Below are 114,414 nucleotides of genomic sequence, written 5' to 3' on the forward strand. Positions count from 1 at the left end.
GAACCCCCCCCCCCCCCCCCCCCCCCCCCCCCCCCCCCCCCCCTCCCCCCCCCCCCCCCCCCCCCCCCCCCCCCCCCCCCCCCCCCCCCCCCCCCCCCGCCGTGCGGTCGACGACCGGAAGGCCTAGATGAACTCGGCCAGCTCGCGCAGCAGCGCGGCCTTCGGACGGGCACCGGTGATGGACTTCACCGGCTCGCCGTCCTTGTAGACGATCAGGGTCGGGATCGAGATGACGCCGTACTTGGCGGCGGTCGCCTGGTTGGCGTCCACGTCGAGCTTGGCGATGGTCAGCTTGTCGCCGTGCTCGGCCGCGATGTCGTCCAGGACCGGGGCGACCTGGCGGCACGGGCCGCACCAGGTGGCCCAGAAGTCGACCAGTACGGGCTTCTCGCTCTTCAGGACGTCGTTCTCGAACGTCGCATCGGTGACGGTGGTGGTGGCGCCGGCCACGGGAACTCCTCGGGTTAGGACGGAGGGGACTGCTGCCGGAAGAACAACGGATGGGCCCGTTCTGTTTCTGCCCGGCCGGGGCGGGGGTGTTTCACGTGGAACACCCCCGCGGGGGTGGATCGGGGAGGGTTCAGACCGCGACGGCGGCGGCCTTGGACTCCAGGTCGTCCAGCGCGGCCAGGTAGCGCTCGGCGTCCAGGGCGGAGGAGCAGCCGGTGCCGGCGGCCGTGATGGCCTGGCGGTAGGTGTGGTCCACGACGTCGCCGGCGCCGAACACGCCCGGGATGTTGGTCCGGGTGGAGGGGGCCTCGACCTTGAGGTAGCCCTCGGCGTCCAGGTCCAGCTGGCCCTTGAAGAGCTCGGTGCGCGGGTCGTGGCCGATCGCGATGAACAGACCGGTGACGGCCAGCTCGCGGGTCTCGCCGGTGGTGGTGTCGCGCAGGGTGACGCCGCTCAGCTTCGGGTCGCCGTGGATGGCCTCGACCGCGCTGTCCCACTCGAAGCGGATCTTCGGGTCGGCGAAGGCGCGCTCCTGCATCGCCTTGGAGGCGCGCAGGGTGTCCCGGCGGTGGATGATCGTGACGCTCTTGGCGAAGCGGGAGAGGAAGGTCGCCTCCTCCAGGGCGGTGTCGCCGCCGCCGACCACCGCGATGTCCTGGTCGCGGAAGAAGAAGCCGTCGCAGGTGGCGCACCAGGAGACGCCGCGGCCGGAGAGCTTGTCCTCGTTCGGCAGGCCGAGCTTGCGGTGCTGGGAGCCGGTGGTGACGATCACGGCGCGCGCCCTGTGGACGTTGCCCTCGGAGTCGGTGACGGTCTTGATGTCACCGGTGAGGTCGACCGCGACGATGTCGTCGGGGATCAGCTCGGCGCCGAAGCGCTCGGCCTGGGCCCGCATGTTGTCCATCAGCTCGGGGCCCATGATGCCGTCCCGGAAGCCCGGGAAGTTCTCGACCTCGGTGGTGTTCATGAGCGCCCCACCGGCGGTGACGGCCCCCTCGAAGACCAGCGGCTTGAGGGAGGCACGGGCCGTGTAGAGCGCAGCCGTGTACCCGGCCGGGCCGGAACCGATGATGATCACGTTACGGACGTCGCTCACTGCTTCTCCTGGTTCGCATCGCGACCCGCGTTTGCTGCGGGGAGGGCGGTCCTGCTCCGCCGCCCGGGACAACGACTGACCAGTGTCTCGCATTCCCAGGCGGATCAGTACCAGGCGCCCGGGGTCCGGAAGCGGCGTGGCGCCATCGGCGTGGATCGCATGGGAACCGCCGGTCAGCGGCTGGGAACGGCCTGGTGGAGGACGACCGGACCGCAGTCGGGGGAGCGCAGGTACACGTCGACGAAGCCGGGTCGGCCGGGCAGCGGGTAGACCAGGACGTCGACCGGGGCACCGTGGTGGCTGCCGCGGTCGGTGGCCAGCGGGGTGCCGTCGGCGGGGGCCGGGCAGCCCGAACCGGTGGGGGAGGCGGCGGGCGGGGGCGAGTCGGGCTGCGGGCGGGCGCCGTCGGCGGGCAGGGGGGCCTCGGACTTGGCGGGCCCGGTGGCCCGCAGCCCCGGGAGGTTCTCCGAACGGGCGAGCAACTGCTGGACCTGGGTGGCGAGTTCGTCCTCGCGGTAGTCGGTGCCGGCGCCCGACAGGTGCGGGGTGCCGTGGCCGTCGGCGGTGGTGCTCGGGGCGCCTCCCGCGGCGGCGGTGCTCGGGGCGCCTCCCGCGGTGGCCGTCACCTGGTCGGACCGGTCGTCGGGGTGCAGCAGCAGCGCCCCGCCGAGCCCGAGGGCGGCCAGGGCGGCGGCCGTGCCGAGCAGCAGGGCGAAGCGCCGCCGACGGGGGCGGGCACGACCGGGGCCGGTGGCCGGTCCGGGCCGTCCGGAGGGGCGGTCCCCGGGCCTCGCCGCGGGCCGGGAGGCGGCGGAGGAGGGCGTGACGGGCGCCGTGGCGGCGTGCGGGGGCCCGGCCGGGGCCTCGGTCCGGCGGCCCGCCGCGGAGGCCTCCTGTGGCCGCTCGTCGGCTTCGGGTCCGCTCCCGGCGGCCGCTTCCGCGGCGGCTCCGGCCAGCGCCGCGTCCAGCCGGGCGGCGACGTCGGCCGGCATCGGCGGGGTCTCGACGTCGCCCAGCAGAGCCTGGACCTCGGCGAGCGCGTCGACGGTCTCCCGGCACTCGGCGCAGCCGTCCAGGTGGCGCAGCAGCGCCGCGGCGGTGTCCGGGGAGTCGATCAGCCCCTCGGCGTGGTCGGCCAGCTGCTCGACCGGGGGGTGGCCGTCGGCGGGGTCGGGGAAGGAGGGGTGGGCGTTCATCGGGTGCTCGCGTCTCCTTCCAGGACCGTCCGGCCGGCGCCCGGGCCCGTCCCTGTGACGGCTCCGGGGCGCTTCGGGTTCCCCGTGGTGCCCCGGCGCGGCGGGGCCGAGCCGGGCGTGGGCGCTGTTTCACGTGAAACATCCGGCTCGCGCAGGTGCCGGACGAGGGGGAGGAGCCGGGCCCGGCCGCGCGCGCAGCGGCTCTTCACGGTGCCCACCGGGACGCCCAGCAGCTCGGCGGCCTCGGCCACCGGGTAGCCCTGCATGTCGACCAGCACCAGTGCGGCCCGCTGCTCCGCGGGCAGCTCGGCGAGCGCCGCGGTCAGCTCGCGGTGCAGCTCGGCCCGGACCACCGGGGAGTCGGCCGGCTCGGCGGCGCCGACCAGGGTGTCCAGCCGCTGCGGGTCCTCGTCGAGCGGGGTGGTGCGGCGGGTGGCGCTGCGCCGGGCGCGGTCCAGGCAGGCGTTGACCACGATCCGGTGCAGCCAGGTGGTGACCGCCGAGCGGCCCTGGAAACCGGCGGCGGCGCGGAAGGCGGAGACCAGGGCGTCCTGGAGGGCGTCGGCGGCCTCCTCGCGGTCACCCAGGGTGCGCAGGGCGACCGCCCAGAGCCGGTCGCGGTGGCGGTCCACCAGCAGGCCGAAGGCCGCCGGGTCGCCGGCGACGTGCCGGGCGAGCAGTGCCGCGTCGTCGTCCGCCACCGTCACGCCTCGACCCCCTGCCCTCGTGCCGGATCCACCGAACCGCGGTCAGCCGAAGACCTTGACCTCGGCGACCTGGCCGGCGAACCTCCCGGCGCCATCCTTCGGCAGAGCGGTCAGCCAGAGCAAGAGGTAGCGCGTGGTGACCGGGGTGTCGAGGGTGTACTCGACGTTGCCCCCGTTCTTCTTGCCGACGACCGTGAAGCCGTCGAGCCTGGCCGACATCGGGTTGGCGGCGGCCGCCGCCGTGGGCACCCGCAGTTCCGCGGTGTGCTCGCCGCCGAACTGGACGCTCACCGAGGAGACCGCCTGCGGCGAGCCGAGGTCGATCAACAGGCCGGTGCCCGACTTGAGGGCGGGGGCCTTGAGGCCGAACTGGTCGTTGTACCACTGGGTGTTCCAGGCGGTGTTCGGGTCGCCGTCCACGGCCTTCGCCGGGTTGTCGCTGCCCTCGGTCCCGTCGCCCGGCTGGGTGTACGACTGCGCGCCCTTGACGGTGAGTTGCACCGGGGTGTGGGTGCTGGCCTGCGGGCTCGGCGCGGTGCTGCTGATCGACGGGGCCGGGGGCGCGGTGGCCCCCCCGGTGTGCCGCAGGGTGTCGACGAACTGCCAGGAGGCGACGCCGATCGCACCCAGCGCGACCGTCCAGGCGGTGGCCTTGATCACCCGGCGCAGCCGCCGCCGGGCGCGCCGGGAGGAGACGGGGCGGGAGGAGGCCGGCAGCGGGGCGACGGTGGTGTCGGCGACCCGGGTCGGGTTGGGGGCGGTGGGCAGCGCGTGGGTGTTGTGCCGGGGCGGGGTGGGGAAGGCGGGCAGCTCCGGCTCGGGCTGGCGGATCCGGGGCATCTGGGCGATCGCCCGGACCAGCTCCTCCGGTGTGCTGATCGGCCGGGCGTGGTGCGGCGGCTGGTCGAACAGCGCCCGCGCGGCGAGCTCGGACAGGCCCTTGTGGACCCCGGCGCGGACCTGGTCGGGCGCGGCGTTCTGGAGGCCCTTGGGCAGGCCCTGGAGGTCGTAGCGGTCCTCCGGGTACGGCCAGCGGTGGGTGAGCGCGGCGAACAGCAGCGCGCCGATCGCACGGGTGTCGGCCCGCTGGGCGTCCTCGGCCCCCTCCTCGGGCAGCCCGCGCAGCGCGGCGTCCACCGCGATGCCGTTGATCCGGTACTGGCCGCTGTCGGTGCGCAGCACGCAGCGCGGGGTGAGCCGCAGGTGGGCCTGCCCGCGCCGGTGGGCGGCCGCGACGGCGTCGGCGACCTGGCGGACCATCTGGTACGCCTCGTGCGGCTCCATCGGTCCGTTCGCGAGCAGCTTGGCCAGGTCGGAGGAGTGCGGCAGCCACTCCCGCACGACGTAGACCAGCTCGCCCTCGTGGACGGCGTCCAGCACCTGGACGAAGCGCGGGTCGCCGAGCAGTGCGGCGGACTTGGCCGCGGCGAGCACCTTGCGGGCCCGCTGGTGGCCGGAGGCCATCAGGTGGACGCCGACGGCCCGTCGCAGCTTCTCGTCGACGGCGCGCCAGCTGCTGAAGGTCTCGGTCTGGGAGATGCACTCCTCCAGCCGGTACCGGTGGCCGATCATGTCGCCGCTGCGGCGCTGCGGGGCGGGGAGGGTGCGCGGGAGGGTGGCGGTGTCGCGCGGGTCGACCGTGGGCTGCGGGTCGGTGGGGCGGCGCGCGGGTCGGGCGGGTTCGGGGGCGGGCTTCTTCCGGGGGGAGCCGGCGGCCAGTTCGGCGCGCAGCTCCTGGACCGAGAGCGGGGCGGTCATCTCCGAGGTCTCCTCGCCGGAGGCGGCCTCCGGTGCGGCCTCCGGCGTGTCGTCCGCGGCCCCGTCCACGGCCTCGTCCGGCTCGGTGCGCGCGGCGGCGGCAGCGGTGGTGGCGCCCTTGCGGCGGGCGCCCGCGGAGGCGCCCTCGCCGGCGTCCTCCGAGCCCGCGAGCTCGTCGATCGCCGCGGCCAGCGCGGCCTCGTCCGTCGCCGCGTCAGCTGCTGACGTGTCGACGACGGCCTTGGTGCCATCAGCCACCGTGGTCCTGCCTCCCCTTGTGTCGCCCCGGCCTGAGAGAGTCGCTGGAGCCCGAGGGTCGGCGGCCCTGTGCTCCAGGACAATTGTGCCCACTCTTCTCCACCGGGTACGACCGCTGGGACGTCCGCGCGGTTGCACGCGGGTGGAGAGATGTGGTGCAGATCCGACACCGGGTCGCCATCCGGCGGTCGGACGGACCCTGACCGACGGGTGACGCAGCACTCGGCCGGACGAGCGGAGGAGCGTGCCGCTCCCGTTGACGCCCGGTCAGGGCGCCCGCTCGTCCGGCCGGTGGTCGGACGGTCAGCGGCCCAGTCGGCCGCGGACCATGCCCAGCATGGAGTTCAGTTCCTCGATCCGCAGGCGCTTCGCGATGAGCACGAAGACCGCCAGCTGGAGGCCGCCGGCCACGACCAGGGCCGCCACGCTGCCCGCCCAGCCGCCGAGCACCTGCTGGACGCCCAGGCTGGCGCCGAGGCCGACCAGGGCGGCCGGGACGCCGGCGGCGGCCAGCCGGCTGTACGTCCGGCCGATCCGCTTGGTGTCCAGCCCGCCGATCCGCTTCTTCAGCTTCGGCATCGCGACCGCCACTCCGATGGCGTAGGCCAGGCCGTAGCCGAAGGCGAGGCCGGTCACCGTCCACTCGGCGGGCAGCACCAGCCAGCACAGCAGCGCGAAGCCGGCCTGGCAGGCCGCCACCCAGACGGTGTTGGAGAACGGGGTGCGGGTGTCCTCGTAGGCGTAGAAGCCGCGCAGCATCACGTACTGGGCGGAGTACGGGATCAGGCCCAGCGCGAACGCGGAGAGCATCAGACCGACGTTGGTGGCGTCGTTCAGGACGATGTCGTTGCCGCCGACCGCGTAGATCGCCCGGCCGATCACCGGGCCGAGGGACAGGAACAGGAAGGCCGCCGGGACGACCGCCACCGCGGTGGTGCGCAGACCGTAAGAGATGTCGTCGCGCACGGCTCCGGCGTCCTCGTCGGCCGCCGCCCGGGAGAGCCGGGGGAGCACCGCGCTCATGATCGACACGGTGATCACGGCCTGCGGGAGCTGCCAGATCAGCAGCGCGTTGGAGAACGCCGCCAGACCGACACCGTTGTGGCCGGCCGCCGCCGCGGCGGCGCCCGCCTTGGTGGACAGCTGGGTGATCACCAGGTAGCCGGCCTGGTTGGCGAGCACGAAGAAGAACGTCCACTTGGCCAGCCGGGCGGCCTTGCCCAGACCGTGGCCGCGCCAGTCGAAGCGAGGCCGGAAGCGGAACTCGGCGGCCCGCAGGTACGGGATCATCGCCAGCGACTGGACGGCCAGACCGATCAGGGTGCCGAGGCCGAGCAGCCGCACGCCCTCCGGGGAGATGCCCTCCGGGGTGACGTGGGTGGTGCCGAACCCGCCGTAGACCCAGATGTAGGCGGAGAAGGTGAAGATCACCACGATGTTGTTCAGGACCGGGGTCCACATCATCGCGCCGAAGCGGCCTCGGGCGTTGAGGATCTGCCCCATCACCACGTGGATGCCCATGAAGAAGATGGTCGGCAGGCAGTAGCGGGCCATCGCCACCGTGGTCTCGGCGCTCTCCGGAGTCGCCATCGTGGAGTGGGCGATCATCTGCACCAGCACGGGTGCCCCGAGCACGGCCAGGAAGACCACGCCGCCGAGCCCGACCATCACCAGGGTGAGCAGCCGGCTGGCGTACGCCGTGCCGCCGTCCTCGTCGTTCTTCATGCTGCGCACCAGCTGCGGCACGAAGACCGCGTTCAGCGCGCCGCCGCCGATCAGGATGTACAGCAGGGTCGGCAGGGTGTTCGCGGCGTTGTACGAGTCACCCATCACGCCGACGCCGATGGCCGCGGTGATCACCATGGTCCGGACGAAGCCGGTGCCGCGGGAGACCAGCGTTCCGGCCGCCATGATCGCGCTGGAGTTCAGCAGGCTGGAGACCTTGCCGCCGCCGGCCGCCCTGGCGGGCTCGGCGGGCTCGGCGGCGGGGGCGGGCGCCTGCTGGGCGGCCCGCTCCTCGGCGGCGACGTCCGCGAGCGGCTCGACCGCCGGGGGCACCGCGACGGCGGCCACCTGCATGGTGGCCTCCTCCTCGGAGAGCGGCGGGTCGAACTCGATCGGCGGCACGAAGTGGTGCTGTCCGCCCGGGGCGCCGCCGTGTGGCGGCTGCCCCTGGTAGCCGGTCGCCGGGGGGTACGGCGCGGGGCCGGCCGCGGGGGGGTACGGCGCGGGGCCGGCCGCGGGGGCGGTCGGCTGGACCGGCTGGGGTGCCGGAGCGGGCTGGGGGACCGGCGGCTGGGCCGCGGCCTGTGCCGGGCGGCCGCCGAACAGCGCGTCCACCCCGACGTACTCGGTGGTCTCGGTGTCCCAGGCGGAGTGCGCCGGGCCCGGCTCCCACTGCGGCCGGGGCTGCTCGGCGCCGCCCCAGTGCCCGCCGGCGGCCTGCGCGGGGGCGGACTCCTGCGGCCAGGCGGCCTGGGCCGGGGTGTCCCAGCCGGGCTGCACCGGCGGCACCGGGGCCGAGAACTGCTCCGCGGCCTGGTACGGGGTCGGCGGCACCGGCGTCGGGTAGCCGCCGCCCTGCGGCGGCAGCTGCGGCGGCACGTCGTACGCGGCGGCCGGCGGCTGGGGCGCGGCGGGCCGACCGGCCCGCAGACCGTACGGGTCCTGGCCGTCCTGCGGGTGCCCGTACGCGTCCGCCGCGTACGGGTCCTGGGCGTAGGTGTCGGCCACGTACCAGTCGCCGGACGGCGACTCGGCGCCCGGCCGGCTCTCACCGCGGCCCGGCGGCCGCTCCTCGCTGCGCCCGGTCATGTCACCTCTTCGCTGTCGTGGGGGAGGCCGGCCCGGCGGTGCGGGGGATCGGCGGTATCAAGGACCAACCTTCTCATCACTGGCGGCCCGATCCCGGCCATCCGGGCTGCTGCCGCGCGGTGTCTGCGCGGGACCGTCACCGGGGGCGCCGTCCGGGCCGTCGGTCCCGTCCGGTGCCGGGGGCCCGGCGGGATCCGCCGGCCCGTCCTTCGAGGAGGCCTCCGCCGCGTCCTGCTCCGCGTCCCGCGGCGCGTCCTGCTCCGCGTCGCCGCCGTCCGTCGCCGGGCCGTCCCCGACCGGCTGGTCGCCGTCCTCGTGCGGCTGCCCGCCGCGCCGCTTGCGCTGGCGCATGAAGCGCAGGGCGGCCAGCAGCAGCAGGACGCCGGCACCCGCGAAGATGTACAGCACCCCGTTGGTGACCGAGGTGACCTCCACCCGGAACTGCTGCGGCTCGCCGTACGGCCGGGAGTCGGGGCCGGTGGTCCACAGCTGGGCGGTCATCGCGACCGACCCGTTGTTGTGCGCCTCGGCGTTGAAGCGGAGCGTCACGCTCTGCGAGGCCGGGAGGACCAGCTCCTCCTCCTTGCTCACCCGCAGCCTGTTCGGCTGGGCCGAGGTGAGCACCAGCTTCAGGTTGGTGACCGTCTGGGTCAGGTCGTTGCGGACGCTGACCTGGAGCAGACCGGTGTCGCCGGACAGGGTGACCACGTTCTTCTTCGGCACCTGGACGGCGCCGGTCAGTTCCTTCAGGTACTTCTGGACGCCGGTGCGGTAGGTGCTCCCGGCCGCCGGCTGGCTGCGCCACTCGGTGGACAGCGAGCGGACCATCGCGGCGCTGAACGGGCCGCGCACCCGCTGCGGCAGGGTGAGCACCCGCATCAGGGTGTCCAGGTCGTGCTGGATCCCGTCGGTGCTGCTCAGGTCGTCGGCCGGCAGCTCGGAGGCACGGGCCTGGGTCGGGTAGTCGGTGGGCGCCGGGACGGCGGTGTTGGCCTTCGGGTCGGCCGCGGACTGGGCCACCGCGTCCAGCTTGACCGAGGAGATCCACTTGCCGTCCGCCGTCTGGAGGGCGCTCGCCAGCGCCTTGGCGCCGGTGGCGCTCAGCTCGCGCGGGGGCATGACCAGCAGCCCGCGCTGGTTCTGCGGCTGCTCGTGGGTGATCGCGAAGGTCTCGGCGAGGAAGCGCTGGGTGGACTCGGTCTGCGCCTGCGGGCTGCTCAGGTCCCGGTCGAAGAGCGCGGAGACGGTCTCGTCGGCGACCACGGCGGTCTGCCCGTTGCCGATCGGACGGGCCGCGCTCGGGGTGTAGTTGAGCGAGTCCGCCTCCGGCATGCTCCCGCCGTTGACCAGCACCGTCCCGCTGCCCGCCTGCTGGGCGAGGGCGGCGATCTGCTGGTCGAGGTAGCCCTGGTACGGCCAGGCGACGTCCGAGCGGGTGTCCACCGAGAGCCGGCCCTCGACGGTCAGCCGGCCGGCCGTGGCCGCCTTGCCCAACGCGGTGGTCATCCCGGTCAGGTCGGAGCCGTTGTGGGCGATCGAGGCGAGGTCCGGGTCGGCGTACGGCAGCGAGACCACCTGGCTGCCCGGCTTGGCCACGGCGGCCCGCAGCTTGTCCAGCCAGGCGACGGCGGCGGCCGAGGGCTGCACCTGGACGGTGTTGTCGTCCTTGGCCGACTTGCCCGACGCCTCGGTGCCCGGCTTCTGCACCCGGTAGGGCCTGGTCATCGCGAGCGCGGCGTCCAGCAGGTCCGGGTCGATCACCCAGGTCAGGCCGTTCAGCTTGGCACCGGTGTCGACCAGCTCGTACAGCCGGCCGCCCGGGGCGAACTCGGCGGACAGGCTGTCGTCGCGCAACACCGCGATCGTCTGGTCGTTGCCGTCGGTGCTGGTCTGGGCGGCCACCACCGGCGCGTGCACCAGCGGCCAGATCGTGGCGACCTTCGTCGGCTGCGCCTCGGCACCCGCGTTGTACGGCAGGAACGTCCGGGCGATGCCCAGGGCGCGGTCGCGCGGGTTGTCGGCCGTGCCGCCCCAGGCGTCCACCGCGAGCTCGTACGCACCGCTCGCGGAGAGCCCGAGGTCGCCCACCGCGACGCTCAGGGTGTACGGCTGGCTCTGCCCCGGGCCCAGCTCCGGCAGGGCGTACTGCGGGCTGTCCAGCTCGACGCCGTCCCTGTTGTCCGGCGTGGAGCGGGCGGCCACGTTGGCCAGGTCGCTGCGCCGGTCCAGCGGCCTGCCGGTGTTCGGCTTGCGGACGGCCGCGTGGGCGCCCTTGATCGCCGACTTGCCCGCGTTGGTGACGTGACCGGTGATCGTCACGGTGCCGTTCGGGACGGCCACCTGCGGGTTCAGCGTGTCGATGGTCACCACCACCGGGTACTCGGCCGTGGCGGTGGAGTCGCCGGCCGGCCGGACGTTGCCGCCGGCCGGCAGCGCACCGGCCGGGGAGGCCGTGAAGAGGGTCAGGACGGCCGCGCAGGCCGCGGCCAGGCGCAGGCCCGCACGGCGTGCCCGCCGGGCCGGATGACGCCCCTCGGCCGGGCGTTCGGCCCGTCCAGGCTGTCGGTGCGCCCCCAGGCCCGAGTGCCGTGCCGGCTCACTCACTCGCTTCGCCCTCGCCGTTCTCGATCGTTCGCTGCTGATGCTGTCCGTCCGGCGCGGTCCGCCCGACGGTCTTCGCCTGACCCTCTTGGAACTCTTCGCCCGACGCCTGGAACCCTTCGCCCGACGCCGTAGCCGCACCGTTGCCGCAGGTAGGTTCCGCGGTGGTCGCGGCGCGCGACACCGCATCCCCTGTCCGGTGCCCGAGACTCGTCCACCGGCATGGTAACGATGCAGCCCGTGGTGCAGTGTTGCGGGCTGTGGGGTGAGACGCCCAGAACGCGCGGGCGGTTGACCTGTCCGGCCACGTACCCTTGTGAGCCGTGTCCACTGCCAATGAGCCCACCGCGCGCACCGACCGTTCCAGCACCGCCGTCCAGGTCGTACCAGGCCTGAGCGAGGCCCAGACCCTCGGCCTCCAAGAGCTGCTGCGGGTGTCGCCGGTCGCCGACGAGATCGCCCGCCGGTTCCAGGCGGCCGGTCACCGGCTGGCACTGGTCGGCGGGTCCGTCCGGGACGCGCTGCTCGGCCGGCTGGGCAACGACCTGGACTTCACCACCGACGCCCGCCCGCAGCAGGTGCTCAAGCTGGTCAAGGGCTGGGCGGACGCGGTCTGGGACGTCGGCATCGCCTTCGGCACGGTCGGCGCCCGCAAGGACACCCCCGAGGGTTCCTTCCTGATCGAGATCACCACCTACCGCTCCGAGGCGTACGACCGCACCTCGCGCAAGCCCGAGGTCAGCTACGGCGACACCATCGAGGAGGACCTGGTCCGCCGGGACTTCACGGTCAACGCGATGGCCGTCGACCTGCCCGGCCGCGGCTTCGTCGACCCGCACCACGGCCTGGAGGACCTCGAGGCCCGGGTGCTGCGCACCCCCGCCACCCCCGAGGAGTCCTTCTCCGACGACCCGCTGCGGATGATGCGGGCCGCCCGCTTCGCGGCCCAGCTGGACTTCGACCCGGCGCCCGAGGTGGTCGCCGCGATGACCGCGATGGCCGAGCGGCTCACCATCGTCTCCGCCGAGCGGATCCAGGCCGAGCTGAACAAGCTGCTGCTGGCCAAGCACCCGGTGAAGGGCCTGCGGCTGCTGGTCGACACCGGCCTGGCCGGGTACGTGCTGCCCGAACTGCCCGCGCTGCGGCTGGAGCGCGACGAGCACCACCGGCACAAGGACGTCTACGAGCACTCGCTGACCGTCCTGGAGCAGGCCATCGACCTGGAGCAGGACGGCCCGGACCTCACCCTGCGGCTGGCCGCGCTGCTGCACGACATCGGCAAGCCGCGCACCCGCCGCTTCGAGCTGGACGGCCGGGTCTCCTTCCACCACCACGAGGTGGTCGGCGCCAAGATGACCCGCAAGCGGATGCGCGAGCTCAAGTACTCCAAGGAGCTGACCGAGGACGTCTCGCGCCTGGTCGAGCTGCACCTGCGCTTCCACGGCTACGGCGGCGGCGAGTGGACCGACTCCGCGGTGCGCCGCTACGTCACCGACGCCGGGCCGCTGCTGGAGCGCCTGCACAAGCTGACCCGCTCCGACTGCACCACCCGCAACAAGAAGAAGGCCGCCGCGCTCTCCCGTACCTACGACGGTCTGGAGGCCCGGATCGACGAGCTGAAGGCGCAGGAGGAACTGGACGCCATCCGCCCGGCGCTGGACGGCAACCAGATCATGGAACTGCTCGGCCTCGCGCCCGGCCCGCAGGTCGGCAAGGCGTACAAGCACATGCTCGAACTCCGGCTGGAGCACGGCCCGCTGGAGCACGAGGAAGCGGTCTCGGCGCTGCGGGCCTGGTGGGCCGAGCAGCAGGGCTGAGCCAGGAGCCCCGCACGACAGAGGGGTGGCACCGGCCGAGCGCCGGGGCCACCCCTCTGTCGTGCGGGGCCGGTCGAGTCGCTTCAGGACTTCTTCACCGGCGGGACACCGGCGGTGGCGGGCGCCAGCGGGCCGAGGCAGAGCACGTACCGCTTCTTGTTCCAGCGGCGGCCGCTCTTGCCCGAGACCGCGCTCGTGGTCTGCGGCGTCTGCTGGCAGCGGGTCACGTCCGTGGTGCCTTCGAACTTCGCCAGGACGCGGTAATTCGCCTTGCTGTCAGTGCACTTGACGATCTCGACGTCGCGCGAGCCGCTCGCCCGCACGCAGTCGCCGGGCTTGGCGCTGCTGACGCTCGGCCCGGCCACGAAGTAGCCCACCGCCAGTGCGACGCAGCCGCCGACCAGCCCGACGACCCGCAGCTTGGAGCGGATGCCGCGCTTGGCGGCCGGTGCGGGCGCCGTGGGCGGCATCGCGGGGGCTGGCTGCGGGGGGCCGTACGGGTTGGGGCCCGGCTGCTGCCCGTACGGGTTGGGGCCCGGCTGTCCGTACGGCTGCTGCCCGTAGGGCTGTTGGCCGTGCGGCGGCTGTCCGTAGGCCGGTGGCGGGCCGTAGCCGGGCGGGGCCGGCGGCGTGGGTTGCCCGTAGGCCGGCGGCTGCCCGTAGGCCGGCGGCGGTCCGTACGGCGCGACCGGCGGGGGAACGGGTGCCCCGTACGGCGGTGCCCCGGGCGGCCCCACCGGGGCCGGTCCGTACGGATTGGGTGGTGTGCTCATCAGTTCGTCCCCCGAGACAGAGTTCTGTCGATCCGACAGGTCCGATACCTTAGCGAGTCGGTGGGGCACCTTCGGCCGCGAACCCCCGAGGGCTCCCAGGAGGCCTGGTCAGTGGGGGAGCGGGCGCCGACGGGCGGAGCGCAGGTAGAGCACCGCCGTCAGTGCGTATACCCCGGCGACCCCGATCACCACCCCGACCGAGCGGCCGGACAGCGGCAGCACCAGCGCCGTGACCAGGGCGGCGGCCACGAAGGCGACGTTGAACAGCACGTCGTAGATGGCGAAGACCCGGCCGCGGTACTCGTCCTCGACCGACTCCTGCACCACCGTGTCGGCGCAGATCTTGGTGCCCTGGGTGACCACCCCGAGCAGCAGGGCGGCGATCAGACAGGGCACCAGCGTGAAGCTCAGGCCCAGCGCCGGGACGAAGAGCACCGGGGCGACCAGACAGGCCGTCATCCACCCGGCCAGGCCCAGCCGGCGGGTGCACCAGGGGCTGACCAGAGCGGCGACGAAGAACCCGGCGGCGGACAGGCCGACCGCCTGGCCGAGGGTGACCAGCCCGGCCGCGCTGTCGGTCGGGTCGTTGAAGGTGTAGCGGGCGAGCATCACCACGACCACGATCAGCACGCCGTAGCAGAACCGGGCCGCGGTGACGGCGGCCAGCGCGTGCACGGCGGGCCGGCAGTCCCGGACCAGGTGGCGCACCGCGGCGCCGAGTTCGACGGCGGCCCGGACCAGTGCCTGGCCGAGCCCGGGGCGGTCCTCGTGCCGGTCCGGGCCGAGCAGGTCGCGGTCCATCCGCCGGGCGGCCAGCGCGGCCGACAGGTAGAGCAGCGCGGCCACCGAGACCAGCGCGGCGTCGGCCTTCGGCCCGGGGGCCATCAGCTGGTGCAGCAGGAAGCCGATGCCCCCGCCCGAGGCGGCCGCGACCGTCCCGAGGGTGGGGGAGAGGGCGTTGGCGGTGACCAGCTGGTCCTGCTCCACCACCCGGGGCAGGGCGGCGGACAGGCCGGCCAGGATGAACCGGTTGAGCGCGGTGACCAGCAGGGCCGAGGCGAAGAACAGCCAGGTCGGCGCCTCGGCCAGCAGCAGCGCGCCGGTGCCCAGGCCCAGCCCGAAGCGGGCCAGGTTGCCGAAGTAGAGCACCTGGCGGCGGCGCCAGCGGTCCAGCAGCACGCCGGCGAACGGGCCGATCACCGAGAACGGCAGCAGCATCACGGCCAGCACCGAGGCGATGTCGGCGGGGGAGGACTGCTTCTCGGGGGAGAAGACCACGTACGCGGCGAGCGAGACCTGGAAGACGCCGTCCGAGAGCTGGGAGAGCACCCGGGCTGTCAGCAGCCGCCGGAAGTCGCGGCCCTTCAACAGGTCGAGGAGCGTGGCCCGGTGCGCGGACCGGTGGGTGCTGCCGTTCTCGGTGATCGCCACCTGCCCAGGGTGCCACGGAACCGGTCGCCGTTTCACGTGAAACATTGGCTGCGAGAACGTGAAGGGCCCACGGTCCGCAGACCGTGGGCCCTTCCTGCGAGCTACGGGGCAGCTCAGATCTCAAACGTCAGACTTCGGACCGCCCCTCAGTGCTCGAGCGCTCAGCGCTCGACCTCGCCGCGGATGAACTTCTCGACGTTCTCCTTGGCCTCGTCGTCGAAGTACTGAACCGGCGGGGACTTCATGAAGTACGAGGAGGCCGAGAGGATCGGGCCGCCGATGCCGCGGTCCTTGGCGATCTTCGCGGCGCGGACGGCGTCGATGATGACACCGGCGGAGTTCGGGGAGTCCCAGACCTCCAGCTTGTACTCCAGGTTCAGCGGGACGTCGCCGAAGGCCTTGCCCTCGAGGCGGACGTAGGCCCACTTGCGGTCGTCCAGCCAGGCCACGTAGTCCGAGGGGCCGATGTGGACGTTCTTGGCGCCCAGCTCGCGGTCGCGGATCTGCGAGGTGACGGCCTGGGTCTTGGAGATCTTCTTGGACTCCAGGCGCTCGCGCTCGAGCATGTTCTTGAAGTCCATGTTGCCGCCGACGTTCAGCTGCATGGTGCGCTCGAGGATGACACCGCGGTCCTCGAACAGCTTGGCCATCACGCGGTGCGTGATGGTCGCGCCGACCTGGGACTTGATGTCGTCACCGACGATCGGCACGCCGGCCTCGGTGAACTTGTCCGCCCACTCCTTGGTGCCCGCGATGAACACCGGCAGGGCGTTCACGAAGGCGACCTTGGCGTCGATGGCGCACTGGGCGTAGAACTTGGCCGCGTCCTCGGAACCGACGGGCAGGTAGCAGACCAGGACGTCGACCTGGCGGTCCTTGAGGACCTGGACGACGTCGACCGGCGCCTCGTCCGACTCCTCGATGGTCTCCAGGTAGTACTTGCCCAGGCCGTCGAGGGTGTGGCCGCGCTGGACGGTCACGCCGGTCGGCGGCACGTCGCAGATCTTGATGGTGTTGTTCTCGCTGTTGCCGATGGCGTCGGCCAGGTCGAAGCCGACCTTCTTGGCGTCGACGTCGAAGGCGGCGACGAACTCCACGTCACCGACGTGGTAGTCACCGAACTGGACGTGCATCAGCCCGGGGACCTTGCCGGCCGGGTCGGCGTCCTTGTAGTACTCGACACCCTGCACCAGCGACGCGGCGCAGTTGCCCACGCCCACGATGGCTACGCGAACCGAACCCATTCCGGTTGCTCCCTGTGATCTCATGAGGACCGCCGGGGTCGGCGGAACTCGTCCTGCTTCTTCGATGACTGCATGTGCGGGCGCGAGGCGCCCGATCCTGCCGCGCGGCACAGGGCTGGCGCGGTGTCAGCGCTCCTGGGCGGAGCGCCCCGGGCGGTCGTACGGTGGACCGGACGGGTCCTGGGACCCGCCCTCCTGGCCACGGCCGTCCGAAGTCTTGTGGGGGCCGGCGGCATCGGGGCCGGTCCGGCCGGTGCGGTTGGACCGCTCGGTCTCGATCAGCTCGTTGAGCCAGCGGACCTCGCGCTCCACCGACTCCAGTCCGTGCCGCTGGAGTTCGACGGTGTAGTCGTCGAACCGCTCGCGGGCGCGGGCCAGCGAGCTGCGCATCCGCTCCAGCCGCTCCTCCAGCCGGCTGCGGCGGCCCTCCAGGACGCGCATCCGCACGGCCCGGTCGGTCTGTCCGAAGAAGGCGAAGTGCACGCCGAAGTGCTCGTCCTCCCAGGCGTCCGGGCCGGAGTCGGCGAGCAGCTCCTCGAAGCGCTGCTTGCCCTCGGCGGAGAGCCGGTAGACGATCTTGGACCGCTTGCCGTTGAGCGCGGTGGCCGGGACGTACTCGACGTCCGGGTTGTCCTCGACCAGGAAGCCCTGGGCGACCAGGTTCTTCAGGCAGGGGTAGAGCGTCCCGTAGGAGAGCGCGCGGAACGTCCCGAGCAGGATGTTCAGCCGCTTGCGCAGCTCGTAGCCGTGCATCGGGGCGTCATGGAGCAGTCCGAGCACGGCGAACTCCAGCACTCCTGAGCGCCTGCCCATTGCCGTCCTCCTCCCGCTCGACGTCCGTCCGGCCGTCGCATTCGGCGGTATTCCGCTTCGATGTATCGGCTCGATATATCGAGAACAGTAAACCCGGCCCCGGACGGGGGCAAGAGGGGCACGCGTGAATGTGATCACAAGCCGACGCGCGGGTGGGGTTGGCAACGGGCGTGTAATGATCTGTCGTTGTTTTGTGCCCATTGGCAACTGATGTCCGATTAGTTGTATTTCAGTGCTGCGTACGCTGTCGCGTGTGCACGAGGACCACCTCCGGGAGCAGGGCGGTTTGCGGGCATCGGACGTGAACCCTGCCTTCAGGCTGGAAACGCCTGGCGAGGAGTAGCTGGAAGATGAGCGAGCGACGGCGAAGGACGCCCGACCCGGGCGGTGACGGGCAGCAGCCCCCGGGAGGCGGCGGCCGTCGGGGCGGTGGCCAGGGGCCCGACGAGCTGCGCTCGGACGGTGTCGGCCGGCGACGCCCCTCGGGGGTCAGGGAGACCGCACAGCAGCCCCGGATGACCCGTGCGGAGTTGCGCAAGGCTGCCCAGAAGAAGGGCAAGGGGGGCGGCAAGCGCGGTCCCGCCGCGGCCTCCGCGGCCGCGGCCGCCGGCCCCGGCAAGAAGCGCTTCATCGACTACCCGAGGTTCGGCAAGACCGGCGTCCGGCGCTGGCTGCCGTCCTGGAAGCAGTGGCTGAGCGGCTTCCTGCTGGTCTTCGGCTGCTTCGTGGGCCTGGTGTTCTACCTGTACCAGACCACCCAGGTCCCCGAGCTGAACGCCCTGGTGAACAACCAGAACACCATCTACTACTGGGCCGACAACACGGAGATGACCCGCAAGGGCCAGACCAACCGTCAGATCGTCGAGCTCAACGACATCAGCCCCAACCTCCAGAACGCCGTCATCGCCGCGGAGAACAAGAGCTTCCGGACCGACAGCGGCATCGACCCCAAGGGCATGCTCCGCGCCGTGTACAACATGGCGAAGGGCGGCGAGACCCAGGGCGCCTCGACGATCACCCAGCAGTACGTGAAGAACGCCTACCTGAGCCAGGAACAGACCCTCACCCGCAAGGTGCGGGAGTTCTTCATCACGCTGAAGATCAACCAGGACAAGGACAAGGACGAGATCCTCAAGGGCTACCTGAACACCAGCTGGTTCGGCCGCGGTGCGAACGGTGCCCAGGCGGCCGCCGAGGCGTACTACGGGGTCAACGCCAAGGACCTCAACGTCTGCCAGAGCGCCATGCTGGCCGGCCTGCTCAAGGGCGCGACGTACTACGACCCCACCAACCCGGCCAACAAGGAACGGGCCCAGGGCCGGTGGAACTGGATCCTGGACCAGATGGTGGACACCAAGGCCATCACCCCGGACGAGCGCGCCAAGTGCAACGTGTTCCCGGACCCGATCCCGCAGAAGCCAAGCTCCAACATGAACGGTGAGATCAGCTACCTGGTCGACACCGCCAACAAGTACGTGATGGCCACCGACAAGACGATCACCCAGCAGATGATCGACCGGGGCGGCCTGAAGATCTACACCACCTTCGAGAAGGACAAGGTCGACGCCCTGAAGAAGGCCGTCGACGACGTCAAGGCGGAGAACCTCAACCCGCAGAAGCGGCCGGACAACGACACCAACATCCAGTTCGGCTCCGCCAGCATCCGCCCCGGCGACGGTGCGATCGTCGCCCTCTACGGCGGTGACGGTGTGGAGAACGGCCACTTCGACAACAACGCCGACGCCACCGGCGTCCAGGTCGGCTCGACCTTCAAGCCCTTCGTGCTGGCCACCGCGATGCAGACCGGCGTGCTCACCGCGAAGGACGACAAGGGCAAGCCGAAGCGGATCAACGCCGACAGCCGCTACCTGGCCGACGACATGTCCGAGATCCGCAAGCCGGACGGCTCGCTGGTGATCGGCGACGACGGCAAGCCGTACCGGCAGAAGAACGAGGACTCCGGCAAGCGCGGCTACGTCTCGCTGCGCCAGGCCATGCAGTTCTCGTACAACGTGCCCTTCGTCCAGCTCAACCAGGACGTCGGCGGCCAGAACGTGGCCGACATCGCGGTGCAGATGGGCATCAAGAAGGAGAGCCTCGCCGACCCGAAGACGGCGACCTTCCCGCTCGGCACCTCCACCATCAGCCCGATCCGGATGGCCACCGCCTACGGCACCCTGGCGGCCAGCGGCAAGGAGTCCGAGCCGTACTCGGTCACCAAGGTCGAGGTGAGCGGCGTGGAGCGCCCGGGCTTCGGCAAGAAGGACCCCAAGGTCGCGCTGGAGCCGGCCGTCGCCGACAACGTCACCGACGTGCTGGTGAACGTGGCCGCCAACGGCACCGGCAAGAAGACGAAGGACCTGGGCCGCCCGGTGGCCGGCAAGACCGGTACCACCGACCAGAACAAGTCGGCCTGGTGGGTCGGCTACACCCCGCAGCTGGTGACCAGCGTCGCCATGTGGCGCGAGGACCCGGCCAAGCACGAGCGGCAGTCGCTGAACGGCACCGGCGGCAAGGAGTCCATCCACGGTGGTGACATCCCGACCGACGTCTTCACCCGGTACATGAAGGCCGCGCTGGCCAACGAGAAGAAGATGGACTTCCCGACCCCGCAGCCGGTCGGCACCGAGGTGGACTCCTCCGGCGCGCCGTCCACGAACAGCCCGACCACCAGCCCGAGCGCGACCGACACCCCGTCGGCCCCGGCGCAGACCCAGGCGCCGGCGCAGCCGCCGGTACAGCCGCAGCCCACCCAGACCTGCGTGCCCGGCGTGGACTGCCCCGGTGACCAGCCGAGCACCAAGCCGACCAAGGACCCGCACCCGAGCAACACCTGCCTGCCGGTGGTCGGCTGTCCGACGCCGCCGGCGCCGACGGACAGCACCACGCCGGGCGGTGGCAACGGCGGCGGCCACAACGGCGGAGGCGGCGGCAAGCCGACGCCGAGCAGCACCGGTGGCCTCCAGGGCGGCCCGGCCGGGCAGTAGCCCGGGACGGGTGGAACCCGGAACGGCGGTGGCGGTCCTCCGAGGAGGGCCGCCACCGCCGTTTTCCGTCGGAGCCGTCGCCTTTCCGTCTCCCCTTCGCCGTCTTCCGTCTCCCCTTCGCCGTCTTCCGCCGCCCCTTCGCCGTCCTCCGTCGCCTTCCGTCGGGGGCCGCCGCCGACGACGGGACCGCTGCCGGATTCGTCACGATTGGCACACCCGCCCGCCGTACCGGGGCGCGGACCGTTGCGGGGGCCTCCTCGTCCCGGCGGGGTCGGTGCGGCAGGATGTCCGGCATGACGTCGAGCGATCGTGACGAAACCGCCGGCCCGGTCGGGTCCGGCGCCGCCGCAGGGCCCCTCCCGGCTGCCGTCGCCACGGCCGCGCCGGCGGCCAACACCGTCGTCGTCCCGGCCGACGAGGACCCGGTGGCGGCGGCCGGCAGCGAGGTGTTCGGCGGGCCCCCCGGCCGCCGGGCGCTGCTCGGCGTCTCCTGGTGGATCCCGGCGCGCTTCCTGGCGCTCGCGGTGATCGTGGTCTCGGTGCTCGGCATGGTGCAGAAGCTGCCCTGCTACGAGCAGGCCTGGTTCCAACCGGGCTCACCGCAGTACATCCACGCCTGCTACAGCGACATCCCGCACCTGTTCTCCGGGCGCGGCTTCGCGGCCGGGCTGCACCCGTACGTGGACCGCATCCCGGGCTCCTCGGGGGACCTCCAGTACCTGGAGTACCCGGTGCTGACCGGCCTGTTCATGCAGGTCGCGGCCTGGCTGACGCCCGGCGGCGGGGACCGGCAGAGCCAGGAGCAGTGGTTCTGGGCGATCAACGCCGGGATGCTGATGGCCTGCGCGGTGGTCGCCGTGGTGGCGCTCTCGCGCACCCACCGGCGCCGCCCGTGGGACGCGCTGCTGTTCGCGCTCGCCCCCGTCCTGCTGCTCAACGGCACCGTCAACTGGGACCTGCTCGCGGTCGCCCTGGCCGCCGTGGCGATGGCCTGGTGGGCCGGCGCCCGGCCGGGCTGGGCCGGCGTCTTCATCGGCCTGGCCACCGCGGCCAAGCTCTACCCGCTGCTGCTGATCGGCCCGCTGCTGGTGCTCTGCTGGCGGGCCGGCAAGTGGCGCGAGTTCCGGGTGATGCTGGGCGGCGCGGTCGGCTCCTGGCTGGTGGTCAACCTGCCGATCATGCTGGCCAACTGGCGGGGCTGGTCGACCTTCTACGTGTTCAGCAAGCACCGCGGCGAGGACTACGGCTCGTTCTGGCTGATCCTGATGCAGCGCCGCGGCTCCGGGCTGGCCGACCTCGACGTCTACATCGGCGTGCTGATGGTGCTGGGCTGCCTGGCCATAGCGTGGCTCGGCTTCTCGGCCCCGCGCCGGCCGCGCCTCGCCCAGCTGGCCTTCCTGGTGGTCGCGCTGTTCGTGCTGGTCAACAAGGTGTACTCGCCGCAGTACGCGCTCTGGCTGCTGCCGCTCGCGGTGCTGGCCCGGCCGCGCTGGCGGGACTTCCTGATCTGGCAGGCCTGCGAGGTGCTCTACACCCTGGGCATCTGGTCCCACCTGGGCCTGGTCACCGGCTCCAAGCAGCACGGGATCAGCGAGGGCTGGTACCACTTCGCGATCGGGCTGCACCTGCTGGGCACGCTCTACCTGGTCGCCCTGGTGGTCCGCGACATCCTCCACCCGGACCGCGACCCGGTCCGCTGGGACGGCAGCGACGACCCCTCCGGCGGGGTGCTGGACCGGGCTCCGGACGTGGCCGTGCTGGGCACCGCCCGCCGGCTGCGCGAGGAGGAGAGCTACGCCGCGTACGCGCCGGCCGGCCCCGAGCAGTGGCTCGACGAGCCCGAACCGCCGGAGCCGGCCGAGAAGGCCTAGGCGCTGCTGCGAGCGAGCCGAGCGCCGACGGCGGTGCTCAGCGGTCCACCACGCGGTCGAAGTGCGTGGTGGTGTGGCGGACCTGGAGGCCGAGCTCCTCGCCGATCGCCGGGGGCTTGGTGTCCCCGTCCAGGAACAGCAGCGAGACCTGCATGTGCGGCGGCTCGGCGAACCACAACTGCTTGCCGGCCCAGTGGAACGGCGACTTGGTCTTGTTGACCGTCGCCAGGCCGGCCCGGGCGATGCCCTTGGCCCGGGCCCCCATGCTCGCCACGTACTTGGGCGCCTCCAGGCCGATGCCGTGCGCGGTGCCACCGGCGACCACCAGGATGTGGCCGTCGGCGGGCGCCGGGTGCTGGCGGTAGCCGTAGCGGTCGCCCTTCTGCAGCGGGGTGACGTCCAGGACGGTGGCCCGGACCTCCAGCGCGGCGTGGTCGCCCAGCCAGAGCCGGGTGCCGATCCGGGCCCGGAAGACCGTCTGCGGGTACTGCTGGGCGAGCTGGTCCATGCCCGCGGCGCCGAGGTGGCTGACGAACACCGTGTGCACCGGGATGCCGGCCGCCCGGGCGGTGTCCACCCAGTACGCGACCTCCTCGACCGGGCTGGAGCCGTCCGGCCGGTCCATCGGCAGGTGCAGCGCCAGGCCCTCGAAGGCGACGCCCTCCAGCTCGGCGGCGACGGTGCGCAGGTCGGCCGCGCTCACGCCGTGCCGGCGCATGGTGGTCATGCACTCCACCACCACCCGGGCGCCGTGCAGCGTGCGGAGGGCGTCCACCGAGGCCACCGTCCGGATCACCCGGGCGTGCGGCAGCGGGAGCACCTCCTCGCCGACCCGGTACGGGGTGAGCACCAGCAGCTCGCCGCCGTACCACTCGGCGGCGTCGGCCGCCTCGTACGCGGTACCGACGGCGAGCACCCCGGTGCCCAGCAGCGTCGCCTCCTCGGCCAGCCGGTGGTTGCCCAGGCCGTAGCCGTTCCCCTTGGCGACCGGCACCAGGCCGGGGAACTCGGCGAGGACGGAACGCTGGTGGGTGCGCCAGCGTTCGGTGTCGAGGTAGAGCGACAGCGTCATCGGGTCAGCCTCCTCAGCGGCGGGACATGTAGAGGTCGAGGGCCTTGTGCAGCAGCTTGTTGAGCGGGAAGTCCCATTCGCCGAGGTACTCGGCCGCCTGGCCGCCGGTGCCGACCTTGAACTGGATCAGGCCGAACAGGTGGTCGTTCTCGTCCAGGGTGTCACTGATGCCGCGCAGGTCGTACACCCCGCCGCCCAGGGCGTAGGAGTCGCGCATCATCCGCCACTGGATGGCGTTGGACGGCTTGACCTCGCGCTTGTGGTTGGCCGAGGCGCCGTAGGAGTACCAGACGTGCTCGCCGACCACCAGCATCGTGGTGGCGGCCAGCGGCTCGCCCTCGTGGTAGGCGATGTAGAGCCGCATGCGGTTCGGGTCCTCGGCCACGAGGGCCTTCCACATCCGCTGGAAGTAGGCCAGCGGGCGGGGGGTGAACTTGTCGCGCTCGGCGGTGACCAGGTAGAGCTGGTGGAAGATCGGCAGGTCGTCGTAGCCGCCCTGGATCACCTCGACGCCGCTCTTCTCGGCCTTCTTGATGTTGCGGCGCCAGAGCTGGTTGAAGTTCTTGTGGATGTCGTCCAGCGAGCGGTTGGCCAGGGGCACCTGGAAGACGTAGCGGGGCTGGACGTCACCGAAGCCGGCGCCGCCGTCCTCGCCCTGGAGCCAGCCGGCCTTGCGCAGCCGGTCGGCCACCTCGAAGGCGCGGGCCTCGTACCAGTCGGCCTCGACGTCGCGCAGCCGCTTGGCCTGCTTGGCGGCGATGGCCTCCTTGATGGTGGGGGCGTTCCAGCGGCGGATGACCACCGGCGGGCCCATCTTCACCGAGAACGCGCCCTGCGACTTGAGGTGCGCCAGCATCGGGGAGAGCCAGCGGTCGAGGTCGCGGTCGAACCAGTCGATGACCGGGCCCTCGGGCAGGTAGGCGAGGTAGCGCTTGAGCTTGGGCAGCTGGCGGTAGAGGACCAGGCCGGCGCCGACGAGCTGGTCGGCGTCGTCGAACCAGCCGATCGACTCGGACCGCCACTCGGCCTTCACGTCGCCCCACGACGGCACCTGCATGTGGCTGGCCGAGGCGCGGCTCCTGATGAAGGCGAGGTGCTCCTCGCGGGTGATCGTCCTCAGGCGCAGGCTCATGTGCTCGGTGCTCCTCGTCGGTCGGGCTGCGGTGGCCCCAGGTTCTGGGCTGACCTTATCGTCCGGGGCTCGGGCGCCCGCCGCTGCGGGCACGGCGCCGCCCCCGTCGGGTACCTGTCTCCTCTTGCAGATACGCGACGGGGGCGGCGAGGGTTCCGGGCGGGCCCTGTGGGCTCGGTCCCAGTGGGGCGACGGGGTGGGACGGGGTCAGGCGGGGGCGCCGACGCGGGGGCGGCGGCGCGGGGGCGGTCCGGGGGCGGATCAGCCCCAGAGGCCGCCGCGGGCGATGCCGAGGTAGAAGCCGATGGCGGCGGCACCGAGTGTGATCATCAGGACGAAGCGCTCGGCGGTGGTGACCGAGACGAACATGCCCCACAGGCCCGTGATGATGCCGAACAGGCCGGTCCACGAGGTCAGCAGGTGCAGGTTGTGGAAGAACGAGGTGGTGAAGGCGATCACGCCCAGCAGGGCGGTGATGCCCACCAGGGCGTTCTCGCGGGGGTGCGGGTGGCCGTCGGTGTTCAGCGTGAGGGCGGGCATGCGGTGGACGGACTGGGCCATGGGTCCCACCTCCTGGCGTGGAGACGAACGGGCAGGGATCCCGTTCCGTCCAGATTGCGGTGCTTGGGTCGCTCTCACAACCCCTATGCGTTTTGTTCGGCCGTCCGGGTGCGGGTAGGCTGTGCCGTCTGCACTGGTGTAGTTGTGCCCCCTTTGCACCCTCTTCCGGGTGACACCCGTTCCGGGTGGAACGGGGCCGACTGTCCGACCCTGCCGTTACGGTGGGCCGGAGTCGTCACTGCTCCGGTGCCGACGCTACGCACAACCCTCCTGCCACGGAGAGACCGTGGCCGCTGAGTCCAAAGGAGGTGGGTTACTCATGCGTCACTACGAGCTGATGGTCATCCTCGACCCCTCGGTCGAGGAGCGCGCTGTCTCCCCCCTGATCGAGAGCTTCCTCGCTGTCGTCCGCAACGCCGGCGGCAAGGTGGAGAAGGTCGACACCTGGGGTCGCCGCCGTCTGGCTTACGAGATCAACAAGCAGTCCGAGGGCATCTACTCGGTCATCGACCTCAAGGCCACGCCTGAGGTCGTCAAGGAGCTCGACCGCCAGCTGGGCCTGAGCGAGTCGGTTCTGCGGACCAAGGTCCTGCGCCCGGACACCCACTGAGCCACCTCTGAGGCCTTCGGGTCTCGGGTAGCTCGCGTCCGCTGTTTCACGTGAAACAGCGGTGAACGGACATCTTCCCGAGAGGTCATCACCACCATGGCAGGCGAGACCGTCATCACCCTCGTCGGCAATCTCGTCGACGACCCCGAGCTGCGCTTCACCCCGTCGGGTGCGGCGGTCGCGAAGTTCCGCATCGCGTCCACCCCCCGCACCTTCGACCGTCAGACGAACGAGTGGAAGGACGGCGAGAGCCTCTTCCTCACGTGCAACGTCTGGCGGCAGCCGGCGGAGAACGTGGCCGAGTCGCTGCAGCGCGGCATGCGCGTCATCGTGCAGGGCCGACTGCGCCAGCGGTCTTACGAGACCAAGGAAGGCGAGAAGCGGACGGTCTTCGAGGTCGAGGTCGACGAGGTCGGCCCGAGCCTGCGCTCGGCGACCGCCAAGGTCACCCGGGCCAACCGGTCCGGCGGCCCCGGTGGCGGCTTCGGCGGCCAGCAGGGTGGCGGCCAGGGCGGTGGCGGCTGGGGCGGCGGCGGTGGCGGCCAGCAGGGCGGCGGTGGCTGGGGTGGAAACTCCGGCGGCGGCCAGTCCGGCCCCTCCGACGACCCCTGGGCCTCCAGTGCCCCGTCCGGTGGAAACCAGGGCGGCGGCTGGGGTGCCCCGTCCGGTGGCAGCGGCTACTCGGAAGAGCCCCCGTTCTAAGAGCTGACAGATTTCGTGCGGCCCGGCAGCCGGCGTCCCCGGACGCCCGCCGGACCGTGAACCCCAAATGGAGCACACAATGGCGAAGCCGCCTGCTCGCAAGCCGAAGAAGAAGGTTTGCGTCTTCTGCAAGGACAAGGTCAACTACGTTGACTACAAGGACACGAACCTGCTGCGGAAGTACATCTCCGACCGCGGCAAGATCCGTGCCCGTCGGGTGACCGGCAACTGCACCCAGCACCAGCGTGACGTCGCCACGGCCGTGAAGAACAGCCGTGAGATGGCGCTGCTGCCCTACACCAGCACCGCGCGCTAAGAGAGGGTGACCGAGTAATGAAGATCATCCTCACGCACGAGGTGCCGGGTCTCGGCTCCGCCGGCGAGGTCGTCGAGGTCAAGGACGGCTACGCCCGCAACTACCTGGTCCCGCGTGGCTACGCCATCCGCTGGACCAAGGGTGGTCAGAAGGACGTCGACGCCATCCGTCGCGCCCGGAAGATCCACGCCATCCAGACCCTCGAGGCCGCCAACGAGGTCAAGGGTCAGCTCGAGGGCGTCCAGGTCAAGCTGGCCGTCCGCTCGGGCGACGCCGGCCGTCTGTTCGGCTCGGTGACCCAGGCCGACGTCGTCGAGGCCATCAAGGCCGCCGGCGGCCCGGCGGTGGACAAGCGCGCCGTCGCGATCGCCTCGCCGATCAAGACCGTGGGCTCCCACAAGGTCTCGGTCAAGCTGCACTCGGACGTCGTGGCCAACCTCGACGTCGCCGTCGTGGCTGCCTGAGCTCCGTAGCCCAGGCCCGAGGGCCGGACTCCTCCGGGAGTCCGGCCCTCGGTCTTTTCCGGCCTGGCCCCGCCCTCAGCCGCGCACCGCTCCGGTGACCAGCCACTTGCCGCCGCGGGCGCGCCAGACCAGGAAGCCGGCCCGCAGCAGCATGAACAGGTTCATCGCCCACCAGAGCCCGGCCAGTCCGGTGCCGGTGGCCGGCACCGCCAGGGCCACCGGGACGAACACCGCCAGGGTGGCGAGCCCGGCCCAGGCCAGGTAGGGGCCGTCGCCGGCCCCCATCAGCACGCCGTCCAGCACGAAGACCAGGCCGGCCACCGGCTGGGTGAGCGCGAGCAGCAGCAGGGCGGTGTCCAGCTGGGCCCGGACGACCGGGTCGGGCGTGAACAGCGGGACGTACAGCGGGCGGGCGAGCACCACCAGCAGGCCGAGGACCAGCCCGGAGACGATGCCCCACTCGACCATCCGCCGGGTGGCGGCCCGGGCGCCGGGGGCGTCCGAGGCGCCCAGGTAGCGGCCGATGATGGCCTGGCCGGCGATCGCGATGGCGTCCAGCGCGAAGGCCAGGAAGTTGAACAGCGTCATGGTGATCTGGTGGGCGGCCACCTGGTCGTCGCCGAGCCGGGCGGCCACCGCGGTGGCGGTCATCAGCACCGCGCGCAGGCTGATCGTCCGGACCAGCAGCGGGCCGCCGGCCCTGGCACCGGCCCGGATGCCCGCCGGGTCCGGCCGCAGCGAGGCCCCCTCCCGGCGGGCGCCGCGGACCACCACGACCAGGTAGGCGGCGGCCATCCCGGTCTGGGCGAGCACGGTGCCCCAGGCCGAGCCGGCCACCCCGAGCCCGGCGCCGTACACCAGGCCGGCGTTCAGGCCGATGTTGGCGGCGAAGCCCGCGACCGCCACCACCAGCGGTGTGCGGGTGTCCTGGAGACCGCGCAGCACCCCGGTGGCGGCGAGCACGATGAGCATCGCGGGGATGCCCAGGGAGCTGATCCGCAGGTACGTCACCGCGTGCGGCGCGGCGGTCGCCGAGGCGCCCAGCGCGTCGGCCGCCCAGGGGGCCAGCAGCAGGGTGAGGAGGACCACCGGGACGGCCAGGCCCAGCGCCAGCCAGATGCCGTCGACGCCCTGCTGCACGGCGCCCCGGCGGTCCCCGGCGCCGATCCGGCGGGCGACCGCCGCGGTGGTGGCGTAGGCGAGGAAGACGAACACGCCGGTCGCGGTGGAGAGCGCGGCGGAGGCGACGCCCACCCCGGCCAGCTGGGGGGTGCCGAGGTGGCCGACGATCGCCGAGTCGGCCATCAGGAAGAGCGGTTCGGCGACGAGCGCGCCGAAGGCCGGGACGGCCAGGGCGAGGATCTCCCGGTCGTGCCGGCGGCGCGAGGGGGCCGGGGTCGGGGGCGAGGCGGTCATGGGCACCAGGCTACTCATCCACAGGTAATGGATGTAAGAGCCAGATGCCTATTACTCGAAACCCTGAGCGACGCGGTTCGCCCGCTCTGTGCCCACAGCCGTTCGGAGGTGTGTGAAGAATTTCTCATGCACAGGCCCGGAATGAGGTAATCCCAGGTCAACAGGTTGACGGTGGATCGATCGTCCGGTTATCCACAGGGACGTCCACAGGGGTGTCCACAGCTTTGCGGCAGTTCTCCACAGGACGGGGCCGCTCATCCACACCCCCTGTGGATAACCGCCTTGGCGCAAGGGCGTCCGGCGCTTTAGCGTGGGCCCTCCGCCCGACACTCCCGCCGCCCCCGGCGTCCGATTTGTCGGAGCCGTGGCGTACAAAGAGGATCCGCTCCACCCAGCCACCGGCAAGCCCGCTCCAACTTCGCACCACTCGCTGATCGGGGAACACGCGTGACCGGCCCCCAGTACGACGACCACGACGCCCCGCCGCCGGAGGATGACTGGCAGACCGCCGAGGACCCCTTCCCGGTCGGCGCCTACGACGACGCCCCCTTCCCGGACGGCCCCGGCGACCGGCTGCCGGTCTCCCGCAACCGCGGCGAGGACCGTCAGGGCGGTGGCCGCGACGGCTTCCAGAAGGGCGGCGGCAAGGGCGGCTTCCAGAAGGGTGGCAAGGGCGGCCGTCCCGAGGGCGGCTGGCAGCGCCGGGACGAGGGCGACGGCGCGGGCGCGGTGGACGGCTTCGAGCGCGTCCCGCCGCAGGACCTGGACGCCGAGAAGTCCGTCCTCGGCGGCATGCTGCTCTCCAAGGACGCCATCGCCGACGTGGTCGAGGTGCTCAAGCCGGCCGACTACTACCGGCCCGCGCACGAGATGGTCCACGGCGCGATCCTCGACCTCTACGCCCGCGGCGAGCCGGCCGACCCGATCACCGTGGCCGGTGAGCTGACCAAGCGCGGCGAGCTCCAGCGGGTCGGCGGCGCCGCGTACCTGCACACCCTGGTCAACTCCGTCCCGACGGCGGCCAACGCCGAGTACTACGCCCAGATCGTGCACGAGCGCGCGGTGCTGCGCCGACTGGTCGAGGCGGGCACCCGGATCGCCGGCATGGGCTACGCGGCCGAGGGCGACGTGGACGAGATCGTCAACGCCGCCCAGGCGGAGATCTACGCCGTCACCGAGCAGCGCACCAACGAGGACTACGCGCCGCTCGCCGACATCATGGAGGGCGCCCTCGACGAGATCGAGGCGATCGGCTCCCGGCAGGGCCAGATGTCCGGCGTGCCGACCGGCTTCGCCGACTTCGACCAGCTCACCAACGGGCTGCACCCGGGCCAGATGATCGTCATCGCGGCCCGCCCCGCGATGGGCAAGTCCACGCTCGCGCTGGACTTCGCGCGGGCCTGTTCGATCCACCACAAGCTGCCGAGCGTGATCTTCTCGCTCGAAATGGGCCGCAACGAGATCGCCATGCGCCTGCTCTCCGCCGAGGCCCGGGTGGCGCTGCACCACATGCGCTCCGGGAACATGACGGACGACGACTGGACCCGGGTCGCCCGCCGGATGCCGGACGTCAGCGAGGCGCCGCTGTTCATCGACGACTCGCCGAACCTGTCGATGATGGAGATCCGCGCCAAGTGCCGCCGGCTGAAGCAGCGCAACGACATCAAGCTGATCGTCATCGACTACCTCCAGCTGATGCAGTCCGGCGGCTCCCGGCGGGCCGAGAACCGTCAGCAGGAGGTCTCGGACATGTCCCGAAATCTCAAGCTGCTGGCCAAGGAGCTGGAAGTCCCGGTCATCGCGCTCTCCCAGCTGAACCGTGGCCCCGAGCAGCGCACCGACAAGCGGCCGATGGTCTCGGACCTCCGCGAGTCCGGCTCGATCGAGCAGGACGCCGACATGGTCATCCTGCTGCACCGCGAGGACGCCTACGAGAAGGAGTCGCCGCGCGCGGGCGAGGCCGACCTGATCGTCGCCAAGCACCGTAACGGTCCGACCGCGACCATCACGGTGGCCTTCCAGGGCCACTACTCGCGCTTCGTCGACATGACCCGGGACTGAGCCCGGCCCCGGCGTCGGGGGCGGGGGAGTCAGACGGTGACGGTGGCGCGGAAGAGCGTGCTGCCGGAGCCGGAGAGGCGGGTCGGGGCGCCGGTGGCGGGGAGGAAGGCGGACTGGCCGCGGGCCAGGTCCAGCACGGTGCCGTCGGCGGCGGTCAGCCGGGCGCCGCCCTCGGTGCAGAGCAGGATCTGCGGGGTGCGGCCGTCGATCTCGCGCGCGGCGCCGTCCAGCACGAAGCGGGACAGCCGGAACTCGTCGATCGGGACGGGGTAGAGCTCCTCGCCCGGGGTGCCCTCGACCGGGACGGGCTCCAGCAGCTCGGGGGCACCGGCCGCGAAGACCACGACCTCCAGCAGCTCCGGCACGTCGATGTGCTTGGGGGTGAGGCCGGCCCGCAGCACGTTGTCGGAGTTGGCCTGGAGCTCGACGCAGACGCCGGACAGGTAGGCGTGCGGCACCCCGGCGCCCAGGTACAGAGCCTGGCCGGCCCGCAGCCGGACGTGGTTGAGCAGCATGCCGGCGATCACGCCGCGGTCGTCCGGGAAGTCCTCGGCGATCCGGGCGTACGGGGCGTACTCCCCGTCGGGGTCGGTCGCCGCCAGCACCTCGACGGTCCGCCGGACGGTCTCCCCGTCGAGCGCGAGGGCGGCGGTCAGGGCGCCGCGCAGCGACTCGGACTCTCCCCAGGCCTCCGGCCCGGAGGTGCCCCCGCCGGCGGCCAGCCGATCGATCACCGGGGCGAGCCCCGGCACCGCGAGTCCGGCCAGCAGTCGGGCCGCGTCGGCAGGCCGGCGGAAGCCGCACAGGCCCTCGAACTCGCCCAGGGCGCAGACCATTTCGGGCTTGTGGTTGGCGTCCCGGTAGTTGCGCTCGGGGGCGTCCTGGGGGATGCCGAGGGCGTTCTCGGCGGCGAAGCCGGCCCGGGCCTGGTCGAGCGTGGGGTGGGCCTGGATGGACAGCGGGATGCCCGCGGCCAGCACCTTGAAGAGGAACGGCAGGGTCGGGCCGAACCTGGCCACGCTCGCCGCGCCCAGCTCGCCCTCGGGGTCGGCCGCGATCAGCTCGTCCAGCCGGCGCGGACCCTCGCCGCGGTCGGCGTGCGACGGGGCACCGGGGTGGGCGCCCATCCACAGCTCGGCCTGCGGCTCACCGGTCGGCCGCTGCCCGAGCAGCTCGGGCAGGGCGGTGAGCGACCCCCAGGCGTACGGGCGGACGGTGTTGACGAGCCTGTCCATGCGCGCGGTCCTACTCCTTCGCTGTCTGGGCGGCCCCGGACGTCCCGAGTCCGGATCGCCGGGGCGGGCCCGGCGGAGCGGGCTGTCCGGGCACGGGCAAGGGAAACGACCCTAGCCGACCGGTGTCACCCACGGGGAAACGGCGGGCGTCCGGTGGGAGTGCCGCGGTCGGACCGGCGGTTCCCGGCGCGGTAGTAGGATGCCAGGACGCAGTAGCCTCCGCCCTGCGTGCAATTCGCCACCGAGGTCCACCCCGGCCAGGTGGTGCCGGCGGAGCCGCGTTCCAGAGTGCGGGCGCCGGTGTCCCGGACACCCCCGCCATCGGCCGAGAGGTTTGTACGTGACCGTGAACCAGCAGAGTTTTGCTGATCTCGGCAAGGTCCTGGTGATCATCCCGACCTACAACGAGGCGGAGAACGTCGAGCGGATCGTCGGCCGGGTCCGTGCCGCCGTGCCCGAGGCGCACGTGCTGGTCGCCGACGACAACAGCCCCGACGGCACCGGCGAGCTGGCGGACAAGCTGGCGGTCGAGGACGAGCACGTCCACGTCATGCACCGCAAGGGCAAGGAGGGCCTGGGCGCCGCCTACCTCGCGGGCTTCCGCTGGGGCATCGACAACGGCTACGACGTCCTGGTCGAGATGGACGCGGACGGCTCGCACCAGCCCGAGGAACTGGACCGGCTGCTGGCCGCGCTGCGCGGCGCCGACCTGGTGCTGGGCTCGCGCTGGGTGCCGGGCGGCCGGGTGGTCAACTGGCCGAAGTCGCGACTGCTGCTCTCGCGCGGCGGCTCGACGTACTCGCGGCTGATGCTGGACGTGCCGATCCGGGACGTCACCGGCGGCTACCGGGCGTTCCGCAAGGAGACCCTGCTGGGCCTGGGCATGGACGAGGTCGCCTCGGCCGGGTACTGCTTCCAGGTCGACCTGGCCTGGCGCACGGTGAAGGCCGGCTTCAAGGTCGCCGAGGTGCCGATCACCTTCGTCGAGCGTGAACTCGGGGCGTCCAAGATGAGCCGCAACATCGTGGTCGAGGCGCTGTGGCGGGTGACCACCTGGGGCGTCACCGACCGGCTGGCGCGACTGCGCGGCGCCGCCGCCACGCGCTGACGACCGAACTCCCGCGCACGGTGTGACGTGCACCGGAAGGCGTGCCCCGCCGGGCGCGCCTTCCGCGCATTCGGCCGCCCGTGCTCCCATGCTGTAGGGCGCAGGAAATCCGACCGCCGACCAGAGGGAGCAGCCCGTGACGACGTCCCCGCCCGAGGAGAGCGCCGGCGCGGGTGCCGAGCGGCCGGAGTCCGGGCAGCCGGTCCGGCCGCTGGAGGTCGCCGTCTTCACCGGTCCCGAGTCGGCCTTCTTCGCCACCTCCACGCTGATCCTCGGCGAGCGGACGGCGATCCTGGTGGACGCCCAGCTCACCCGCAGCGCCGGTCGCGAGCTGGCCGAGTGGGTCGCCGGCAAGGGCAGACGGCTGCTCGCCGTCGTGGTCACCCACCAGCACCCGGACCACTACTTCGGCGCCGAGGAGGTGCTGCGGCTCTTCCCCGAGGCGCAGCTGCTGGCCGCCCCGGCCGTGGTCGAGGGCATCCGGCGGACCGTCGCCGCGAAGGTCGCGCAGTGGAAGCCGGTGTACGGCGACGACGTCCCGGACCACCCGCTGATCCCCGCCCCGCTGCTGCCGCAGCCGCTGATGCTGGACCGCCAGGTGATCCCGGTGCTGCTGCTCGGCCAGGCCGACTGCGGGGACTCCACGGTCGTCCACGTGCCGAGCATCCGCACCGTGATCGCCGGGGACTTCGTCCACAACGGCACCCACGTCTGGACCGCCGACACCACCCCGGCCCAGCGCACCACCTGGGGGCACAACCTCGGCCGGATCGCCGACCTCGGGGCGGAACGGGTGATCGCCGGCCACCGGGCCCCGGGCCAGGGCGACGACGCCGCCCGGGTGCTCGCCTTCACCGGCGAGTACCTCCAGGACTTCGACCGGCTGCTGGCCGCGCATCCGGGCGACCCGGAGGCGCTGGTCACGGCGATGAACGAGCGCTACGGGGAGCTGACCCTGCCGTCCTTCCTGGAGCTGGGCGCGCGGGCCAACACCGCGCGCACGGCCGAGGACACCGTCGAGGCCGAACTCGTCGCCGAGCCCGAGGAGGGCCCGGAGGACGAGGAGGGCCGGGACGACGCCGCGGGGCGGTAGGGCCAGGGGCGGATACTGGCCGCATGACGCCGTACGACGTGATCGTCCCGGCGGGCGGGGCCGCCCGGCGCCTCGGCGGGGCCGACAAACCGGGGCTGACGGTGGGCGGGACCACCCTGCTCGACCGGGTGCTCGCCGCCTGCGCGGGCGCCCGCACCACCGTGGTGGTCGGCCCGGCCCGGCCGAGCGGGCGGGCCGGCGTCCGCTGGACCAGGGAGCAGCCGCCCGGTGGCGGGCCGGTGGCCGCCGTCGCGGCCGGGCTCGGCCTGGTCACCGCGGACGTCGTGCTGCTGCTCGCCGCCGACCTGCCGTTCCTGGACCGGCGGACGGTGGAGCGGCTGGTCACCGCCCTCGACGAGGCCGGTGCGCCGGCGGACCGCGCGGTGTTGGTCGACGCGGCCGGCCGGGAACAGCCGCTCGCCGCCGCCTACCGGACCGCGGCACTGCGCGCCGCGCTGGCCGATCTCGGCGACCCGGCCGGTAGGCCGCTGCGCCGGCTGGTCGGCGGGCTGAGCGGGCCGTGGGTGGCCGACACCGACGGCGTCGCCCACGACTGCGACACCTGGGAGGACCTGGAACGGGCCCGCGAGCGCGACCGGAGCTGAACCTCACCGGTCGCGCCACCGCGGTGTGAGCGAAACGACGCGCGCCGCACTCGGGGCGAACACCTCGGTGAAACCGCCGATCGGGCAGCATGGGCGCATGGAGCGCACGCTGGATGACTGGATCGCCGAGGTCAAGGCCGACCTGGGCATCGACCTGGACGTCGACGTCCGTGGCCTACTCGACACGGCCCGGGTGGTCGCGCACGGGGTGGACCGGCCGGCCGCGCCGCTGACCGCCTTCCTGATCGGCTACGCGGCCGCCCAGCGGGGCGGCGGGGCGCAGGCCGTCGCCGACGCGGCCCGGCGGGCCGAGGCCCTCGTCGAGGGCTGGGGCACTGCCGGCCGGCCGGGCGAGTCGTGAGCGCGGTCGGCCAGGCCACCGTGACCGCACCGGGCACCGGCCCCGGCGTGCTGAGCTGGTCCCGGGCCCGCGAGACGGCGCGCCGGGCCGGGCCGCACCCGCTGCCCGGGGTCGCGGTCCCACTGGCCGAGGCGCTCGGCCGCACCCTCGCCGAGCCGCTCGGCGCGCTGACCGACCTGCCCGCCTTCGACACCTCCGCGATGGACGGCTGGGCGGTCGCCGGTCCCGGCCCGTGGCGGGTCGCCGGCCGGGTGCTGGCCGGACGGACCGATCCGGCGCCGCTGGCCGACGGCACCGCCGTGGAGATCGCCACCGGTGCCCAACTGCCGCCCGGCGCCACCGCCGTACTGCGCCGTGAGCACGGGCGGACGGACGGCGCGCTGCTGCACGACAGCGGCCCGCGGCCGCTGGGCACCGGGCAGGACGTCCGCCCGCGCGGCCAGGAGTGCCGCCGGGGCGAGGAGTTGCTGCCGTCCGGCACCACGGTCGGGCCGGCCGTGCTCGGCCTGGCCGCCGCCTGCGGCCACGACGGGCTGTCCGTGCACCGCCGTCCCGAGGTCCAACTGCTCGTCCTGGGAGACGAGTTGATCACCGCCGGGGTGCCCGCTCCCGGGCTGGTCCGGGACGCCCTCGGGCCGCTGCTGCCGCCCTGGCTGCGGGCCGCCGGGGCCGAGCCGGCCGAAGTCGGCTACGTCCGGGACGACTTCGGGCTGCTCCGGGACGCGCTGCGGCACTCCACCGCCGACCTCGTGGTCACCACCGGCGGGACGGCCGCCGGGCCGGTCGACTTCCTGCACCGGGCGCTCGCCGAGGCCGGTGGCCGACTGCTGGTGGACGGCGTCGCCGTCCGGCCGGGGCACCCGATGCTGCTGGCCGAACTCCCCGGCGGCCGTCACCTGGTGGGCCTGCCTGGCAACCCGCTGGCCGCCGTCGCCGGGATGGTGACCCTCGTCCTGCCGCTGCTGCACGCCCGCGGCGGGCGGCCGGCCGGCGCCCCCGTCCTCGCACCGGTCGCGGCCGACCTGCACGGGCACCGTACGGACACCCGGCTCCAGCCGGTCCGGCGGACCGCCGAGGGCGTCCTGCCGCTGCCCTTCGACGGGCCGGCGATGCTGCGCGGGCTCGCCCGGGCGGAGGCGCTGGCCGTGGTGCCGCCCGGCGGGGCGGGCGCGGGGGAGACGGTCGAACTGCTGGAGGTGCCGTGAGCGAGCGGTGGGGGTACCCCCGGCCGGCGGCCGGGGGAGAGGGAGCCATCAAGAGGTACGCGTCGGGAGACGCGGCGGCCGGGGGAGAGGGAACCATCGACAGGTACGCGTCGGGAGAAGCGGCGGCCGGGCAGCGCGAGGTGGGCGCGTGAGCCGGCTTCGACGCACGATGGCGCCCGGCACCGAGCCGTGGGCGGACGCCGGGATCGTGCTGCCCGCCCGACGGGCCGCGCCCGCCGTCCGGCAGGTCGGCTCCCGGCTGCTGCTGGCGCTCGCCGTCCTGGTCGCCACCTCGTTCATCGTCTACCTCGACCGGGAGGGCTACAACGACAACGCCGGTGGCGAACTCAGCTTCCTGGACGCGGCGTACTACGCCACGGTGACGCTCTCCACCACCGGGTACGGCGACATCACCCCGTTCAGCGACAGCGCCCGGCTCACCAACATCTTCGTGATCACCCCGCTGCGCGTGGTGTTCCTGATCATCCTGGTCGGCACCACCCTGGAGGTGCTCACCGAACGGACCCGCCTGCAATGGCGGTTGAACCGCTGGAGGTCCACCGTGCGCGAGCACACCGTCGTCATCGGCTACGGGACGAAGGGCCGCAGCGCCGTCGACACCCTGCTCGGACAGGGGGTGAAGAAGGAGGACATCGTCGTCGTCGACCCGCAGCGCAAGGTGATCGACCAGGCCGCCCAGCACGGCCTGGTCGGGGTGGTCGGCGACGCCACCCGCACCGACACCCTGGTGCGGGCCGCGCTGCCCACCGCCGCGCGGGTGGTGGTCGCACCGGAGCGGGACGACACCGCCGTACTGATCACGCTGACGGCCCGGCAGCTGAACAAGGCCGCCACCGTGGTCGCCGCCGTCCGGGAGGACGAGAACGCGCCGCTGCTGCGGCAGAGCGGCGCCGACGTCGTGGTGACCAGCTCCAGTTCGGCCGGCCGCCTGCTCGGGCTGTCGATGCTCAGCCCGCACGCCGGGGCGGTGATGGAGGACCTGCTGACGTACGGCAACGGGCTGGACGTGGTGGAGCGTCCGGTCACCCGGGCCGAGGCCGGGCACAGCCCGCGCGAGTGCGACGACCTGGTGGTCGCGGTGGTCCGGGGCCGACGGGTGCTCAACTACACCGAGCCGGAGGCCGCCGTGCTCCAGCTCACCGACCGGGTCATCGTCATCAAGTCCAGCGGAGTCGCGCCGACCGGCTGAGCCGCGCCGTGCAACCGCCCCGGACCGCAGTAGGTTCGGGGCATGCATGCGATGACGATTCCCGTACCCGGTGGTCCCGAGGCACTGGTCTGGGCCGAGGTGCCCGACCCGGTGCCCGCCGAGGGCGAGGTCCTGGTCGAGGTGGCGGCCACCGCCGTCAACCGTGCCGACCTCCTCCAGCGGCAGGGCTTCTACAACCCGCCGCCCGGCGCCTCGCCCTATCCGGGGCTGGAGTGCGCCGGGCGGATCGTCGCGCTCGGGCCCGGGGTGTCCGGCTGGGCGGTCGGCGACGAAGTGTGCGCGCTGCTGGCCGGCGGCGGCTACGCGCAGCGGGTCGCGGTGCCGACCGGGCAGCTGCTGCCGCTGCCCGCGGGGCTGTCCGTCGAGGAGGCCGCGGCGCTGCCCGAGGTGGCCTGCACGGTGTGGTCCAACGTCTTCCTCACCGCGCACCTGCGGCCCGGCGAGACGGTGCTGCTGCACGGTGGCGCGAGCGGGATCGGGACCATGGCGATCCAGCTGGCCAAGGCGGTCGGCGCGCGGATCGCGGTCACCGCGGGCAGCCGGGAGAAGCTGGCGCGGTGCGCCGAGCTGGGCGCGGACATCCTGATCGACTACCGCGAGCAGGACTTCGTCGAGGCGCTCCGGGAGGCCACCGGCGGCGCCGGGGCGGACGTGATCCTGGACATCATGGGCGCCAGGTACCTCCCGCGGAACGTGGAGGCGCTGGCGGTCAACGGGCGGCTGGTGATCATCGGCCTCCAGGGCGGGGTGAAGGGCGAGCTCGACCTCAACGCGCTGCTGCGCAAGCGCGGGGCGGTGATCGCCACCAACCTGCGCGGGCGCCCGCTGGCGGAGAAGGCGGCGATCGTGGCGGCCGTGCGGGAGCACGTGTGGCCGCTGGTCGAGTCCGGGGTGGTGCGGCCGGTCGTGGACCGGGTGCTCCCGCTGGCGGAGGTGGCCGAGGCGCACCGGGTGCTGGAGCGCGGGGAGCAGGTCGGGAAGGTCGTGCTGCGGGCCTGAGCGGGGGAGGTCCGGGGGAGGTCGAGGGGAGGTTCGGGGGAGGTCCGGGGGCGGGGCGGACGGCGGCGGAAAGGGCGTGAATTGCCCGAAATGCCGTAACGGCCGGGGCGTGCGAGTCTGGTCCGGAGCAGTCCCGCCGCCGATGCCGCCCCCGGGCGCCGTCGGCCGTCGGAAGGACTCCGACCGTGGCCGCATCACCGCACGCACCGCTCGGGCCACTGCCCGTGGCGCCGCACCACCGTCGTACTTCCCGCCGCTCCCCCGGCCGCGCCCAGCGGCTGTTCGCGGCGGCCGTGCTCGGGCTCACCCTCCCGCTGGCCGCCGCCTCCGCGGCCGTCGCGCTGCCTTCGCCGGCGGCCCTGCCGCTGCCGACGGTCCTGCCCTCGCCGGAGGCGGGGACGGACGCCCCCGGGCCGGCGGCCGCGCCGCCGCGGCGGCCGGTGCCGCATCCGCATCCGCACGGCGCCCGCGGGTGGGTCCGCCGGCACCACCCGGCCTCGCTGCCCGAGCGCTCCGACGCCGCCGTGGAACGGGCCAGGGGACAGGCCAGGGGACAGGCCAGGGGACAGGTCAGGGAGCAGGCCCCCGAGCAGGCTCCCGAGCGGGTGCCGGAGCAGGCCCCCGAGCAGGCGCCGGGCCAAGCCGTCGAGCTGGGGCCGGAGCAGGTCCCCGAGCAGGCTCCCGAGCAGGCACCGGAGCAGGCTCCCGAGCAGGCACCGGAGCAGGCACCGGGGCAGGCCCCGGAGCTGGTCGCCGAGGCGGAGCAGCCGGAGGCCGACGGGGGCGCCGCGGAGACCGGGACACCCGGCGACACCGCCGCCGTCCCAGCCCCGGCCGCTCCGGACGTCGGCGCGGCCACCGGGCAGCCGGTCGCCGCCGTCGCCGCTGTGCCCGCGATCTTCCCGGCCCACTGGCAGGACGCCTCCACCACCCAGCTCCCGCTGGGCGTCGGCCTGGGCCTGATCGGCTGCGGCCTGGGACTGGTCGGCCTGCGGCTGCGCAAGGGCTGAGGCCCGGGAGGGCCCCGCGCCGGGTGCGGCACGCCCGGCGCGGGGCCGGGTCGTCGGCGGCTGCGGTTCGGCGGGCGGGGCCGGCCGGGCCGGGCGCCGTCGGCGGGCGGCGGACGGTTGGCGGACGGGCGGTCGGCGGACGCGGTGCGGGAACTGAGTATCCGTACGGATACCCGCGCGGCGCCCGGCGGCGTACCGTCGTCAGGGGTGGCGCAGGACGGCGGGACGACCGGGGGCTTCCGCCCGGCCAATCCCAGTGAGAGAGAATGTTGTTCATGACGAATCCGATGAACGAGCGCCCGTCGCAGGAGCCCTTGCGGGCCGCCGGCGGGCAGTCGCAGGACGGCCAGAAGGTGCTGATCGTCGGACCGGACGGGATGCCCGTGGGCCAGGGGTTCGGCGGCCCGGTGGGGGAGGGGGAGCACGAGGGCGACGTGCCGCGCGAGCTCCCGGTGACCGAGATGGTCGAGCAGCCCGCCAAGGTCATGCGCATCGGCAGCATGATCAAGCAGCTGCTGGAGGAGGTCCGGGCGGCGCCTCTGGACGAGGCGAGCCGGGCCAGGCTGAAGGACATCCACGCGAGTTCGATCAAGGAACTCGAACTCGGTCTGGCCCCGGAGCTGGTCGCCGAGCTGGAGCGGCTGTCGCTGCCCTTCACCGAGGACTCCATCCCGACCGAGGCCGAGCTGCGGATCGCCCAGGCCCAGCTGGTCGGCTGGCTGGAGGGCCTGTTCCACGGCATCCAGACCGCGCTGTTCGCGCAGCAGATGGCGGCGCGGGCCCAGCTGGAGCAGATGCGGCGGGCGCTGCCGCCCGGCCTGCACAGCGGCGAGCCGGAGGAGGACGAGCCGGGCCAGGGCCGCGGCATCCGCTCCGGTCCCTACCTGTAAGTCGCATCCGGACCCACCCCCCCCGGCGACAGGTGCGTCCGGTCCGCGTCCGGACCGGACGCACCGCGACGGTCCGCCCCCGGTCCCGGCCGTCGGGACCGGGGGCCGGGACCGGGGAGCGGGCCCGGCCCTGGACCGATCACCGTCGGCGCGAGCCGATACCCTGGCCCCTGTCGCCGGCCGGTGGAACCGCCGCGGCAGGGCCCGCCAGTCCAGCGGGCAGGGCCACCACGCACGGACGAGACCGAACGTCAGGCTGCGGCGAGCACGGCCGCGCCGAGGGGGAGCAGAGGACCATGAGCGAGCACGGCAACGCGGCGGTCGAGGGCTTCTCCCTGGGCAACGGCCGCTATGTGCTGCAGCGGCTGCTGGGCGAGGGCGGCATGGCCTCCGTGCACCTCGCCCACGACCGCGTGCTGGACCGGCAGGTCGCGCTGAAGAGCATGCACAGCGAGCTGGGCCGGGACGACTCGTTCAAGGAGCGGTTCCGCCGCGAGGCCCAGGCCGTGGCGCGGCTGGAGCACCCGAACATCGTCACGGTGTACGACAGCGGCGAGGACGTCGCCCCGGACGGTTCCAGCACGCCGTACATCGTCATGCAGCTGATCGACGGCATGGGCCTGCGCGACGCGATCAACGAGGCGATCGGCCAGTACGGCGCGATGCCGGCCGAGCAGGCCCTGAAGGTCACCGTCGGCGTGCTGAACGCGCTGGAGGCCTCGCACGACATGGGCCTGGTGCACCGCGACATCAAGCCCGGCAACGTCATGTTCGACCGCAAGGGCAACGTCAAGGTCATGGACTTCGGCATCGCCCGCGCGCTGGAATCCGGCGTCACGTCGATGACCCAGACCGGCATGGTGGTCGGCACCCCGCAGTACCTCTCGCCCGAGCAGGCGCTCGGCAAGCCGGTGGACGCCCGCTCCGACCTGTACTCGGTCGGCGTGATGCTCTTCGAGATGATCACCGGGCAGCTGGTCTTCGACGGCGACTCGGCGTTCTCGATCGCCTACAAGCACGTCCAGGAGGAGCCGCCGGCCCCCTCCACCCTCAACCGCTCGGTCACCCCCGAGGTGGACGCGTTCGTCGCCCAGGCGCTGCGCAAGGACCCGGCGCACCGGTTCCAGAGCGCGGCGGCGATGCGGGACGAGGCGGAGCGGCTGATCGCGTCCGCCAAGGGCGGCGACAACGGGCACAAGCTGCAGGCCAGCACCCCGCTGGTGATCAACGAGGGCCCGCGCTCGGTGCACGCCGCCCCGCAGGCTCCGCAGGCTCCGCAGACGCCGCACCCGCAGTTCCTCCAGCAGCCGCCGCAGCCGCAGTATCAGACCCCGCCGCCGGCCTACCAGGCGCCGCACCCGCAGGCTCCGCAGACGCCGCACCCGCAGTTCCTCCAGCAGCCGCCGCAGCCGCAGTACCAGACCCCGCCGCCGGCCTACCGGACGCCGCACCCGCAGTTCCTCCAGCAGCCGCCGCAGGCGCACACCCCGCCGCCGCAGCCGATGCCGCCGTACCAGCAGCCGAAGGCGCCCAGCGGCGGCGGTGGCTGCTCGACGGCCGTGGTCGTGATCGGGATCATCGTCGGCGTGCTGGTGCTCGCGGGCATCATCATCGCGATCGTGGTCAACAAGGCGAACGAGAAGTCCGGCGGCAAGCTCGGCCACGCGGACCGCCCCGCCAACGTGCTGGTCCTCGACCTCCCCGCCGACCGGAATGGCCTGCTCTGACGGTTTACGGCCGGTTGGGGGGTGCCGCGTCCTCCCGCCGGAAGCGGTAGCGTTCGGGGATACGAAAGCGACAGGGCACCGCGATCCGAGCGAACGCCCGGGGCGAGGAGCGATGGCACAGACGCAGCAGCCGGACGACGACGCGGGTGTCCGAGCGGTCGGCCGGACCGGCGGTACCCCGAGGATTCCCGAGCCCGCCGCCGAGGCGCCGACCTCGGCGCTGCCGCCGGTCACCGCGGGCGGCCCGCAGACCCCGGGCCGCGGCACAGCCGTGCCGCTGAGCACCGTCGGCGACGGCCGCTACCGGCTGACCCACAGGCTCGGACGCGGCGGCATGGCCGAGGTGTTCGCCGCCGAGGACGTGCGGCTCGGCCGCACCGTCGCGGTCAAGCTCCTGCGTGGCGAACTGGCCCAGGACGACGTCGCCCGGCTGCGCTTCACCCGTGAGGCACACGCCGTCGCGGCGCTCAACCACCACTCGATCGTCTCGGTCTACGACACCGGCGAGGAGTACGTCGGGGACGAGTCCACGCCGTACATCGTGATGGAGCTGGTCGAGGGCCGCACCGTCCGCGAGCTGCTGGCGGACGAGGAGGCGCCGCCGGTCGACCAGGCGCTGATCATCATCGCCGGGGTGCTGGAGGCGCTCGCCTACAGCCACCGCAACGGCATCGTCCACCGGGACATCAAGCCCGCCAACGTGATCATCACCAACACCGGCGCGGTCAAGGTGATGGACTTCGGCATCGCCCGGGCGCTGACCGGCGGGGCCACCACGATGACCCAGACCGGCATGGTCATGGGCACCCCGCAGTACCTCTCGCCCGAGCAGGCGCTCGGCAAGCCGGTCGACCACCGCTCGGACCTGTACGCGGCCGGCTGCATGCTGTACGAACTGCTCACGCTGCGCCCGCCGTTCACCGGCGACACGCCGCTGTCGGTGGTCTACCAGCACGTCCAGGACCCGCCGATGCCGCCCTCGCAGGCCAACGGCCGGGTGCCGGCCGGGCTCGACCCGCTGGTGCTGCGCTCGCTCGCCAAGAACCCGGACGACCGCTTCCAGGACGCCGACGAGTTCCGCGCCCACCTGCAGCACGCCCTGCGCGAGATGCACGGCGCGGCCGGGGACGGCTGGGTCGGCGCCACCTCGGGCGACACCGGCGCGACCCAGGTGCTGCGGCCGGACCAGACCGCGGCCACCGCGGCCTTCGGCGCGGTGCGCCCGGGCGACCAGACCTCCGTGCTGCCGTACTCCACGGGCGGCCCGCACACCCCCTCCTCGCCCTACCCGGCGGCCGGCGCCCCGTACGGTGGCGGCGCGGACGAGGCCGGGGACGGCCCCGTACGGCGGCGCGGGCCGTGGGCCTGGGTGGCCGGCGCGATCGCCGTGCTGGTCGCGGCCGGTGCGGGCATCGCGTTCGCGATCAGCGGCGACAAGCCCGACCACGAGGTGTCCCCGACGCAGCCCCCGGCGGTCACCAGCACGGAGCCGAGCGCGCCCGCCCAGAGCGGCCTGACCACCCCGCCGGCCTCGGTCTCCGGCAGCAAGAAGCCGCAGGCCCCGACCGACCCCGGCAACAACAACGGGAACAACACCGGCAACAACGGCAACAACATGTCGCCGTCGCCGAGCACCGGCAAGCACGGCACGCCGACGCCGACGCAGACCACGCCCCCCAGCCACAGTGCGACCGGGAGCGCGCCGGCCACGACGGCGCCGGCGGCGACGACGCCGGCGGCGACCTCGGGCGCCGGCACGGGGACGGCGAAGCCGCCGGTGGACCCGAAGCCGACGGACGCGAAGTCGTCCCCCTGACGCGGTCAGTTGGCGAAGGCGTCCAGGACCTGCTCGTACTCCTGGCACCACCACGCCAGCTGTCCCGCGGAGGCGGGGTAGAGCGGGTCGGCCCGGTGGTCGGCCCGCTGGTAGCGCCACTGCAGCATCCAGAAGTCGTTCAGCCGCTCCCACCAGACCCGGTGGACGGCGGCGGCCAACTGCTCGGCGGTGGCGGCGCCGGAGGCCCGGTAGGCCTGTGAGTAGCGGCGGACCCGGACCAGGTCGAGGACGCCGGACGAGCGGTCGTTGAAGAGCAGCGTGGCGGCCCGGACGGCCTCCTCGGCGCGTGGCTGCGGGCCGAGCTTGTCCCAGTCCAGGACGGCCGCCACCCGGCCGCCCCGCGGGCCGTCGTCGTAGAGCAGGTTGAGGCCGTGGAAGTCGCCGTGGGTCCAGCCGGTGGGCGGTGCGGCCTCCGGGGCGGGGCGGCGGTGGGCGTGCTCGGCGAGCAGATCCAGCCGTTCCGTGAGCCGTTCCACCACCAGGGCGTCCAACTCCTCGGCCGGGTGGTGCTCCCGGGCGCGGGAGCGCAGGTCGCGGGCGAGCTCGGCGCTGTCGACGGGGTCGGCGCTGTGGTAGCCGGCGGGTTGTTCGATGGGGGCGCAGACGTCGTCGAGCGCGCCGTGCAGCCGGCCGAGCAGCGCGCCGAGCGCGTCGCACTGCGACGGGTCGAGCTCGTCGCCGTGCCGGTGCCGGCCGTCGACCCAGGGGAACAGCGCGAACAGCCGGCCGCCGCAGGAGGCCACCGTGCCGGACAGTCCGGCACAGGCCAGCGGGGGTGCGACGGGCAGTCCGAGGGTGTTCAGCGCGGCCATCGCGCGGTGGTGGGCGAGGATCTTCGGACGGCTGGCGGTGGCGGAGTCGACGTAGCACTTCAGGAAGTACGGACCGGCCTCGGTGGTGACCAGGTACCCCCGGTTCAGCAGGCCCTCGGCCACGGGTTCGGCGGTCAGCAGCCGGCCCACCCGGTAGCGGGCCAGGACCTCGGCCAGCGCGTCCGGCGGGACGGGTGGACTGAGGGTTCCCATCGGCGGTGCGGAGATGTCGGGGCGGGCCGGTGCGCAGGCGAGGGTCTGGCTGAAAGTCACGTGCAGAGGTTATGGCCCCCTTGCGGGGGCCCTTGACAAACCGTCAACTCTGTGCAGCCGTTCGGTCAGTACTGGTGGTCGGCCTGGTGCCGCGCCACGAAGGCGGCCGCCTGGGTGCGCCGCTCCATGCCCATCTTGGCGAGCAGACTCGAGACGTAGTTCTTCACCGTCTTCTCGGCCAGGTGCAACTCGTTGCCGATCTGACGATTTGTCATACCTTCGCCGATCAGATCGAGGATCCGCCGTTCCTGCTTGGTGAGTTGGGAGAGCCGCTCGTCCTCCTTCTCCCCGCCGTCGCGCAGCCGGGCGAGCACCCTGCTGGTGGCGACCGGGTCGAGCAGCGAGCGGCCGGCCGCGACGTCCCGGACGGCGGTGATCAGGTCGGTGCCGCGGATCGCCTTCAGCACGTAGCCGGAGGCGCCGGCCATGATCGAGTCGAACAGCGCCTCGTCGTCCGAGAACGAGGTCAGCATCAGGCACTTGATCTCCGGCAACTTGGACCGGATCTCGCGGCAGACCTCGACCCCGTTGCCGTCCGGCAGCCGGACGTCGAGCACCGCCACGTCCGGGTGGACCGCCGGGATCCGGGTGAGCGCCTCGGCGGCCGTGCCGGCCTCGCCGACCACCTCGATGTCGTCCTCGACCGAGAGCAGATCGTGCACGCCCCGCCGGACGACCTCGTGATCGTCGAGCAGGAATACCCTGATTTGTCCGTTATCAGTCACGTCCAAAGCCTCCCATATCACCGTACGAAAGACCTATCGTCCGGACCCCCGTGCCGACGCGATCCGGCCAGGGCCGTCCAAAACCGATACCGAGAACCCCCTTACGCACGGGCGTCTGCCCGGATAACGTGCGCTGGTGTCCTGAAGGCGCTCGAATTGAGAGCTGCGTCACGCCGACCGTCACCCCCACCCAACCGACGGCGAGCCGACCGCGGCACCCTCGGGGTTGTAGACCCTGAACAAGTAGGACGTCCTAGCGCAAGCGCGCCGAGGGCGGACGCTGGGTAACGTTCTCGTGAGGGACGCCGTCGGAACAGGATCACCACCTGCCCCGCAGTGGGAGCGCACACCCACGCGCGCCCCGCGAGGCGGTGACCGGACCGGTCACCGGCGACCCCGGGCGGCTGGACAGACCGAGGAGTGAACGTGACCGTCAAAAGCACGGCGAGGGCTCGCAAGAAGGCGGCCCCCGGCGTCCCTGACACCCTCCGTGGCAAGGGCAAGGACGCCCAGCCGGAGCTCGTCCAGCTGCTCACGCCGGAAGGCGAGCGGGTCGAGAACCCGGACTATCCCCTCACCACCACTCCCGAGGAGCTGCGCGCCCTCTACCGCGACCTGGTGCTGGTGCGCCGGTTCGACGCGGAGGCCACCGCGCTCCAGCGCCAGGGCGAGCTGGGCCTGTGGGCCTCGCTGCTCGGCCAGGAGGCCGCCCAGGTCGGCTCCGGCCGTGCGATGCGCCCCGGCGACTACGCCTTCCCCACGTACCGCGAGCACGGCGTGGCCTGGTGCCGCGACGTCGACCCGCTGAACCTGCTCGGCATGTTCCGCGGTGTGAACCACGGTGGCTGGGACCCGAACGAGAAGAACTTCCACCTGTACACCATCGTGATCGGCGCGCAGGCCCTGCACGCCACCGGTTACGCGATGGGCATCACCAAGGACGGCGCCGACGACGCGGTGATCGCGTACTTCGGCGACGGCGCCTCCAGCCAGGGCGACGTCAACGAGGCCTTCACCTTCGCCTCGGTCTACAACGCGCCGGTGGTCTTCTTCTGCCAGAACAACCAGTGGGCGATCTCCGAGCCCACCACCACCCAGACCAGGATCCCGCTGTACCGCCGCGCCTCCGGCTTCGGCTTCCCGGGCGTCCGGGTCGACGGCAACGACGTGCTGGCCTGCCTGGCGGTCACCCGCTGGGCGCTCGACCACGCCCGCAGCGGCAACGGACCGGTGCTGATCGAGGCGTTCACCTACCGGATGGGCGCCCACACCACCTCCGACGACCCCACCCGCTACCGGCACGCCGAGGAGACCGAGGCCTGGAAGGCCAAGGACCCGATCACCCGGCTCCGCGCCCACCTGGACAAGGAGGGCCTGGCCGACGAGGAGTTCTTCGCCGCCGTCGACGCCGAGAGCGAGCAGCTGGGGCTGCGGGTGCGCGAGGGCGTGCGCGGCATGCCGGACCCGGACCCGACCCTGATCTTCGACCACGTGTACAGCGAGCCGCACGCGCTGGTCGATGAGGAACGGGCCGAGTACGTCGAGTACGCGGCCTCCTTCGAGGCGGGGGAGACCCACTGATGGCCGGTCAGCTGAGCATCGCCAAGGCGCTGAACGGAGCGCTGCGCAAGTCGCTGGAGAACGACCCGAAGACCGTCCTGATGGGCGAGGACATCGGCAAGCTCGGCGGCGTCTTCCGGATCACCGACGGCCTCCAGAAGGACTTCGGCGAGGACCGGGTGATCGACACCCCGCTCGCCGAGTCCGGCATCATGGGCACCGCGATCGGCCTGGCCCTGCGCGGCTACCGCCCCGTCGTGGAGATCCAGTTCGACGGCTTCGTCTACCCGGCGTTCGACCAGATCGTCTCCCAGCTGGCCAAGATGCACGCCCGTGCGCTGGGCCACGTCAAGCTGCCGGTCACCGTGCGCATCCCCTACGCGGGTGGCATCGGCGCGGTCGAGCACCACAGCGAGTCGCACGAGGCGTACTTCGCGCACACCGCCGGTCTGCGGGTGGTCACCCCGGCCAGCGCCCACGACGCGCACTGGATGCTGCGGCAGTCGATCGAGTCCGACGACCCGGTCATCTTCCTGGAGCCCAAGCGCCGTTACTGGGACAAGGGCGAGGTCGGCGAAGCCGCCGACCTGGGCCTGCACGACGCCCGGATCGTCCGCTCCGGCACCGACGCGACGCTGATCGCGTACGGCCCGATGGTCAAGGTCTGCCTGGAGGCCGCCGCGGCCGCCGAGGAGGACGGCCGCCGGCTGGAGGTCGTCGACCTGCGCTCGCTCTCCCCGGTGGACTTCGCCGCCCTGGAGGCCTCGGTCAAGCGCACCGGTCGGGCCGTGGTGGTGCACGAGGCGCCGGTCTTCATGGGCATGGGCGCCGAGCTGGCCGCCCGGCTCACCGAGAAGTGCTTCTACCACCTGGAGGCGCCGGTCCTGCGGGTCGGCGGCTACCACGCGCCGTACCCGCCGTCCCGGGTCGAGGAGGCGTTCCTGCCCGACCTGGACCGCGTGCTCGACGCCGTCGACCGCGCGCTCGCGTACTGATTCCGGGGAGCGAAGATGACCACCGAAGTTCGCTCGCTCCGCGAGTTCAAGATGCCCGACGTGGGCGAGGGCCTCACCGAGGCCGAGATCCTCAGCTGGTACGTCAAGCCCGGTGACACCGTCACCGACGGGCAGGTCGTGTGCGAGGTGGAGACCGCCAAGGCGGCCGTGGAGCTGCCCATCCCGTTCAACGGGGTGGTCGAGCAGCTGCACTTCCCCGAGGGCGCGACGGTCGACGTCGGCACCGTGATCATCTCGGTCGCCGTCGCCGGGGAGGCTGGCGCCGCAGCTCCGGCCGCCCCCACCGCGACGCCGGCTCAGGCCCCGGCTCCGGCTCCGGCTCCCGCCGAGGAGACCGAGCCCGAGCGGCGCGAGGTGCTGGTCGGGTACGGCCCGCGCACCGGCGCCGCCCAGCGCCGGGCGCGGCGGACGACCACCACGAAGGTCTCCGCGACCGTGCCGGCCGTGCCCGCGGCTCCGACGCCCGCGGCCGCCCCGGCGCCCGTGGCCCCGGTCGCCACGGTCGCCGAAGTGCCGGGCGGAGAGCGGCCGTTGGCCAAGCCGCCGGTGCGCAAGCTGGCCAAGGACCTCGGCGTCGACCTGCGCGCGGTCACCCCGACCGGCCGGGACGGCGTGATCACCCGCGAGGACGTGCACGCCTTCGCCACGGCCCAGGCGGCTCCGGCCGTCCCGGCGGCCGCCGCGGCCCCGGTGGCCCCGGTGGCCGAGGCCGTCGTGGCCGAGCCGGCCGCGCCGCAGGTGCCCGTGTCCACCGCGGGCGACGTCCGGGTGCCGATCAAGGGCGTCCGCAAGGCGACCGCGCAGGCGATGGTGGCCTCGGCCTTCACCGCCCCGCACGTCACCGAGTTCGTGCAGGTCGACGTGACCCGCACGATGAAGTTCGTCCGTCGGCTCAAGGAGAGCGGCGAGCTGGGCCGGGACGTCCGGGTCAGCCCGCTGCTGATCGTCGCCAAGGCGCTGCTCACCGCGATCAAGCGGCACCCCGAGATCAACGCGCAGTGGGACGAGGCCGCCCAGGAGATCGTCCTCAAGGGACAGGTGAACCTCGGCATCGCCGCGGCCACCCCGCGCGGCCTGATCGTCCCGAACATCAAGGACGCCGGGTCCAAGACCCTCGCGGGCCTGGCCACTTCGCTCGGCGAGCTGGTCGAGACGGCCCGTCAGGGCAAGACCTCGCCGGCCGACATGCAGGGCGGGACGGTCACCATCACCAACGTCGGCGTCTTCGGCGTCGACACCGGCACCCCGATCCTCAACCCCGGCGAAGCCGCCATCCTGGCCTTCGGGGCGGTCCGGGAACTGCCGTGGGTGCACAAGGGCAAGGTGGTCCCGCGTCAGGTGACCACGCTCGCGCTCTCCTTCGACCACCGCCTGGTGGACGGGGAGCTGGGCTCCAAGGTGCTGGCCGACGTGGCCGGCCTGCTGGAGCGCCCGAAGCGCCTGATCACCTGGGGCTGACGGCCCCGTAGGACCGCAGAAGGGGCCCTCCTCCGCACCGCCGTGCGGAGGAGGGCCCCTTCGTCGTACCGCCCGTTCGACCAGGGCCTGTCTCTTGGATTTTGGCGGACCCGGCAAGGATCCGAGAGACAGGTCCCTAGCGCTGGGGACGGAGTCGACGGACGGCGATCAGGACGCCGGCTCCGAGGGCGAGGAACGCGGCGGAGCCGAGGGCGAGGAAGGTGTTGGTGGCGGAGGAGCCGGTCTGGGCCAGCTCGGGGGTGCCGGCGGGCGCGGTGGTGGCCGGGGCGGCGTCCTTGGTGGTGTCGGCGGCGGGTTCGGGGGCCTTGGTGTCCTTGGCGGGTGCGGTGGGCTTGGGCTTGGCGGAGGTGGTGGGCTTGGGCTCGGCCGGGGCGGTCGGCTTCGGGGACGCCGTCTGACGCACCACCGCGACCTCGGTGACCGCGCCCCGGCCGTGGCCCGCCGTGGTGATGAGCTGCAGCCCGTGCACGTCCTTGGACACGTCGGCGGAGAGCCCGACCCGGAAGCGGAAGGAGGTGCTGTGCCCATTCGCGAGCGGAACGGCCGCGGACGGGGCGCCGCCGCCGATCGCCGGGTCGCAGCCGTTCCGCAGGGCGATGCGCTGCCAGCGGCCGTTCACCAGGATCTCGGCGGTGACCTGAGAGGGCTTCGGGGTGCTTCCGTTGGGGTTGAAGACCGCGACGCCCGGGGTGATCCGGTGGTAGTCGGCGCCGGTGTTGTTGGAGACCCGGACGCTGAACTCCATCTTGGCGCCGCCGACGGTGATCGCGGTGGGGGCCTTGGAGAACACGGAGGTGGTGCCCTGGCCGTGCAGTTCGACGGAGTTGTCCTGCTCGTCGTCGGCGGCGGACGGCTTCGCCGGGGCGGTGACCGGGGCGGTGTCCTCGACGCCGTCCCCGCAGGCCCAGGCGGTGTCGGTGGCGAGGAACTGGACGCCGCCGGCGAGGACGGTGGTGGCGGCGAGGACGGCGATCCGGCGGCGGCCGGAGAGCGCGCGCTCGTTCTTCGCGAAACGGGTGATAGCGGACAGGCGCATGACGTGACTCCCCAGGGTCATGGTGCTGACGGTGTGAGTGGGTGAAGACGACCGGCTCCGCTCCTCCTGGGCGGAAGCGCCCCCCGGCTCTGCCGGTCTCGCTCTCCGTGCCTTCACCTGTATGGACGCGCATCCCCGTCGGGGGTTGCAGGTGGGTTTCGAGAAATTTTCGCCCGGTGGGGCCGAGGGCCGCTCGGCCCCACCGGGCGGCCGGTCAGCGCTGGTGGCGGAGCCGGCGGACGGCGATCAGGACGCCGGCTCCGAGGGTGAGGAAGAGGGCGGAGCTGAGGGCGAGGAAGGTGTTGGTGGCGGAGGAGCCGGTCTGGGCCAGCTCGGCGGTGGCGGCGGGCGCGGTGGCGGCCGGCGCGGTGGCGGTCGGCGCGGTGGCGGCCGGGGTGGCGTCCTTGGCCCGGTCCGCGGCCGGTTCGACGGCCGTGGTGGGCGCGGCCGTGGCGGGCGCGGGCTTGGCCGGGGTGGTCGGCTTGGCGGTCTGGGCGGTCTGGGCGGTCTGGGCGGTCTGGGCGGGCTTGGCGGTCTGGGCGGGCTTGGCGCCCGGGTGGAGGACCTTGACGGTGGTGCTCGCCGACTTGCCGGTGGCGGCCTCCCCGCTCCACGCGTTGGTGGTGAGCGTCACCGAGGCGAGGTCCTTCGGGGCCCCGGCCGCCAGGGTGATCCGGAACAGCGCGCGGCCGGCGTGGCCGTCCGCCAGCGGCTGGAGCAGCGGGGAGGTGTCGACGCGGACGGCCTCGCCGGCGCAGCCGTTGTCGGTGCCGAGCTTCGTCCAGGAGCCGCCGCGCATGACCTCGACCGTCACGTCCTTGGAGAGGAGGTGGCTCTTGCCGCCGGTCGCCTTCAGGGTGAGGCCCGGGGCCACCTCGTCGAACGCGGCCCCGGTGAAGTTGGCGAACTCCACGCCGAACTCGGTCTTCTCGCCGGCGGTCAGCGAGGTCGCGACCGGGGCGATGAAGGCGCTGACCGGGGACCCGCTGTGGTGCCGGGCCATGGCCGCCTCGGAGACGACCGAGTTGTTCGCGGAGTAGGGGCCGTCGCAGGCCCAGGCGGTGTCGGTGGCGAGGAGCTGGACGCCGCCGGCGAGGACCGTGGTGGCGGCGAGGACGGCGATGCGGCGGCGGCCGGAGAGCGCGCGCTCGTTCTTCGCGAAACGGGTGATAACGGACAGGCGCATGACGTGACTCCCCAGGGTCATGGTGCTGACGGTATGAGTGGGTGAAGACGACCGGCCCCGCTCCTTCCGAGCGGAAGCGCCCCCCGGCTCTGCCGGTCTCGCTCTCCGTGCCTTCACCCGTATAGACGCGCATCCCCACGGGGGGTTGCAGACGGGTTCCGAGAAATTCTGGGTTCTGTCCGGCGGGCCTTCTAAGCCTCTCGCGTGAAGGTTGGTATGACCAGAATGGTCCGGAAAGTGCGGATCGTTCGGCCAGGTCGGTGACTTTCTCGCGGCCGGATAGGGGAGTCCCGGCCGCCCGGGTACGTCTCCGCTCCACCACCCGGGCGACGCCGGGTGACCGGATCCGGGAGGACGCACCCGTATGGCGCCTGGCAACCCTGGCCGTCTCGTCCGGAGTCTGGCCGCCCTCGTGCTGCTGTCCTCCGCCGCCCTCCCGGGCGCCCTGGAGCTGGCCGGCCCCTCGCCGTTCGGCGTGATCGGCCCGGGGTCCCCGGCCGACCGCGCGGTGCCCCCGCACACGGCCCTCCAGGCCGACCGGCGGGCATTCGCGGCCGCCCCGACCGTCGAGATACGCCGCACCGGCGACCCGGCCAACCGGATCACCCTGGTGCTGCTCGGCGACGGATACACGGCCGCCGAGCAGGACCTCTTCCGGCAGCAGGCCGACAAGGCCTGGCACGCGCTGATGGACATCGAGCCCTTCCGCACCTACCAGGGCTTCTTCAACATCCGGCGGGTCGAGGTGGTCTCCCCGGTCTCCGGGATCGCCGAGACCGAGAGCCGCGGCCGCAAGCCCGCCACCCCGCTCGGCATGCACTTCTGGTGCGAGGGCACCGCCCGGCTGCTCTGCGCCGACGAGGCCGCCACCGCCCGGTACGCGGGGGACGGGGCCGGGCCCCAGTACCTGATAGCGCTGGCCAACTCCACCGAGTACGGCGGCGCCGGCGGCACCGGGGTGACCACCCTGGCGGGCGGCAGCCCGGACGCCGGGCGGATCATCCAGCACGAGATCGGGCACACCGTGGGCGACCTCGGCGACGAGTACGACAGCGCCCCGGACGACGCCGACTACCCGAACCTCGCCACCCTCAACGCCGACGACATGCGCAGGAAGCAGACCAAGTGGTGGCGCTGGCTGGGCGCCGAGTCCCCGGACGGGGCCGGCGTGATCGGGGCGTACCGCAGCGCCAACGGCCTCTACCGGCCGACCCGGGACTCGGTGATGCGCACCCTGGGCAGCGCGTACAACCTCCCCTCGCGCGAGGCGATCATCGAGGAGCTGTACCGCAGGGTCCGGCCGACCGACACCCCGGTGCCGCCACCCGGCGAGGTGTCCGGGCGGCCCCGGCTCGATGTCCGGCCGCTGCCGCTGAACGGCCCGCGGCAGCTGAAGGTGGAGTGGAAGGTGGACGGCGTCCCGGTGGCGCCGCAGTCCGCCGACGGCGCCTGGCTGGACACCGCCCGGCTGGAGCTGGCCCCGGGCCGGACGGTCACCGTGACGGCGACCGTCCGGGACACCACCGACTGGGTGCGGGACGAGGCCTTCCGGGAGCGCTACATGACCCGCTCGGTGTCCTGGACGCTGACCGGCTGAGGCGGGGCCGGGGCTGAGGCCGGGGCGCACGGGCCCCTGGTCCGAGCATCCGATCATGGGATGACTAGGCTGGTCGGACTATGACCGTGGAGCCCGCTCGTTCAGCCCCGTCCCCGACCGTCCCCGCTCCCCGGCCCACCGCCGAGCCCCCGGCCGCGTCCGCGTCCGCATCCGCTCGCAGCTCCGCGCTCGGCTCGGTGCCCACGCCCGTGCCCGTGCCCGCGCCCGGGCTCGTACCGCCCGGCGGCCGGGCGGCCTGGCTGGCCTGGTCCGTCGGCGTCAGCGTCTACATCCTCGCCGTCATCCACCGCACCAGCCTCGGCGTGGCCGGACTGGACGCCGCCGACCGCTTCGGCATCGGCGCCTCGGCGCTCTCCACCTTCTCGATCCTCCAGGTGCTGGTCTACGCGGCCATGCAGATCCCGGTCGGCCTGCTGGTCGACCGGTTCGGGCCGCGCCGGGTGCTGATGCTCGGCGTCGTGCTGCTGAGCGCCGGCCAGCTGGCCTTCGCCTTCAGCTCGGCGTTCGGCCCCGCGCTGGCCTCCCGCGCGGTGCTCGGCTGCGGCGACGCGATGACCTTCATCAGCGTGCTGCGGATCGCCGCCCGGTGGTTCCCGGCGGCCCGGAACCCGTTCGTGGCCCAGCTGACCGGCCTGGCCGGGATGGGCGGCAACCTGGTCACCACCGTGGTGCTCGCCCGGGCGCTGCACAGCGAGGGCTGGACGCCGACCTTCACCGCGATCGCGCTGCTGGGCGTGGCGGTGTTCGCGCTGGTCGCGCTCCTCCTCCGGGACGCGCCGCCGCAGGCCGCCGTCCGGCCCGGGGCGCCCGGGGCGCGGCCGAAGGTCGGCCGGCAGGTGCTCGCCTGCTGGCGGGAGCCGGGCACCCGGCTCGGGCTCTGGATCCACTTCACCACCCAGTTCCCCGGCAACGCCTTCGGCCTGCTCTGGGGCCTGCCCTACCTGGTGCAGGCGCAGGGGATGTCCCGGGCCGGGGCCGGCGGGCTGCTGACCCTGCTGGTGCTCAGCAACATGACCTTCGGCTTCGTCTTCGGCCGGCTGCTCTCCGCCTCGGCGCGGGCCCGGATGCCGATCGTGCTGACCGTCGTCGGGAGCACCGCGCTCGGCTGGGCGCTGGTGCTGGCCTGGCCCGGCGGCCACCCGCCGACCTGGCTGCTGGTCGGGATCATCCTGGTGATGGGCAGCAACGGCCCGGCCTCGCTGGTCGGCCTCGACTACGCGCGCGCCCGCAACCCCGTCGAGCGGCTGGGCACCGCCTCCGGGATCGTGAACATGGGCGGCTTCATCGGGACGATGATCACCCTGTTCGGGATCGGCGTGCTGCTGGACGCGCTCTCCCCGGCCGGCGCCGGCGGGTACTCGGCCGCCGCCTTCCGCTGGGCGTTCTGCTGGCAGTTCGTCCCGCTGGCGGTGGGCACGGCGATGATCCTGCGGCTGCGCCGCAGGGTCGCGGCGCAGCCGGGCTGAGCCCGGGCCCCGGGCTCAGCCCGGATCGCGGGCTTCGGGCTTCGGGCCTCAGATGGTGACCGAGAAGTTGGCCAGCACCCGTTCGGCCAGCTCCCGGTCGCCGTCGACGGTGACCGGGCCGGGGCGGCCGCGGCCGCAGGCGAGCCGCAGGTAGGTCTCCCAGTCCATGGTGAGCTGGACGTCCGGGGCCAGGCTGATCGACTCGTCCACGGTGCAGCGGCCGGTGGCGTCCACCCGGACGGTGCGCAGGAACTCCACCGGACCGGTGACGTCCAGCACCAGCACCGTCCCGGCCGGGGCCCCGGCCCTGTCGGTGACGGCCTTGGGCAGCAGCTCCAGCAGCAGGTCCCGGGTGATCAGGGCGGCCGGGGCGTCCAGGTTGCCCGGGACCTCCAGGGCCCGGCGCAGGTCCTGCTCGTGCACCCAGACGTCGAAGACCCGCATCCGCAGCAGCTCGTGGTACGGGAAGTCCCTGGCCAGCGGCCCGGCCGGCCAGCGCACCAGCTCCTCGGGCGTCTGCTTGGCGTTCCGCAGCGCCCGGGAGCGGCGGATGATCGTGTACTCCAGCTCGCTGGTCATCTCCAGCGCGGTGTGGCAGCGGCGCTTGTCCACCGGCAGTTCGATGTAACGGGCGAACTCGGTCGTCACGTGACGGAGGTCACGCGGCAGCGAATGGATCGGGCGGGGGTCGCCGAGCAGGTCGGACTCGACCGCGATCACGTGCGAGACGATGTCCCGGACGGACCAGCCGGGACACTCGGTGGCCCGGTTCCAGGAGCCCTCGGGAAGGGGGGCGACCAGCTCCGATATGGACTCGATGCTCTGGGTCCACGCTTCGGTGTAAGCCTGCACGGTCTGGTTGTCCGTCACGGGAATCTCCGGCCCTCCGTCAGCTTCCTTGCCGCCTGTGCCCCGCCGTCACGGCCGACCGGGATGGTCCGGCTTTCCGGGCGCACACGCTAACCGCACGTTACGCTGCCGGGTGACAGCTGGGCAGCGCTTTCGGGTGACGATCGTAGGACTCTTGCCGTGGACGGTGGTACTGTGCGCGCTTCATTGATCCAAATCGCGGTCTCCGACGCGGAGCCGCCCGCCGAGCGGAGGGCTCGGGCGGCGGCCCTGGTGCGGGCGCAGCAGGGCGCCGATCTGGTGGTGCTCCCAGAGCTGTGGCCGCTCGGCGGCTTCGCCCACGACCTCTGGTCGGACGGCGCGGAGACCCTGGACGGGCCCACCTCGGACGCGATGTCGGCCGCCGCCCGGGCCGCCGGGGTCTGGCTGCACGCCGGTTCGATCGTCGAACGCGATCCGGACGGGCCGATCTACAACACCTCGCTGCTGTTCTCCCCGGACGGCGAGCTGGTGCACACGTACCGCAAGATCCACCGCTTCGGCTTCGACAGCGGCGAGGCGGTGGTGATGGGCGCCGGGCAGGAGATCGTCACCGCGCCCACCGACTTCGCCACGCTGGGCCTGGCCACCTGCTACGACCTGCGCTTCCCCGAGCTGTTCCGGGCGCTGCTGGACGCCGGCGCGCAGCTGCTGGTGGTCCCGGCGGCCTGGCCGGCGCGGCGGCGCGAGCACTGGACGCTGCTGGCCCGGGCCCGGGCGGTGGAGGAGCAGGCCTTCGTGCTGGCCTGCAACACCGCGGGGACGCACGCCGGGGTCGAGCAGGCCGGGCACAGCATCGTGGTGGACCCGTGGGGCCGGGTGCTGGCCGAGGCGGGGGCGGACGAGGAGGTCCTGACGGTCGAGTTCGACCCGGCCGAGGTGGCGAAGGCGCGCGAGGAGTTCCCGGTGCTGCGGGACCGCCTGCTGGGGATCCCGGCACCGGTCCAGCGCTGAGCGGGGGCGGGGCCGGGGCGCGGTGGAGGGCGTTCCGGGAGGGTTGGTTCGTACCTGGGTCGGTCGGGTTTGAGAAGATGAGCACTCGTCGTGTTCCCCGCCGGCCCGTACGAGGGCCGGCACGGTAGGCCGCCCGAGGAGATCGCGCCCATGCCTGACGACGGCGCAGGCGACACCCCCCGCCCCGTCATCCACCGCAACAGCCTGCGCGAGCAGATCGCCGGCGCGCTGCGCGAGGAGATGATGGCGGGCCGACTCGCGGCCGGCCGCAACTTCACGGTCAAGGAGATCGCCGAGCTGTACGGCGTCTCCGCGACCCCGGCCCGCGAGGCCCTGGTCGACCTCGGGGCGCAGGGACTGCTGCGGGCCGAGCACCACCGCGGCTTCACCGTGCCCGAGCTGGGGTGGGACGACTTCCTGGAGATCTTCGAGTCCCGGGTGCTGATCACCGACAGCTTCCACCGCCAGTACGCCAGCCGCCGGGCGCTGCCCGACCTCAGCCGGCTGCCCTCGCTGCACCGCCGGGCCGACGCCGCGGTGCGGGCCGCCCGGGCCGGGAACCTGGACGTGATGGTGGGCTGCGACCGCAGGTTCTGGCAGGAGGTCGGCGGGCTGCTCGGCAACCGCCGGATCGCCGACTACCTGGACTGGCTGCGGGTGCAGTCCTGGATGTTCGCCGCGCGCTACCTGCGGGAACTGCCCGCGCTGGGCGGGATCTGCTGGGAGCGCCACTGCGACCTGGTCGAGGCGATCGAGGCCCGCGACTCGCTCGGCGCGCACCGGATCATCTGCGAGTACAACCTGTACACCGTGCGGCTGCTCGCCGGGCTGGCCGGGCAGCCGCTGGAGTCGGTGACCGTCCTGGAGCTGCTCACCGAGTTCACCGGGGAGGACCCGCCGCCGGTGCCGGTCGAGCCGCCGCCCGCGCCGCCGGAACCGGAAGCGCCGTCGGAGCCGGCCACCGGGCCCGGCGCCGGCCCCGGTGCCGAGCTGAGCCGCCGCGGCGACGAGGTGGGCCGTGAACTCGGCCGTGAGCTGGGCCTCGGCCTCGGACTGGTGCCGCAGCCGCGCACGATCCCACACGGCCGGTTCGGCCGACGACTTCCGTAGGGCGTGTCCGATTCCGTAGGGCGTGTCCGACGATTCGCGCCGGGCGGGCGTTGTCGGACAAGCCTGGATCGGCACGCGAGGAGGGCCCGAGTCGCCCGCGGCGCCGGGCCGGTAGGGTGGGCGGTCATCGGACCGGGCGCCTGGCGAAAGGGCCGTCCGGGTACCGACCCAACCCCGTCGTCGCCCCGTCTCCGCGGGCGATCCACGCCTCCGGAGAGGAACTGCCGGCCATGGCCTGCGACCTCTGGCTCGTCCCGCTGGTGGACGTGCTGAGCCACAGCCCCGACAACCCCTTCCGGGACGACCTCGCGCTCTACAACTCGGTGCTGGCCTCGCGCGGGCTGCCCGAGGTGCCGGTCTACCGTTTCGTCCCGGGCATCAGCGGTGCGGTCGAGCCGATAGCCGCCTTCGACTACGACTCGCTGCACTTCCTGCGCCGCGCCTACCTGTTGGGCCTCACCGGCCTGGACATCACCCCGGTCGACGCGCTCGGCGGCGACTACGAGCAGCTGCTGGAGATGTTCGAGAGCAGCGCCGAACAGTCGCACCTGGTCTGGCACTTCGACCACGCGGGGGCGTACGTGCCGGTCGAGTTCGCGGCGCCGCTGGTGGACGACACGCTGCTCGCCTCCGGCGGACCGCTCGGCTCCAGCCACGGGCTGCTGCGCGAACTCCAGGCCGTCGCCCCGGCGCTGGGCATCGACCCGTTCAACCCGCCGGGCCCGACCCGGCCGCTCGGCCCGACCGGCCTGGAGCAGCCGTTCGGGCCGCCGATCGACGACGTCCACCCCTTCGCCAGGGAGCGGCACGCCTGGTCGGGCCTGTACGCGGCGGCGACCAGGAGCGTCTCCCAGGGCTCGATGATCGTCTTCGCCTGACCCCGACCCCGCCCCTGGCTCCGATCCGGCCCCCGTCCGGAACCCAGCTCCCGTCCGGGACCCCGCCCCTGTCCGGGACCCCGCCCCCGTCCGGGCACTTGACCCTCCGTATCCCCGATCACTACCGCAGCGGCCCCTCCGGCGGCCGCTGGCGCGGCATGGTGGGCCGGGTGCCCGGCGGCGGCAGCACCCGCACCTGGGCACCCACCCCGGGCTCGCTGCGCCCGCCCCAGGCGCCGCCGGACTGGGTGGGCAGCTGGGTCATCGAGGCGCGGAACTCCAGCATCCACTCCGAGGTCTCGGAACGGACCATGTCCGAGACGTCCTCGCAAAACCGGCGCAGCACACCCAGGCAGCGCTCGGCGGCCTCGCCCGCGGTGCCCTCGGTCGGGCCGAGCACCTCGCGCACGCACTCCGATGCCCAGTCGAACTGGAACGCCTCCAGGCGGCGTTGCAGCGCCTGCCCGGTGGAGACGTCCCGCATCCAGCCGGAGGTGAGCCCGAAGACCCGGTCGGCGGCCAGGCTCGCGGCGGACAGCGCGAAGCCGACGTAGCCCCAGCCGGTGCCGTGCGGGAAGGCCCCGGCCAGGCCGAGCAGCGGGGCGGTCACCCCGCCCACCGCGAAGCCGGCCGCGGCGAACCGCAGCAGGCGCGCCCAGCGGCGCTTCCAGACCCGGTCCCGGCGGTACCACTCGATCGCCTCGACCGCCCGCTCCTCGGACCACCGGTAGAGCTCCTCCAGCCGTTCGGCGGGCTCGCCCCAGTCCCCGAGCGGGAACTGGCGGGTGCTCAGATCGGCTCGGTGGCGGGTGGAGGCGCGTCGGACGACGGCGGCGACGGGCTGGTCCTCCTCACCGATCTCCTTGCCCCAGGCACTCTCCTCGGGCTGCATTTCCGGCTGGCTCACCTGTGGGGCTCCCTGTGGCGGGCGGACTGCTGGTTCTGTCGGCGCAACGGCTGACGTGGTGTCCGCCGGTGGTTCTCCAACAGCACTTCTTACCGCCAAATGGCTGACCGTGGGGGCGCTTCTCCGGTGATCGTTACCGGTTTCGGCCAACGGAACCCGAGGTGGGCCGGTTGCGGGAGGCGGCGAGATTTCACCCGTCCGAGCGAGGGTCCGGTGACCCGCCGTCGTGACCCGGCCACCGACCGCCGAACCGCCTCCGCCGCACTTGGAGGATCCTCCGACGCGCCCGGCGTACGGAGCCCTCCGCCTGGACGATCCGACGGGACCGGAGAGCGGCCGGAACAGGCCACCGACTACGCTGCCAGGCGTGAAGGTCCTCGTCATCGGCGGCGGCGCCCGCGAACACGCCCTGTGCCGCTCCCTGTCCCAAGATCCCGCAGTGACCGAACTGCACTGTGCCCCGGGCAACGCCGGGATCGCGCAGATCGCGACGGTCCACCCGGTCGACCAGCTGGACGGCGCGCAGGTCGCCGCGCTGGCCGGCCGGCTCGGCGCCGCCCTGGTCGTGGTCGGTCCGGAGGCCCCGCTGGTGGCCGGCGTCGCGGACGCCGTGCGCGCCGCCGGCATCCCGGTGTTCGGCCCGTCCGCCGCGGCCGCGCAGCTGGAGGGCTCGAAGGCCTTCGCCAAGGACGTGATGGCCGCGGCCGGCGTCCCCACCGCGCGCTCCTACGTCTGCACCACCGCCGCCGAGGCCGCCGAGGCGCTGGACGCCTTCGGCGCCCCGTACGTGGTGAAGGACGACGGCCTGGCCGCCGGCAAGGGCGTCGTGGTCACCTCCGACCGCGAGGCCGCGCTGGCGCACGCCGCCGCCTGCGAGCGCGTGGTCATCGAGGAGTACCTGGACGGCCCCGAGGTCTCGCTCTTCGCGATCACCGACGGCACCACCGTCGTCCCGCTCCAGCCCGCCCAGGACTTCAAGCGCGCGCTGGACGGCGACGAGGGCCCCAACACCGGCGGCATGGGCGCCTACTCGCCGCTGCCGTGGGCGCCGGCCGGGCTGGTCGAGGAGGTCCTGGAGACCGTCCTCCAGCCGACCGTGGACGAGCTGCGCCGCCGCGGCACCGAGTTCTCCGGCCTGCTGTACGCGGGCCTGGCGCTCACCTCGCGCGGTACCCGGGTGATCGAGTTCAACGCCCGCTTCGGCGACCCGGAGACCCAGGTCGTGCTGGCCCGGCTGCGCACCCCGCTGGCGGGCGTGCTGCTGGCCTCCGCCGAGGGGACCCTGGACCAGCTGGAGCCGCTGCGCTGGGACGAGGGCGCGGCCGTCACCGTGGTCGTCGCCTCCGAGGGCTACCCGGCCGCCCCGCGCACCGGAGACCCGATCGAGGGACTGGCCGAGGCCGAGGCGGACGGCACCGCGTTCGTGCTGCACGCCGGGACGAAGGCGGACGAGGACGGCCGGGTGCTCAGCGCCGGCGGCCGCGTCCTGTCGGTCACCGCGACCGGCGCCGACCTGGCCGAGGCGCGCGAGCGCGCGTACGCCGCGGTGGACCGGATCTCCCTCAAGGGCGGCCAGCACCGCACCGACATCGCGCTGAAGGCGGCCACCGCCTGAGGCGGGCCCGTCCACGCCCTCCGCGGCCCCCGTGCGAACCGTTCGCACGGGGGCCGCGGTGCGTGGGAGCCGGCGGTGCGCGGGGCGGCCCCGGCGGGGGCGGGCCGGCTCCGGACGAGCGGGTCCGCCGGTCAACCCCAAGGGCGCAGCCTCCCGGGCGTTTCGCGGCCGGAGCGGCCGCGGGGGCGGACGTACCGTTCGGCCGACGGATTCCAGCCCATCGGGTGACAGCACCCGCATCCGGCTGACGCGACCGGCCGCCCGGCCTTATGGTGCGCTGGATCGCGGTGCGCGGGGCCCGCGCGCCGGGGTCGCCGCCGGGTAGCGGTGCTCCCACGGGGGGATGCTGGACGGCGTCCGGCCGGGCGGTCGTCCGGGTGCTTCGCACCGGACCGGTCGCCGGCGGCCGGGCGGCGTCACCGGAACAACCGGGCGGTGTCACCGGGACGAGTGGAAACCGGGGTGATCCGGAACATCCACCCGGACCGGGGCGTCGAAAATGTCAGTAGCGCCACGCAGCATGCACTACCGGGGATCGGACACCTCCGCTTCCCGGTCGGAACTGATCGTTTCGAGTCGGCTCAGGGCCCGAAGCCGGGCGCCCGAGGGCTCCGAAGGGGGTGCCGCACCGTATGGCCGCAGTCGACACCGCGCGCGCTCACGCCCAGGCGGTCCTGCGGGTCCGAGGCCTCGCCCGGGCCGCCGCCGCCCTGCCCGCCGCCGTCGCGGTGGTCCTGCTCGCGGGCCGGTTCACCGGCCGGATCGGTGCGCCGGGGGCCGCCGACGCGGCGGGCTGGGACGCCGCACGCTGGGCGGTCTGCGCGATCGCCGCGCTGACCCTCCTGGTGGCCGGGCTCACCGCCCGCGCCCTGCGCCGGGCCGTCCCGCCGCGCACCCCTGCCGTCCCGCTGGACCGGGCCGAGGCCCCCGAGCTGTACCGGCTGATCGACGAGCTGGCGGACCGGCTGGCCGTGCCGGCGCCCTCGGCCGTCGCCCTCACCCCGGACTGCGACAGCTGGCTGGAGGACGTCCCGCAGGCCCGGCGGACGGCCGCACCGCGTCCGCCGAAGGGCGCCCCCGGGGCGCCCGCTCCCGTCCTGGTGCTCGGCTCGCCCTTCCTGTGGTGGATGCGGGCCGGCGAACTGCGCGCCCTGCTCGCCCCCGTGGTGGCCGGCACCGCCGCCTCCGCCGACCCGGAGATCGCCGCCGCCCGGCGCTTCCTGCGCAGCCTGGACGCCTGCCTGGACTCCGGCGGCGGCGCGGCCCCCGGCCTCGGCGGCGGCTCCCTGGCCGCCCCGCCCCGGCCGACCCGGCGCGGTCCGGCCGCGCTCGCGGACCGGGTCGTCCGCCGGATCGTCCGCCGCCTGCTCGGTGCCTGCCGGGGCCACTCCGCCGAGCTGGAGCGCTCGGTCGCGAGCTGGGCCTCCGAGCATGCCAGGACGGTCGACTACGGCCTGCGGATCGCCGCCCAGGAACAGGTCGGCCTGGCCTACGCGGGCTGGGACCGGCTGCTCACCAGGGTGGCGCTGCCCGCCTGGCGGCTCGGCCGCCACCCGGCGCACCTCAACGCCGGCGTGGTCTCCGCGCTCACCGAGCTGTCCCGGCGCGACCGGCTGGCCGACGGCTACGGCAGCAGGCTCGGCGACCGCCCCGCCTGCGACCTGCTGGAGGAGCCCGGCACCGTCGACCGGGCGGTCTCCCGGCTCGCCGCCGAACTGTTCTTCGGCCGCCCGGCGGCCGGCGTCTGGCACGAACTGGAGTGGGCCGACTACCCGTCCGAGGCGGTGGACGCCGGCTGGCGGGCGGGCGCCGCCGCCCTGCAGACCGCCCTGGACCGGCTCGCCCCGCAGGCCCGCCCCGGCGCCCCGACCCTCACCCGGCTGCTGGGCCGGCTCGCCGAGGGCGACGGCGAGCTGCTGGCCGCCGCGCTCGCCGCCCAGCTGGCCCGCACCACCGCCCCGGCCCCGCTGCTCGAACCCGAGCGCAGCGGCCGCGACCTGCTGGTCGAGCACGTCACCGCGATGGTCTGTTGCGCCGCCGTGGACACCGCGGGCGGCGCCCCCGGCCTGGACTGGCTGGACGGCCCGGTGCTGCTGCTCGGCGGGGTGCGCCGCACCGACCTGGCCGGCCCGGTCGCCCAGGCCGTCGAACAGGGCCAGGACGGTCCGCTGCGCGCCTGGCTGGACGCCGCCGACGTCCGTCTCGAGAAACCCGTCCGCCTCTGACGTCCCAGGCGTCCCGGGAGGGCGCTCGGCACCCCCGTACGCGCCCCCAAATGGGTCGGCCGCCGGGAGTCTTCGCAGGCCGGAGGCCCTGTCCGGGAGGCGCGCGAGATTCCCTGCACCAATCGCTACCGGAGGGTGACGTTGCGCCAGCAGTCTGTGGTGTATTAGACCGCACGCACATCCGGGGGGCACGTGCCAACCGGGCGGAAGTGCACCTGGGAGGGGCGCGTGGGGACCGAACTCAACGGCCGCTGGGAGTCGGGGACGCACGCCTACAGCGTCTCCGACCCCTTCGGCCAGGGCCCGCTGCCCTGGCTGCGCAGCCCGGACCAGTACCTGGCCGGGGCGGAGGGCGCCGTCCCCTGGTACGTCTCGGTGGACGCGCCGGGCCAACAGCCGCTGGCCGCGGGGGCCCGGCCCAAGCCCACGGTCGGCAGCCCCCAGGGCGCCAACGACGTGGACCAGCAGATCAAGGGCTTCGCCTCGGCCGGGGTGGTCCGTCCCGGCGGCTCGGTGGACTTCCGGGTCACGGTGAACCCGCCCCGCGAGTTCACCGTGGACGTCTTCCGGATCGGCCACTACGGCGGCGACAACGCCCGCCACATGACGTCCAGCCCGCTGATCTCCGGCCTCGCCCAGCCCGCCCCGCTGGTGGTCGACCGGACGGTCTCCTGCCACCACTGGTGGCACTCCTGGCGGCTCCAGATCCCGGTGCACTGGAAGCCCGGCTCGTACGTCGCCGTGCTGACCACCGCCGACATGCTGCACCGCAGCCACATCCCGTTCACCGTCCGGGACTTCGAGGACCAGGCGCACACCGCCGAACTGCTCCTGGTGCTCCCGGACGTGACCTGGCAGGCGTACAACCTGTTCCCCGAGGACGGCCGCACCGGCGCCAGCCTCTACCACGCCTGGGACGGCCGGGGCGGCCTGGTCGGGGAGCCGGAGGCGGCCGTCACCGTCTCCTTCGACCGCCCGCACGCCACCGCCGGACTGCCGCTGCACGTCGGCCACGCGTACGACTTCATCCGCTGGGCCGAGCGCTACGGCTACGACCTCTCGTACGCGACCGCCACCGACCTGCACGCCGGCCTGGTGGACCCGTCCCGGCACCGGGCCCTGGTCTTCCCCGGCCACGACGAGTACTGGTCCGAGCCGATGCGCCGGGCCGCCGAGCGGGCCAGGGACGGCGGCACCTCGCTGGTGTTCCTCTCCGCCAACACCATGTACTGGCGGGTCGAGCTGTCCGCCGCCGCCTCCGGCGAGCCCAACCGGCTGCTCAACTGCCGCAAGCGGCAGAAGGTCCCTCCCGGCAGCCCGGCCGCCGGGGCGCCCGGCGCGGCCAGCGCGCTGTGGCGGGACGCGGGCGAGCCCGAGCAGCAGCTGCTCGGGGTGCAGTACTCGGGGCGGGTCGCCGCGCCCGTCCCGTTGGTCGCCCGGCACACCGCGCACTGGCTCTGGGACGGCACCGGTCTCCAGGAAGGCGACGAACTGCCCGGGCTGGTGGCCGGTGAGGCCGACCGCTACTACCCCAAGGTGGCGCTGCCGGACCACATCGAGCGGGTGCTGCTGGCACACTCGCCCTACCAGGACCTGTCCGGCCGCACCCGCTTCCAGGAGACCTCGCTGTACCGGGCGCCTAGCGGCGCGTACGTCTTCGCGGCCGGCACCTTCGCCTGGTCGCCCGCGCTGGGGCGCCCCGGCCTGACCGACGAACGGATCCAGCGGGCCACCGCCAACCTGCTGGACCGGCTCTGCAAGAACTAGCGCGGCGGCCGGGGAACCGGCGGCCCGGGAACCGGCGGACGGTGGCCGGGGAACCGGTGTTCGGCGGCCGTGAAAGACTGCGGGGGCAGTGACCTCCCCTTTCGCGGTGCCCCCGCCCGCGAACGACCCCTGAGGACTGAACACCTTGAGCGGATTTGTCACCAAGCCCGAGCCGGTCCAGGTACCCGGCCTGGTCCACCTGCACACCGGCAAGGTGCGCGACCTCTACCGCACCGAGTCGGGTGAACTGGTCATGGTGGCCAGCGACCGGACGTCCGCCCACGACTGGGTGCTGCCGAACGAGATCCCGGACAAGGGCCGCATCCTCACCCAGCTGTCGCTGTGGTGGTTCGAGCGGATCGCCGACATCGTCCCCAACCACGTGATCTCCACCGAGGTCCCGGTCGGCGCCCCGGCCGACTGGAAGGGCCGCACGCTGGTCTGCCGCAGCCTGGAGATGGTCCCGGTCGAGGCGGTCGCCCGCGGCTACCTGGCCGGCTCCGGCCTGGCCGAGTACAACGAGAGCCGCACGGTCTGCGGCATCGCGCTGCCGGAGGGCCTGGAGAACAGCTCCGAGCTGCCCGGCCCGATCTACACCCCGGCGCTCAAGGCCGAGGTCGGCGAGCACGACGAGAACGTCTCCTACGAGGAGACCGCCCGCCGGATCGGCGCCGAGCTGGCCGCCCAGCTGCGCCGCACCACCCTGGACGTCTACGCCCGGGCCCGGGACATCGCCCGCGAGCGCGGCATCATCCTGGCCGACACCAAGTTCGAGTTCGGCCTGCTGGAGGGCGAGCTGGTGATCGGCGACGAGGTGCTCACCCCGGACTCCTCCCGCTACTGGCCGGCCGACGACTACCAGCCGGGCCGCTCGCAGTCGTCCTTCGACAAGCAGCTGATCCGCGACTGGCTGGTCTCCCCGGCCTCCGGCTGGGACCGCCACAGCGAGCAGCCGCCGCCCGCGCTGCCGGCCGAGATCGTCGAGCGGACCCGCGCCAAGTACATCGAGGTGTACGAGCGGCTCACCGGGACCACCTGGGCCTGAGTCCGTCCGGACCGCCCGCGAGCGCCGGGGATCCCTCAGATCCAGCCGTGTTCGCGGGCGATCCGCACCGCCGCGTGCCGGTTCTCCGCGCCCAGCTTGGTGGCCGCCGAGGACAGGTAGTTGCGCACGGTGCCCTGGGAGAGCGAGGCCCGCTCGGCGATCCCGGCGATCGTGGTGCCGTCGGCGGCCAGCTCCAGGACGTCCGTCTCGCGCGGGGTCAGCGGGCTCTCGCCGGCGCTGATCGCGTCCGCCGCCAGCTCCGGGTCCACGTACCGGCCGCCGGAGCGCACGGTGCGGATGATGCCGGCCAGGTCCGCCGCCGAGACGGTCTTCGGCAGGAAGCCGCGGATCCCGACCTCCAGTGCCCGCTTCAGGTAGCCCGGGCGGCCGTGGCCGGTGACGATCATGCAGCGGCAGTCCGGCAGCACCACGCGCAGCTGGGCGGCCACCTCGATGCCGTCCTTGCCCGGCATCTGGAGGTCCAGCACCGCGACGTCCGGGCGGTGCGTCAGCGCCATCGCCAGCGCCTCCGGACCGGAGCCGGCCTGGGCGACCACCTCGATGTCGTCCTCCAGCGAGAGCAGCGCGGCCAGCGCGCCCCGGATCAGGTGCTCGTCATCGGCGAGCAGGACGCGGACGGGCGCGGCGTTGTCGGTCATCGGGCGGGCCTTCCTCAGCGGGGGAGCGGGACGGTGGCGAGCATCCGGAAGACGCCCGCCTCGGCGGCCGGTACGGTCAGCTCGCCGTCGTGGGCGGCGAGCCGCTCGCGCAGCCCGCGCAGCCCGGTGCCGCTGCCCTGGGAGGGGAACGGGACGTCGGGCACCCCGTCATTCTCCAGTTCCAGTACGGCCCGTCCGTCCTCGGTCCGCAGCCGGATCAGGCAGCGGCCGGCCTCGCTGTGCCGGAGCACGTTGGTGGTGGCCTCGCGGATCACCCAGCCGAACACCGACTGGACCGGGGGCGGCAGCTCGTCGGCGTGCTCGCCGAGGTCGATCTCGCAGGCGACGTCGGCCGAGCGCAGCACCGCCCGGGCGCCGATCGCCTCGGCGTGCAGGTCGGCGGTGCGGTAGCCGCGGATGACGTCCCGGACCTCGCGCTGCGACTCCTGGGCGATCTTCTGCACCTCGACCATCTGGTCGGCGGCCTCCTCGCGCCCCCGGCGGGCGAGCTGGACGGCGAGCTCGCTCTTGAGCGCGATGGTGGTGAGGTTGCGGCCCATCACGTCGTGCAGGTCGCGGGAGAAGCGCAGCCGCTCCTCGGCGACGGCCAGCCGGGACTGGGCCTCGCGGGCGGCGTCCAGCTCCCAGACCACCGAGGTCAGCCAGGCGAAGCTGCGGCAGGTCCCGCCGAGGATGGGCAGCATGACCAGGCAGCCGATCAGCAGTCCGGTGGTACCGGCGAGGCCGTACCCGGCCAGCACCATCGCCGGCGCGGTCAGCAGGAACCCGCCGAGGGCGGCCAGCGAGGCCTGGGCGATCGACAGTCCGATGGACGCCGGGCCGAAGGCGACGGCGAGCAGGAGGGCCGCCATCGTGGAGGTGAACGCCATCCCGGACCGGCCGTCCGCCCCGTCGGCGTGCGGTCCGAGCAGCAGGACGGCCCAGGAGCCGGCCACCGCGAACGCGCCGTTGACGGCCAGCCACCGCAGGTGGTCGGTGGGGCGCTTCAGGTAGTGGTCGAGCGAGGTGCGGCAGGCCCGCAGGCCCAGCAGCGTCGACGCGAGCGAGACCAGCAGGGCGATCCGGACCGTCCCGACGGAGTCCGGCAGGTCGGCCCGGGCCCCGGCGGAGAGCAGGGTGATCGGGAGCAGCAGCAGCGGCAGCGTGTAGAGCGACCAGCGGAAGTACAGCTCGGTGCGCCGGGGCTTGCTCAGGCTCGTCCAGCTGCGAAGCGGTGACCGCATTCTCAATTCTTCCGCCCCAGTTCGATCACGATCTTGCCGAATGTCTTCATATCAGAGGCACGGAAGGCGTTCATCCGTCGGATGAACGCCTTCCGTGCGCGGTGCCCTTCGGGTCAGCGGCGCGGCTCCCAGTGGAAGTAGCGCACCGCGCCCCAGACGGCCAGGCCCAGCCAGATGGTCCCGGTGACCAGGTGCGAGCCGGCGGCGCCCCAGGAGCCGGCGAAGCCGGTCGCGGCGGCCGAGCCGTCGGTGCCGAACCAGCCGACCCGGATCAGCTGGAAGGCGGGGGTGGTCGGCAGCAGGCGGCAGATGTCGGCCAGCTGCTTGGGCATGACCTCCAGCGGGACGAACAGGCCGGAGCCGAGCTGCATCACCAGCATGATCGGCAGGGTGGTGATGCCCGCGCTCTCCACGGTCTTGGTGAAGGCGCTGGACAGCGCGGCCAGGGCGATCATGGTGGCCAGTGCCAGCAGCAGGCCGACCAGCATCAGCACCGGGTTGACCGGCACGGCCAGGTGCAGGCCGAGGCTGCCGCCGATCCCGATCAGGGCGGCCATCATCAGGCCGAGCGCGAGCGAGGGGACGGCGGTGCCGAGCAGGATCTCGATGTCCCGGGCCTCGCCGGTGCGCAGCCGCTTGAGGACCAGCTCACCGCGCCGCCCGACGTACGCGGCGGTCAGGTTGTAGTACACGACGAAGGCCAGGATCATCCCGACCGAGCCGTAGACCAGCAGCGAGTCGACGTCCAGCCCGGGGTTGGACTCGGCCTGCTTCGACAGCGCGCTCTGGAGGGTGAAGACCAGCACCAGCGGCAGCACCAGGGCGGTGAACAGGGCCGTGCGGTTGCGCATCAGCAGGGTGGCCTCGGCCCGGCCGAGGGCGAGCAGTCGACGGACGGTGGTGCTCTGCGGACCGGCGGTGGCGGTGACGGCGGTGGGGGCGGCGGTGGTCATCGGGCGGATCCGATCAGGCGGCGGCGGGCGGGGCGGGTGGCGGCGGGCGCCTGCGGGGGGTTCTGGTGGGCGGCCTCGGAGGCGATCGCGAGGAAGGCCTCCTCCAGCGAGGCGCTGCGGGCGTCCAGGGCGCCGAGCGCGATCCCGTGCTGCCGGGCCCAGCCGAGCAGGTCGGTGAGGGTGTCCTGGAGCCCGAGGGTCTGCACGGTGACCCTGCGGCCCTCGACGCCGATCTCGGCCCCGGCCAGGACGGGCAGTGCCGTCCCGGTGAAGTCGGGGAGCTCGAAGCTGATCCGGGCGGGCCGGCCGGCGATCACCTCGGCGACGGTGCCGGAGGTGACGACCCGGCCGCCGTGCATGATGGCCAGCCGGTCGGCCAGCTCCTCGGCCTCCTCCAGGTAGTGCGTGGTGAGCAGCACCGTGGTGCCCTGGGCGCGCAGCTCGCGGACCAGCTGCCAGACGGCGGCGCGCGCCTCCGGGTCGAGACCGGTGCTCGGCTCGTCCAGGAAGAGCACCTCGGGGCGGCCGAGCAGGGCCATCGCGAGGTCCAGCCGGCGCTTCTCGCCGCCGGACAGCTGCTTGACCCGGACGTTCGCGCGGTGGCCGAGGCCGACCAGCTCCAGCGCCTCCGCCACCGGGCGGGCGCCGCTGGTCATCCCGGCCCAGGCGCGGCCGGTCTCGGCGGCGGTGAGCTCGCCGGGGAAGCCGCCCTCCTGGAGCATGATGCCGATCCGCGGGCGGACGGCGGCGCGCTCCTTGAAGGGGTCCCGGCCGAGCACCCGGACGGTGCCGCCGGTGGGGGCGGCCAGGCCCTCGATGACCTCCATGGTGGAGGTCTTGCCGGCCCCGTTGGTGCCGAGCAGGGCGAACAGCTCGCCGCGGCGGACGGTCAGGTCGACGCCGCGCACGGCGTGGTACCCGGAGGTGCCGCCGCCGTAGTGGCGGTGCAGGTCGGTGACCTCGATCACGTCGTCGCTGGGGCGGGAGGGCCGGCTCGTTTCCATGCCTCAAGCCTTCCGCCGACCGGGCCGCGCGGGCAGTGCGCACCGTCATGACATCGCGGTGCGGATGCACGGGTCGGCGATGACAAATGTCATGGGTCGTTTTGCCGGGGAATGCCGAAGGGCCCCCTCATCCGAGGGGGCCCTTCGTATCGGAGCGGACGACGAGATTCGAACTCGCGACCCTCACCTTGGCAAGGTGATGCTCTACCAACTGAGCCACGTCCGCAGGTCAAACTATTGAGTTGTGCTGTGCTCGCGCACTGCGAGCGGACGACGAGATTCGAACTCGCGACCCTCACCTTGGCAAGGTGATGCTCTACCAACTGAGCCACGTCCGCATGGTGCCTGGTGGGGCACCCGCCGCCTCTTCGGATCTCTCCGTTGCGGCGACGAGGAATACTCTACAGCATCTTTCGGGGTGGTCGCCCCACCCTTTCGGTCCGGGCGGGCGGGGCGACCGGGGAGCGGTGTCCCCGCGGGGCTCAGTTCGCCTCGGCGAACGCCTCGTACACGTGCTTGGGGATGCGGCCGCGGGCCGGCAGTTCCATCCCGCGGGACAGCGCCCAGGCGCGGACGGCGGCCGGGTCCGGGGTGAGGGCCGTGCGGCGGAAGGACTTTCCGGTGCGGCTCTGGCGGCGGCCGGCGGCGACGAACGGCGCGAGGGCCTCCCGCAGCTTTTCCGCGTTGTCCACGGACAGGTCGATCTCGTACGACTTCCCGTCGACGCCGAAGTGGACGGTTTCCGCGGCGGCGCCGCCGTCCAGGTCGTCGGAGAGCGTGACAACTACACGCTGAGCCATGGGTGTCAATCCTCTCGGGCAATTCGGCCGCCGGTCCGAGGGGGTACCGAGGCCTGATGTGCACCAACTCGCGCAAGCACGTACGGGCAGGCCGGGTGGCCCGCCTGATACGCAGCACTTGCCGCGACAGGTGGCCCCTATTCTGCACCCGAAGGGGGCCGAAATCGAAGAGTCCGGCATTTTTTTCCGGATATTCACGTCTCTTCGCGGGACTGCGGGATACCGATGTGCGGGACGGGCGGATCTGTCCCCAAGTGCCGTATTCGGGTGTTCTCCCGGCGGCGTCGTTCCGGGGGCCGAATCCGGGGAAACCGGCCGGCCCGGGTCGGTGACGAGGGGCCTGGATCCCTTGCGGCGTAAGGGTCTGGAGTCTACGCGCGTCGCTATCCCCGGCCAGCAATCCTGCCCGAAACCACGGGTAGTCTGGGGTTCCCCCGCCTCACCGAAGACACCACCGGGAGTGCCAGTGGCACGCGTCGTAGTCGACGTCATGCTCAAGCCGGAGATCCTCGACCCCCAGGGACAGGCGGTGCAGCGCGCACTGCCCCGTCTCGGATTCACCGGGATCGCCGACGTCCGCCAGGGCAAGCGTTTCGAGCTGGATGTGGAGGGCCCGGTCGACGACGCGGCGCTCGCCCGTATCCGCGAAGCCGCCGAGACCTTTCTCGCCAACACCGTGATCGAGGACTTCACCGTCCGGGTCGAGGAGGAGGGCAAGTGACCACCCGCGTCGGCGTCGTCACTTTCCCCGGCTCCCTCGACGACCGCGACGCCCAGCGGGCGGTCCGTCTCGCCGGCGCCGAGCCGGTCGCCCTCTGGCACCGTGACAAGGATCTCCACCAGGTCGACGCCGTCGTCCTGCCGGGCGGATTCAGTTACGGCGACTATCTGCGCTGCGGTGCGATCTCCCGCTTCTCGCCGGTGATGGAGACCGTCATCGAGCAGGCGAAGCTCGGAATGCCGGTGCTCGGTATCTGCAACGGCTTCCAGGTGCTGTGCGAATCGCACCTGCTGCCCGGTGCGCTCCACCGGAACGACTCGCTGCACTTCATCTGCCGCGACCAGAAGCTGCGCATCGAGAACGCCGGCACGGCCTGGACCCGGGATTACTCGGCGGGCCAGGAAATCGTCGTCCCGCTGAAGAACGGCGAGGGCCGCTTCGTCGCCGACGAGCGGGTGCTGGACGAACTGGAGGCGGAGGGCCGGGTCGTCGCCCGTTACCTCGACGTCAACCCGAACGGTTCGTACCGCGACATCGCCGGCATCACCAACGGCGCCGGCAATGTCGTCGGCCTGATGCCGCACCCGGAGCACGCCGTGGAGCCGCTCACCGGTCCGACCACCGAGGGCCTGGGCTTCTTCACTTCCGTCCTGAAGCAGCTGGTGAACGCCTGATGAGCCTCGACACCGTCAAGACCGCCGAGCAGACCCCGGACGCCGCCCAGCCCTGGGCCGAACTCGGCCTCAAGCAGGACGAGTACGCCCGCATCCGGGAGATCCTCGGCCGCCGCCCGACCGGCGCCGAACTCGCCATGTACTCGGTCATGTGGTCGGAGCACTGTTCGTACAAGAGCAGCAAGGTCCACCTGAAGCAGTTCGGCGAGAAGAAGCCGGATTCGGACGCGATGCTCGTCGGCATCGGCGAGAACGCCGGCGTCGTCGACGTCGGCCAGGGCTACGCGGTCACCTTCAAGGTCGAGTCGCACAACCACCCGTCGTACATCGAGCCCTACCAGGGCGCGGCCACCGGCATCGGCGGCATCGTGCGCGACATCCTGGCGATGGGCGCCCGCCCGGTCGCCGTGATGGACCCGCTGCGCTTCGGAGCGGCCGACCACCCGGACACCCGGCGCGTGCTGCCCGGGATCGTCGCGGGCATCGGCGGCTACGGCAACTGCCTGGGTCTGCCGAACATCGGCGGCGAGGTCGTCTTCGACTCCTGCTACCAGGGCAACCCGCTGGTCAACGCGCTGTGCGTGGGCGTCATGAAGCACGAGGACATCCACCTCGCGCAGGCCTCCGGCGCCGGCAACAAGGTCATCCTGTACGGCGCCCGCACCGGTGGCGACGGCATCGGCGGCGTCTCGGTGCTCGCCTCCGAGACCTTCGACGACACCAAGCCGGCCAAGCGCCCGGCCGTCCAGGTCGGCGACCCGTTCCAGGAGAAGCTCCTGATCGAGTGCACCCTGGAGATCTTCCGGGAGAAGCTCGTCAAGGGCATCCAGGACCTCGGCGGGGCCGGCCTGTCCTGCGCCACCAGCGAGCTGGCCTCGGCCGGCTCCGGCGGCATGCGGATCGAGCTCGACACCGTGCACCTGCGCGACCACACGCTCTCGCCGGAGGAGATCCTCATGAGCGAGTCGCAGGAGCGCATGTGCGCGATCGTGGAGCCCGACAAGGTCGACCGCTTCCTGGAGATCTGCGAGAAGTGGGACGTCATCGCCAACGTCATCGGTGAGGTGACCGACGGCGAGCGCCTGGAGATCTACTGGCACGGCGAGCTCGTGGTGGACGTCCCGCCGCGCACCGTCGCCCACGAGGGCCCGACCTACCAGCGTCCGTACGCCCGTCCGAGCTGGCAGGACGCGCTGCAGGCCGACGCCCCGACCGCCGAGCGGCTGGCCCGCCCGACCACCGGCGAGGGCCTCAAGGCCGACCTGCTGAAGGTCACCAGCCACCCGAACCAGGCCTCCAAGTCCTGGATCACCAACCAGTACGACCGCTACGTGCTGGGCAACACCGTGCTCGCCTCCGGCGAGGACTCGGGCATGATCCGGATCGACGAGGAGACCAACCTCGGCGTCTCGGTCGCCACCGACGGCAACGGCCGCTTCGCCAAGCTGGACCCGTACACCGGCGCCCAGCTGGCCCTGGCCGAGGCGTACCGCAACGTCGCGGCCGGCGGTGCCAAGCCGCTCGCCGTCTCCGACTGCCTCAACTTCGGCTCCCCCGAGGACCCGGACGTGATGTGGCAGTTCGCCGAGGCCACCCGTGGCCTGGCCGACGCCTGCCTGGTGCTCGGCACCCCGGTCACCGGCGGCAACGTCTCGCTGTACAACCAGACCGGCGAGGTCGCCATCCACCCGACCCCGGTGGTCGCGGTGCTCGGCGTCATCGACGACGTCACCCGGCGCACCCCGCTGGCCTTCGCCGAGGAGGGGCAGCTGCTCTACCTGCTCGGCGACACGGCGGACGAGCTCGGCGGCTCGGCCTGGTCGCAGGCGGTCCACGACCACCTCGGCGGTCTGCCGCCCAAGGTGGATCTGGAGCGCGAGCGGCTGCTCGGCGAGATCCTGATCGCCGCCTCGCGCGACGGCATGATCGACGCCGCGCACGACCTGTCCGACGGCGGTCTCGGCCAGGCGCTGGTGGAGAGCTGCCTCAAGGGCGGTCACGGTGCGCGCATCGTCGTGCCCGAGGGCCAGGACCCGTTCGTCCTGCTGTTCTCGGAGTCGGCCGGCCGCGCCGTCGTGGCGGTGCCGCGCAGCGAGGAGCTCCGGTTCAACGACATGTGCACCGCGCGCGGCCTGCCGGCCACCCGGATCGGTGTCGTGGACGGCGACAGCCTGGACGTCCAGGGCCAGTTCAGCGTCTCGCTGGCGGAACTGACGCAGGCTCACACCGGCGTCATCGAGGCCCTGCTGGCCTGACGCACGGTACCTGAGGGGCGGGCGGTTCTCTGGTGAACCACCCGCCCCTCGGCGTATGTTGACGCCCATGCCTGCCAAGTCCCGTACGTATCAGCCGCAGAAGGTGAGCGCCGCCTTGGTGGCGCAGAGCGAGGCGGTGCGCGATGTCGTGCACCGGCTGACGGATTCCGACCTCGACCGGACGACCCGGCTCGGCGCCTGGAAGGTGCGCGAGCTGGTGACCCACGTGAGCCTGGCGCTGAGCCAGCTGCTGGGCGTGCTGAACTCGCCGGAGCCGGACGGGCCGGCGCTCCCGCTGGCCGACTACGCGGCGATGGCCGCGACGATGGCCGAGTTCGTCGACAGCGCGACCACGGAGCACGCGGAGATCGGCTTCGCCGGCTCGGCCAAGGAAGTGGCCGCCGAGTTCGACCGGTCGCTCGACGCCGTGCGGGCGGTGCTCGACGGGCCGGCCGTGGCGGACCCGGAGCGGAAGGTCACCTTCCTGACCGGACATCCGATGCTCCTGACCGAGTACCTGGTGTCCCGGCTGGTCGAGGCCGTGGTGCACGCCGACGACCTGTCCGACGCGCTCGGCCTGGACGCCTTCCCGCACGACCCCCAGGCCCTCGCCGCCGTCTCCCGGATGCTGGCCGACGCCCTCGCCGGGCAGGTGCCCGGCGGCGCGGTCGAGCTGCGGGTCCCGCCGTACGCGGTGGTCCAGGCGGTGCCGGGGCCGAAGCACACCCGGGGCACCCCGCCCAACGTGGTGGAGACCGATCCGCTGACCTGGATCCGGCTGGCCACCGGCCGGCTCGACTGGGCGGCGGCGGTGGAGTCGGCCAAGGTGTCCGCCTCGGGGGAGCGCAGCGACCTGCGGGCCTACCTGCCGGTGCTCGGCTAGGACTTCGGCCGGCGGGCCGTCCGGATCCCGTCAGGGGACGGACGGCCCGCTGAGGTACACGCCCTCCGCCGAGTACGGCCAGGCGTTGGGCGCGCAGCCCTTGAGGCCGTAGATCTGCTGCATCATCGCGGGCGCGGGCTTGCCCTCGCCCGGGCAGCTCTCGTGGCCGTGGCCGATCCGGTGGCCCACCTCGTGGTTGACGATCAGCGCCCGGTACTCCTCCAGCGGTCCGCTGAACTGGGGTGAACCGGTGTTCCAGCGCTTGGAGTTGACGAGCACCTGGTTGCCGACGTTGCAGTTGACCTCGCCGTGGGTGTCCAGGCCGGAGGCGCCGCAGATCCGGTCCACGGTGGCCGGGGAGGCGATCTTCACGGTGAAGTCGTACGGGCCGCTCGCGACCAGCTGGAAGCCGTTCTTGTGGTCGTTGGTCCAGCCGCGCTTGTCGCCGAGGATGCCGTGGATCTGCGCGGCGGCGGTCGGGGCGTCGATGCCGATGCCGTCCTCGACCTCCACCCGGTAGCGGCGCACGTTGCCGCGCCCGACCGGTTTGGCGGTGGCGGGGGCGACGGTGAAGGTGCCCGCGCCCTTGGTGGGGCCGGGGTCGGGGCCGGCGGGGGCGGGCGGTGCCACGGGCGGCGGGGTGTCGTCCGGGGGCGGGGTCGGCTCCGGCGGGGCCGTGGCGGTCTGTTCGGCCGGCGGGGCGACCCGCGCCTGGGTGGTCGGGGTGGCGGCCGGGGTTCCCCCCGGGCGGTTCAGCACGACCGCCGTGGCGCCCAGCACCAGCGCGGAGAGCACCAGCGCCATGAGCATGCCAGGACCGACTCTGCGCCGCGGTCGGCGGCGTCGGCGACCGCCCTTCCGGGGCGGTGCGGTGCGCCTGCCGACGGATCGGGCTGCGGACATGATCTTCACACTGGCACGGCGAACGGGTGAATGTCTACGTGCCTGGTGGGAGAGGTTCGCCGCCCCGGGGACGGTGCTCCGTCCGGGACGGCGGTTGACCCCTGCGTCTCGGGTGGCAGACTTCAGGGCATGGCGATTCACAGGAATCTTCTCGACGGTCCCGAACCGACCCTCCTCCCGGAGGAGGAGCGCCCCTACCGGATGCTCGCGGAGGAGTCGGCCTCCCCGACCCAGGTGGCGGCCGAGTTCCCGGCCTTCTGCCTGGCCTGGGCGATGCTCGCCGACGACGCCTTCGCGGCCGGCCGGTACGTCGAGTCGTACGCCTACGCCCGTACCGGCTACCACCGTGGCCTGGACGCGCTGCGGCGCAACGGCTGGAAGGGCCACGGCCCGGTGCCGTGGGAGCACCGCGGCAACCGCGGCTTCCTGCGCTGCCTGGCGGGGCTCGCCCGGGCGGCCGGCGCGATCAAGGAGACCGAGGAGGAGGCCCGCTGCTGGCAGTTCCTGAAGGACAGCAGCGCGGAGGCGTACGCGGAGCTCAAGCAGTAACCACCCCCGACGTGACGGGTGCCCCCGGCGGTTTCTCCGCCGGGGGCACCCGTGTTTTCACGCTCGGGGCGAGAGTTCGCACGCTCGCGACGCGGGTTCGCACGCTCGGGGCGCGCACTTCCGCGCTCGCGGCGCGGACCTCACTTCAGACGCTTGCCCGCCGAACGCAGCTGCTCGGCGGCCTCGACCACGCGGGCGGCCATGCCGGCCTCGGCCAGCTTGCCCCAGGTGCGCGGGTCGTAGGTGCTCTTCTTGCCGACCTCGCCGTCGACCTTCAGCACGCCGTCGTAGTTGGCGAACATGTGGCCGGCCACCGGGCGGGTGAAGGCGTACTGGGTGTCGGTGTCCAGGTTCATCTTCACGACGCCGTTCTCCAGCGCGGTGGCGATCTCCTCGGCGCTCGAACCCGAGCCGCCGTGGAAGACGAAGTCGAACGGGTCGGTCTTGCCGTACTGCTTGCCGATCGCGTCCTGGAGCTCGCGCAGCAGCTCCGGCTTCAGCACGACGTTGCCCGGCTTGTACACGCCGTGCACGTTGCCGAAGGAGGCGGCCAGCAGGTAGCGGCCCTTCTCGCCCAGGCCCAGCGCCTCGGCGGTGCGCACGGCGTCGTTGACGGTGGTGTACAGCTCGTCGTTGATCTCGTGGGTGACGCCGTCCTCCTCGCCGCCGGTCGGGGTGATCTCGACCTCGAGGATGATCTTGGCGGCGGCGGCCTGGGCCAGCAGCTCCTGGGCGATGGCCAGGTTGTCGGAGAGGGTCTCGGCCGAGCCGTCCCACATGTGCGACTGGAACAGCGGGTTCCGGCCCTTGGCCACGCGCTCGGCGGAGACCGCCAGCAGCGGGCGGACGTAGCCGTCCAGCTTGTCCTTCGGGCAGTGGTCGGTGTGCAGCGCGACGGTGACGTCGTACTTGGCGGCGACGATGTGGGCGAACTCGGCGAGCGCGACGGCGCCGGTCACCATGTCCTTGTTGTGCTGGCCGCCCAGGAACTCCGCGCCACCGGTCGAGATCTGGATGATGCCGTCGCTCTCGGCCTCGGCGAAACCACGCAGCGCGGCGTGCAGGGTCTGCGACGACGTGACGTTGATGGCCGGGTAGGCGAACTTGCCCGCCTTGGCCCGGTCCAGCATCTCGTTGTAGACCTCGGGAGTTGCGATGGGCATGCGATCCGCTCCTGTCGGGTTGCGGCGTACGGACGGTGCTGTCCGACGCTGTGTACGCCTTCGTGACGACTCCGTGCCGGCCCGCCGACGCGCGGCGTTGCGGTGTGGCTCTCCGGCACGTTCGAGGCGACCTCCGCGGTACGGCCATGAGGGTGGTGTGCCGTTGCGGACCGGACGCCTGTGCCATCTTCCCAGACTCGTGCCCGCAGGTCAGCAGGAGCCCGGCATGCGGAACGGCGCACGGCACGGGCGCACAGCGGGCTCCGGGCGGGCTGCGGGCGGGTTCCGGGCAGCCCCGACGGGGGCCGGGAGCGCTCCCGGCCGGGCACCGCGGGCGCGGTGCGCCCGCTTCGCCGGCAAGGTGCGCCCGCTATCCTGCGCCCGTGGACTACAACCAGCTGGCCGTCAACCTGCTCGACGCCAAATCCCTGATCTCGTCCCTCGGCGCCATCGGGCTGATCGCGATCATCTTCGCGGAGACCGGCCTGCTGGTCGGCTTCTTCTTCCCGGGCGACTCGCTGCTCATCCTCGCGGGTGTCGCCGCCTCGAACGCCGCCTCCTCGGTGCTCGGCGACGGTGCCAAGCTGCCGATCGCCGTGCTGCTGATCGGCTGCCCGATCGCGGCGATCGCCGGCGCCCAGCTCGGGCACCTGATCGGTGCCAAGGTCGGGCCGAAGATGTTCGACAAGCCCGATTCGAAGATCTTCCGCCGCGAGTACGTGGTGAAGGCGGAGGAGTACTTCAACAAGTTCGGCTCCGGCAAGGCCGTGGTGCTGGCCCGCTTCATGCCGATCATCCGCACCTTCCTGAACCCGGTCGCCGGCACCCTGGAGATGCCCGCCCGGACCTTCTTCGTCTGGAACGTGGTCGGCGGCGTGCTGTGGACCGAGTCCATGCTGCTGATCGGCTACTTCTTCGGTGACGCGCTCGCCCCGGTGATCGACAAGTACCTGATCCCGGCGGTGCTGCTGATCGTCCTGCTGTCGATCTCGCCGATCCTGGTCGAGGTCATGCGCGAGCGGAAGAAGAAGCGGGCCGGCGGTGCCGAGGCCGCCGGCGAGAGCCAGGTCCAGGTCGGCAACGGCCGGCACCGGCGGGGCTGAGGCCGACACCGGCCCCGGCGGGGCCGGGCGTCCGCCGCTCCGGACACGACGGAGGGCCGGTGCTGTTTCACGTGAAACAGCACCGGCCCTCCGCCGTTCGTCGTACCGGGCGGGGTCAGAGACCCAGGTCGTCCAGGGTGTACGCGGTCACGTACTCCAGGCCCTCGGCCTCGACGGCGGCCGCGCCGCCGCGCTCCACGATCACCGCGACGCCGACCACCTCGGCGCCCGCCTCACGCAGCGCCTCCACGGCGGTCAGCACCGAGCCGCCGGTGGTGGAGGTGTCCTCGACGGCCAGCACCCGGCGGCCCTTGACCTCCGGGCCCTCGATCCGGCGCTGGAGGCCGTGGGCCTTGCCGGTCTTGCGGACCACGAAGGCGTCCAGCTGCTGCCCGCGCGCGGCGGCGGCGTGCAGCATCGAGGCGGCCACCGGGTCGGCACCCAGGGTCAGACCGCCGACGGCGTCGTACTCCAGGTGCGAGGTCGCGTCCAGCATCACCCGGCCGACCAGCGGGGCGGCCACGCCGTCCAGCGTGATCCGGCGCAGGTCGACGTAGTAGTCGGCCTCCTTGCCGGAGGAGAGGGTGACCTTGCCGTGCACGACGGCCTTGTCCTTGATCTGTGCCAGCAGGGCGTCGCGGTCGTTGCTCATGAGCGTTCAGTCTAGGCCCTGGTGGTCCCGGCGGCTCTCCGGGCTCAGCGCCGGCGCAGCGCCCTGACCAGCACCACGGCACCGCCCAGCAGCGCCACCGAGCCGCCGATCACCCACGGCACCGCGTTGCGGCCGCCGGTGCCCGGCACCACGATCCCACCGGCCTCGCCGCCCCAGCGGGACGCCGCCCGGGCCCGCGCGCTGCGGGCGGGCAGCGCCGGGGCGTACGGGCCGCGCGGCGGGGCGTGGTCCACCTCCTCGGCGGACCGGCCGACGATGCTGCGGCGCACCGGGCCGGAGAGCACCGGCTCGTCCTCGTACGCGAAGAGCGGCTCGGCGGGGAGTTCCTCGGCGACGCCGTCCCGCTCGGCGGAGCCGTCCGCGCCCTCGCCGTCGACGTCGTCCTCGTCGTCGTCGTCGGAACCGGTGGGCAGACCGAAGCGCTCGGCGTCGGCGTCGGAGAAGGCGATCAGGTCGGAGAGGTCGTCGTCCAGGTCGTCACCGGGCTGGTCCTGGTGCTCCTCGATGAAGACCACACCGGCGTCCGCCCCGGCGGGGGCGTCGTCGTCCTCCTCCTGGTCCTCGTCCTGGTCCTGCGGCTGCTCGTCCTCCGGGGCGACCAGCGCGGCGGCGAACCTGTCCAGCAGACGGCGGCCGGTGGCGTCGAGGGTCTCCTCGTCGAACTCGGTCAGCCGGCCGGTGGCGCTCAGGTCACCGGTGAAGCGGATCGCCGCGGTGCCGTCCTCGGGGCCGTCCGCGACGCTGACCCGGACCGTGGCGGTCACCTCGCCGCTGCCCCGGGCCTCCTCGCCCTCGGCGAGCACCGTCAGCACGCCCTCCCGGCCCTCGATCAGCGACAGCACGCCCTTGTACGTGATCGTGGAGCCGCCGACCCGCAGCTTCAGCCGGCCGCTGATCTCCTCGGCCGCACCGGCGCCGACCGCGGCCGGCTCGGTGCTCAGCCCCGGCACACTCCGCGCCAGCAGCGCCGGATCCTGCAAGGCCTGCCGCACCAGCTCGGCGGACATCGGGACGACAACCTCATGCTCCATGCCACGGAGCCTACCGACTGCCCCCCGCCCGGTCCCTACCCACCACCATCCGATTTTCCCGACCCCGCCTGTTCCCTTGGCCGTCGCACCACCGCCCCGGCCCGGAGGCGGGGGTCGTGGCGCGGCCCGCCGCACCCGCCGTGCCGGGAGCCCGTTCTCCTCCGCCCCGTCGCCGCTTCGGCGGGGCCGGAGCGGCGCCGGCGTCGTGCGGCCCTCAGCGTGGGCCGAGGAGGGTGAGGGCGGCCGGGGGGTGGGTGGGGCGGAGGGCGGTGAGGCGGGCGGTGGTGGTGCGGAGCGTGTCGGGGGTGAGGGCGCGGGGTGGCGGGGCGTCGGGGGCGAGGGTGAGCCGGGGGCGGTCGGCGGCGGCGAGGAGGAAGTTCAGGGCGTCGCCCGGCGGGCCGGGCCGGCAGGTGGCGGTGGGGCTGTCCGGGACGGCGTACGGGGCGGTCTGGAGGCCCGCCGCGCGCAGGCCGGACTCGACCTGCCAGAGGCCGTCCGGGTCGCTCCCGGCCCGGACGGCGATCCGCCCGCCGGGGGAGAGCAGCCGGGTGGCGAGGCCGTAGAACTCCTGGGAGTGGAACTTGACCGGCCCGCCGTCGGCCGGGGCCGGGAGGTCGGCGAGCACCACGTCGTACGGCTCGTCCCCGCCGGGGGCGTCGGCGCCGCGCAGCCAGGCCAGCGGGTCGGCCGCGGTGGTGCGGACCCGGGGGTCGTCCAGCGCGTGGCCGTCGAGGGCGGCGAGCCCGGGGTCGGTGCGGGCCAGTCGGGGGAGGACGGGGTCCGCGTCGACCAGCCGGACGGTGCGGACGCCCCGGTGCCGCAGCACCTCCCGCAGGGCGGTCCCGTCGCCGCCGCCGAGCAGCAGGACCCGGGTGTCCGGGCCGGCCGCCATGGCGGGGTGGACCAGGCCCTCGCTGCTCCGGTACTCGTCGGGCCCGCAGACCGCGAGCCGGCCGTCCAGGTAGAGCCGGAGGGGGCCCTCGGCGGGGCCGGTGAGCACGATCTCCTGGTGCCGGCTGCGGATCGCGTAGCGGACCTGGTCGCCGTACAGGGCGTGCCGGGCGGCGCGTTCGACGGCCTCGGACCCGGCCGCGGCCGCGGCGAGCAGGCCGAGGACCAGCAGGCAGCCGCCCCACAGCAGCCGGCGCATCCGGGGGGCCGGTTCCTCGCGGAACAGCCAGAGCACCACGGCGGCCCCGGCGACGGCGTTGACGGCGCCGGTGAGCAGCGCGCCGTCGCCCGGCCCGAGGGCGGGCAGGATCAGGAACGGGAAGGCGAGGCCGCCGATCAGCGCGCCCACGTAGTCGGCGGCGAACAGGTCGGCGACGGCCCGCCCGGCGTCCTCGCGCCGGATCCGCTGGATGAGGGTCATCAGCAGGGGGATCTCGGCGCCGATCAGGATGCCGATCAGGCAGGTGAGGCCGACCATGGCGGACTGGTAGCGGCCGAGCCAGGCCCAGCAGGAGTAGAGCGCGAGGACGGAGAGTCCGCCGGTGAGCGCGAGCGCGCACTCGACGGCGGCGAAGGCGGTGGCGGGCCGGCTGGTGAGCCGTTTGGCGAGCAGTGAGCCGAGGCCCATCGCGAACACCATGACGGAGAGCACGACGGAGGTTTGGGTGACCGTGTCCCCGAGCAGGTAGTCGCCGAGCGCCACGAGTTCGAGCTCGTAGACGAGTCCGCAGGCCGCGCAGACGAACGCGGCCAGCAGGACGGCCAGGCGGGCGAGCCGGGGGCGGGAGCGCAGCCGGGATGGACGGCGGGCGGGCAGGAGTGGGGCGAGGCCTCGCCCGGACCGGGGTGGGGCGCCGTCGTCGAGGTCCACTCGCGGGCGTGCGGGCGGACCGGCCGGATGGTTGATCACGAACAAACGCTAGGGGACGTGCGGGACGGATCGCTGCGCCCATCCGACGGACAGTGGGCGACGTCGGATTGACGAACCGTTCCTGCGTACGATTCGCAGGCCCGCGCTGGACGGCCTATGGCCGGATCGGTGTTCCGGTCCGGGCTTCGGGCGGTCATCCCCCGGACACCACCAGCGAGGAGCGGGTGCACACCAGCTGCCCCTCCTGCGGGTAGGCGTGCCAGGTGCGCCAGAGCAGCCGGTCCGCGCCGCCCTGGGTGACCAGCGCGGTGAAGGCGCTCGGGTCGCCCGGGAAGACCCCGGCGAGGCCGCGCGGGTGCCCCTCGACGAGGGCCAGCAGCTCCTGGGCGCGGGCCGCGAAGTCGTGCGGCGGCAGCGCCTCGATGCGGGCGGCGAACTCGTACTCCCAGCCGCAGACCTGCTTGGCCACCCGGGCCGGCAGCGGGGTGCGGCGGCCGGGCAGGCAGGCGACGGTCTCCAGGCACTGGCCGGGGCCCGCGTCGATCACCACCTGGTGGGAGGCGCCCAGCAGGCGCAGCTGGAGGGTGCCGGACGTGCCCGGGCGGCCGCCTCCGTCGAGTCTCAGGTCGCGGACGGCGAGCGCGGGCAGTGGGTCGCCGCCGAGGCACCAGGCGAGGTCACCGGCGCGGGTGTCCGTGTAGGAGGTCTGCAGTGTGGTGAGCATGCTCGGCTCCGCGTTTCAGCTCCGTGCGCGCCCGCCGAGCAGCAGCGACTAGGCCTAGGTGATGGCGAGGCTGTTCGTGGCTGTGCGGCCCTGGGCGCGGCCGACCGTGGAAGGAAGGATTCCGGCTGGAGATTCAGCAGCAGAGAAGCACGAATACGCCGGGTCCGCCGGTGATTTACCCAACTTTGTCAAGCATTCACCGTTTAGAGCACATCTGCTTCCCGGGTCTGATCGAGTCCATGTGCGAGTCTGCACAGCGCGCGCCCCTATCACCGGATCGTGCGCCGTGCGCGCCGGGTGTGCGCTGTTCGGGTGCAGCACACACCGCCGCCCTCCGGGCGCAGGGCGTGGAGGGCGGCGGGGGAACGCCTGGAGGGGCGGCCAGGATGTCTCGATTGAGGCAAACAGGCAAGCCGATCAAGGAAGTTGATGATCCATCAGAACTGGTGTCGGGTCATCGACGATTCTGTTCGAAGGAAGTGAAAGGGGGCGTGCGGCCCCTCACAGGCGCCGTAGACGGGTGACGGCCTCCCGAAGAACCTCGTCCTTTTTGCAGAAAGCGAAGCGGACCAGGCTACGGCCGGCGTCCACGTCGTCGTAGAACACCGCGTTCGGAATGGCGACGACGCCGCAACGGCCGGGCAGGGCACGGCAGAACTCGATGCCGTCCTTCTCGCCGAGCGGGGTGATGTCGGTGGTGACGAAGTACGTGCCCTCGGGCGTGAAGGCGCGGAAGCCGGCCGCGCCGAGGCCGTCGACCAGCAGGTCGCGCTTGCGCAGCAGGTCGGCGCGGAGGGTGTCGAAGTAGGCGTCGGGCAGCCGCAGCGCCTCCGCGACGGCGTACTGGAAGGGGCCGGCGCTGACGTAGGTGAGGTACTGCTTCGCGGTGCGCACGGCCGCGACCAGGTCCGGGCTCGCGGTGACCCAGCCGACCTTCCAGCCGGTGAAGGAGAAGGTCTTGCCGGCCGAGGAGATGGTGACGGTGCGCTCGCGCATGCCGGGCAGTGCGGCGATCGGGTGGTGGACGGCGCCGAAGACGAGGTGCTCGTAGACCTCGTCGGTGATGACCAACAGGTCGTGTTCGACGGCGAGTTCGGCGATGCCGCGCAGTTCCTCGGCGGTGAGGACGGTGCCGGTGGGGTTGTGCGGGGTGTTGATCAGCAGCAGCCGGGTGCGCGGGGTGATCAGGGCGCGCAGCTCGTCGAGGTCGGGGCGGAAGGTCGGGGCCCGCAGGGTGAGCGGGACGCGGGTGGCGCCGGCCATGGCGATGCAGGCCGCGTAGGAGTCGTAGAAGGGTTCGAGGGCGATCACCTCGTCGCCGGGCTCCAGCAGGGCCAGCAGGGCGGCGGCGATGGCCTCGGTGGCGCCGGCGGTGACCAGCACCTCGGTGTCGGGGTCGTACGAGAGGCCGTGGAAGCGCTGCTGGTGCTCGGCGATCGCGGTGCGCAGTTCGGGGATGCCGGGGCCGGGCGGGTACTGGTTGCCGCGGCCCTCGCGCAGGGCCCGTACGGCCGCCTCGCGGACCTCCTCGGGCCCGTCGGTGTCCGGGAAGCCCTGGCCGAGGTTGATCGAGCCGGTGGCCGTGGCCAGCGCGGACATCTCGGCGAAGATCGTCGTGCCCATCCCGGCCAGTCGGCGGTTCAGCAGTGGCCTGGTACCCATCGGTGGCTCCTCACGGCTCGTCGTCAGGGTCATCCTGGGACAGCCGGGAGCCGGGGACAAGAACGGCCCGCCACCGGCGCGGAGGCGGTGGCGGGCCGGACCGGAGTGCCGGGAGCGGGATCAGGCCTCGTCGGTGCCCTCGGGGCCCTCGCCGTCCTCGCCCTCGATCTCGTTCTGGAGGCCGAGGCGCTCGACGATCCACTGCTCGAAGCCGACCGCGGCCTGGGTCCAGTTGGCGGTGGTGGTGACGAAGTAGTCCAGGTTGACGCCGGTGCCGACGATCATCTGGGCCTCGCCGATCAGGCGGACCACGCCGTCCTCGTGGGTGTGGGTGTACACCTTGGGCCAGAGGGTCTCGCGGTTCCACTCGTCGATCAGGTCGAGGATCTCGCCCTTCTTCTCCAGCGGGTAGGCGCGGTCGTAGAAGGCGCGGACCGCGAAGAGCTCCTTCTGCTCGCCGCGGAACATGTAGTAGACGCGGAAGCCCTCCCAGGGGGCGGTGAGGTCGCCCTCCTCGTCCACGACGTGCTTGAGCTGCATCTGGTCCAGCAGCTGGGTGACCAGGGCCTGGTCCGGGACGATGACCGGCGGCGGGCCGGCCGGCCGACCGCCCTGGCCGCCGGGCTGGCCGCCCTGGGGAACGCCGAAGGACGGGATGGACGACGGGTCGATGCTCATGGGGGTCCTCTTCCTCAGTGCACGTGGTGGCCGGCAATGAGAGGCCGCCCTTTCCACCTCCCATCCTGCCTCATTCGGGGCTTCGCTCACAGGGGCAGCCGGGGGTGTGTGGATCTTCGTCCGGTGTTCGTCCCCCCGTTCTTCCCGGCGTTCTTCCCCCGGTTCTCCCGGGTGCCGTCCGGCGGTTCCGGCGGCGGGTCCAAGGGGTGGCGGTCACGCAGGGTGCGCGGGGCGGGGGCGGGCCGTCCGCGCCGGGCGCGTGAGCCACGTCACGCGCCCGGCGCGCCGGTTCGGCTGCCGCGCCGGCCGGTTGCGGTTAGCGTGCGACGGCACTCGCTTCGATCAAATCCCGGCCCGACCGGGGGAGTTGGGCCGTCCTGAGGTGGACTGTCCGGAATTGAGGGGGGAACAGGCGTGGGTGGAGCGGCGACGGGGGACGGCGCATCGCTCGGGGCGCTGCTGCGGAGCATCCGGCTGGACCGGGGCATGACGCAGGAGCAGCTGGGCGAGGCGACCGGGCTGAGCGTGCGGTCGATCAGGGACCTGGAACGGGGGCTCTCCTGCCCGCGGGTGTCCACGCTCCGGCTGCTGACCCAGGCCTGGGGCCTGCCGGACGCCCAGGTGGCCGAGCTGCACCGGCTGGCGCGCAGCCGGCGGGACCGGACGCGGCGGCTGCTGCGGCAGGCGGCGAAGTGACGCCCGCCGGGTGAGGCCGCCCGGGTGACGCCGGGCGCGGAAGCGGACCGGGCCGCCCCCGCCGCCGGAGCGGAGGGAGCGGCCCGTGCGCCGGACGCCCGGCGGTACTACTTCTCCAGCGGCCCCCGGCCGCGGACGCTGAGGCGGTCGCCCTCCTCGTCCCGCTCGACCACGACGGTGTCCCCGTCGTGCACCGCGCCGGACAGGATCGCCCGGGCGAGCTGGTCGCCGATCGCGGACTGCACCAGCCGGCGCAGCGGGCGGGCGCCGTACGCCGGGTCGTAGCCGGTGAGCGCCAGCCAGTCGCGGGCGGCCTCGGAGACCTCCAGGGTGAGCCGCCGCTCCTGCAGCCGCTCGCCCAGGCGGGCCACCTGGAGGTCGACGATCCGGCTGAGCTCGTTGGTGCCCAGCGGTTCGAAGACCACGATGTCGTCCAGCCGGTTGAGGAACTCCGGCTTGAACGCGGACCGGACGGCGCCCAGCACCAGCTCCCGCTTCTCCGCCTCAGGGGTGGTCGGGTCGACCAGGTACTGACTGCCCAGGTTGGAGGTGAGGATCAGGATGGCGTTGCGGAAGTCCACCGTGCGGCCCTGGCCGTCGGTGAGCCGGCCGTCGTCCAGCACCTGGAGCAGGACGTCGAAGACCTCCGGGTGGGCCTTCTCCACCTCGTCCAGCAGGACCACGCTGTACGGGCGGCGGCGGACGGCCTCGGTGAGCTGGCCGCCCTCCTCGTAGCCGACGTACCCGGGCGGGGCGCCGACCAGGCGGGAGACCGAGTGCTTCTCGCCGTACTCGCTCATGTCGATCCGGACCATCGCCCGCTCGTCGTCGAACAGGAAGTCGGCCAGGGCCTTGGCGAGTTCGGTCTTGCCGACGCCGGTCGGACCGAGGAAGAGGAAGGAGCCGGTCGGGCGGTCCGGGTCCGCGATGCCGGAGCGGGTGCGCCGCACCGCGTCCGAGACGGCCTGCACGGCCTCCTTCTGGCCGATCAGGCGCCTGCCCAACTCCTCCTCCATGCGCAGGAGTTTGGCGCTCTCACCCTCCAGCAGCCGACCGGCCGGGATGCCCGTCCAGGAGGCGACCACGTCGGCCACGTCGTCCGGGCCGACCTCCTCCTTGACCATCGAGGCGGAGGCATCCTGGTCGGCGGCGCGCTCCTGGGCGTCGGTGAGCTCCTTCTCGGCGGCCGGGATCTCGGCGTACATCAGCTTGGACGCCCGCTCGAAGTCCCCGTCCCGCTGGGCGCGTTCGAGCGCGCCGCGCAGGTCGTCCAGCCGCTCCTTGAGCTCGCCGACCCGGTTGAGGCTCTTCTTCTCCTGCTCCCAGCGCGCCGTCAGCACGCTCAACTGCTCGTTCCGGTCGGCGAGGTCGCGCCGCAGCCGGGCCAGCCGGTCCACCGAGGCCGGGTCCGACTCCTTCTCCAGGGCGAGCTCCTCCATCCGCAACCGGTCGACGGAGCGCTGGAGTTCGTCGATCTCGACCGGGGAGGAGTCGATCTCCATCCGCAGCCGGGAGGCCGCCTCGTCGACCAGGTCGATCGCCTTGTCGGGCAGGAAGCGGGAGGTGATGTAGCGGTTGGACAGGGTGGCGGCGGCGACCAGGGCGGCGTCCGAGATCTGCACCTTGTGGTGCGCCTCGTACCGGCCCTTGAGCCCGCGCAGGATGGCGATCGAGTCCTCCACGCTGGGCTCGCCGACCAGCACCTGCTGGAAGCGGCGCTCCAGGGCAGGGTCCTTCTCGATCCGCTCGCGGTACTCGTCCAGCGTGGTGGCGCCGACCATCCGCAGCTCGCCGCGGGCAAGCATCGGCTTGAGCATGTTGCCCGCGTCCATCGCGGAGTCGCCGCCGGCGCCCGCGCCGACCATGGTGTGCAGCTCGTCGATGAAGGTGACGACCTGGCCGTCGGAGGACTTGATGTCGTTCAGGACGGCCTTCAGCCGCTCCTCGAACTCGCCGCGGAACTTGGCGCCCGCGACCATCGCGCCGAGGTCCAGCGCGACCAGCCGCTTGCCGCGCAGCGACTCCGGCACGTCGCCGGCCACGATGCGCTGGGCCAGACCCTCGACCACGGCGGTCTTGCCGACGCCGGGCTCGCCGATCAGCACCGGGTTGTTCTTCGTCCGGCGGGAGAGCACCTGGACCACCCGGCGGATTTCGTGGTCGCGGCCGATCACCGGGTCGAGCTTGCCGTCCCGGGCGGCCTGGGTGAGGTCGGTGCCGTACTTCTCCAGGGCCTTGTAGGTGCCCTCCGGGTCCGGTGAGGTGACCTTGCCGCTGCCCCGGACGTCCTTGAACGCGGCGAGCAGCGCCTTCGGCGTGGCGCCCTGGTGCACCAGCAGCTCGGCCACGGCGCCGCCCTCGGCGGCCAGGCCGACCATCAGGTGCTCGGTGGAGACGTACTGGTCGTCCAGGTCGTCCGCGCGCTTGCCGGCCTCGGTGAGCACCGCGATGGTGTCCCGGGCGAGCTGCGGCGCGGCGACCGTCGAGCCCATCGCGCTGGGCAGCGCGGCGGCCTGGCGGCGGGCCTCGGTGTCGACCCGGGCGACGTCCGCCCCGACCGCCTCCAGCAGGGGCCGGGCGATGCCCTCGGGCTGCTCCAGCAGGGCGATCAGGATGTGCACCGGCCTGACGTCCGGGTTGCCGGCCGTGCCCGCCTGCCGGATCGCGGCGGCCAGGGCGTCCTGCGTCTTGGTGGTGAACTTGCTGGCGTCCACTGCTGGGGGGTCCTCCCTCGTCGTCCTCACTGCTGCTACGTACAGCATGCACTATGTTGAGTCTATTCCGCTCAACTTTTGCCCGTCGGATTCCGGACGGCCGTCCGCCGGGTCAGCCCCAGCAGCTCCCGGGCCGGTCCGCCCGGCCGCTGCCCGGCCGGCCAGACCGCGCGCAGCGGCCGCCGCAGGTCCAGTTCCCGCGCCAGCGGCACCTCGACCAGCCGCCGGGTGGCCAGCTCCTCCGTCACCGCCAGCTCGCTCAGGCAGACCGGTCCCGCCCCGGTCATCGCCGCCGCCTTCAGCGCGGTGGACGAGGCCAGCTCCATCCGGGGCCGCGCCACGCCCCCGTACGGCCGCAGGGCCGTCTCCAGCACCTCCCTGGTCCCCGAGCCGGGCTCGCGCAGCGTCAGTGGGGTGGCCGCCAGCTCGGCCCCGGTCAGCGGGGCGCGGCGCCGGGCCCAGGGGTGGCCCGGCGCCACCACGACCACCAGCCGGTCCGCCGCGACCACGGCGCCGGCCAGCCCGGGCGGCGTGGACGGGCCCTCGACGAAGCCGAGGTCGGCGTCCCCGGCCAGGACGTGCCCGGCGACCTCCGCCGAGTTCGCCGTCCGCAGCGTCACCGCCGTCCCCGGGCTGGCCTCGGACAGGCTCAGCAGCCAGCCGGGCATCAGGTACTCGGCGACGGTCAGGCTGGCCACCACCCGCAGCTTGGCGTCCCGCCGCTCGCGCAGCGCGTCGATCCCGGCGTCCAGGGCCTGCGCCGCCTCCACCACCTGCCGGGCCCACTCGACCACCAGCCGGCCCGCCTCGGTCGGCCGGCTGCCCCGGGGCGAGCGGTCCAGCAGCGGGACGCCGATCTGCCGCTCCATGCCCTTGATCCGGGCGCTGGCGGTCGGCTGGCTGACGCCCAGCTCGGCCGCCGCCCGTCCGACGCTGCCCAGCCGGGCCACCGCGAGCAGCAGTTCCAGGGCGCCGAGTTCGGGGACGTGCGAGGAGAGGGCCATAGGTTCAGGCTATGCCCCCATAGGAGCCCCGGCGCTACCGGCCGCCCGGCCCACCGGCGACGGTAGGGGGCATGTCCACTTTGGCCGGTATCCGCCCCCTCGCCCGCCCCGCCGCCGTCCGCCCCCGGCCGGACCTCGCCCAGCTCGGCCCCAACTGGTACGCCGCCGTGATGGGCACCGCGATCCTGGCGAACGGCGCCGCCGTCCTCCCGGTGCGGCTGCCCGGGCTGACCGGCTTCGGCGAGGTGATGTGGGCGCTCGCGCTGGCCGCCCTGCTGGTGCTGGTCGGGGCCCGGCTGGTCCACCTCACCCGGCACCGCGAGGCGGCCCGCGCCCAGCTGCTGGACAACCCGGCCACCGCGGTCTTCTACGGCTGCCCGCCGATGGCGCTGCTGGCGGTCGGACTGGGCACCCTGCTGCTCGGCTCCCGGGTCATCGGCACCGGCCCGGCGGTCGCCCTGGACGCGGTGCTGTGGACCCTCGGCACGGTGTACGCGCTCGCGGTGGCCGGCGGCATCCCGTACCTGATGATCACCCGGCACCCGGTCTCCGCCCTGGAGGCCAACCCGACCTGGCTGCTGCCGGTCGTCGCCCCGCTGGTCGCCTCCGCCTGCGGCCCCGCGCTCGTCCCCCACCTGCCGGCCGGGACGCCCCAGCAGGCCATGCTGTACGGCTGCTGGGCGCTGTTCGGGGTCGGCCTGCTGGCCACGCTGGTGCTGCTGCCGGTGGTGTTCACCGGGCTGTTCCACAGCAAGCTGCCCGCCCTGGTGCTCACCCCCTCGCTGTTCCTGGTGCTCGGCCCGCTCGGCCAGTCCGTCACCGCGGTCCACCAGCTCGCCGACGCCGCCCGCCCGGTGCTGCCCGCGCTGGCGCCCGCCATGGTCGACCTCGCCGAGCTGTACGGGGTGGCCGTGATCGGCGTCGCGATGCTCTGGCTGGCCGTCGCGCTCACTGCCAACCTGCGCGCCCGGCGGGCCGGGATGCCGTTCGCGATGACCTGGTGGGCGTACACCTTCCCGGTCGGCACCTGCGTCACGGGCGCCTCGGCGCTCGCCCGGCACACCGGCTTCGCGGGCTTCAGCGGGCTGGCCCTCGGCCTGTACCTGCTGCTGGCGCTCGCCTGGGTGCTCGCCGCGGGCGGCACCGCGGCCGGGCTGGCCCGGGGCCGGCTGCTGGGGCGGGTCTGACGGCCGGGGCGGGTCCGACGGCCGGGGCGGGTCCGAGGCCTCCCGCCGTCGCGCCCCGACGCACGGCCCGGGAACACGCCGCCGGTGCAGGAACGTGCAGCGCCGGGGCACCGCGCCCGGCCGCCCGGCGCGGCCGCCGGGGGCACCGACACCCCTCACCGGCCGCGATTCCCACCGCAGTCCGCCCCGCCGCCCGGGGCGCCGCAACCGGGCCGGCTGCAGATAGCTGCAATTGCGCGAACCTGCACTCGGGCGACACTTGTTCACCGGCCGTCACGCTGTGAGGGTGGAGGCACGCCAAGTCGTCCGGGCAACCGCAGCCCGATGACGGCGGCTGGCTCTTCATACTGACCGCAGGTGCGACTCGCGCACCGGTGGAACGGGGGGGAAGAGCACCGGACCGGGGGCCATGTGTGGTGATGGCCCCCGGACCGGACCCGTCGAGGCGTTGCTGCTCCGCCTCGACGGGAGCGCTTGGGCTTGGCGTACCGATGGCGGCCCCCGGACGAACCGGCGTGCGACGGCACCCGGCCCGGGGGCCCGCCGCACCAACCGGTACCGTGACCGCCGGTTCCATGATCACGCCGTACCGGCCCACCGGCACCGCGGGCCCGCCCGGCCCGTCGGTGCCACGGCCCGCGCGGCGGGGAGCACGGGCAGTACCAGGGGACAGGCGTCCGGCAGGGAGAGTGCGACGTGACGGGGGACCCGGCGGTCACACCGCACCACGGGCCGGTGGGCGAGGAACCCGACGAGGCCGCCCGGCAGCTCTACCTGGCCATCATCGCCGAGGGCGGCCGCGTCCCCACCGCCGAGGTCGCGGACGTCGACCGGGGCGCGCTGCAACAGCTCATCGACATCGGCCTGTTGATGGTCAACCGGATGGACCGCTGCTACACCGCGGTCAGCCCGCGCTCGGTCAGCGACCGCCTCGGCGCCGAACTGCGCAGCGAGGCCACCCGGCTGCTGGTCCGCGCGGAGAACCTCCCGGGCGCCCTGGACGGCCTCACCAGGGCCTACGACGCGATGCCCCGCCCGACCGACCGGGCCGGCGCCGCCGTGCACGTCGAGGGGCACGTCCACATCCGCCAGCGGATCTCCCAGCTGGTCTCCGACTGCCGCTCCGAGGTGCTCACCGCGCAGCCCGGCCACCGGCCCGCCGACACCCTCCAGGTCGCCCTCCTCCAGGACGTCCAACTGCTGCAGCGCGGCTGCTCGTTGCGCACCATCTACCAGCCGGTCGCGTTCGCCGACCCGCCCGCGCTCGCCTACGCCGAGGAGGTCACCCGGCACGGCTCGCTCATCCGCGTGCTCGACGAGCCCTTCCAGCGGCTGATCGTCTTCGACCGCTCCGTCGCCGTGATCTCCGCCAACGACGACAACAGCACCGCCGCCTTCATCACCGACCCGGCCACCATCACCTACCTGGTCGGCGGCTTCGAACGCGACTGGGCCCGCGCCGACACCGCCGGGGCCGCCCTCGGCCAGGAACCCGCCCGCACCGTCCCCGACCGGGTCGGCCGGCTGCTCGCCCGCGGCCTCACCCAGCGGGCCGTCGCCACCCGGCTGGGCCTGAGCGAGCGCACCGTCGCCGCCCACATCTCCCGGCTGCGCGACCGCTACGGCGCGCAGACCCTCTTCCAACTCGGCTGGCTGATGCGAGGCGCCCGCGATGACCGATGAACCGGGCCCGGCCGAGCGGGCCCTCTACCTCGTCGCCGTCCGGGGCGGCGGCCGGCTGTGCCCGGACGACCTCGCCCCCGCCGACCGCCCGGCCCTGGCCGCGCTCGTCGCCCGCGGCCTGCTCACCCCCACCGCCACCGGCTGGACCGCCGCCGGCCCGCGCGCCCTCGGCGACCGGATCGGCGTCGAACTGCGCACTCGCGCCCTGCGGCTGCTGCGGCACGCCGAGCGGCTCCCGGTCACCCTCGGCCCGCTGGCCCGCGCCTACGACGAGGCCCGCCACCCGGTCGGGGCACCGCCCCCGGGCCCCTCGGCCGCGCGTCCCGGGACCGGCGCCGTCCTCGACGCCGCCGAGGTCCGCGGGCGGATCAGCGAGCTCGTCTCGGAGTGCCGCGAGGAGGTGCTGGCCGCCCAGCCGGGGCTGCGTCCGCTCGAAGGGCTCCGGATGGCCCTCGCCCAGGACCTCTCGCTGCTCCGCCGCGGCTGCGCGCTGCGCACCGTCTACCAGTCGGTCACCCTCGCCGACCCCGCCGTGCGGAGCCAGGTGGCCCTGCGCACCGGACAGGGCGCCCAGGTCCGGGTCCTCGCCGAACCGTACGAGCGGGTGCTGGTCTTCGACCGGGTGGTGGCCGTCATCCCCGCCGCCGAGGACCGCAGCCGGGCCGTCTTCCTCACCGACCCCACCACCGTCGCCTTCCTGGTGGCCCAGTTCGAACGCGACTGGGCCCGCGCCACCCCCGCCGACGGCCACCTCGATCCGCCGTCCGTCACCACCGTCCGGATCGGCCGGCTGCTCGCCCGCGGCCTCACCCAACGGGCCGTCGCCACCCGGCTGGGCGTCAGCGAGCGCACCGTCGCCGCCCACATCTCCCGGCTGCGCGACCGCTACGGCGCCCGCACCCTCTTCCACCTCGGCTGGCAGCTGCGGGGCGAGCACCGTGACTGATCCCGCCGCCGCCGCGCTCCGCGCCGCCCACCTGCCGGATCCGCCGGAGGGCCGCGTCCGGACCCACGGCGCGGCGCCGGCCACGGAGGCGGGCCCGCGGATCCGGGTCCTCGGCGCCGGCTCCGGCTCCGGCCGGACGCCGGTCCTCGACCGCGCCGTCGCCGTGATCCCGGCGACCCCGGACGACGGGGTCGCCGCCATGGTGGAGGATCCGGCGGCGGTCACGTACCTGCTGGGCGTCTTCGAGCGGCGCCGGCGGCAGGCCCAAGTCGTGGACCGGGTCGCGCTGTTCGACGGTGCGAGGGGGCCCGCCGGCCACGAGGAGGCCGGACGGCTGCGCGCCCGGGGGCTCACGCAGCGGGCGATCGCCGGCCGGACGGGACTGGGCGGACGCACCGTCGCCGGTCGCCTCGCCCGGCTGCGTGAGCCGTACGACGCGGAGGCGCCGATGCGACCGGGCCGGCGGACACCGGGAGCCGGGCCGGGACGTGACGGTCGCTCAGCCGGTGGCGGCGCCGGTCGGCCAGTAGCCGGGGACCGGGGGCTGCTGCCGGGGGACGTTGAACTGCTCGCCGGGGGCGGTCCAGAAGCCCTCGCGCAGGGAGAGCGCCATGCCCGCCCAGTCGAGCGCGGTCTCGACCGTGTGGTTGAGGGCCTCCTGCGACCAGGTGTCGTCGAAGACCAGCGGCAGGACGGGGGCGACCTGCTCGATGGTGGCGATCAGCGGGTTGTGGGTGATGGCCTCGTCGACCAGGAGGACGATGGGCTTGCGCAGCGCCGACGCCCAGCCGAGCTCCAGGCTCACGCCGGCCGAGAGGGGGGCCCCGACGTAGGCGAACACGAGGTCGGCGGACTGGAGGGCGCGGAAGTCGGAGGGGACGCGGGGCTCCGGCGCGCGGCCGGAGATGGTCCAGGCGTCACTGTGGTGCGCGCTGTACACGGCGGCACCGCTGCGCAGCAGGGTGGTGCGGAGCGTCGTCAGCCGCGTCCGGCTGGCGAGCGTCACCACACTGTCGGCCGGCCCGGTCAGTCGCATCAGGGGGGCGGCCAGGAACACACGTGCACGCCGACCCTCAGGGGCCTGGCTGTCGTGGTGACGCAGGTAGGGCTCGGTCATGTCGACTCCGGGGAAAGGCCGACCGGGTGGTGATGTGGTGCCGGCGGGCGCTGAGGACAGTGGTTTTTGAGTCTGCGAGCGGAAGAGATCCGGCAGATATTTGACGGTACAGCGGCAAGTTCGCTATCTGTGCTGGACCATTGGGAGCGAACTGATCGTCTATCAGCGCGCGCGGCCGCGTCCAGCGTCCCGCCCTGTCATCTGGATGCCTGGCAGAGAGATGACGCTCCGGCCGGGGGGAGTGGGGATGGCACTCTCGCGGAAGGTGCGGCATCATGTGGACGCCAGTGCTATTGATTTGGTCCTAGGTGTTCGAGAGTTTGGAGGGTGGGTCCGTGTCTCTGCGTCGACTCGTCTGCAAGGCTGCGCTTCCGATCCTCATCGGCATGGCGGTTCTGACCGGAGTCTCCTTCCCGTCCGACGGCGGGCACGCGGCTGTGAGCACCAGTGCGCTGGCGGCTGTCGCCGACGACCTGCACTGGGGCTGAAATCCGGTTCCACGGCTCGATCGGGACGGGGCGGGCGTGAAGGCTGAGCCTTTCGCGCCGGGTGGGGCGGGATTCGGCGGCCGCCCTCAGCCCAGTTCCGGTCTCGTCGACCGGCCGAGCGCATAGCCCAGCTGGAAGAGGGAGTCGACGTGGTACTCCTCCCTCAGTTCCGCGATGTGGCGCGCCAGGGTGCGCTCACTGATGCCCAGCCGTCGTGCGATGACCCGGTGGTTCGTCCCGGCGAGCATCAGGTCGATGATCGTCTGGCGCAGTCTGGAGACCACTTGTTGGGGGACGGAACGGTCCCCGTCGAATTCCAGGGCCCGGTTCCAACTCCGCTCGAAGACCTCCTCGATGAGGAAGCTGACGATGGCCGGATCGTGGATGAACGCCGCCAGGTCGTCGTCCACCACCGGGATCACGGCCAGCTTGCGGTCCACGATGATCAGCCGGGCGTACGGCTCGTCCAGGGTGCGGAACTGCCACCCTTCCTCGGTCAGCTTCGCGACGTAGTCCCGGGTCGCCTGGTGGTAGCGGGTGCTCGCGTTGTAAATGGTGCGCATCGACGCGCCGTGGCGGAGAATCTCCAGGTCGCGCGCCAGGAAAGACGTCAGCATTTCCGCCGGGCGGGGTCCGCCGGGCTGCATCGACAGGCCTTCCGTGACTCCCGCGGCGGCCGACTGCTGAAGTCTCTGATTTATCCGCGCTTTCCCGTGGATGTATTCGATGGCCCCACCCGTCGTGTCGGGGGCGTGAAATGCCTCGGCGAGTTCGCTGAGGTCGCCGGGCAGCGATACCGCTCTGGAGAGCAGATCGAGGGCCTGACGCTGCCAGGTGGAACTCAGACTGTCGGCGAGTTGGGCCGGATCGACCGCGAGCAAAGCGCCCGGATCGTCGCTGTCGGGTATGAGCAGTCCGAGTTTCAACAATTCATCGAGGGCCGGGACACTGGTGGCCGGACACGCGCTCCGGGAGAGACGACCGTTCTCGTTGACGGCCTGCAGGTAGAGCTTTCGGGCGTCCTCGGACAGGACGCGCGATCCGCCGAATGCAGCCCCCGCGTGCTCTCGCCCACTCATCTCGGCTCCTAGTGTTGACCGGGAAGTAGTCAACGCGACTGTCGTCTTCTGTGGCAAGAATCCTAGGTGGCGCTGACCGGGTGCCTTGCCGCCCGCAGATCGACCGTGCCGGCCCGATAGAGCACTCTCTCACCAACACCGAGCCGCCGGCACCCCCCGAGAGGAGGGGCCGGCGGCCGGTGGATCCGTCAGGTCAGCGCTTGGGACGCCAGACGACGAGCGCGCTGGACTGCGGGGTGGGGGGCTGGTACGGGACGAGGTCGCGGCGGTAGGACGCGTGGACGGCGGCCTCGCGCTGCTGGAGGGCGGCGGCGGCGCCCTCCAGGGAGTCGACCAGCTCCGCGACGCGGGACCGGAGGGCGGTGACCTGGTTCTCCAGCTCGATGATCCGCTTGATCCCCGCCAGGTTGATGCCCTCGTCCTGGGAGAGCCGCTGGACCTCGCGCAGCTGCTGGATGTCGCGCGCGGAGTAGCGGCGGCCCCGGCCGGCGGTGCGGTCGGGGCAGACCAGGCCGAGGCGGTCGTACTGGCGCAGGGTCTGCGGGTGCAGACCGGACAGTTCGGCGGCCACGGAGATGACGTACACCGGGGTGTCCTCGGTGAGCACGTACGTCGGCGGGGCCGCGGCGGCCCGGCGGGTGCGGCGGGCGCCGGCGCCGGGCAGGCCCTCGCCGAGGCCGGAGCCGATCGGGGTGTCGGGGTCGATCGGGTTCATCGGGGACATCTGGTCGTCACGCTCCCTTCGCCGCCCTGAACAGGTCGGCTCGCGGATCGTCGGAGGCGGTGGCCTCGCGGTACTGCTCCAGGGCGCTCAGCGCGTCGCCGGTGACGTGCTGCGGCACCACGACCTCGACGGTGACGAGGAGGTCGCCGCGGGTGCCGTCCTTGCGGGTGGCGCCCTTGCCGCGGGCGCGCATGGTGAGGCCGTTGGCACTGCCCGGGGGCAGCTTGAGCTTCACGGCCGGGCCGTTCAGCGTGGGCACCTCGATGGTCGCGCCGAGCGCCGCCTCGGGGAAGGCGACGGGGACGGTGACGGTGAGGTTGTCGCCCTTGCGGCCGAACACCGGGTGCGGGTCGACGTGCACGGTGACGTAGAGGTCGCCGGGCTGCCCGCCGCGCTCGCCCTGGGCGCCCTTGCCCTTGAGCCGGATGCGCTGGTCGGCCTGGACACCGGCCGGGATCCGGACCTGCATGGTGCGGGCCGAGCTGGCGCGGCCGCTGCCGTGGCAGTCGGGGCACGGGTCGTCGACGATCATGCCCCGGCCGCGGCAGTCCTTGCACGGCTCGGAGAGCGCGAAGGCGCCCTGGCCGCGGCTGACGGTGCCCGCGCCGACGCAGGTCGGACAGACCCGCGGGGTGGTGCCGGCCTTGGCCCCGGTGCCGTTGCAGCCGCGGCAGGGGGCCTGGCTGGTCATCCGCAGCGGGACGGTCGCGCCGTCCACCGCCTCCTCGAAGGAGAGCGTCACCTCGGTCTCGACGTCGGCGCCGCGCCGGGGCTGGGCCTGGCGGGTGCCGCCCCGGTTGAAGAGGCCGCCGAAGACGTCCCCGAGGCCGCCGCCGCCACCGCCGCCGCCCTGGCTGCCGCTGAAGAGGTCGCCGAAGTCGAAGCTGTAGCTGCCCGTGCCGCCGGGGCCGCCGGCCCGGAAGCCGCCGTTGGCGAAGAGGGTGCGGGCCTCGTCGTACTCCTTGCGGCGCTTCTCGTCGGAGAGGACGTCGTACGCCTCGGAGATGTCCTTGAACCGCTCCTCGGACTTGGCGTCACCCTTGTTGGCGTCGGGGTGGAACTCGCGCGCGAGCTTGCGGTAGGTCTTCTTGATCTCGGTAGCGGTGGCGTCCTTGGGCACGCCGAGGACCTTGTAGTAGTCCTTCTCGACAAAGTCCTTGCCACTCATGCGTCCACCTCGCTGCGCTCGGCAGCCGCTGAGCGGTTCACGCGCCTCTCGATTGTTCGCTCGCTGCGCTCGCTCACGGCTTCCGCCACCTCCCGAGTTCCATCGTCACAGAGCTGTCAACAGCCGCTGGGTTTACGACCGTTGACAGAGCGCTGCGGAGCCGGCCGCCGTACTGGCCGGCGTACGACTCCGCAGCGCACTGGTTGTCAGCTGTCACAGGTTGTCAGCTGTCCGAGCCACCGTCGGACTTGTCCTTGTCGGTGGACTTCGCCTCGGCGTCCGAGGACGCCTGGCTGCCGGGCTGGGGCTCGGCGACGGCCACCATCGCCGGGCGGATGATCCGCTCGCCGATGCGGTAGCCGGGCTGGAGGATCTGCACGCAGGTGTCCTCGGTGACGTCCGAGGAGTAGCTGTGCATCAGCGCCTCGTGCATGGTCGGGTCGAAGGGCTCGCCCTCCTTGCCGAACTGCTGCAGGCCCAGCTTGGCGACGACCGTCTCCAGCGACTCGGCGACGGACTTGAAGCCGCCCGTGACCTCGCCGTGCTCGCGGGCGCGGCCGATGTCGTCCAGGACCGGGATCAGCGACTCCAGGATGTTGGAGACGGCGATCTCGCGGACGGTCAGCCGGTCGCGCTCGACCCGCTTGCGGTAGTTCTGGTACTCGGCCTGGAGGCGCTGGAGGTCGCCGGTGCGCTCGGCGAGCTCCCGCTTGGCGGCGGCGAGTTCCTCCGAACCGGAGTCCCCGGAGCCGGCCGAGGCGGCCTCCTCGGCAGCCTTGATCACGGCCTCTTCGGCGGCGGAGTCGTCGCCGGGCTTGCCGCCCTGCGGCTTGTCCGTCATGCCGCACCGCCCTTGGGCTTCTCGTCGTCCACGATCTCGGCGTCGACCACGTCGTCGTCCTTGGCCTGGGCGGAGTCACCGGAGGCGGCGGCACCGGCGGTGGCGTCGGCGTTGGCGTACAGCGCCTGGCCGAGCTTCTGCGCGGTGGTGGAGACCTTCTCCGAGGCCTCGCGGATCTTCGCGATGTCCTCGCCCTTCAGGGCCTCCTTGAGCTCGCCGATGGCGGTCTCGACCTCGGTCTTGACGTCGCCCGGCAGCTTGTCGGCGTTGTCGGCGATGAACTTCTCGGTCGAGTAGACGAGCTGCTCGGCGGAGTTGCGCGTCTCGACGGCCTCGCGGCGCTTGTGGTCGTCCTCGGCGTACTGCTCGGCCTCGCGGCGCATGCGGTCGACCTCGTCCTTCGGCAGCGAGGAGCCGCCGGTGACGGTCATCTTCTGCTCCTTGCCGGTGCCGAGGTCCTTGGCACCGACGTGCATGATGCCGTTGGCGTCGATGTCGAAGGTGACCTCGATCTGCGGCAGGCCGCGCGGCGCCGGCGGCAGGCCGGTCAGCTCGAACATGCCGAGCTTCTTGTTGTACGCGGCGATCTCGCGCTCGCCCTGGTAGACCTGGATCTGCACGGACGGCTGGTTGTCCTCGGCCGTGGTGAAGATCTCGGAGCGCTTGGTCGGGATCGTGGTGTTGCGCTCGATCAGCTTGGTCATGATGCCGCCCTTGGTCTCGATGCCGAGGGACAGCGGGGTGACGTCGAGCAGCAGGACGTCCTTGACCTCGCCCTTCAGGACACCGGCCTGGAGCGCGGCGCCGATGGCGACGACCTCGTCCGGGTTGACGCCCTTGTTGGCGTCCTGGCCGCCGGTCAGCTCCTTGACGAGCTCGGCGACGGCCGGCATGCGGGTCGAGCCACCGACCAGGACGACGTGGTCGATCTCGGAGAGCGAGATGCCGGCGTCCTTGATCACGTTGTGGAACGGGACCTTGCAGCGCTCCAGCAGGTCCGCGGTCAGCTGCTGGAACTGGGCGCGGGTGAGCTTCTCGTCCAGGTGCAGCGGGCCCTCGGCGGAGGCCGTGATGTACGGCAGGTTGATCGAGGTCTCGGAGGACGAGGACAGCTCGATCTTCGCCTTCTCGGCGGCCTCGCGCAGACGCTGGAGGGCCATCTTGTCCTTGGACAGGTCGACGCCGTGGCCGGCCTGGAAGACCTTGACCAGGTGGTCGACGACGCGCTGGTCCCAGTCGTCACCACCGAGGTGGTTGTCACCGTTGGTGGCCTTCACCTCGACGACCCCGTCGCCGATCTCCAGCAGGGAGACGTCGAAGGTGCCGCCGCCGAGGTCGAAGACCAGGATGGTCTGGTCGTCCTTGTCGAGGCCGTACGCGAGGGCGGCCGCGGTCGGCTCGTTGACGATGCGCAGGACGTTCAGGCCCGCGATCTCGCCGGCCTCCTTGGTGGCCTGGCGCTCGGAGTCGTTGAAGTACGCCGGGACGGTGATGACGGCGTCGGTGACGGTCTCGCCCAGGTACGCCTCGGCGTCGCGCTTCAGCTTCTGCAGCACGAAGGCCGAGATCTGCTGGGGGTTGAAGTCCTTGCCGTCGATGTTGATCTTCCACCCGGTGCCCATGTGGCGCTTCACCGAGCGGATGGTGCGGTCGACGTTGGTGACCGCCTGGCGCTTGGCCACCTCGCCGACCAGGACCTCGCCGTTCTTGGCGAAGGCGACGACGGACGGCGTGGTCCGCGCACCCTCGGCGTTCGTGATGACGGTGGGCTCGCCACCCTCCAGAACGCTGACGACCGAGTTCGTCGTACCGAGGTCGATGCCGACCGCGCGTGCCATCGTAGATACCTCCACGGAAGAGTTGAGCTTTACGGGCTCAAGGATGCACGACCCGACGGGCGGCGTCAACAGGTATGAGTGCGAGCCGCTCAACTTTGCTGAGCCGGAGCCTCGGCCGGGGGCTCGGAGGTGGGCCTCGAGCCCCCGGGAGCCCCCGCCACGCCGTGGCGGGGGGTGCGCCCACGTGACTGCCGCCATAGCTTGGGAATCTTCTGGAGAACTGTTGCCCACCGGTAATGTCCGGGCCGTCGGCCCGGCAAGTTACCGACCAGTACACTCAGTTCCAAAGACCCTGAGAACCGCAGAGCCTGCTCAACCGCAAAGCCGCAGGAGACGGAGAGCCGATGCAGCTAGCAGCGATCGTCATCTCGCTGGTCACATTCGTGATCGGCACCGCGCTCGCCGCCCGTGCGGCGCTGTACATCTACAAGGTGGTCCGCACCGGTGCGGACGACTCCACCCGCTTCGGGCAGCCCGCCCAGCGGGTGAAGACCGTCGCGACCGAGTTCGTCGGCCACACCAGGATGAACCGCTGGGGGGTCGTCGGCGTCGCCCACTGGTTCGTCGCGGTCGGCTTCTTCAGCCTGGTGCTGACCATCGTCAACGCGTTCGGTCAGCTCTTCGACGCCGACTTCGCGCTGCCGATCATCGGCCACTGGATGATCTGGCAGCTCTTCGTCGAGCTGATCGGCACCCTGACCACGCTGGGCATCCTGGTCCTGATCGTGATCCGGCTGATGAGCCTGCCGTCCAGGTCCGGCCGCAAGTCCCGGTTCGCCGGCTCGATCGCCTGGCAGGCCTTCTACGTCGAGTACACGATCCTCGGCATCGGCCTCTGCATCCTGATGCTGCGCGGCCTGGAGGGCGCCCTCAACGGCGTCGACTCGTACGGGCCGGAGCACCTGGTCTCGTACCCGCTGGTCTCCGCGCTGAGCGGCCTGTCGCACGGCACGCTGGAGAACCTGATCTACCTGTTCGCGATGCTGAAGATCTGCATCTCGTTCGCGTGGGCGACCACCATCGGCCTCAACCCCTCGATGGGCGTGGCCTGGCACCGCTTCCTCGGCTTCTTCAACATCTACTTCAAGCGCGAGGAGGACGGCGGCACCGCGCTCGGCGCCCTCCGTCCGATGACCAGCAACGGTCAGCCGATCGACTTCGAGGACCCGGCCGACGACGCCGTCTTCGGCGTCTCCCAGGTCGAGCACTTCTCCTGGAAGGGCATCCTCGACTTCTCCACCTGCACCGAGTGCGGCCGCTGCCAGTCGCAGTGCCCGGCCTGGAACACCGGCAAGCCGCTCTCGCCGAAGCTGCTGATCATGAGCCTGCGCGAGCACGCCTACGGCAAGGCGCCGTACCTGCTGGCCGGCGGCGGCAAGGACATGGAGGGGGAGGAGAAGGCCACCTCCGAGCAGCTCAAGGACGTCCCGGCGGCCGCCCTGGCCGAGGCCGAGCGCCCGCTGATCGGCACCGCCGAGGAGAACGGCGTCATCGACCCGGACGTGCTGTGGTCCTGCACCACCTGCGGCGCCTGCGTCGAGCAGTGCCCGGTGGACATCGAGCACATCGACCACATCGTCGACATGCGCCGCTACCAGGTGATGATCGAGTCCTCGTTCCCGACCGAGGCCGGGACGATGCTCAAGAACCTGGAGAACAAGGGCAACCCGTGGGGCATGGCCACCAAGGCCCGCCTGGACTGGGTCAAGGAGCTCAAGAAGGAGACCGGCATCGAGGTGCCGGTGATCGGCGAGGACATCGACCCCGCCGAGGTCGAGTACCTCTACTGGGTCGGCTGCGCCGGCGCCCTGGAGGACCGCGCCAAGAAGACCACCAAGGCCTTCGCCGAGCTGCTGCACACCGCGGGCGTGAAGTTCGCGATCCTCGGCAAGGAGGAGTCCTGCACCGGTGACTCCGCCCGCCGCCTGGGCAACGAGTTCCTCTTCCAGATGCTCGGCGCGCAGAACGTGGAGACGCTGAACGCGGCCCTGGAGGACGCCCCGGTCAAGCGGATCGTGGCCACCTGCCCGCACTGCTTCAACACCATCGCCAACGAGTACCCGCAGCTGGGCGGCCACTTCGAGGTCATCCACCACACCCAGCTGCTGCAGCACCTGATCGACGAGGGCAAGCTCGTCCCGGTCAACCCGGTCGAGGGCCTGATCACCTACCACGACCCCTGCTACCTGGGCCGCCACAACAAGGTCTACAGCCCGCCGCGCGAGATCATGGACAAGGTCCCCGGTCTGCGCCAGCAGGAGATGCACCGGCACAAGGAGCGCGGCTTCTGCTGCGGCGCCGGCGGTGCCCGGATGTGGATGGAGGAGCGCATCGGCAAGCGGATCAACACCGAGCGCGTGGACGAGGCGCTGTCGCTCAACCCGGACATCGTCTCCACCGCCTGCCCGTTCTGCCTGGTGATGCTCTCCGACTCGGTCAACGGCAAGAAGAACGAGGGCGCGGCCAAGGAGCACCTGAAGGTGGTCGACGTGGCCCAGCTGCTGCTCGACTCGGTGAAGGCCCAACCGCCGGCCGGGAGCGAGGAGCAGCCCGCGACGGTGGACGCGTAACAGCCGCGGCAGAGCCAGCTGTTCGACAGTTCTGCTACAACTGCCCGGCCCGGTGGACGCCGTGAACGCGCCCGCCGGGCCGGGCTTTCGGTTGGCGCGGACGGCCCGCGCGGGTACGGCGGGTGACGGCAATCGCACAGGCGCCGGACGGGCATTCGGTCGGAAGCAAATACAGTAGGCCCGGACCGGCTTCGTGCCGGTCCACCCGTTCCGGACGGAAGCCCCGGACGGGTGGCGACCCGCGCCGGCCGGACGGCCGGGTCCAGACCGACGACGAGGTGTCGGCCCACCGGGCCGGGCCGCAGAGACCACAAGGGGAACAGCGCAGACCATGACCGAGGCGATCATGCTGGTCGGTGGTAAGGGCACGCGACTGCGTCCGCTGACCACCCACACCCCCAAGCCGATGCTGCCGGTGGCAGGCGTCCCGTTCATCGCGCACCAGTTGGCCCGCGCGGCCGCCGCCGGCGTCACCCGCGTCGTGCTGGCCACCTCGTACCTGGCCGAGGTGTTCGAGGACCACTTCCAGGACGGCACCCCGTACGGCATCGAGCTGGTCTACCTGACCGAGCGCGAGCCGCTGGGCACCGGCGGTGCCATCCGCAACGCCGCCTCCGGCCTGACCTGCGGCCCGGACGAGCCGGTCCTGGTCTTCAACGGCGACATCCTCTCCGGCGTCGACATCGCCGCCCTGCGCGACGGCCACGTGGCCGCCGGGGCCGACGTCACCCTGCACCTGACCCGGGTCGAGGACCCGCGCGCCTTCGGCCTCGTCCCGACCGACGAGGACGGGCGGGTGCTGGAGTTCCTGGAGAAGCCGGAGACCCCGGAACAGATCGTCACCGACCAGATCAACGCCGGCTGCTACGTCTTCACCCGGTCCGTGATCGACCGCATCCCGGCCGACCGCGAGGTGTCCGTCGAGCGCGAGACCTTCCCCGAGCTGCTGGCCACCGGCGCGCTGCTGCGCGGCGTCGTCGACACCTCGTACTGGCTGGACCTGGGCACCCCGGCGGCCTTCGTCCGCGGCTCGGCCGACCTGGTGCTCGGCAAGGTCGACTCCCCGGCCGTCCCCGGCCCGACCGGCGACGCCCTGCTGCTGCCCGGCGCCACCGTCCACCCGGGCGCGGTGCTCAGCGGCGGCACCGTGGTCGCCGAGGACGCGGTGGTCGAGGCCGGCGCGATCGTCGAGGGCAGCGTGATCCTGCCGGGCGCGGTCATCGGCCCGGACACCCTGGTCAAGGACTCGATCGTGGGCGCCTTCGCCAGCGTCGGCGACCGCTCGGCGCTGGACGGCGCGGTGATCGGCGACGGCGCGATCGTGGAGTCGGACAACGAGCTGCCGAACGGCATCCGGATCGCCTGCGGCACCCTGCTGCCGGTCGGCGCCGTCCGCACCTCGGCCGGCCCGGGCGGCTGCCCGGCCGGCACCAGCGCGGCCGCGGCGGTGCACGGGCCGTCGGTCGGCGCGCAGCGGTAGCGTCCGCGGGAGCCGGGGCGTCCGCGGGGTTTCCGGTCCCGTTCGTCTCAGCCTCGCTGCAAACCGGCCCCGGGTCCGTCCGGGGCCGACGCGGGCCGGGCCGGGCGGGTACCTTCGGACCGTGGCTGGTAATCGATACGACAGCGGTCAGGGCGCGAACCGTCCGCACGGCGGATGGTCTGCCCCTCCGCCGCCGCCCGGGGGGCACGCGGCGACGGACGGGCCGGAGTACTTCACGGCCCCGCACCCGGCGGCGCCCGGTCGGTCCGGTGGTCCCGGCGGCACGCCTGGCGGGCCCACCGGTGGGCCGGGGCGCCCGGCGGCGGGGGACGGGTACGACCCGTACGCGGCGGACCGGCCCGGGAACACCAGGGCCTTCCCGGTCGGCGACCCGTACGCGGGCGGCGGCCCGTACCCGCAGCAGCCGCCCTACCAGGGGCACCCGGGCCAGGAGCACGGCTACTACGACGACGGCCACGGGCAGCAGCCGCCGTACGGGCCCGCGCAGGGCTACGGCCCCGACGCGGGTTACGGGCCGGACCAGGGTTACGGCCCGGACGCGGGCTACGGGCCCGACGGGGGCTACGACCAGCAGCCGTACGGCCAGGACAACGTCGCCGTCTACCGGGCCGGCGGCCAGTCCGCCCCGCACGTCGCCGGGCCCCGGCCGCACTGGCGCGAGCTGTTCACCGGCCTGTTCCGCAGCCCGACCGCGATCTTCGACCGCACCCGCGACCACCAGGTCTGGCTGCCCGCCCTCACCGTCTCGCTGCTGTACGGCGCGCTCGCGGTGCTCGGCATAGGGCTGACCCACGACGACATCGTCAACTCGACCTTCACCGTGGCACTGACCGGCATCCTCGCCGCCGCCGTGTGCTTCACCGTGGCCGGGGCGCTCTTCGGCGGGGTCACCTACGCGCTGGCCCGCCAGCTGGGCGGCGACGGCCCGTGGAAGGCGACCGTCGGCCTGGCCGCGCTGATCGGCTGGCTCACCGACGCGCCCCGGCTGCTGCTCGACCTGGTGCTGCCCTCAGGCAGCATCGTCGTCCAGGTCGTCGGCTGGGCCACCTGGGCGCTCTGCGCCTACCTGCTGACCAGCATGGTCCGGCGGCTGCACGACCTGCCCTGGGGCAAGGCCGCGGCCGCCTCGGCGGTGCAGCTGGTCGCGCTGCTGGTGCTGATCAAGCTGCCGACGCTGGGCTGAGGCCCTCCACGGACGAGGGGCAGAATGGGGGCGGGCCGCGGCCGAGCGCCGGGCCCGCCCCACCCTCGTCGTCCTACCTCACCGGAGCCAGGCCATGACCCTCCCCACCACCCACGTCAGCTTCCCGGCCGGGGCGGTGACCGGCGAGTCCCCGGTGCTCGCGGTGCAACCGCTGGCCGACGGGCGGTACGCCGTCGTCACCGAGGCGACCCCGTTCCACCCGCTCGACCACACCTGGCCCGACCAGCCGGCCGACCACGGCACCCTGACCGTGGACGGCACCGAACTGGCCGTGGTCGACTGCCTGACCGGCGCCGTCGGCCCCGAGGGCGGGGAGCTGCTGGTCGGCGCCGACATCCCGGTCCGGCGCGGCGACGAGGAGTGGTCCTGGCTGGTCCTCCACGTCCTGGACACCGACCCCGGCGACATCGTCGGCCGCACCGCCGCGCTCGCCGTCGACGCCGAGCGCCGGGGCGCCCTCAGCGCCTCGCACAGCGGCTGCCACCTGCTCGCCCTCGCCCTGAACGCCGCGCTCGCCCCGCGCTGGCGCAAGGACCCGGGCCGCTCGGACGCCTTCGGCCACCCGGACTTCGACAGCCTCGCCATGGCGAGCTCGGTGATGGACACCGCGGCCAGCACCGACACCTACCGGCTCGGCAAGTCGCTGAAGAAGAAGGGCTTCACGGCGGACGCCACCGAGGAGTTCCCGGCCCTCGCCGACGCCCTGCCGGCCCTCACCGAGGCCGTCAACGCCCGGCTCGCCGCCTGGGTCGCCGCCGACGCCCCGGTCCGCATCGAGGTGCCCGGCCCCGAGCTCACCGCCCGCCGCCAGTGGCACTGCGAGCTGCCCGAGGGCGGCGCGCAGATCTTCTGCGGCGGCACCCACCTGCACCACCTCGGCGAGCTGGCCGAGCTGCGCACCGAGCTGCGGCTGTCCGAGGACGGCACCGAGCTGGTCGCCGTCACCAGCCCCAAGCGGGCCTGAGAACGCCGCGGGCGGCCACCCCTCGTCCGTCCTCGGATGGGGGTGGCCGCCCGTCGTGCGTGCGCTCCGTCGGCCCTGCGGGTCTCGCCGGCCCTGCGGGTCTCGTCGGCCCTGCGGGTCTCGTCGGCCCTGCGGTCTCGTCGGCCCTGCGGGTCTCGTCGGCCCTGCGGTCTCGTCGGCCCTGCGGGCCCTGCGGTCAGACCTTCGTCTGGTGGAAGTTCAGGTACGAGCGGGACGGCGTCGGGCCGCGCTGGCCCTGGTAGCGCGAGCCGTAGCGCTCGGAGCCGTACGGGTGCTCCGAGGGCGAGGAGAGCCGGAACAGGCACAGCTGCCCGATCTTCATCCCCGGGTACAGCTTGATCGGCAGCGTCGCGACGTTCGACAGCTCCAGGGTCACGTGGCCGCTGAAGCCGGGGTCGATGAAGCCGGCCGTGGAGTGGGTGAGCAGGCCCAGCCGGCCCAGGCTCGACTTGCCCTCCAGCCGGGACGCGACGTCGTCCGGCAGCGTGATGACCTCGTACGTCGAGGCCAGCACGAACTCGCCGGGGTGCAGGATGAACGCCTCGTCGCCCTCCGGCTCGACCAGCCGGGTCAGGTCCGGCTGCTCCTCCGAGGGGTCGATGTGCGGGTACTTGTGGTTCTCGAACACGCGGAAGAAGCGGTCGAGGCGCACGTCGATACTCGACGGCTGGATCATCGCCGGGTCGAAGGGGTCGATGACGACCCGGCCCAGGTCGATTTCGGTCCGGATGTCCTTGTCAGAGAGCAGCACGCTTCGAGGTTACGTGCAAGAAAGGGCCCCGGACGAATCCGCCCGGGGCCCGTTCCGTCCTTCCGCGACCGTCAGGCCAGGAACTCGGCGGCCTCCAACCGCATCGCCCGCGCCAGTTGCGGCTCCGACAGCTCCCGCACGTCGGCCAGCACCGAACTCCGCATCCGTCCGCACTGCGGACAACGGATCAACCGCCCGGGGCCGAGCCGACCCGGACCGAGGTTCTGCATCGGGAACGTGGTGGTGCTGAACAGGTGCCCCTCGGCACAACGAACGACGGCGCGCTGCTCCATCGATCCCCTTCCCATCCCTAACCCAGTACTCACCCGTACTCACCGCCCCGGCGGCCGAGCCCCGGGACAGCGTCACATTAGGGGATGTTCCGGACATTCCTCACCATGGCTCGCCGCCTCGGCTCCCACCCACCGGAGCACTCGCACGCGGCCCAAACAGTACGCCCCCGACACCCGCCCCACCCCGGTCCGCCACGTCCCCCGGCCCCCTGTGCAACCACCGTCGCAGATGGGGTACAGTGACACTGGATCGAGCGGTCTCTGACGGCTCATCAGGCGGGCGTAGTTTAATGGTAGAACATGAGCTTCCCAAGCTTAGAGCGCGAGTTCGATTCTCGTCGCCCGCTCCATACCGAAAGCCGCAGGTCACATGACCTGCGGCTTTTGCGTTGTCGGGGCTGGGGTGGCCCCGGGCGGGGTCAGTGGTGGTTGGCCCAGGTGGGGGTCCAGGTGTCCGGGGTGGTGGGGGTGGGGGTGAGGTGGGCGCGGAGGGTGGGGAGGGCGGGGTGGGGGTTGTCGCGGTGCCAGAGGAGTGAGTGGGGGTAGACGGGGGTCGGGTCGGTCACCGGGATGCGGCGCAGGCCGTGGCCGGCGGGCCAGACGAGGCGGGTCCGCTCGCTCATGAAGGTGGCCAGGGCCGGGGTGTCGGCGACGGTGTCGAGGAGGGCGTCGGAGCCGAAGTTGGGGCCGGTGGACTCGATGGTGAGGCCGAACTCGGCGACGAGGTCGTCGTAGTAGGCGCCCCACTCGCTGCCGGGGACGATGCCGGGCATCCAGATCCGGTGGCCGACCAGGTCGGCGACGGTCACCGACCTGGCGTCCGCCAGGGCGTGGGCGGGGCCGGTGAGGAGCTGGAGGGGTTCGTCGAGGACCCGGACGGACTCGATGTCCTCGGGGAGCGGCCGGCCGGGCATGGCGACGGCGCGGAAGGACGCGTCGATGGTGCCGGAGCGGATGGCGGCGACGGCGGTCTCGATGTCGAGCAGCATCAGCACGTCGAGGTCGATCCCGGGGTGGGCGCTGTGGAAGTCGCGCATCAGGCCCGAGGCCGCGCCGCGCGAGTTGAGCACGTCGACGCGCAGCGGGCGGCGGCCGGCGCGCACGGACGCGACCGCGCGTTCGGCGGCGCGCAGCAGCTCGCGGGCGTGGGGCAGGAAGGCCTGTCCGTCGATGGTGAGTTCGGCGCCGCGCGGGGTGCGGGTGAACAGTCGGACGCCGAGGTCGCGCTCCAGTGCGGCGACGCGCTTGGAGACGGCCTGCTGGGTGACGGCCAGGTCGACGGCGGCCTTCTGGAACTGGCCGGCTTCGGCGATGGCGGCGAAGGTGCGCACTGCTTCGAGGTCCACGCCGACCCACCCTAGGGAACAACCACTGGTTGTGCAGGAGGGGTGAGGCGGTTGTTTGACCCCTTGTCCTGGCGTCGGATTGGCTCTCCCCGGTCAACCGCGGTTTGTGCGGTCGGACGTCGAGTCGAGGGGAGCGCACCGCGGATGAGGGGCGGGAGACGGTTGGGCCGGCCGTTCGGCCGGCTGTGGGCGGCGTACGCGGTGAGCGCGTACGGGTCCGGGCTGGGGTTCGGGGCGCTGCCGCTGATCGCGGTCCTGGTGCTGCACGCCGGCCCGGCCGAGGTGTCCGCGCTGTCGGCGGTGGGGCCCGCGGTGGGCGCGCTGGTCGCGGCGCCGCTCGCGCCGTGGGTGGAGTTCCGGCGCAAGCGCCCGGTCATGATCGCGATGGACCTGGTCCGGTTCGCGGCCATGGCGACGATCCCGCTCGCCTACGCCTTCGGCCTGCTCGGCTTCGTCCAGCTGCTCGTGGTGTCGGTGGTGGTCGCCGCGGCCAGGATCGCGTTCGGCGCGGCCAGTGGCGCGTACCTCAAGGCCATCGTCCGGCCGGACGACCTGCTGGTGGCCAACGCCCGCCTGGAGTCCACGAACTGGAGCTCCATCGCGGTCGGGCCGCCGCTGGGCGGGGCGGCGGTCGGCCGGTTCGGGCCGGTCACCACGGTGGTGGCCGACGCGGTCAGCTACCTGTTCTCCGCGCTGTGGATCACCGCGATCCGTGGCCGGGAGGAGGCGCCGCGGCGGGCCGGCGGGAGTTCGGTCCGAGCCGGAACGGTGCTCGACGGCTGGCGGCACATCACGGGCGACCCCGGGCTGCGGGCGCTCTACCTCAACAACCTGCTCGTCGCCGGTCTGATCATGGCCACCGAGCCGGTGCTCGCGGTGCTCCTGCTGCGCCAACTCCACTTCGCCCCGTGGCAGTACGGCCTCGCCTTCGCGGCGCCCTGCCTCGGCGGGCTGATCGGCTCCCGGTTGGCCCGGCGGGTGGTGGAGCGGTACGGCCGGGACCGGGTGCTCCGGATCGTCGGCACCCTGCGTGCCGTCTGGCTGATCGGCCTGGTCTTCGTCCGGCCCGGCGTGGTCGGCCTCGTCACCGTGATGGCCGTCGAGCTGGCGATCATCGTCAACATGAGCCTGTTCAACCCGGTGCTCGCCACCTACCGGCTCGAACGCACGCCCGAGCACCTCCTCGCCCGCACCCTGTCCGCCTGGTCGATCGGGCAGCAGGCGTCCATCGCCGTCTGCACCGCGCTCGGCGGGCTGCTCGCCGACGCCACCGGCCCGCGCACCGCCCTCACGGTCGCGGGACTGCTCATCCTGGCCACCCCGTTCCTGCTGCCCCGGGCCGACCGGACGCGGTCGGAAGCCGTGCCGGACGACCCGGCGGCACGGAGGTCACCCGTCTGAGCGTCGACCGGCCGCGCTGCCGGAGGGACGGTACGGCGGCAGCCGCGGGTCGGTGGACCCGCGGCTGCCGCGGGCTCGGGGCGCAGGAGTGCCCGAGCGGGGATCAGTGGCGGGCGGCGAGCTCCTCCAGCGTGGCGACCAGGGCGGCCGGGGCGGGCAGGGCGGCGTTGGCGGACTGCAGACGCTGGGCGGCGTCGCGGAGCGCGGGGTCGGTGAGGACGCGTTCGAGCAGCGGGGTGTCGACGGCGTCGGAGGCGGAGCTCAGCGCGGCGCCGGTGGCGGTGAGGGCCTCGGCGTTGAGGAAGTGGTCCGCGCCCTGCGGGAGCAGCAGCTGGGGCAGGCCGGCCTGGACGGCGGTCAGCATGGTGCCCGAGCCGCCGTGGTGGATCAGCGCGTCGGCCTGGCTGAGCAGTTCGTTGAGCGGGACCCAGGGCAGGCCGCGGACGTTGTCGGGCAGGGTGCCGAGCGGGGCGAGGTCGGCGCCGCCGACCGCGAGCAGGAAGTCGGCGTCGACCTCGGCCGCCGCCTGGACCATGCGGACCACCGCGCGGACGCCGTCGAGCTCGGAGAGCACGGTGCCCAGGGTGACGACCGCCCGCGGACGGTCGGGCTTGCGGAGGAACTCGGCGGGGACGACGCCGCCGCCGTTGTACGGGACGTAGCGCATCGCGAGGCCGTCCGGGTCGCCGCCGAGCGGGCCGACGTTGAGCGTCGCGGCGATCGACGGCCCGGCCAGGCCCCACTCCTCGTACAGGTCGGGCACGTGCGAGGCCACCAGTTCGGCCATGGAACGGCCGGGACTGGCACCGAAGTTGTGCACGACCGCCGGGATCCTGAGCCGGGTGGCGACCAGCGGGGCGGCGGAGTGGAAGGCATCGTGGACGATCAGGTCGGCGCCCCAGTCGGTGGCGGCCGCCAGCAGGCCGTCGACGTCGGGGCGGGTGGCGTACGCGAACATCGCGGCCGCCATGTCGAAGATCTCTTCCTGGGTCTTGTCCTGGTTGACGTACTGGACCCGGCCGCCGAGGCGCTCCTCGACGATCTCCCGCAGGGTCCGGCCGTCGCCGATCTCCACGACGGGGAAGCCCGAGGGCCGGATCATGTCGAGCGGCTGTGCGCCGGCGAACAGCACCTCGTGCCCTGCGGCACGCAGCGCCTGGGCGGTGGGCACCATCGGGTAGAGGTGACCGGCCGCGGCGGGGCCGGTGAAGAGTATGCGCATGGTCTTCTCCTTGCGAATGTTTCCGACAAGGCAGTCTCACCTTTCAAGTTGACGTTCAGTCAATTCGATATGAATCACCATGCGCGGTAATCGGCCGTTCTGGGACGGGGCTTGCCTCTCGGGTGTCGGTGTGCTCCTCGCGCCGGTCGCCCGGTGCGGGCGGGCGGGTCGGACCGCTCGGGTGGCTGGATTGCTCGGGCGGCCGGATCGTTCGGGCGGCCGGATCGTTCAGGAAGCGGCGAGGAACTCCCGGACGGCGCCGGTGAACGCCCCGGTCTCCTCGGCGAGCACGATGTGGCCGGTGTCGAACTCGGCGTAGGCACTGCCGGGCAGGGCGGAGTGCAGCCGGCGGGCGTTCTCCACCGGGACGGTGGCGTCCCGGGTGCAGCCGATCACCAGGGTGGGGGCCTGGACGCGCGGGAGCAGCGGGCCGAGGTCGAGGGCCAGGTTGAGGGCGATGTGCCGCAGGGTGCCCGGAGTCGGCCGCAGGTAGGCGGTGTTGGCCTGGACGGCGGCGCGCCCGATCCGGTCGAGGAAGCCGCGGCTGAAGGCGGTGAGGGTGGCGTAGCCGCCGAACGCGGTGGGGTGGTCGGCGAGCGAGAGCCAGGTGGCCATGGAGAGCCGCAGGTACTCGTCCTGCTCCGCGCTGATCCAGCCGGCCGCGGCGACCAGGCGGCGGACCCGCCCGGGGTGCAGGGCGGCGGTCGCGGTGGCGACGACGGCGCCGAGCGAGAAGCCGAGGACGTCGGCGGGGCCGCGGCCGGCGTCCTCGATCACGGCGGCGACCTGGGCGGCCAGGGTCTCCAGGGTGAGCGGAGCGCCGTCGTCCTCGGCGGCCTCGCTGCCGGAGAGGTCGGGCAGCAGCACGGTGTAGCGGTCGGTGAAGGCGTCCAGCAGGCCGTCCCACATGGCGGAGCCGGGGCCGGTGCCGTGCACCAGGACGAGGGTGTCGGGGCCGTCGCCGACGACGCGGTAGGGGATGCGGGCGGTGTCGACGGTGATGACGGGCATGGCGGGTCCTCTCGATGGCGGGTCAGAAGGCTTGTTCGGGAGGCCGGTCGGCGGTTCGGGCCGCCCGGCCGGCAGATAAGTAAACTACACAGTGCAGGGCAGTGATTCAACTGCACCGTGCAGTGCACTATGAACGTGTGGGAACGGTGAGGGACGGGACCGGGAGGGGAACTGCCCGTACCCGTCCGCCGTCCAAGCAGTGACGGAATGCCTGCCCGGGTTGAACGCCGGGAGGAGTACGGAGGGCCCTGTGCAGTCAGGTGGTGCCGAACTGAATCTCGGACGCCCGGGTGGCCGCCCCGGAGGGGCGCGGATAGCGCCGGTTCGCCGACCGGGGTCGAACCCTGGGGTGACGGCCGATCAACTCGACGCCGCCGAACGCTGCGAGACGCTGCTCCAGGACACCCTGGACGCCGTCCGTCCGGCACCGGTCTGGCAGGGGGCGCCCGCGCGGGCCGGAGCGCGGCTGCCGCTGCCGGGGCGCGAATCGGAACTGCTCTGGTACGTCACCCGCGGCCGGGACCTCCTCACCGTCGTCTCGCTGCCCCGCCGGGCGGCGCTGGCGGACGTGGTGGAGCGGCACTGGCGCCGGCGCGGCTGGACGATCACCTCGCTGAACGCCGACCGGGACCGCCCGGGTGTCGCCGCGACCACCCCGGACGGCTACCGGCTGGCGCTGCGCTTCGGGGAGTCGGGCGAGGCCGGGCTGACCGCGAGTTCGCCCGGCGTGGCCCGCTCGGAGCGCGGCCCGGTGCTGTCCGGCGGCGTCGACCGCTGTGCGCCGCCGCTGCCGTACGTCCGCTGTCCGCACTGGAGCGCGCTGGGTTAGTCGCCCCGGTTGTTCCGGGCGCCCCGGTTGTTCTGACGGTTCCGCCCCGGCTGTTCCGGCTGCTCGGGGCCGCTCAGGGCCGCTCTCCGGGTGGCGGGCCGGAGCCCGGCCGTAGGGCCGTGGGTGCCGACCGGGGGAGGCGTGGGGGGGGGGGCCCCCCCACCCCCCCCCCCCCCCCCCCCCCCCCCCTTCCTCTCCCTCTCCCCCCCCCCCCCCCCCCCCCCCCCCTTCTTTCCGTCTTTTGTACCACCCTTCCATCCCCTCCTCCCCCCCCCCCCCTCCCCCCCTCCCCCACCCCCACCCC

At 73.1% G+C, this 114,414-nt stretch carries 92 protein-coding genes, 3 tRNA genes and 2 pseudogenes; 47 read left to right on the forward strand and 50 right to left on the reverse strand.

Features of this window, described 5'->3' with window-relative positions; genetic code table 11:
* Positions 1-123 precede the first annotated feature (123 nt).
* The 7 genes from trxA to ACZ5OX_RS07130 all read right to left on the reverse strand — a co-directional run bounded on the left by trxA (position 124) and on the right by ACZ5OX_RS07130 (position 10,883).
* The gene (gene trxA, locus ACZ5OX_RS07100) at positions 124-450 is read right to left on the reverse strand and encodes a thioredoxin (RefSeq protein WP_392868671.1); all 327 of its coding nucleotides are present in this window, start codon (positions 448-450) and stop codon (positions 124-126) included.
* A 130-nt stretch (positions 451-580) separates the two neighbouring features.
* Positions 581-1,546: a thioredoxin-disulfide reductase gene (gene trxB, locus ACZ5OX_RS07105; protein WP_449787885.1), complete on the reverse strand. Its 966-nt coding sequence runs from the start codon at positions 1,544-1,546 to the stop codon at positions 581-583.
* A gap of 173 nt (positions 1,547-1,719) precedes the next feature.
* Positions 1,720-2,742, reverse strand: coding sequence for a hypothetical protein (locus ACZ5OX_RS07110; protein ID WP_465629075.1), 1,023 nt, complete (start codon positions 2,740-2,742; stop codon positions 1,720-1,722).
* The gene (sigM, locus tag ACZ5OX_RS07115) at positions 2,739-3,449 is read right to left on the reverse strand and encodes an RNA polymerase sigma factor SigM (RefSeq protein WP_465629076.1); all 711 of its coding nucleotides are present in this window, start codon (positions 3,447-3,449) and stop codon (positions 2,739-2,741) included. Before sigM ends, ACZ5OX_RS07110 begins: the two co-directional genes overlap by 4 nt.
* A gap of 42 nt (positions 3,450-3,491) precedes the next feature.
* Positions 3,492-5,465, reverse strand: a complete 1,974-nt coding sequence (locus tag ACZ5OX_RS07120; RefSeq protein ID WP_465629077.1) for a protein kinase family protein — start codon at positions 5,463-5,465, stop codon at positions 3,492-3,494.
* A gap of 303 nt (positions 5,466-5,768) precedes the next feature.
* On the reverse strand, positions 5,769-8,279 hold the full coding sequence (murJ, locus tag ACZ5OX_RS07125; RefSeq protein WP_465629078.1) for a murein biosynthesis integral membrane protein MurJ: 2,511 nt from the start codon (positions 8,277-8,279) through the stop codon (positions 5,769-5,771).
* Positions 8,280-8,336: 57 nt separating this feature from the next.
* Entirely contained in the window at positions 8,337-10,883 is a 2,547-nt protein-coding gene (locus ACZ5OX_RS07130; RefSeq protein WP_465629079.1) for a DUF6049 family protein, read from the reverse strand.
* Positions 10,884-11,272: 389 nt separating this feature from the next.
* Between ACZ5OX_RS07130 and ACZ5OX_RS07135 the strand changes: the two genes are divergently transcribed.
* Complete coding sequence (locus tag ACZ5OX_RS07135; protein ID WP_465629606.1) at positions 11,273-12,697, forward strand: CCA tRNA nucleotidyltransferase; 1,425 nt, start codon at positions 11,273-11,275, stop codon at positions 12,695-12,697.
* A gap of 83 nt (positions 12,698-12,780) precedes the next feature.
* On the opposite strand, the gene ACZ5OX_RS07140 is transcribed toward ACZ5OX_RS07135, so the two are convergent.
* From ACZ5OX_RS07140 to ACZ5OX_RS07155, 4 genes are all read right to left on the reverse strand, one after another.
* The gene (locus ACZ5OX_RS07140) at positions 12,781-13,470 is read right to left on the reverse strand and encodes an LppU/SCO3897 family protein (protein WP_465629080.1); all 690 of its coding nucleotides are present in this window, start codon (positions 13,468-13,470) and stop codon (positions 12,781-12,783) included.
* A gap of 108 nt (positions 13,471-13,578) precedes the next feature.
* Complete coding sequence (locus ACZ5OX_RS07145; RefSeq protein WP_449787878.1) at positions 13,579-14,901, reverse strand: MFS transporter; 1,323 nt, start codon at positions 14,899-14,901, stop codon at positions 13,579-13,581.
* Between the two features lie 161 nt (positions 14,902-15,062).
* Complete coding sequence (locus tag ACZ5OX_RS07150; protein WP_449787877.1) at positions 15,063-16,145, reverse strand: inositol-3-phosphate synthase; 1,083 nt, start codon at positions 16,143-16,145, stop codon at positions 15,063-15,065.
* A 126-nt stretch (positions 16,146-16,271) separates the two neighbouring features.
* Entirely contained in the window at positions 16,272-16,958 is a 687-nt protein-coding gene (locus ACZ5OX_RS07155) for a PadR family transcriptional regulator (RefSeq protein ID WP_465629081.1), read from the reverse strand.
* A 515-nt stretch (positions 16,959-17,473) separates the two neighbouring features.
* Here ACZ5OX_RS07155 and ACZ5OX_RS07160 point away from each other — a divergent pair.
* On the forward strand, positions 17,474-19,945 hold the full coding sequence (locus tag ACZ5OX_RS07160) for a transglycosylase domain-containing protein (RefSeq protein WP_465629082.1): 2,472 nt from the start codon (positions 17,474-17,476) through the stop codon (positions 19,943-19,945).
* A gap of 293 nt (positions 19,946-20,238) precedes the next feature.
* A complete protein-coding gene (locus tag ACZ5OX_RS07165) occupies positions 20,239-21,816 on the forward strand; it encodes a glycosyltransferase family 87 protein (protein ID WP_465629083.1) in 1,578 nt (525 codons plus the stop codon).
* A gap of 37 nt (positions 21,817-21,853) precedes the next feature.
* Here ACZ5OX_RS07165 and ACZ5OX_RS07170 read toward each other — a convergent pair whose 3' ends face one another.
* The 3 genes from ACZ5OX_RS07170 to ACZ5OX_RS07180 form a co-directional block, all read right to left on the reverse strand.
* Entirely contained in the window at positions 21,854-22,888 is a 1,035-nt protein-coding gene (locus ACZ5OX_RS07170; protein ID WP_465629084.1) for an alanine racemase, read from the reverse strand.
* Positions 22,889-22,901: 13 nt separating this feature from the next.
* Positions 22,902-24,020 carry a lipid II:glycine glycyltransferase FemX gene (locus ACZ5OX_RS07175; protein ID WP_392868645.1) on the reverse strand — a complete coding sequence of 373 codons (1,119 nt, stop codon included), beginning with the start codon at positions 24,018-24,020 and terminating at the stop codon, positions 22,902-22,904.
* A 261-nt stretch (positions 24,021-24,281) separates the two neighbouring features.
* Entirely contained in the window at positions 24,282-24,581 is a 300-nt protein-coding gene (locus tag ACZ5OX_RS07180; protein WP_392868643.1) for a hypothetical protein, read from the reverse strand.
* A 319-nt stretch (positions 24,582-24,900) separates the two neighbouring features.
* Between ACZ5OX_RS07180 and rpsF the strand changes: the two genes are divergently transcribed.
* The 4 genes from rpsF (at position 24,901) to rplI (ending at position 26,673) form a co-directional block, all read left to right on the forward strand.
* Positions 24,901-25,191, forward strand: coding sequence for a 30S ribosomal protein S6 (rpsF, locus tag ACZ5OX_RS07185; RefSeq protein WP_188298654.1), 291 nt, complete (start codon positions 24,901-24,903; stop codon positions 25,189-25,191).
* Between the two features lie 96 nt (positions 25,192-25,287).
* Positions 25,288-25,893, forward strand: a complete 606-nt coding sequence (locus tag ACZ5OX_RS07190) for a single-stranded DNA-binding protein (protein ID WP_449787872.1) — start codon at positions 25,288-25,290, stop codon at positions 25,891-25,893.
* 79 nt (positions 25,894-25,972) lie between these two features.
* Positions 25,973-26,209: a 30S ribosomal protein S18 gene (rpsR, locus tag ACZ5OX_RS07195; protein ID WP_030059640.1), complete on the forward strand. Its 237-nt coding sequence runs from the start codon at positions 25,973-25,975 to the stop codon at positions 26,207-26,209.
* 17 nt (positions 26,210-26,226) lie between these two features.
* Positions 26,227-26,673 carry a 50S ribosomal protein L9 gene (gene rplI, locus ACZ5OX_RS07200; protein ID WP_359822975.1) on the forward strand — a complete coding sequence of 149 codons (447 nt, stop codon included), beginning with the start codon at positions 26,227-26,229 and terminating at the stop codon, positions 26,671-26,673.
* 75 nt (positions 26,674-26,748) lie between these two features.
* On the opposite strand, the gene ACZ5OX_RS07205 is transcribed toward rplI, so the two are convergent.
* Positions 26,749-28,089 (reverse strand): MATE family efflux transporter, encoded by a 1,341-nt coding sequence (locus ACZ5OX_RS07205; RefSeq protein ID WP_465629085.1) that lies wholly within the window; start codon positions 28,087-28,089, stop codon positions 26,749-26,751.
* Positions 28,090-28,662: 573 nt separating this feature from the next.
* Between ACZ5OX_RS07205 and dnaB the strand changes: the two genes are divergently transcribed.
* On the forward strand, positions 28,663-30,150 hold the full coding sequence (gene dnaB / locus ACZ5OX_RS07210) for a replicative DNA helicase (RefSeq protein WP_465629607.1): 1,488 nt from the start codon (positions 28,663-28,665) through the stop codon (positions 30,148-30,150).
* Between the two features lie 29 nt (positions 30,151-30,179).
* Here dnaB and manA read toward each other — a convergent pair whose 3' ends face one another.
* Positions 30,180-31,385, reverse strand: a complete 1,206-nt coding sequence (gene manA / locus ACZ5OX_RS07215) for a mannose-6-phosphate isomerase, class I (protein WP_465629086.1) — start codon at positions 31,383-31,385, stop codon at positions 30,180-30,182.
* Between the two features lie 340 nt (positions 31,386-31,725).
* Between manA and ACZ5OX_RS07220 the strand changes: the two genes are divergently transcribed.
* From ACZ5OX_RS07220 to ACZ5OX_RS07265, 10 genes and pseudogenes are all read left to right on the forward strand, one after another.
* Positions 31,726-32,493: a polyprenol monophosphomannose synthase gene (locus tag ACZ5OX_RS07220; protein WP_465629087.1), complete on the forward strand. Its 768-nt coding sequence runs from the start codon at positions 31,726-31,728 to the stop codon at positions 32,491-32,493.
* Between the two features lie 136 nt (positions 32,494-32,629).
* Positions 32,630-33,586: an MBL fold metallo-hydrolase gene (locus ACZ5OX_RS07225; protein ID WP_465629088.1), complete on the forward strand. Its 957-nt coding sequence runs from the start codon at positions 32,630-32,632 to the stop codon at positions 33,584-33,586.
* Between the two features lie 23 nt (positions 33,587-33,609).
* A pseudogene (locus ACZ5OX_RS07230) lies at positions 33,610-34,552 on the forward strand (NTP transferase domain-containing protein).
* Complete coding sequence (locus ACZ5OX_RS07235) at positions 34,549-35,757, forward strand: molybdopterin molybdotransferase MoeA (RefSeq protein WP_465629089.1); 1,209 nt, start codon at positions 34,549-34,551, stop codon at positions 35,755-35,757. Before ACZ5OX_RS07230 ends, ACZ5OX_RS07235 begins: the two are co-directional and overlap by 4 nt.
* Before the next feature lie 169 nt (positions 35,758-35,926).
* Positions 35,927-36,967, forward strand: coding sequence for a potassium channel family protein (locus ACZ5OX_RS07240; RefSeq protein ID WP_465629608.1), 1,041 nt, complete (start codon positions 35,927-35,929; stop codon positions 36,965-36,967).
* Positions 36,968-37,009: 42 nt separating this feature from the next.
* Positions 37,010-37,987, forward strand: coding sequence for an NAD(P)H-quinone oxidoreductase (locus ACZ5OX_RS07245; protein ID WP_465629090.1), 978 nt, complete (start codon positions 37,010-37,012; stop codon positions 37,985-37,987).
* A gap of 185 nt (positions 37,988-38,172) precedes the next feature.
* Positions 38,173-38,997: a hypothetical protein gene (locus ACZ5OX_RS07250; protein ID WP_465629091.1), complete on the forward strand. Its 825-nt coding sequence runs from the start codon at positions 38,173-38,175 to the stop codon at positions 38,995-38,997.
* Between the two features lie 275 nt (positions 38,998-39,272).
* Positions 39,273-39,887 (forward strand): bacterial proteasome activator family protein, encoded by a 615-nt coding sequence (locus ACZ5OX_RS07255; protein ID WP_449787863.1) that lies wholly within the window; start codon positions 39,273-39,275, stop codon positions 39,885-39,887.
* 296 nt (positions 39,888-40,183) lie between these two features.
* Positions 40,184-41,614 (forward strand): protein kinase domain-containing protein, encoded by a 1,431-nt coding sequence (locus tag ACZ5OX_RS07260; RefSeq protein ID WP_465629092.1) that lies wholly within the window; start codon positions 40,184-40,186, stop codon positions 41,612-41,614.
* 112 nt (positions 41,615-41,726) lie between these two features.
* Complete coding sequence (locus tag ACZ5OX_RS07265) at positions 41,727-43,430, forward strand: protein kinase domain-containing protein (RefSeq protein WP_465629093.1); 1,704 nt, start codon at positions 41,727-41,729, stop codon at positions 43,428-43,430.
* A 5-nt stretch (positions 43,431-43,435) separates the two neighbouring features.
* Here the strand turns inward: ACZ5OX_RS07265 and ACZ5OX_RS07270 are convergent, their stop codons facing one another.
* Complete coding sequence (locus tag ACZ5OX_RS07270; protein ID WP_465629094.1) at positions 43,436-44,536, reverse strand: phosphotransferase; 1,101 nt, start codon at positions 44,534-44,536, stop codon at positions 43,436-43,438.
* A gap of 65 nt (positions 44,537-44,601) precedes the next feature.
* Positions 44,602-45,261 carry a response regulator gene (locus tag ACZ5OX_RS07275; protein WP_392868616.1) on the reverse strand — a complete coding sequence of 220 codons (660 nt, stop codon included), beginning with the start codon at positions 45,259-45,261 and terminating at the stop codon, positions 44,602-44,604.
* Positions 45,262-45,687: 426 nt separating this feature from the next.
* On the opposite strand from ACZ5OX_RS07275, the gene pdhA reads away from it, so the two are divergent.
* The 3 genes from pdhA to ACZ5OX_RS07290 are packed head-to-tail and all read left to right on the forward strand — an operon-like array spanning position 45,688 to position 49,295.
* Positions 45,688-46,842, forward strand: coding sequence for a pyruvate dehydrogenase (acetyl-transferring) E1 component subunit alpha (gene pdhA / locus ACZ5OX_RS07280; protein WP_392921220.1), 1,155 nt, complete (start codon positions 45,688-45,690; stop codon positions 46,840-46,842).
* Positions 46,842-47,816, forward strand: coding sequence for an alpha-ketoacid dehydrogenase subunit beta (locus ACZ5OX_RS07285; RefSeq protein WP_465629095.1), 975 nt, complete (start codon positions 46,842-46,844; stop codon positions 47,814-47,816). Before pdhA ends, ACZ5OX_RS07285 begins: the two co-directional genes overlap by 1 nt.
* Positions 47,817-47,831: 15 nt before the next feature.
* A complete protein-coding gene (locus tag ACZ5OX_RS07290) occupies positions 47,832-49,295 on the forward strand; it encodes a dihydrolipoamide acetyltransferase family protein (RefSeq protein WP_465629096.1) in 1,464 nt (487 codons plus the stop codon).
* A 136-nt stretch (positions 49,296-49,431) separates the two neighbouring features.
* On the opposite strand, the gene ACZ5OX_RS07295 is transcribed toward ACZ5OX_RS07290, so the two are convergent.
* Both ACZ5OX_RS07295 and ACZ5OX_RS07300 read right to left on the reverse strand, forming a co-directional pair.
* Positions 49,432-50,352 carry an LPXTG cell wall anchor domain-containing protein gene (locus ACZ5OX_RS07295; RefSeq protein WP_465629097.1) on the reverse strand — a complete coding sequence of 307 codons (921 nt, stop codon included), beginning with the start codon at positions 50,350-50,352 and terminating at the stop codon, positions 49,432-49,434.
* A 214-nt stretch (positions 50,353-50,566) separates the two neighbouring features.
* Positions 50,567-51,538 carry a hypothetical protein gene (locus tag ACZ5OX_RS07300; RefSeq protein WP_465629098.1) on the reverse strand — a complete coding sequence of 324 codons (972 nt, stop codon included), beginning with the start codon at positions 51,536-51,538 and terminating at the stop codon, positions 50,567-50,569.
* A 364-nt stretch (positions 51,539-51,902) separates the two neighbouring features.
* Here ACZ5OX_RS07300 and ACZ5OX_RS07305 point away from each other — a divergent pair, with 364 nt between their 5' ends.
* Positions 51,903-53,135 carry a M64 family metallopeptidase gene (locus tag ACZ5OX_RS07305; protein WP_465629099.1) on the forward strand — a complete coding sequence of 411 codons (1,233 nt, stop codon included), beginning with the start codon at positions 51,903-51,905 and terminating at the stop codon, positions 53,133-53,135.
* Positions 53,136-53,332: 197 nt separating this feature from the next.
* Positions 53,333-54,622 carry an MFS transporter gene (locus ACZ5OX_RS07310; RefSeq protein ID WP_465629100.1) on the forward strand — a complete coding sequence of 430 codons (1,290 nt, stop codon included), beginning with the start codon at positions 53,333-53,335 and terminating at the stop codon, positions 54,620-54,622.
* A 48-nt stretch (positions 54,623-54,670) separates the two neighbouring features.
* Here the strand turns inward: ACZ5OX_RS07310 and ACZ5OX_RS07315 are convergent, their stop codons facing one another.
* Entirely contained in the window at positions 54,671-55,492 is an 822-nt protein-coding gene (locus tag ACZ5OX_RS07315) for a maleylpyruvate isomerase family mycothiol-dependent enzyme (RefSeq protein WP_449787854.1), read from the reverse strand.
* A 174-nt stretch (positions 55,493-55,666) separates the two neighbouring features.
* Here ACZ5OX_RS07315 and ACZ5OX_RS07320 point away from each other — a divergent pair, with 174 nt between their 5' ends.
* The 3 genes from ACZ5OX_RS07320 to ACZ5OX_RS07330 all read left to right on the forward strand — a co-directional run bounded on the left by ACZ5OX_RS07320 (position 55,667) and on the right by ACZ5OX_RS07330 (position 58,452).
* Positions 55,667-56,464, forward strand: a complete 798-nt coding sequence (locus ACZ5OX_RS07320) for a carbon-nitrogen family hydrolase (RefSeq protein ID WP_392868598.1) — start codon at positions 55,667-55,669, stop codon at positions 56,462-56,464.
* Positions 56,465-56,614: 150 nt separating this feature from the next.
* Positions 56,615-57,574 carry a GntR family transcriptional regulator gene (locus ACZ5OX_RS07325; RefSeq protein WP_465629101.1) on the forward strand — a complete coding sequence of 320 codons (960 nt, stop codon included), beginning with the start codon at positions 56,615-56,617 and terminating at the stop codon, positions 57,572-57,574.
* Between the two features lie 230 nt (positions 57,575-57,804).
* Positions 57,805-58,452, forward strand: a complete 648-nt coding sequence (locus ACZ5OX_RS07330) for a hypothetical protein (protein WP_392868594.1) — start codon at positions 57,805-57,807, stop codon at positions 58,450-58,452.
* Between the two features lie 121 nt (positions 58,453-58,573).
* On the opposite strand, the gene ACZ5OX_RS07335 is transcribed toward ACZ5OX_RS07330, so the two are convergent.
* Positions 58,574-59,359 (reverse strand): SLATT domain-containing protein, encoded by a 786-nt coding sequence (locus tag ACZ5OX_RS07335; RefSeq protein WP_449787852.1) that lies wholly within the window; start codon positions 59,357-59,359, stop codon positions 58,574-58,576.
* 367 nt (positions 59,360-59,726) lie between these two features.
* On the opposite strand from ACZ5OX_RS07335, the gene purD reads away from it, so the two are divergent.
* From purD to ACZ5OX_RS07355, 4 genes are all read left to right on the forward strand, one after another.
* Positions 59,727-60,974, forward strand: coding sequence for a phosphoribosylamine--glycine ligase (gene purD / locus ACZ5OX_RS07340; protein ID WP_465629102.1), 1,248 nt, complete (start codon positions 59,727-59,729; stop codon positions 60,972-60,974).
* A 632-nt stretch (positions 60,975-61,606) separates the two neighbouring features.
* Positions 61,607-63,199, forward strand: coding sequence for a hypothetical protein (locus ACZ5OX_RS07345; protein ID WP_465629103.1), 1,593 nt, complete (start codon positions 61,607-61,609; stop codon positions 63,197-63,199).
* A gap of 228 nt (positions 63,200-63,427) precedes the next feature.
* The gene (locus ACZ5OX_RS07350; RefSeq protein ID WP_465629104.1) at positions 63,428-64,966 is read left to right on the forward strand and encodes a N,N-dimethylformamidase beta subunit family domain-containing protein; all 1,539 of its coding nucleotides are present in this window, start codon (positions 63,428-63,430) and stop codon (positions 64,964-64,966) included.
* A 145-nt stretch (positions 64,967-65,111) separates the two neighbouring features.
* Complete coding sequence (locus tag ACZ5OX_RS07355; RefSeq protein WP_465629105.1) at positions 65,112-66,011, forward strand: phosphoribosylaminoimidazolesuccinocarboxamide synthase; 900 nt, start codon at positions 65,112-65,114, stop codon at positions 66,009-66,011.
* A 35-nt stretch (positions 66,012-66,046) separates the two neighbouring features.
* Here ACZ5OX_RS07355 and ACZ5OX_RS07360 read toward each other — a convergent pair whose 3' ends face one another.
* From ACZ5OX_RS07360 to ACZ5OX_RS07390, 7 genes are all read right to left on the reverse strand, one after another.
* Positions 66,047-66,670 (reverse strand): response regulator, encoded by a 624-nt coding sequence (locus ACZ5OX_RS07360; RefSeq protein WP_465629106.1) that lies wholly within the window; start codon positions 66,668-66,670, stop codon positions 66,047-66,049.
* A 14-nt stretch (positions 66,671-66,684) separates the two neighbouring features.
* Positions 66,685-67,914, reverse strand: a complete 1,230-nt coding sequence (locus tag ACZ5OX_RS07365) for a sensor histidine kinase (RefSeq protein WP_465629107.1) — start codon at positions 67,912-67,914, stop codon at positions 66,685-66,687.
* 113 nt (positions 67,915-68,027) lie between these two features.
* Positions 68,028-68,867 (reverse strand): ABC transporter permease, encoded by an 840-nt coding sequence (locus ACZ5OX_RS07370; protein WP_465629108.1) that lies wholly within the window; start codon positions 68,865-68,867, stop codon positions 68,028-68,030.
* Positions 68,864-69,871 (reverse strand): ABC transporter ATP-binding protein, encoded by a 1,008-nt coding sequence (locus ACZ5OX_RS07375; protein WP_465629109.1) that lies wholly within the window; start codon positions 69,869-69,871, stop codon positions 68,864-68,866. Before ACZ5OX_RS07375 ends, ACZ5OX_RS07370 begins: the two co-directional genes overlap by 4 nt.
* A 153-nt stretch (positions 69,872-70,024) precedes the next feature.
* Positions 70,025-70,097: transfer RNA gene (locus ACZ5OX_RS07380), tRNA-Gly, on the reverse strand.
* 39 nt (positions 70,098-70,136) lie between these two features.
* A tRNA-Gly gene (locus ACZ5OX_RS07385) sits at positions 70,137-70,209 on the reverse strand.
* 144 nt (positions 70,210-70,353) lie between these two features.
* Positions 70,354-70,671 (reverse strand): histone-like nucleoid-structuring protein Lsr2, encoded by a 318-nt coding sequence (locus tag ACZ5OX_RS07390; protein ID WP_030056585.1) that lies wholly within the window; start codon positions 70,669-70,671, stop codon positions 70,354-70,356.
* A gap of 466 nt (positions 70,672-71,137) precedes the next feature.
* On the opposite strand from ACZ5OX_RS07390, the gene purS reads away from it, so the two are divergent.
* The 4 genes from purS (at position 71,138) to ACZ5OX_RS07410 (ending at position 75,204) form a co-directional block, all read left to right on the forward strand.
* The gene (purS, locus tag ACZ5OX_RS07395; RefSeq protein ID WP_049654013.1) at positions 71,138-71,392 is read left to right on the forward strand and encodes a phosphoribosylformylglycinamidine synthase subunit PurS; all 255 of its coding nucleotides are present in this window, start codon (positions 71,138-71,140) and stop codon (positions 71,390-71,392) included.
* Positions 71,389-72,066 carry a phosphoribosylformylglycinamidine synthase subunit PurQ gene (gene purQ, locus ACZ5OX_RS07400; protein ID WP_465629110.1) on the forward strand — a complete coding sequence of 226 codons (678 nt, stop codon included), beginning with the start codon at positions 71,389-71,391 and terminating at the stop codon, positions 72,064-72,066. The genes purS and purQ overlap by 4 nt, the downstream gene beginning before the upstream one ends.
* Positions 72,066-74,321, forward strand: coding sequence for a phosphoribosylformylglycinamidine synthase subunit PurL (gene purL / locus ACZ5OX_RS07405; RefSeq protein WP_465629111.1), 2,256 nt, complete (start codon positions 72,066-72,068; stop codon positions 74,319-74,321). Before purQ ends, purL begins: the two co-directional genes overlap by 1 nt.
* 67 nt (positions 74,322-74,388) lie before the next feature.
* Positions 74,389-75,204, forward strand: coding sequence for a maleylpyruvate isomerase family mycothiol-dependent enzyme (locus ACZ5OX_RS07410; RefSeq protein WP_465629112.1), 816 nt, complete (start codon positions 74,389-74,391; stop codon positions 75,202-75,204).
* A 30-nt stretch (positions 75,205-75,234) separates the two neighbouring features.
* On the opposite strand, the gene ACZ5OX_RS07415 is transcribed toward ACZ5OX_RS07410, so the two are convergent.
* Positions 75,235-76,014, reverse strand: a complete 780-nt coding sequence (locus ACZ5OX_RS07415) for a DUF3152 domain-containing protein (protein WP_465629113.1) — start codon at positions 76,012-76,014, stop codon at positions 75,235-75,237.
* Between the two features lie 222 nt (positions 76,015-76,236).
* On the opposite strand from ACZ5OX_RS07415, the gene ACZ5OX_RS07420 reads away from it, so the two are divergent.
* Positions 76,237-76,656 (forward strand): DUF3151 domain-containing protein, encoded by a 420-nt coding sequence (locus tag ACZ5OX_RS07420; protein ID WP_449787840.1) that lies wholly within the window; start codon positions 76,237-76,239, stop codon positions 76,654-76,656.
* A 140-nt stretch (positions 76,657-76,796) separates the two neighbouring features.
* Here the strand turns inward: ACZ5OX_RS07420 and fbaA are convergent, their stop codons facing one another.
* On the reverse strand, positions 76,797-77,819 hold the full coding sequence (gene fbaA, locus ACZ5OX_RS07425) for a class II fructose-bisphosphate aldolase (RefSeq protein ID WP_465629114.1): 1,023 nt from the start codon (positions 77,817-77,819) through the stop codon (positions 76,797-76,799).
* Positions 77,820-78,202: 383 nt separating this feature from the next.
* Between fbaA and ACZ5OX_RS07430 the strand changes: the two genes are divergently transcribed.
* On the forward strand, positions 78,203-78,922 hold the full coding sequence (locus ACZ5OX_RS07430; RefSeq protein ID WP_449787839.1) for a DedA family protein: 720 nt from the start codon (positions 78,203-78,205) through the stop codon (positions 78,920-78,922).
* Positions 78,923-79,037: 115 nt separating this feature from the next.
* On the opposite strand, the gene pyrE is transcribed toward ACZ5OX_RS07430, so the two are convergent.
* From pyrE to ACZ5OX_RS07460, 6 genes are all read right to left on the reverse strand, one after another.
* Positions 79,038-79,574, reverse strand: a complete 537-nt coding sequence (gene pyrE / locus ACZ5OX_RS07435) for an orotate phosphoribosyltransferase (protein ID WP_392868562.1) — start codon at positions 79,572-79,574, stop codon at positions 79,038-79,040.
* Between the two features lie 44 nt (positions 79,575-79,618).
* Positions 79,619-80,626: a CoxG family protein gene (locus tag ACZ5OX_RS07440; RefSeq protein WP_465629115.1), complete on the reverse strand. Its 1,008-nt coding sequence runs from the start codon at positions 80,624-80,626 to the stop codon at positions 79,619-79,621.
* Positions 80,627-80,840: 214 nt separating this feature from the next.
* Entirely contained in the window at positions 80,841-82,487 is a 1,647-nt protein-coding gene (locus ACZ5OX_RS07445) for a polyamine aminopropyltransferase (RefSeq protein WP_465629116.1), read from the reverse strand.
* Between the two features lie 154 nt (positions 82,488-82,641).
* Complete coding sequence (locus ACZ5OX_RS07450; protein WP_465629117.1) at positions 82,642-83,172, reverse strand: DUF2617 family protein; 531 nt, start codon at positions 83,170-83,172, stop codon at positions 82,642-82,644.
* 501 nt (positions 83,173-83,673) lie between these two features.
* The gene (locus ACZ5OX_RS07455) at positions 83,674-84,834 is read right to left on the reverse strand and encodes a pyridoxal phosphate-dependent aminotransferase (RefSeq protein WP_465629118.1); all 1,161 of its coding nucleotides are present in this window, start codon (positions 84,832-84,834) and stop codon (positions 83,674-83,676) included.
* A 120-nt stretch (positions 84,835-84,954) separates the two neighbouring features.
* Positions 84,955-85,512, reverse strand: coding sequence for a type III secretion system chaperone family protein (locus ACZ5OX_RS07460; protein WP_465629119.1), 558 nt, complete (start codon positions 85,510-85,512; stop codon positions 84,955-84,957).
* 414 nt (positions 85,513-85,926) lie between these two features.
* Between ACZ5OX_RS07460 and ACZ5OX_RS07465 the strand changes: the two genes are divergently transcribed.
* A complete protein-coding gene (locus tag ACZ5OX_RS07465) occupies positions 85,927-86,208 on the forward strand; it encodes a helix-turn-helix domain-containing protein (RefSeq protein WP_465629120.1) in 282 nt (93 codons plus the stop codon).
* Positions 86,209-86,315: 107 nt separating this feature from the next.
* Here the strand turns inward: ACZ5OX_RS07465 and clpB are convergent, their stop codons facing one another.
* The gene (gene clpB, locus ACZ5OX_RS07470; protein WP_465629121.1) at positions 86,316-88,922 is read right to left on the reverse strand and encodes an ATP-dependent chaperone ClpB; all 2,607 of its coding nucleotides are present in this window, start codon (positions 88,920-88,922) and stop codon (positions 86,316-86,318) included.
* A gap of 71 nt (positions 88,923-88,993) precedes the next feature.
* The gene (locus ACZ5OX_RS07475; RefSeq protein ID WP_465629122.1) at positions 88,994-89,926 is read right to left on the reverse strand and encodes a LysR family transcriptional regulator; all 933 of its coding nucleotides are present in this window, start codon (positions 89,924-89,926) and stop codon (positions 88,994-88,996) included.
* A gap of 71 nt (positions 89,927-89,997) precedes the next feature.
* Here ACZ5OX_RS07475 and ACZ5OX_RS07480 point away from each other — a divergent pair, with 71 nt between their 5' ends.
* The 3 genes from ACZ5OX_RS07480 to ACZ5OX_RS07490 all read left to right on the forward strand — a co-directional run bounded on the left by ACZ5OX_RS07480 (position 89,998) and on the right by ACZ5OX_RS07490 (position 93,742).
* Positions 89,998-91,113, forward strand: coding sequence for a TDT family transporter (locus ACZ5OX_RS07480; protein WP_465629123.1), 1,116 nt, complete (start codon positions 89,998-90,000; stop codon positions 91,111-91,113).
* Between the two features lie 696 nt (positions 91,114-91,809).
* Complete coding sequence (locus ACZ5OX_RS07485) at positions 91,810-92,796, forward strand: LuxR C-terminal-related transcriptional regulator (protein WP_465629124.1); 987 nt, start codon at positions 91,810-91,812, stop codon at positions 92,794-92,796.
* Positions 92,786-93,742, forward strand: coding sequence for a helix-turn-helix transcriptional regulator (locus tag ACZ5OX_RS07490; protein ID WP_465629125.1), 957 nt, complete (start codon positions 92,786-92,788; stop codon positions 93,740-93,742). The genes ACZ5OX_RS07485 and ACZ5OX_RS07490 overlap by 11 nt, the downstream gene beginning before the upstream one ends.
* 499 nt (positions 93,743-94,241) lie before the next feature.
* On the opposite strand, the gene ACZ5OX_RS07495 is transcribed toward ACZ5OX_RS07490, so the two are convergent.
* The 6 genes from ACZ5OX_RS07495 to dnaK all read right to left on the reverse strand — a co-directional run bounded on the left by ACZ5OX_RS07495 (position 94,242) and on the right by dnaK (position 100,997).
* The gene (locus ACZ5OX_RS07495) at positions 94,242-94,859 is read right to left on the reverse strand and encodes a TIR domain-containing protein (protein WP_051709310.1); all 618 of its coding nucleotides are present in this window, start codon (positions 94,857-94,859) and stop codon (positions 94,242-94,244) included.
* A 574-nt stretch (positions 94,860-95,433) separates the two neighbouring features.
* Positions 95,434-96,426 carry a hypothetical protein gene (locus ACZ5OX_RS07500; protein ID WP_465629126.1) on the reverse strand — a complete coding sequence of 331 codons (993 nt, stop codon included), beginning with the start codon at positions 96,424-96,426 and terminating at the stop codon, positions 95,434-95,436.
* A 193-nt stretch (positions 96,427-96,619) separates the two neighbouring features.
* Positions 96,620-97,150: a heat shock protein transcriptional repressor HspR gene (locus ACZ5OX_RS07505; RefSeq protein WP_449787826.1), complete on the reverse strand. Its 531-nt coding sequence runs from the start codon at positions 97,148-97,150 to the stop codon at positions 96,620-96,622.
* Positions 97,151-97,157: 7 nt separating this feature from the next.
* Positions 97,158-98,318: a molecular chaperone DnaJ gene (gene dnaJ / locus ACZ5OX_RS07510; protein WP_449787825.1), complete on the reverse strand. Its 1,161-nt coding sequence runs from the start codon at positions 98,316-98,318 to the stop codon at positions 97,158-97,160.
* 223 nt (positions 98,319-98,541) lie between these two features.
* Positions 98,542-99,159, reverse strand: a complete 618-nt coding sequence (grpE, locus tag ACZ5OX_RS07515; RefSeq protein WP_465629127.1) for a nucleotide exchange factor GrpE — start codon at positions 99,157-99,159, stop codon at positions 98,542-98,544.
* Positions 99,156-100,997: a molecular chaperone DnaK gene (gene dnaK / locus ACZ5OX_RS07520; protein ID WP_465629128.1), complete on the reverse strand. Its 1,842-nt coding sequence runs from the start codon at positions 100,995-100,997 to the stop codon at positions 99,156-99,158. The genes grpE and dnaK overlap by 4 nt, the downstream gene beginning before the upstream one ends.
* Before the next feature lie 344 nt (positions 100,998-101,341).
* On the opposite strand from dnaK, the gene ACZ5OX_RS07525 reads away from it, so the two are divergent.
* The 4 genes and pseudogenes from ACZ5OX_RS07525 (at position 101,342) to ACZ5OX_RS07540 (ending at position 107,236) form a co-directional block, all read left to right on the forward strand.
* A complete protein-coding gene (locus ACZ5OX_RS07525; RefSeq protein WP_449787822.1) occupies positions 101,342-103,567 on the forward strand; it encodes a (Fe-S)-binding protein in 2,226 nt (741 codons plus the stop codon).
* 331 nt (positions 103,568-103,898) lie between these two features.
* A pseudogene (gene manB / locus ACZ5OX_RS07530) lies at positions 103,899-104,972 on the forward strand (mannose-1-phosphate guanylyltransferase); the annotation flags it as partial.
* A 196-nt stretch (positions 104,973-105,168) separates the two neighbouring features.
* The gene (locus tag ACZ5OX_RS07535; RefSeq protein WP_465629129.1) at positions 105,169-106,251 is read left to right on the forward strand and encodes a YIP1 family protein; all 1,083 of its coding nucleotides are present in this window, start codon (positions 105,169-105,171) and stop codon (positions 106,249-106,251) included.
* 94 nt (positions 106,252-106,345) lie between these two features.
* Positions 106,346-107,236, forward strand: a complete 891-nt coding sequence (locus ACZ5OX_RS07540; RefSeq protein ID WP_465629130.1) for an alanyl-tRNA editing protein — start codon at positions 106,346-106,348, stop codon at positions 107,234-107,236.
* Between the two features lie 196 nt (positions 107,237-107,432).
* Here the strand turns inward: ACZ5OX_RS07540 and dcd are convergent, their stop codons facing one another.
* Both dcd and ACZ5OX_RS07550 read right to left on the reverse strand, forming a co-directional pair.
* Positions 107,433-108,008, reverse strand: coding sequence for a dCTP deaminase (gene dcd, locus ACZ5OX_RS07545; protein WP_449787819.1), 576 nt, complete (start codon positions 108,006-108,008; stop codon positions 107,433-107,435).
* Between the two features lie 71 nt (positions 108,009-108,079).
* Complete coding sequence (locus tag ACZ5OX_RS07550; protein WP_074001850.1) at positions 108,080-108,301, reverse strand: hypothetical protein; 222 nt, start codon at positions 108,299-108,301, stop codon at positions 108,080-108,082.
* A 276-nt stretch (positions 108,302-108,577) separates the two neighbouring features.
* On the opposite strand from ACZ5OX_RS07550, the gene ACZ5OX_RS07555 reads away from it, so the two are divergent.
* Positions 108,578-108,651 (forward strand) — tRNA-Gly (locus ACZ5OX_RS07555).
* A gap of 69 nt (positions 108,652-108,720) precedes the next feature.
* Here the strand turns inward: ACZ5OX_RS07555 and ACZ5OX_RS07560 are convergent.
* On the reverse strand, positions 108,721-109,647 hold the full coding sequence (locus ACZ5OX_RS07560) for a LysR family transcriptional regulator (protein WP_465629131.1): 927 nt from the start codon (positions 109,645-109,647) through the stop codon (positions 108,721-108,723).
* Between the two features lie 144 nt (positions 109,648-109,791).
* Here ACZ5OX_RS07560 and ACZ5OX_RS07565 point away from each other — a divergent pair, with 144 nt between their 5' ends.
* Positions 109,792-111,048 (forward strand): MFS transporter, encoded by a 1,257-nt coding sequence (locus ACZ5OX_RS07565; RefSeq protein ID WP_465629132.1) that lies wholly within the window; start codon positions 109,792-109,794, stop codon positions 111,046-111,048.
* Positions 111,049-111,151: 103 nt separating this feature from the next.
* On the opposite strand, the gene ACZ5OX_RS07570 is transcribed toward ACZ5OX_RS07565, so the two are convergent.
* Together ACZ5OX_RS07570 and ACZ5OX_RS07575 are read right to left on the reverse strand one after the other, a co-directional pair.
* On the reverse strand, positions 111,152-112,270 hold the full coding sequence (locus tag ACZ5OX_RS07570) for a nucleotide disphospho-sugar-binding domain-containing protein (protein WP_465629133.1): 1,119 nt from the start codon (positions 112,268-112,270) through the stop codon (positions 111,152-111,154).
* A 228-nt stretch (positions 112,271-112,498) separates the two neighbouring features.
* On the reverse strand, positions 112,499-113,281 hold the full coding sequence (locus ACZ5OX_RS07575) for an alpha/beta fold hydrolase (protein ID WP_465629134.1): 783 nt from the start codon (positions 113,279-113,281) through the stop codon (positions 112,499-112,501).
* Between the two features lie 349 nt (positions 113,282-113,630).
* Between ACZ5OX_RS07575 and ACZ5OX_RS07580 the strand changes: the two genes are divergently transcribed.
* On the forward strand, positions 113,631-114,110 hold the full coding sequence (locus tag ACZ5OX_RS07580) for a hypothetical protein (protein WP_392868512.1): 480 nt from the start codon (positions 113,631-113,633) through the stop codon (positions 114,108-114,110).
* The last annotated feature ends 304 nt before the right edge of the window (positions 114,111-114,414 follow it).

This window comes from Kitasatospora sp. NPDC032121 (genome assembly GCF_055580145.1).

Excerpts from the sequence above, each read along its gene's own strand:
- ACZ5OX_RS07110 (WP_465629075.1), bottom strand. The coding sequence starts at position 2,742 with ATGAACGCCCACCCCTCCTTCCCCGACCCCGCCGACGGCCACCCCCCG.
- murJ (WP_465629078.1), bottom strand. The coding sequence starts at position 8,279 with ATGACCGGGCGCAGCGAGGAGCGGCCGCCGGGCCGCGGTGAGAGCCGG.
- ACZ5OX_RS07140 (WP_465629080.1), bottom strand. The coding sequence starts at position 13,470 with ATGAGCACACCACCCAATCCGTACGGACCGGCCCCGGTGGGGCCGCCC.
- ACZ5OX_RS07150 (WP_449787877.1), bottom strand. The coding sequence starts at position 16,145 with ATGGGTTCGGTTCGCGTAGCCATCGTGGGCGTGGGCAACTGCGCCGCG.
- ACZ5OX_RS07155 (WP_465629081.1), bottom strand. The coding sequence starts at position 16,958 with ATGGGCAGGCGCTCAGGAGTGCTGGAGTTCGCCGTGCTCGGACTGCTC.
- ACZ5OX_RS07160 (WP_465629082.1), top strand. The coding sequence starts at position 17,474 with ATGACCCGTGCGGAGTTGCGCAAGGCTGCCCAGAAGAAGGGCAAGGGG.
- ACZ5OX_RS07165 (WP_465629083.1), top strand. The coding sequence starts at position 20,239 with ATGACGTCGAGCGATCGTGACGAAACCGCCGGCCCGGTCGGGTCCGGC.
- ACZ5OX_RS07170 (WP_465629084.1), bottom strand. The coding sequence starts at position 22,888 with ATGACGCTGTCGCTCTACCTCGACACCGAACGCTGGCGCACCCACCAG.
- ACZ5OX_RS07175 (WP_392868645.1), bottom strand. The coding sequence starts at position 24,020 with ATGAGCCTGCGCCTGAGGACGATCACCCGCGAGGAGCACCTCGCCTTC.
- ACZ5OX_RS07180 (WP_392868643.1), bottom strand. The coding sequence starts at position 24,581 with ATGGCCCAGTCCGTCCACCGCATGCCCGCCCTCACGCTGAACACCGAC.
- rpsF (WP_188298654.1), top strand. The coding sequence starts at position 24,901 with ATGCGTCACTACGAGCTGATGGTCATCCTCGACCCCTCGGTCGAGGAG.
- ACZ5OX_RS07190 (WP_449787872.1), top strand. The coding sequence starts at position 25,288 with ATGGCAGGCGAGACCGTCATCACCCTCGTCGGCAATCTCGTCGACGAC.
- rpsR (WP_030059640.1), top strand. The coding sequence starts at position 25,973 with ATGGCGAAGCCGCCTGCTCGCAAGCCGAAGAAGAAGGTTTGCGTCTTC.
- rplI (WP_359822975.1), top strand. The coding sequence starts at position 26,227 with ATGAAGATCATCCTCACGCACGAGGTGCCGGGTCTCGGCTCCGCCGGC.
- ACZ5OX_RS07205 (WP_465629085.1), bottom strand. The coding sequence starts at position 28,089 with ATGACCGCCTCGCCCCCGACCCCGGCCCCCTCGCGCCGCCGGCACGAC.
- manA (WP_465629086.1), bottom strand. The coding sequence starts at position 31,385 with ATGGACAGGCTCGTCAACACCGTCCGCCCGTACGCCTGGGGGTCGCTC.
- ACZ5OX_RS07240 (WP_465629608.1), top strand. The coding sequence starts at position 35,927 with ATGGCGCCCGGCACCGAGCCGTGGGCGGACGCCGGGATCGTGCTGCCC.
- ACZ5OX_RS07245 (WP_465629090.1), top strand. The coding sequence starts at position 37,010 with ATGCATGCGATGACGATTCCCGTACCCGGTGGTCCCGAGGCACTGGTC.
- ACZ5OX_RS07255 (WP_449787863.1), top strand. The coding sequence starts at position 39,273 with ATGACGAATCCGATGAACGAGCGCCCGTCGCAGGAGCCCTTGCGGGCC.
- ACZ5OX_RS07260 (WP_465629092.1), top strand. The coding sequence starts at position 40,184 with ATGAGCGAGCACGGCAACGCGGCGGTCGAGGGCTTCTCCCTGGGCAAC.
- ACZ5OX_RS07265 (WP_465629093.1), top strand. The coding sequence starts at position 41,727 with ATGGCACAGACGCAGCAGCCGGACGACGACGCGGGTGTCCGAGCGGTC.
- ACZ5OX_RS07285 (WP_465629095.1), top strand. The coding sequence starts at position 46,842 with ATGGCCGGTCAGCTGAGCATCGCCAAGGCGCTGAACGGAGCGCTGCGC.
- ACZ5OX_RS07290 (WP_465629096.1), top strand. The coding sequence starts at position 47,832 with ATGACCACCGAAGTTCGCTCGCTCCGCGAGTTCAAGATGCCCGACGTG.
- ACZ5OX_RS07295 (WP_465629097.1), bottom strand. The coding sequence starts at position 50,352 with ATGCGCCTGTCCGCTATCACCCGTTTCGCGAAGAACGAGCGCGCGCTC.
- ACZ5OX_RS07300 (WP_465629098.1), bottom strand. The coding sequence starts at position 51,538 with ATGCGCCTGTCCGTTATCACCCGTTTCGCGAAGAACGAGCGCGCGCTC.
- ACZ5OX_RS07305 (WP_465629099.1), top strand. The coding sequence starts at position 51,903 with ATGGCGCCTGGCAACCCTGGCCGTCTCGTCCGGAGTCTGGCCGCCCTC.
- ACZ5OX_RS07325 (WP_465629101.1), top strand. The coding sequence starts at position 56,615 with ATGCCTGACGACGGCGCAGGCGACACCCCCCGCCCCGTCATCCACCGC.
- ACZ5OX_RS07330 (WP_392868594.1), top strand. The coding sequence starts at position 57,805 with ATGGCCTGCGACCTCTGGCTCGTCCCGCTGGTGGACGTGCTGAGCCAC.
- ACZ5OX_RS07345 (WP_465629103.1), top strand. The coding sequence starts at position 61,607 with ATGGCCGCAGTCGACACCGCGCGCGCTCACGCCCAGGCGGTCCTGCGG.
- ACZ5OX_RS07360 (WP_465629106.1), bottom strand. The coding sequence starts at position 66,670 with ATGACCGACAACGCCGCGCCCGTCCGCGTCCTGCTCGCCGATGACGAG.
- ACZ5OX_RS07365 (WP_465629107.1), bottom strand. The coding sequence starts at position 67,914 with ATGCGGTCACCGCTTCGCAGCTGGACGAGCCTGAGCAAGCCCCGGCGC.
- ACZ5OX_RS07370 (WP_465629108.1), bottom strand. The coding sequence starts at position 68,867 with ATGACCACCGCCGCCCCCACCGCCGTCACCGCCACCGCCGGTCCGCAG.
- ACZ5OX_RS07375 (WP_465629109.1), bottom strand. The coding sequence starts at position 69,871 with ATGGAAACGAGCCGGCCCTCCCGCCCCAGCGACGACGTGATCGAGGTC.
- ACZ5OX_RS07390 (WP_030056585.1), bottom strand. The coding sequence starts at position 70,671 with ATGGCTCAGCGTGTAGTTGTCACGCTCTCCGACGACCTGGACGGCGGC.
- purL (WP_465629111.1), top strand. The coding sequence starts at position 72,066 with ATGAGCCTCGACACCGTCAAGACCGCCGAGCAGACCCCGGACGCCGCC.
- ACZ5OX_RS07410 (WP_465629112.1), top strand. The coding sequence starts at position 74,389 with ATGCCTGCCAAGTCCCGTACGTATCAGCCGCAGAAGGTGAGCGCCGCC.
- ACZ5OX_RS07415 (WP_465629113.1), bottom strand. The coding sequence starts at position 76,014 with ATGCTCATGGCGCTGGTGCTCTCCGCGCTGGTGCTGGGCGCCACGGCG.
- ACZ5OX_RS07420 (WP_449787840.1), top strand. The coding sequence starts at position 76,237 with ATGGCGATTCACAGGAATCTTCTCGACGGTCCCGAACCGACCCTCCTC.
- fbaA (WP_465629114.1), bottom strand. The coding sequence starts at position 77,819 with ATGCCCATCGCAACTCCCGAGGTCTACAACGAGATGCTGGACCGGGCC.
- pyrE (WP_392868562.1), bottom strand. The coding sequence starts at position 79,574 with ATGAGCAACGACCGCGACGCCCTGCTGGCACAGATCAAGGACAAGGCC.
- ACZ5OX_RS07440 (WP_465629115.1), bottom strand. The coding sequence starts at position 80,626 with ATGGAGCATGAGGTTGTCGTCCCGATGTCCGCCGAGCTGGTGCGGCAG.
- ACZ5OX_RS07450 (WP_465629117.1), bottom strand. The coding sequence starts at position 83,172 with ATGCTCACCACACTGCAGACCTCCTACACGGACACCCGCGCCGGTGAC.
- ACZ5OX_RS07455 (WP_465629118.1), bottom strand. The coding sequence starts at position 84,834 with ATGGGTACCAGGCCACTGCTGAACCGCCGACTGGCCGGGATGGGCACG.
- ACZ5OX_RS07460 (WP_465629119.1), bottom strand. The coding sequence starts at position 85,512 with ATGAGCATCGACCCGTCGTCCATCCCGTCCTTCGGCGTTCCCCAGGGC.
- ACZ5OX_RS07475 (WP_465629122.1), bottom strand. The coding sequence starts at position 89,926 with ATGGCCCTCTCCTCGCACGTCCCCGAACTCGGCGCCCTGGAACTGCTG.
- ACZ5OX_RS07480 (WP_465629123.1), top strand. The coding sequence starts at position 89,998 with ATGTCCACTTTGGCCGGTATCCGCCCCCTCGCCCGCCCCGCCGCCGTC.
- ACZ5OX_RS07490 (WP_465629125.1), top strand. The coding sequence starts at position 92,786 with ATGACCGATGAACCGGGCCCGGCCGAGCGGGCCCTCTACCTCGTCGCC.
- ACZ5OX_RS07495 (WP_051709310.1), bottom strand. The coding sequence starts at position 94,859 with ATGACCGAGCCCTACCTGCGTCACCACGACAGCCAGGCCCCTGAGGGT.
- ACZ5OX_RS07500 (WP_465629126.1), bottom strand. The coding sequence starts at position 96,426 with ATGAGTGGGCGAGAGCACGCGGGGGCTGCATTCGGCGGATCGCGCGTC.
- ACZ5OX_RS07505 (WP_449787826.1), bottom strand. The coding sequence starts at position 97,150 with ATGTCCCCGATGAACCCGATCGACCCCGACACCCCGATCGGCTCCGGC.
- dnaJ (WP_449787825.1), bottom strand. The coding sequence starts at position 98,318 with ATGAGTGGCAAGGACTTTGTCGAGAAGGACTACTACAAGGTCCTCGGC.
- grpE (WP_465629127.1), bottom strand. The coding sequence starts at position 99,159 with ATGACGGACAAGCCGCAGGGCGGCAAGCCCGGCGACGACTCCGCCGCC.
- dnaK (WP_465629128.1), bottom strand. The coding sequence starts at position 100,997 with ATGGCACGCGCGGTCGGCATCGACCTCGGTACGACGAACTCGGTCGTC.
- ACZ5OX_RS07525 (WP_449787822.1), top strand. The coding sequence starts at position 101,342 with ATGCAGCTAGCAGCGATCGTCATCTCGCTGGTCACATTCGTGATCGGC.
- ACZ5OX_RS07540 (WP_465629130.1), top strand. The coding sequence starts at position 106,346 with ATGACCCTCCCCACCACCCACGTCAGCTTCCCGGCCGGGGCGGTGACC.
- ACZ5OX_RS07550 (WP_074001850.1), bottom strand. The coding sequence starts at position 108,301 with ATGGAGCAGCGCGCCGTCGTTCGTTGTGCCGAGGGGCACCTGTTCAGC.
- ACZ5OX_RS07565 (WP_465629132.1), top strand. The coding sequence starts at position 109,792 with ATGAGGGGCGGGAGACGGTTGGGCCGGCCGTTCGGCCGGCTGTGGGCG.
- ACZ5OX_RS07570 (WP_465629133.1), bottom strand. The coding sequence starts at position 112,270 with ATGCGCATACTCTTCACCGGCCCCGCCGCGGCCGGTCACCTCTACCCG.
- ACZ5OX_RS07575 (WP_465629134.1), bottom strand. The coding sequence starts at position 113,281 with ATGCCCGTCATCACCGTCGACACCGCCCGCATCCCCTACCGCGTCGTC.